Origin of the sequence: Streptomyces sp. NPDC014894 (assembly GCF_043080985.1) — a bacterium.
Taxonomy (GTDB): domain Bacteria; phylum Actinomycetota; class Actinomycetes; order Streptomycetales; family Streptomycetaceae; genus Streptomyces.
The window spans coordinates 691,545-805,588 of sequence record NZ_JBIBWD010000002.1 but is presented as its reverse complement, the minus strand read 5'-3'; the positions used below and the strand labels follow the sequence as shown (position 1 = coordinate 805,588).

General features: G+C 73.4%; 98 protein-coding genes and 4 pseudogenes (1 of these 102 only partly in view). 51 read left to right on the top strand and 51 right to left on the bottom strand.

Annotated elements, in window-relative coordinates; translation table 11 throughout:
- On the bottom strand, positions 1-437 hold the 5' end (the start) of the coding sequence (locus ACF089_RS07460) for a GlxA family transcriptional regulator (RefSeq protein ID WP_392023082.1). It extends 568 nt beyond the left edge of the window; 437 of the gene's 1,005 nt are visible here — the first part of the coding sequence; its start codon is at positions 435-437; its stop codon lies off the left edge, out of view.
- 159 nt (positions 438-596) lie between these two features.
- On the opposite strand from ACF089_RS07460, the gene ACF089_RS07455 reads away from it, so the two are divergent.
- Positions 597-1,385 (top strand): DJ-1/PfpI family protein, encoded by a 789-nt coding sequence (locus tag ACF089_RS07455; protein WP_392023079.1) that lies wholly within the window; start codon positions 597-599, stop codon positions 1,383-1,385.
- 153 nt (positions 1,386-1,538) lie between these two features.
- Here the strand turns inward: ACF089_RS07455 and ACF089_RS07450 are convergent, their stop codons facing one another.
- Positions 1,539-2,150, bottom strand: a complete 612-nt coding sequence (locus ACF089_RS07450; RefSeq protein ID WP_392023077.1) for a TetR/AcrR family transcriptional regulator — start codon at positions 2,148-2,150, stop codon at positions 1,539-1,541.
- A gap of 205 nt (positions 2,151-2,355) precedes the next feature.
- On the opposite strand from ACF089_RS07450, the gene ACF089_RS07445 reads away from it, so the two are divergent.
- The 3 genes from ACF089_RS07445 (at position 2,356) to ACF089_RS07435 (ending at position 5,831) form a co-directional block, all read left to right on the top strand.
- Entirely contained in the window at positions 2,356-3,318 is a 963-nt protein-coding gene (locus ACF089_RS07445; protein WP_392023075.1) for a DsbA family protein, read from the top strand.
- Positions 3,319-3,670: 352 nt separating this feature from the next.
- A complete protein-coding gene (locus ACF089_RS07440) occupies positions 3,671-4,846 on the top strand; it encodes a DUF418 domain-containing protein (RefSeq protein ID WP_392023073.1) in 1,176 nt (391 codons plus the stop codon).
- Between the two features lie 163 nt (positions 4,847-5,009).
- Positions 5,010-5,831, top strand: a complete 822-nt coding sequence (locus tag ACF089_RS07435) for a lipase family protein (protein WP_392023071.1) — start codon at positions 5,010-5,012, stop codon at positions 5,829-5,831.
- 66 nt (positions 5,832-5,897) lie between these two features.
- On the opposite strand, the gene ACF089_RS07430 is transcribed toward ACF089_RS07435, so the two are convergent.
- Positions 5,898-6,467 carry a DUF6506 family protein gene (locus tag ACF089_RS07430; RefSeq protein WP_392023070.1) on the bottom strand — a complete coding sequence of 190 codons (570 nt, stop codon included), beginning with the start codon at positions 6,465-6,467 and terminating at the stop codon, positions 5,898-5,900.
- 167 nt (positions 6,468-6,634) lie between these two features.
- Here ACF089_RS07430 and ACF089_RS07425 point away from each other — a divergent pair, with 167 nt between their 5' ends.
- The 7 genes from ACF089_RS07425 (at position 6,635) to ACF089_RS07395 (ending at position 12,418) form a co-directional block, all read left to right on the top strand.
- Entirely contained in the window at positions 6,635-7,696 is a 1,062-nt protein-coding gene (locus ACF089_RS07425) for a RidA family protein (RefSeq protein ID WP_392023067.1), read from the top strand.
- A 171-nt stretch (positions 7,697-7,867) separates the two neighbouring features.
- Complete coding sequence (locus tag ACF089_RS07420) at positions 7,868-8,758, top strand: hypothetical protein (protein ID WP_392023065.1); 891 nt, start codon at positions 7,868-7,870, stop codon at positions 8,756-8,758.
- 132 nt (positions 8,759-8,890) lie between these two features.
- On the top strand, positions 8,891-10,090 hold the full coding sequence (locus ACF089_RS07415; protein ID WP_392023063.1) for a cytochrome P450: 1,200 nt from the start codon (positions 8,891-8,893) through the stop codon (positions 10,088-10,090).
- Between the two features lie 37 nt (positions 10,091-10,127).
- Entirely contained in the window at positions 10,128-10,337 is a 210-nt protein-coding gene (locus ACF089_RS07410; RefSeq protein WP_392023061.1) for a ferredoxin, read from the top strand.
- Positions 10,338-10,401: 64 nt separating this feature from the next.
- On the top strand, positions 10,402-10,983 hold the full coding sequence (locus tag ACF089_RS07405; protein WP_392023059.1) for a short chain dehydrogenase: 582 nt from the start codon (positions 10,402-10,404) through the stop codon (positions 10,981-10,983).
- 139 nt (positions 10,984-11,122) lie between these two features.
- Positions 11,123-11,599, top strand: a complete 477-nt coding sequence (locus tag ACF089_RS07400; protein ID WP_392023057.1) for a MarR family winged helix-turn-helix transcriptional regulator — start codon at positions 11,123-11,125, stop codon at positions 11,597-11,599.
- A gap of 171 nt (positions 11,600-11,770) precedes the next feature.
- The gene (locus ACF089_RS07395) at positions 11,771-12,418 is read left to right on the top strand and encodes an isochorismatase family protein (RefSeq protein WP_392023055.1); all 648 of its coding nucleotides are present in this window, start codon (positions 11,771-11,773) and stop codon (positions 12,416-12,418) included.
- Between the two features lie 83 nt (positions 12,419-12,501).
- Here the strand turns inward: ACF089_RS07395 and ACF089_RS07390 are convergent, their stop codons facing one another.
- The 3 genes from ACF089_RS07390 to ACF089_RS07380 form a co-directional block, all read right to left on the bottom strand.
- Positions 12,502-12,966: an ASCH domain-containing protein gene (locus tag ACF089_RS07390; RefSeq protein ID WP_392023053.1), complete on the bottom strand. Its 465-nt coding sequence runs from the start codon at positions 12,964-12,966 to the stop codon at positions 12,502-12,504.
- Positions 12,967-13,041: 75 nt separating this feature from the next.
- Complete coding sequence (locus tag ACF089_RS07385) at positions 13,042-14,031, bottom strand: DUF2637 domain-containing protein (protein ID WP_392023051.1); 990 nt, start codon at positions 14,029-14,031, stop codon at positions 13,042-13,044.
- Complete coding sequence (locus ACF089_RS07380) at positions 14,024-14,296, bottom strand: hypothetical protein (protein ID WP_392023050.1); 273 nt, start codon at positions 14,294-14,296, stop codon at positions 14,024-14,026. The genes ACF089_RS07385 and ACF089_RS07380 overlap by 8 nt, the downstream gene beginning before the upstream one ends.
- A 291-nt stretch (positions 14,297-14,587) precedes the next feature.
- Between ACF089_RS07380 and ACF089_RS07375 the strand changes: the two genes are divergently transcribed.
- Complete coding sequence (locus ACF089_RS07375) at positions 14,588-15,832, top strand: cytochrome P450 (protein WP_392023048.1); 1,245 nt, start codon at positions 14,588-14,590, stop codon at positions 15,830-15,832.
- Between the two features lie 21 nt (positions 15,833-15,853).
- Here the strand turns inward: ACF089_RS07375 and ACF089_RS07370 are convergent, their stop codons facing one another.
- The 3 genes from ACF089_RS07370 to ACF089_RS07360 form a co-directional block, all read right to left on the bottom strand.
- A complete protein-coding gene (locus tag ACF089_RS07370) occupies positions 15,854-16,621 on the bottom strand; it encodes an SAM-dependent methyltransferase (protein WP_392023419.1) in 768 nt (255 codons plus the stop codon).
- A gap of 107 nt (positions 16,622-16,728) precedes the next feature.
- A complete protein-coding gene (locus ACF089_RS07365; RefSeq protein WP_392023046.1) occupies positions 16,729-17,535 on the bottom strand; it encodes a hypothetical protein in 807 nt (268 codons plus the stop codon).
- Positions 17,532-18,464 (bottom strand): NAD(P)-dependent oxidoreductase, encoded by a 933-nt coding sequence (locus tag ACF089_RS07360; RefSeq protein WP_392023044.1) that lies wholly within the window; start codon positions 18,462-18,464, stop codon positions 17,532-17,534. The genes ACF089_RS07365 and ACF089_RS07360 overlap by 4 nt, the downstream gene beginning before the upstream one ends.
- A 131-nt stretch (positions 18,465-18,595) precedes the next feature.
- Here ACF089_RS07360 and ACF089_RS07355 point away from each other — a divergent pair, with 131 nt between their 5' ends.
- Positions 18,596-19,579: a GlxA family transcriptional regulator gene (locus tag ACF089_RS07355; protein ID WP_392023043.1), complete on the top strand. Its 984-nt coding sequence runs from the start codon at positions 18,596-18,598 to the stop codon at positions 19,577-19,579.
- Between the two features lie 48 nt (positions 19,580-19,627).
- Here the strand turns inward: ACF089_RS07355 and ACF089_RS07350 are convergent, their stop codons facing one another.
- Complete coding sequence (locus ACF089_RS07350; RefSeq protein ID WP_392023041.1) at positions 19,628-22,087, bottom strand: beta-glucosidase; 2,460 nt, start codon at positions 22,085-22,087, stop codon at positions 19,628-19,630.
- A gap of 154 nt (positions 22,088-22,241) precedes the next feature.
- Between ACF089_RS07350 and ACF089_RS07345 the strand changes: the two genes are divergently transcribed.
- Together ACF089_RS07345 and ACF089_RS07340 are read left to right on the top strand one after the other, a co-directional pair.
- A complete protein-coding gene (locus ACF089_RS07345) occupies positions 22,242-22,817 on the top strand; it encodes a TetR/AcrR family transcriptional regulator (protein ID WP_392023039.1) in 576 nt (191 codons plus the stop codon).
- Positions 22,818-22,947: 130 nt separating this feature from the next.
- Positions 22,948-23,445 (top strand): hypothetical protein, encoded by a 498-nt coding sequence (locus ACF089_RS07340; RefSeq protein WP_392023037.1) that lies wholly within the window; start codon positions 22,948-22,950, stop codon positions 23,443-23,445.
- A 15-nt stretch (positions 23,446-23,460) separates the two neighbouring features.
- Here the strand turns inward: ACF089_RS07340 and ACF089_RS07335 are convergent, their stop codons facing one another.
- Complete coding sequence (locus ACF089_RS07335) at positions 23,461-24,633, bottom strand: acyl-CoA dehydrogenase family protein (protein WP_392023035.1); 1,173 nt, start codon at positions 24,631-24,633, stop codon at positions 23,461-23,463.
- Positions 24,634-24,988: 355 nt separating this feature from the next.
- Between ACF089_RS07335 and ACF089_RS07330 the strand changes: the two genes are divergently transcribed.
- Positions 24,989-25,774: a GntR family transcriptional regulator gene (locus ACF089_RS07330; RefSeq protein WP_392023032.1), complete on the top strand. Its 786-nt coding sequence runs from the start codon at positions 24,989-24,991 to the stop codon at positions 25,772-25,774.
- 150 nt (positions 25,775-25,924) lie between these two features.
- Here the strand turns inward: ACF089_RS07330 and ACF089_RS07325 are convergent, their stop codons facing one another.
- From ACF089_RS07325 to ACF089_RS07315, 3 genes are all read right to left on the bottom strand, one after another.
- Complete coding sequence (locus ACF089_RS07325; RefSeq protein WP_392023029.1) at positions 25,925-26,710, bottom strand: hypothetical protein; 786 nt, start codon at positions 26,708-26,710, stop codon at positions 25,925-25,927.
- Positions 26,711-26,787: 77 nt separating this feature from the next.
- On the bottom strand, positions 26,788-27,135 hold the full coding sequence (locus ACF089_RS07320; protein WP_392023026.1) for a hypothetical protein: 348 nt from the start codon (positions 27,133-27,135) through the stop codon (positions 26,788-26,790).
- A 310-nt stretch (positions 27,136-27,445) separates the two neighbouring features.
- Positions 27,446-29,743: an ATP-binding cassette domain-containing protein gene (locus ACF089_RS07315; protein ID WP_392023023.1), complete on the bottom strand. Its 2,298-nt coding sequence runs from the start codon at positions 29,741-29,743 to the stop codon at positions 27,446-27,448.
- A gap of 329 nt (positions 29,744-30,072) precedes the next feature.
- Between ACF089_RS07315 and ACF089_RS07310 the strand changes: the two genes are divergently transcribed.
- Complete coding sequence (locus ACF089_RS07310; RefSeq protein ID WP_392023020.1) at positions 30,073-32,418, top strand: chitinase C-terminal domain-containing protein; 2,346 nt, start codon at positions 30,073-30,075, stop codon at positions 32,416-32,418.
- 205 nt (positions 32,419-32,623) lie between these two features.
- Here the strand turns inward: ACF089_RS07310 and ACF089_RS07305 are convergent, their stop codons facing one another.
- Positions 32,624-35,101, bottom strand: coding sequence for a penicillin acylase family protein (locus ACF089_RS07305; protein ID WP_392023018.1), 2,478 nt, complete (start codon positions 35,099-35,101; stop codon positions 32,624-32,626).
- Positions 35,102-35,381: 280 nt separating this feature from the next.
- Complete coding sequence (locus ACF089_RS07300; RefSeq protein WP_392023016.1) at positions 35,382-36,299, bottom strand: N-acetyltransferase; 918 nt, start codon at positions 36,297-36,299, stop codon at positions 35,382-35,384.
- A 169-nt stretch (positions 36,300-36,468) separates the two neighbouring features.
- Between ACF089_RS07300 and ACF089_RS07295 the strand changes: the two genes are divergently transcribed.
- A complete protein-coding gene (locus tag ACF089_RS07295) occupies positions 36,469-36,918 on the top strand; it encodes a PPOX class F420-dependent oxidoreductase (protein ID WP_392023014.1) in 450 nt (149 codons plus the stop codon).
- 36 nt (positions 36,919-36,954) lie between these two features.
- On the opposite strand, the gene ACF089_RS07290 is transcribed toward ACF089_RS07295, so the two are convergent.
- Complete coding sequence (locus ACF089_RS07290; protein WP_392023012.1) at positions 36,955-38,082, bottom strand: alpha/beta hydrolase family protein; 1,128 nt, start codon at positions 38,080-38,082, stop codon at positions 36,955-36,957.
- Between the two features lie 237 nt (positions 38,083-38,319).
- Here ACF089_RS07290 and ACF089_RS07285 point away from each other — a divergent pair, with 237 nt between their 5' ends.
- Positions 38,320-39,450 carry an epoxide hydrolase family protein gene (locus ACF089_RS07285; protein ID WP_392023009.1) on the top strand — a complete coding sequence of 377 codons (1,131 nt, stop codon included), beginning with the start codon at positions 38,320-38,322 and terminating at the stop codon, positions 39,448-39,450.
- Between the two features lie 138 nt (positions 39,451-39,588).
- On the top strand, positions 39,589-41,286 hold the full coding sequence (locus ACF089_RS07280) for an ATP-binding cassette domain-containing protein (protein ID WP_392023006.1): 1,698 nt from the start codon (positions 39,589-39,591) through the stop codon (positions 41,284-41,286).
- A 19-nt stretch (positions 41,287-41,305) separates the two neighbouring features.
- On the opposite strand, the gene ACF089_RS07275 is transcribed toward ACF089_RS07280, so the two are convergent.
- The 4 genes from ACF089_RS07275 to ACF089_RS07260 form a co-directional block, all read right to left on the bottom strand.
- Positions 41,306-42,757, bottom strand: a complete 1,452-nt coding sequence (locus ACF089_RS07275) for an aminotransferase class V-fold PLP-dependent enzyme (protein WP_392023004.1) — start codon at positions 42,755-42,757, stop codon at positions 41,306-41,308.
- A gap of 92 nt (positions 42,758-42,849) precedes the next feature.
- Positions 42,850-43,713, bottom strand: coding sequence for a 23S ribosomal RNA methyltransferase Erm (gene erm / locus ACF089_RS07270; protein WP_392023001.1), 864 nt, complete (start codon positions 43,711-43,713; stop codon positions 42,850-42,852).
- Positions 43,714-44,316: 603 nt separating this feature from the next.
- Positions 44,317-45,660 (bottom strand): cytochrome P450, encoded by a 1,344-nt coding sequence (locus tag ACF089_RS07265; RefSeq protein WP_392022998.1) that lies wholly within the window; start codon positions 45,658-45,660, stop codon positions 44,317-44,319.
- A 248-nt stretch (positions 45,661-45,908) separates the two neighbouring features.
- The gene (locus ACF089_RS07260; RefSeq protein WP_392022995.1) at positions 45,909-47,327 is read right to left on the bottom strand and encodes a cytochrome P450; all 1,419 of its coding nucleotides are present in this window, start codon (positions 47,325-47,327) and stop codon (positions 45,909-45,911) included.
- Positions 47,328-47,571: 244 nt separating this feature from the next.
- Between ACF089_RS07260 and ACF089_RS07255 the strand changes: the two genes are divergently transcribed.
- From ACF089_RS07255 to ACF089_RS07240, 4 genes are all read left to right on the top strand, one after another.
- A complete protein-coding gene (locus ACF089_RS07255; protein WP_392022993.1) occupies positions 47,572-48,336 on the top strand; it encodes a nucleotidyltransferase domain-containing protein in 765 nt (254 codons plus the stop codon).
- A gap of 135 nt (positions 48,337-48,471) precedes the next feature.
- On the top strand, positions 48,472-48,729 hold the full coding sequence (locus ACF089_RS07250) for a hypothetical protein (protein WP_392022990.1): 258 nt from the start codon (positions 48,472-48,474) through the stop codon (positions 48,727-48,729).
- Positions 48,707-49,318 (top strand): RNA polymerase sigma factor, encoded by a 612-nt coding sequence (locus tag ACF089_RS07245; protein ID WP_392022989.1) that lies wholly within the window; start codon positions 48,707-48,709, stop codon positions 49,316-49,318. The genes ACF089_RS07250 and ACF089_RS07245 overlap by 23 nt, the downstream gene beginning before the upstream one ends.
- Positions 49,315-50,247, top strand: a complete 933-nt coding sequence (locus ACF089_RS07240) for a hypothetical protein (RefSeq protein ID WP_392022986.1) — start codon at positions 49,315-49,317, stop codon at positions 50,245-50,247. The genes ACF089_RS07245 and ACF089_RS07240 overlap by 4 nt, the downstream gene beginning before the upstream one ends.
- 310 nt (positions 50,248-50,557) lie before the next feature.
- Here the strand turns inward: ACF089_RS07240 and ACF089_RS07235 are convergent, their stop codons facing one another.
- Genes ACF089_RS07235 through ACF089_RS07225 form a run of 3 tightly spaced genes read right to left on the bottom strand, consistent with a single transcriptional unit; the run spans position 50,558 to position 53,006 of the window.
- Positions 50,558-50,833: a hypothetical protein gene (locus ACF089_RS07235; RefSeq protein ID WP_392022984.1), complete on the bottom strand. Its 276-nt coding sequence runs from the start codon at positions 50,831-50,833 to the stop codon at positions 50,558-50,560.
- Positions 50,830-51,444, bottom strand: coding sequence for a sigma-70 family RNA polymerase sigma factor (locus ACF089_RS07230; protein ID WP_392022981.1), 615 nt, complete (start codon positions 51,442-51,444; stop codon positions 50,830-50,832). The genes ACF089_RS07235 and ACF089_RS07230 overlap by 4 nt, the downstream gene beginning before the upstream one ends.
- Positions 51,441-53,006: a sodium:solute symporter gene (locus ACF089_RS07225; protein ID WP_392022979.1), complete on the bottom strand. Its 1,566-nt coding sequence runs from the start codon at positions 53,004-53,006 to the stop codon at positions 51,441-51,443. The genes ACF089_RS07230 and ACF089_RS07225 overlap by 4 nt, the downstream gene beginning before the upstream one ends.
- Positions 53,007-53,193: 187 nt before the next feature.
- Here ACF089_RS07225 and ACF089_RS07220 point away from each other — a divergent pair, with 187 nt between their 5' ends.
- The 3 genes from ACF089_RS07220 to ACF089_RS07210 all read left to right on the top strand — a co-directional run bounded on the left by ACF089_RS07220 (position 53,194) and on the right by ACF089_RS07210 (position 56,062).
- A complete protein-coding gene (locus ACF089_RS07220) occupies positions 53,194-53,454 on the top strand; it encodes a DUF3311 domain-containing protein (protein ID WP_392022977.1) in 261 nt (86 codons plus the stop codon).
- Between the two features lie 272 nt (positions 53,455-53,726).
- Positions 53,727-55,850, top strand: a complete 2,124-nt coding sequence (locus tag ACF089_RS07215) for a carbon starvation CstA family protein (protein WP_392022975.1) — start codon at positions 53,727-53,729, stop codon at positions 55,848-55,850.
- Entirely contained in the window at positions 55,847-56,062 is a 216-nt protein-coding gene (locus tag ACF089_RS07210) for a YbdD/YjiX family protein (RefSeq protein WP_392022972.1), read from the top strand. Before ACF089_RS07215 ends, ACF089_RS07210 begins: the two co-directional genes overlap by 4 nt.
- A gap of 73 nt (positions 56,063-56,135) precedes the next feature.
- On the opposite strand, the gene ACF089_RS07205 is transcribed toward ACF089_RS07210, so the two are convergent.
- The 3 genes from ACF089_RS07205 to tgmA form a co-directional block, all read right to left on the bottom strand.
- Positions 56,136-56,591 (bottom strand): lamin tail domain-containing protein, encoded by a 456-nt coding sequence (locus tag ACF089_RS07205; protein WP_392022969.1) that lies wholly within the window; start codon positions 56,589-56,591, stop codon positions 56,136-56,138.
- Positions 56,592-56,765: 174 nt separating this feature from the next.
- Positions 56,766-57,701 (bottom strand): ATP-grasp ribosomal peptide maturase, encoded by a 936-nt coding sequence (gene tgmB, locus ACF089_RS07200; RefSeq protein ID WP_392022968.1) that lies wholly within the window; start codon positions 57,699-57,701, stop codon positions 56,766-56,768.
- A gap of 13 nt (positions 57,702-57,714) precedes the next feature.
- Positions 57,715-57,906, bottom strand: coding sequence for a putative ATP-grasp-modified RiPP (gene tgmA / locus ACF089_RS07195; protein ID WP_392022965.1), 192 nt, complete (start codon positions 57,904-57,906; stop codon positions 57,715-57,717).
- Between the two features lie 477 nt (positions 57,907-58,383).
- On the opposite strand from tgmA, the gene ACF089_RS07190 reads away from it, so the two are divergent.
- The gene (locus ACF089_RS07190) at positions 58,384-59,031 is read left to right on the top strand and encodes an HD domain-containing protein (protein ID WP_392022962.1); all 648 of its coding nucleotides are present in this window, start codon (positions 58,384-58,386) and stop codon (positions 59,029-59,031) included.
- A 55-nt stretch (positions 59,032-59,086) separates the two neighbouring features.
- Here the strand turns inward: ACF089_RS07190 and ACF089_RS07185 are convergent, their stop codons facing one another.
- Genes ACF089_RS07185 through ACF089_RS07160 form a run of 6 tightly spaced genes read right to left on the bottom strand, consistent with a single transcriptional unit; the run spans position 59,087 to position 66,780 of the window.
- The gene (locus tag ACF089_RS07185) at positions 59,087-60,061 is read right to left on the bottom strand and encodes a phosphotransferase (protein WP_392022959.1); all 975 of its coding nucleotides are present in this window, start codon (positions 60,059-60,061) and stop codon (positions 59,087-59,089) included.
- Positions 60,062-60,071: 10 nt separating this feature from the next.
- A complete protein-coding gene (locus tag ACF089_RS07180) occupies positions 60,072-60,782 on the bottom strand; it encodes a YoaK family protein (protein WP_392022956.1) in 711 nt (236 codons plus the stop codon).
- A gap of 55 nt (positions 60,783-60,837) precedes the next feature.
- Entirely contained in the window at positions 60,838-62,118 is a 1,281-nt protein-coding gene (locus tag ACF089_RS07175) for a type III PLP-dependent enzyme (RefSeq protein WP_392022954.1), read from the bottom strand.
- Positions 62,115-63,866, bottom strand: coding sequence for an IucA/IucC family protein (locus tag ACF089_RS07170; RefSeq protein ID WP_392022951.1), 1,752 nt, complete (start codon positions 63,864-63,866; stop codon positions 62,115-62,117). Before ACF089_RS07170 ends, ACF089_RS07175 begins: the two co-directional genes overlap by 4 nt.
- The gene (locus ACF089_RS07165) at positions 63,863-65,590 is read right to left on the bottom strand and encodes an IucA/IucC family protein (protein ID WP_392022948.1); all 1,728 of its coding nucleotides are present in this window, start codon (positions 65,588-65,590) and stop codon (positions 63,863-63,865) included. The genes ACF089_RS07170 and ACF089_RS07165 overlap by 4 nt, the downstream gene beginning before the upstream one ends.
- Positions 65,587-66,780, bottom strand: a complete 1,194-nt coding sequence (locus ACF089_RS07160; RefSeq protein ID WP_392022945.1) for an acetyl-CoA carboxylase biotin carboxylase subunit family protein — start codon at positions 66,778-66,780, stop codon at positions 65,587-65,589. Before ACF089_RS07160 ends, ACF089_RS07165 begins: the two co-directional genes overlap by 4 nt.
- 390 nt (positions 66,781-67,170) lie before the next feature.
- On the opposite strand from ACF089_RS07160, the gene ACF089_RS07155 reads away from it, so the two are divergent.
- Positions 67,171-68,031, top strand: a complete 861-nt coding sequence (locus ACF089_RS07155) for a (2Fe-2S)-binding protein (RefSeq protein WP_392022943.1) — start codon at positions 67,171-67,173, stop codon at positions 68,029-68,031.
- Positions 68,032-68,075: 44 nt separating this feature from the next.
- Positions 68,076-69,284 (top strand): cation:proton antiporter, encoded by a 1,209-nt coding sequence (locus ACF089_RS07150; RefSeq protein ID WP_392022941.1) that lies wholly within the window; start codon positions 68,076-68,078, stop codon positions 69,282-69,284.
- Between the two features lie 149 nt (positions 69,285-69,433).
- Here the strand turns inward: ACF089_RS07150 and ACF089_RS07145 are convergent, their stop codons facing one another.
- Complete coding sequence (locus ACF089_RS07145; protein ID WP_392022939.1) at positions 69,434-70,291, bottom strand: hypothetical protein; 858 nt, start codon at positions 70,289-70,291, stop codon at positions 69,434-69,436.
- 149 nt (positions 70,292-70,440) lie between these two features.
- Between ACF089_RS07145 and ACF089_RS07140 the strand changes: the two genes are divergently transcribed.
- From ACF089_RS07140 to ACF089_RS07130, 3 genes are all read left to right on the top strand, one after another.
- A complete protein-coding gene (locus tag ACF089_RS07140) occupies positions 70,441-70,980 on the top strand; it encodes a phosphoribosyltransferase family protein (RefSeq protein ID WP_392022936.1) in 540 nt (179 codons plus the stop codon).
- Positions 70,981-71,098: 118 nt separating this feature from the next.
- Entirely contained in the window at positions 71,099-71,329 is a 231-nt protein-coding gene (locus ACF089_RS07135; RefSeq protein ID WP_392022934.1) for a DUF6296 family protein, read from the top strand.
- A gap of 670 nt (positions 71,330-71,999) precedes the next feature.
- Positions 72,000-72,737 (top strand): DUF2470 domain-containing protein, encoded by a 738-nt coding sequence (locus ACF089_RS07130; protein WP_392022933.1) that lies wholly within the window; start codon positions 72,000-72,002, stop codon positions 72,735-72,737.
- A gap of 166 nt (positions 72,738-72,903) precedes the next feature.
- Here the strand turns inward: ACF089_RS07130 and ACF089_RS07125 are convergent, their stop codons facing one another.
- The gene (locus ACF089_RS07125) at positions 72,904-73,353 is read right to left on the bottom strand and encodes an SPW repeat protein (RefSeq protein ID WP_392022931.1); all 450 of its coding nucleotides are present in this window, start codon (positions 73,351-73,353) and stop codon (positions 72,904-72,906) included.
- Positions 73,354-73,952: 599 nt separating this feature from the next.
- Here ACF089_RS07125 and ACF089_RS07120 point away from each other — a divergent pair.
- Together ACF089_RS07120 and ACF089_RS07115 are read left to right on the top strand one after the other, a co-directional pair.
- Positions 73,953-74,468 (top strand): SRPBCC family protein, encoded by a 516-nt coding sequence (locus ACF089_RS07120; protein ID WP_392022928.1) that lies wholly within the window; start codon positions 73,953-73,955, stop codon positions 74,466-74,468.
- Positions 74,469-74,508: 40 nt separating this feature from the next.
- Complete coding sequence (locus ACF089_RS07115; protein ID WP_392022925.1) at positions 74,509-76,599, top strand: ATP-binding protein; 2,091 nt, start codon at positions 74,509-74,511, stop codon at positions 76,597-76,599.
- Positions 76,600-76,875: 276 nt separating this feature from the next.
- On the opposite strand, the gene ACF089_RS07110 is transcribed toward ACF089_RS07115, so the two are convergent.
- The 3 genes from ACF089_RS07110 to tdh all read right to left on the bottom strand — a co-directional run bounded on the left by ACF089_RS07110 (position 76,876) and on the right by tdh (position 80,160).
- The gene (locus ACF089_RS07110; RefSeq protein ID WP_392022922.1) at positions 76,876-77,790 is read right to left on the bottom strand and encodes a LysR family transcriptional regulator; all 915 of its coding nucleotides are present in this window, start codon (positions 77,788-77,790) and stop codon (positions 76,876-76,878) included.
- 91 nt (positions 77,791-77,881) lie between these two features.
- Positions 77,882-79,066, bottom strand: coding sequence for a glycine C-acetyltransferase (locus ACF089_RS07105; protein WP_392022920.1), 1,185 nt, complete (start codon positions 79,064-79,066; stop codon positions 77,882-77,884).
- Positions 79,067-79,131: 65 nt separating this feature from the next.
- The gene (gene tdh, locus ACF089_RS07100; protein ID WP_392022917.1) at positions 79,132-80,160 is read right to left on the bottom strand and encodes an L-threonine 3-dehydrogenase; all 1,029 of its coding nucleotides are present in this window, start codon (positions 80,158-80,160) and stop codon (positions 79,132-79,134) included.
- A 444-nt stretch (positions 80,161-80,604) separates the two neighbouring features.
- On the opposite strand from tdh, the gene ACF089_RS07095 reads away from it, so the two are divergent.
- Complete coding sequence (locus ACF089_RS07095) at positions 80,605-80,895, top strand: hypothetical protein (protein ID WP_392022916.1); 291 nt, start codon at positions 80,605-80,607, stop codon at positions 80,893-80,895.
- A 15-nt stretch (positions 80,896-80,910) separates the two neighbouring features.
- On the opposite strand, the gene ACF089_RS07090 is transcribed toward ACF089_RS07095, so the two are convergent.
- Together ACF089_RS07090 and ACF089_RS07085 are read right to left on the bottom strand one after the other, a co-directional pair.
- Positions 80,911-82,101 (bottom strand): DUF6397 family protein, encoded by a 1,191-nt coding sequence (locus tag ACF089_RS07090; protein ID WP_392022913.1) that lies wholly within the window; start codon positions 82,099-82,101, stop codon positions 80,911-80,913.
- Between the two features lie 132 nt (positions 82,102-82,233).
- On the bottom strand, positions 82,234-82,638 hold the full coding sequence (locus tag ACF089_RS07085; protein WP_392022912.1) for a roadblock/LC7 domain-containing protein: 405 nt from the start codon (positions 82,636-82,638) through the stop codon (positions 82,234-82,236).
- A gap of 209 nt (positions 82,639-82,847) precedes the next feature.
- On the opposite strand from ACF089_RS07085, the gene ACF089_RS07080 reads away from it, so the two are divergent.
- Entirely contained in the window at positions 82,848-83,408 is a 561-nt protein-coding gene (locus ACF089_RS07080; protein ID WP_392022909.1) for a GNAT family N-acetyltransferase, read from the top strand.
- A 212-nt stretch (positions 83,409-83,620) separates the two neighbouring features.
- On the opposite strand, the gene ACF089_RS07075 is transcribed toward ACF089_RS07080, so the two are convergent.
- Positions 83,621-83,803, bottom strand: a complete 183-nt coding sequence (locus ACF089_RS07075) for a hypothetical protein (protein ID WP_392022907.1) — start codon at positions 83,801-83,803, stop codon at positions 83,621-83,623.
- A 69-nt stretch (positions 83,804-83,872) separates the two neighbouring features.
- The gene (locus ACF089_RS07070) at positions 83,873-85,036 is read right to left on the bottom strand and encodes a fatty acid desaturase family protein (RefSeq protein WP_392022906.1); all 1,164 of its coding nucleotides are present in this window, start codon (positions 85,034-85,036) and stop codon (positions 83,873-83,875) included.
- Between the two features lie 275 nt (positions 85,037-85,311).
- Between ACF089_RS07070 and ACF089_RS07065 the strand changes: the two genes are divergently transcribed.
- From ACF089_RS07065 to ACF089_RS07025, 9 genes are all read left to right on the top strand, one after another.
- A complete protein-coding gene (locus tag ACF089_RS07065; RefSeq protein WP_392022904.1) occupies positions 85,312-88,224 on the top strand; it encodes a DEAD/DEAH box helicase in 2,913 nt (970 codons plus the stop codon).
- Complete coding sequence (locus ACF089_RS07060) at positions 88,221-89,588, top strand: SWF or SNF family helicase (protein WP_392022901.1); 1,368 nt, start codon at positions 88,221-88,223, stop codon at positions 89,586-89,588. The genes ACF089_RS07065 and ACF089_RS07060 overlap by 4 nt, the downstream gene beginning before the upstream one ends.
- 81 nt (positions 89,589-89,669) lie before the next feature.
- Entirely contained in the window at positions 89,670-89,822 is a 153-nt protein-coding gene (locus ACF089_RS07055; RefSeq protein ID WP_392022898.1) for a hypothetical protein, read from the top strand.
- A gap of 364 nt (positions 89,823-90,186) precedes the next feature.
- Entirely contained in the window at positions 90,187-90,783 is a 597-nt protein-coding gene (locus tag ACF089_RS07050) for an N-acetylmuramoyl-L-alanine amidase (protein WP_392022897.1), read from the top strand.
- Between the two features lie 102 nt (positions 90,784-90,885).
- Positions 90,886-92,139, top strand: a complete 1,254-nt coding sequence (locus ACF089_RS07045; RefSeq protein WP_392022894.1) for a GAF domain-containing protein — start codon at positions 90,886-90,888, stop codon at positions 92,137-92,139.
- 108 nt (positions 92,140-92,247) lie between these two features.
- A complete protein-coding gene (locus tag ACF089_RS07040; protein WP_392022892.1) occupies positions 92,248-93,720 on the top strand; it encodes an aldehyde dehydrogenase family protein in 1,473 nt (490 codons plus the stop codon).
- Positions 93,717-95,381, top strand: coding sequence for an amino acid permease (locus ACF089_RS07035; protein ID WP_392022889.1), 1,665 nt, complete (start codon positions 93,717-93,719; stop codon positions 95,379-95,381). The genes ACF089_RS07040 and ACF089_RS07035 overlap by 4 nt, the downstream gene beginning before the upstream one ends.
- Positions 95,382-95,452: 71 nt before the next feature.
- On the top strand, positions 95,453-97,039 hold the full coding sequence (locus tag ACF089_RS07030) for a GMC family oxidoreductase (protein ID WP_392022886.1): 1,587 nt from the start codon (positions 95,453-95,455) through the stop codon (positions 97,037-97,039).
- Between the two features lie 110 nt (positions 97,040-97,149).
- A complete protein-coding gene (locus ACF089_RS07025) occupies positions 97,150-98,673 on the top strand; it encodes an aldehyde dehydrogenase family protein (RefSeq protein WP_392022884.1) in 1,524 nt (507 codons plus the stop codon).
- A gap of 159 nt (positions 98,674-98,832) precedes the next feature.
- Here the strand turns inward: ACF089_RS07025 and ACF089_RS07020 are convergent, their stop codons facing one another.
- Together ACF089_RS07020 and ACF089_RS07015 are read right to left on the bottom strand one after the other, a co-directional pair.
- Positions 98,833-99,411, bottom strand: a complete 579-nt coding sequence (locus tag ACF089_RS07020) for a hypothetical protein (RefSeq protein WP_392022882.1) — start codon at positions 99,409-99,411, stop codon at positions 98,833-98,835.
- Between the two features lie 321 nt (positions 99,412-99,732).
- Positions 99,733-100,071: a hypothetical protein gene (locus ACF089_RS07015; protein ID WP_392022879.1), complete on the bottom strand. Its 339-nt coding sequence runs from the start codon at positions 100,069-100,071 to the stop codon at positions 99,733-99,735.
- A gap of 106 nt (positions 100,072-100,177) precedes the next feature.
- Here ACF089_RS07015 and fxlM point away from each other — a divergent pair, with 106 nt between their 5' ends.
- Positions 100,178-102,583 (top strand): methyltransferase, FxLD system, encoded by a 2,406-nt coding sequence (fxlM, locus tag ACF089_RS07010; protein WP_392022876.1) that lies wholly within the window; start codon positions 100,178-100,180, stop codon positions 102,581-102,583.
- Positions 102,584-102,956: 373 nt separating this feature from the next.
- Positions 102,957-103,922, top strand: coding sequence for a hypothetical protein (locus ACF089_RS07005; RefSeq protein ID WP_392022874.1), 966 nt, complete (start codon positions 102,957-102,959; stop codon positions 103,920-103,922).
- Between the two features lie 116 nt (positions 103,923-104,038).
- Here ACF089_RS07005 and ACF089_RS07000 read toward each other — a convergent pair whose 3' ends face one another.
- From ACF089_RS07000 to ACF089_RS06985, 4 genes and pseudogenes are all read right to left on the bottom strand, one after another.
- A complete protein-coding gene (locus tag ACF089_RS07000; protein ID WP_392022871.1) occupies positions 104,039-104,440 on the bottom strand; it encodes a cupin domain-containing protein in 402 nt (133 codons plus the stop codon).
- 445 nt (positions 104,441-104,885) lie between these two features.
- Positions 104,886-106,205, bottom strand: a complete 1,320-nt coding sequence (locus tag ACF089_RS06995; RefSeq protein WP_392023417.1) for a UDP-glucose dehydrogenase family protein — start codon at positions 106,203-106,205, stop codon at positions 104,886-104,888.
- A 210-nt stretch (positions 106,206-106,415) separates the two neighbouring features.
- A pseudogene (locus ACF089_RS06990) lies at positions 106,416-106,715 on the bottom strand (NUDIX domain-containing protein); the annotation flags it as partial.
- Positions 106,716-106,897: 182 nt separating this feature from the next.
- Positions 106,898-108,367: pseudogene (locus tag ACF089_RS06985) on the bottom strand (asparagine synthetase B family protein); the annotation flags it as partial.
- Between the two features lie 469 nt (positions 108,368-108,836).
- Between ACF089_RS06985 and ACF089_RS06980 the strand changes: the two are divergent.
- Positions 108,837-110,228: a sporulation protein gene (locus ACF089_RS06980; protein WP_392022869.1), complete on the top strand. Its 1,392-nt coding sequence runs from the start codon at positions 108,837-108,839 to the stop codon at positions 110,226-110,228.
- A gap of 114 nt (positions 110,229-110,342) precedes the next feature.
- Here ACF089_RS06980 and ACF089_RS06975 read toward each other — a convergent pair whose 3' ends face one another.
- A complete protein-coding gene (locus ACF089_RS06975) occupies positions 110,343-110,627 on the bottom strand; it encodes a hypothetical protein (RefSeq protein WP_392022867.1) in 285 nt (94 codons plus the stop codon).
- 292 nt (positions 110,628-110,919) lie between these two features.
- Here ACF089_RS06975 and ACF089_RS06970 point away from each other — a divergent pair, with 292 nt between their 5' ends.
- On the top strand, positions 110,920-111,225 hold the full coding sequence (locus ACF089_RS06970) for a hypothetical protein (protein ID WP_392022865.1): 306 nt from the start codon (positions 110,920-110,922) through the stop codon (positions 111,223-111,225).
- A 403-nt stretch (positions 111,226-111,628) separates the two neighbouring features.
- On the opposite strand, the gene ACF089_RS06965 is transcribed toward ACF089_RS06970, so the two are convergent.
- Together ACF089_RS06965 and ACF089_RS06960 are read right to left on the bottom strand one after the other, a co-directional pair.
- Positions 111,629-111,943, bottom strand: coding sequence for a hypothetical protein (locus ACF089_RS06965; RefSeq protein ID WP_392022863.1), 315 nt, complete (start codon positions 111,941-111,943; stop codon positions 111,629-111,631).
- 882 nt (positions 111,944-112,825) lie between these two features.
- Positions 112,826-113,272 (bottom strand): annotated as a pseudogene (locus ACF089_RS06960) (alpha/beta hydrolase); the annotation flags it as partial.
- On the opposite strand from ACF089_RS06960, the pseudogene ACF089_RS06955 reads away from it, so the two are divergent.
- Positions 113,273-113,758, top strand: a pseudogene (locus ACF089_RS06955) (transposase); the annotation flags it as partial. It lies immediately after the preceding pseudogene.
- Positions 113,759-114,044 lie beyond the last annotated feature (286 nt).

Below are 114,044 nucleotides of genomic sequence, written 5' to 3'. Positions count from 1 at the left end.
TCGACGGCGGGGTGTTCCGCGGCGAGGTCGCGGGCGAACGCCCAGTGCGTGGTGGCGCGCCGTCCGTCGAGCAGTCCCGCCGCGGCCAGCACGCTCGCCCCGGTGCAGACCGAGGCGACCCGGCGGCTGAGGGCGGCGATCCGGCGCACCTGCTCCACCAGGCGGGCGTCCCGCGCTGCGGCGCCGTGGCCGAGCCCGCCGGAGACCACGACGGTGTCCACGGGGCCGCGTATCTTCTCCAGCGAGGTCTGCCCGGCCAGCACCAGCCCGGAGGAGCAGGTGACCGGACGGCCGTCCGGGGTCGCCAGGGTGACCCGGTAGCCGCTCGCCGCGCCCGTGCGGGTCGCGATGTCGAAGGTGTCGGCCACACAGGCGATGTCGAGGAGTTCGGCCCGGTCGTAGCCGATGATCACCACATGCCGGAGTGTCGTCGCCATGTCCGGCACTCTACGCCGTGGTGTCCGTATGACATGGATCGCAGGATTTCGGACAGTGGGCGGCGGGGATGTTGCCCCCGGCGGGGCGAGGCGGAACGGTCGGTCTCGCGGCGTTCGCGCCGCGTCACCGACCGCCGTACGAGAGCCAGGAGGCCCGTCATGACCGCGCCCGCATCCCCTCACTCCCCGCAGCAGGACGCTCCCGCGCACCCCCGCCCCGAGGAGTCGGCCGGGCCCGCGGCCGCCGGATCCGGAACGCCGGTGCGGACCATCGCCTTCGTGGCGTACCCGGGGATCACTCCCCTGGATCTCGTCGGCCCGCTGCAGATCTGCGCCGTGCTGTCCGACCTCGCCCCGGGCTTCCGGACGGTGGTGGTCGGCGAGCGGAAGGAGCCGATGGGCACGGACACCGCGCTCTCGGTGGTGCCGAGCCACACCTTCGACGAGGTTCCCGACCCGGAGGTGCTGATCGTGCCCGGCGGGCTCGTGCCCACCCTGGCCGCCATGGCCGACGAGACCCTGCTGGAGCGGCTGCGCCGGGCTTCGGAGGGGGCCGAGGTCGTCGGCTCGGTGTGCACCGGTTCGCTGCTGCTGGGCGCGGCCGGGCTGCTGGAGGGGCGGCGGGCCACCAGCCACTGGATGTTCCGGAGGCTGCTCGCCGAGTTCGGCGCGACGCCGGTCGCCGAGCGCTGGGTCGAGGACGGGCGGATCGTCACCGCCGCCGGGGTGTCGGCCGGTATCGACATGGCGCTTCAGCTGGTGAGCCGGCTGGCGGGCGACGACACGGCGCGGCTGGTCCAGCTCATGATCGAGTACGACCCCGAGCCGCCCTTCGGGCCCATCGACTGGGCGGCGGCCGGGGTCGAGAACCACGCGCCGTTCGCCGACGCACTGCTGAAGCGGGCGCTCGCGGACCATCCCGGGCTGCTGGCCCGGCTGAGGGGCTGAGGGGCTGAGGGGCTGAGGGGCTGAGCGACGATCGGGCGGCCCGGGCTCGGGTCGGCCGATGGCCGTCGGCGGCGGTCGGGGCGCAGGTTCGTCTCCGTGCCGGCCGGGCCTGACCGCCGCCGCGTGGCCCTCGGACCTCGTCGCCGGCGGCGGTCAGGTCTCCGCCGGGCCGGCCGCCGGCGCGCCCCGCAGCACGCGCCAGACCTCCTGGGCCGCTTCGGCGGCGGAGGGGCGCACGGGCATGGACACCCATGCCGTGAAGACCCCCACGAACGCGCCCGCGACGTAGTGCGCGTGCAGCTCCCGGGCCGGACCGGACTCCTCCGGCCCGTCGGCGTCGTCGCTGCCGAGCTGACCGGCCACCTCGCGGGCCAGCAGCTCGCGCAGCCGGTTGATGAACCGGGCGGCGCCGCCCGGGCCGAGCATGCGCCGGTAGAGGGTGGCGTTCGCCTCGACATGGCCGAAGAGATCGGTCAGTTCGACCGGGGTGCGGTCGGCGGGCCGGGTCAGCGGACACCGGGCGGCGGCGTGCGCCAGGCGGCCGATCTCCTCCTCCATGGCGTCCAGGAGCAGGGCGTCCCGGTCCCGGTAGTGCTGATAGACGGTGGCCCGGTTCACCGTCGCGCGGGCCGCGATGTCGGCGATGGTCAGGAGTTCGACGTCCCGTTCGGCCGCGAGCTGCAGCGCGGCTTCGCGCAACAGGGCCCGGGTCCGCCGCACACGAGGGTCCATCCGCTCGGCGGCTGCGTTCTTCGGTATCGGCATCGCCCCAGAGTACCGGCGACTGCGCGACGGCCGACGGGTAAACGACGGCAGTCGCCGAAGGGTGTTCGGGAGGCGGACCGCCCGCCGGAGGTGCGGTACGCGCCATCCGCCCGAACGGCCCGTTCCGCACGGCGAGTCGGCGGTCTCCGCAGCCAACTAACCAACACCCGTTGCCTATTCGACAGATGTCGCTTAGTCTTCTGTCATGCGAATCGAGATCTGGGCGGACGTCGTCTGCGGATGGGCGTACATCGGGAAGCGCCGGCTGGAGCGGGCGCTCGCCGGACTGGGCACGGAGGCCTCGGTGGTGTGGCGTCCCTTCAGGATCGACCCGACGGCCCCCGCGCGGGCGATCCCGCTGGAGGAGGCGCTGCGCGACCCCCTCATGGACGAGGCGCTGCGGGCCTGCGCCCCCGGCCTCACCCCGGCGGAGAACCGGGTGCGGATGTCCGAGGTGGCCGCGGCCGAGGGACTGGGCCCGCGCTGGGGAGCGGCCTGGCGCGCCGACAGCCATGACGCGCACCGGCTCATCGCCCTCGCCCAGGAGCACGGCGGCCCAGTGCTCCAGGACGCGGTGGTCGAGCGGATCATGCGGGCGTTCTTCATCGAGGAGCGGGACATCAGCGACCGGGCCGTGCTCGGCGAGCTGGCGTCGGCGGCGGGCTTCCCGGCGGGCGCGGCCCTGCTGGACGGCGACGCGGGCGAGGCGCTCGTCCGCGAGCTGCTGCTGGAGGGCAGGGCGCGCCGGGTGCGCACCTCTCCCACGATCGTGGTCGGCGGCCGCGCGCTGGCGGGCGCGCAGTCGCCGGAGAGCATAGGAGACTTCCTGCGTACGGGAGAGCGGGAGCGGCCCGCGCCCGCCGAGGTGGAGCGTCTGCGCCGGGCCGAGTCCCTGATGGACCAGCGCGATCCGCTCGGGGCGCTGACGCTGCTCCGTCCGCTGCAGGACGCCTTCGGCGACGACCGGGGCGTACGGACCCTCGCGGCCCGCGCCTACTTCGCCTCCGCCCAGTTGAACCGGGCCAGGAGCGCGCTGGAGCCGCTGGTCTCCGAGACGCCCGACGACGCGTATCTGCGGCTTCTGCTCGGCCGGACCCTGGAGCGCCAGGGGCTTGGCGAGGAGGCTCGTCCGCATCTGCGACTGGCGGCGGCCTCGTCGCCGGGGTGACGCCGGGGCGGTGTCCCGTGCGGGCAGGGGCTCAGACCGTTCGGCTCGGCTCGGTTCGCCGTCCGGGAGCCGTTTCGTCTCCGCGCGGGAGACCGCGCCCGGCCCGCGACTGGCCCGCACCCGGTCCGCGCCCGTCCGGCGGGCGGCGGCCCGGGGCCCGACCGGCCTCCGGTGTGGCCGCGCCCGGACCGCCGGGTCCCGGACCGGGCGCGGACTCCGTCGCACCGGTACGGGTCCGGTCGGCCGGTGACGGCAGGACGAATTTCCCCGAGGGGGGATACATCCTTCGGTGTACCGCCCGTTCGTCTCTGGTCATGAGGAGATGGGACGAAGGCGCCGAGACGATGAACATATGACCGAGACCTTGACCTCGACGACCCCGGCGTCCGGAACACGGACCCGTCTCCCGCTTCTCGATGTGCTGCGGGGGGCGGCGATCCTCGGGACGCTGATGACCAATGTCTGGATCTTCACCAGTCCCGGCGCGGAGTGGGGGATTCTCGTCAGCGGCATGTCCGAGACCTCGTTCGGGTCCTTCCCGGACGCGGTCGAGAGCCTGATGCGGCTGCTGGCGAACGGGAAGTTCCTGTCCCTGCTCACCCTGCTGTTCGGCGTCGGCCTGGCCATCCAGTACGGATCGGCCGCCCGCCGGGGCGAGCCCTGGCCGGGCCGCTACCGGTGGCGCGCCCTGTTCCTGCTGGCCGAGGGGGCGCTGCACTTCGTCCTCGTCTTCGCCTGGGACGTGCTGATGGGGTACGCGGTCACCGCCCTGTTCGTGGCCTGGCTGCTGGCCCGCAGCCGGACGGTCCAGCGCCGGGTGATGTGGGCGGCGGCGGGAATCCATCTCGCGGTGATGGGTGTGCTGACGATCGTGCTGGCGGCCGGGGCGCCGCTGACGGACACCGGGGTCTCCCGCGAGGTGAGGGATCTGTACGCGCACGGCGGCTATCTGGACCAGATCGCGTTCCGGCTGGAGAACGCGCTCGCCCTCCGGATGGAACCGGTGCTGTCGATCTTCCTGATGGTCTTCCTCTTCCTGCTGGGCGTACGGCTCTTCCGGGCCGGCGCGTTCGGCGACGACGCCGCCGGTCGCCGCATCCGCGCCCGGCTGCTCGTCTGGGGTCTGGGGCTCGGGCTGCCGATCAGCCTGTTCGCCTCGCTGGCGGGTCCGGAGCTGTTCCTGCTGGACCGGTACGTCGGCGGGCCGCTCACCGCGCTCGGCTACCTGGGGCTGATCGGCGCGCTGGTGGACCGGGTACGCCGGCCGGGCCCGCTGCTGCACGGTCTGACCTGTGTCGGCCGGACCGCCCTGTCGGGCTATGTCCTGCAGAACGTGGCCTGCGTGCTCGTGGCGTACGGCATCGGCCTGGGCCTCGCGCACCGGCTCGACGCGTCGTGGCGTCCGTGGTGGGTGATCGGTCTGTGGGCTGTCGTGTGCGCCGGACTCATGATCGGCTCGGCGCTGTGGCTGCGGCGCTTCCGGGCGGGCCCGCTGGAGTCGGTCCAGCGGTGGGCGCTGCGGCGCTGAACGCCGCGCCCCTCGCCCGGCCGGCGGCACGCCCGCCGGCCGGGTGACCCGGCGGGCCGGGATCGCGCCGCGCCCGTTGCCCCGTACGGAGGCGGCTCGTTGTGGATGTTCGCCGTCCGTTCCCCCGCGCGGGGGAACGCCCCGTCCCGCCAGGAGCCGCCCCGTGTCCACGCCGTCCGCGATCGACCACCGCGCCACCGAGCACAGCCCCCACCACGCCTACTGGATGGCCCGCGCCTCGGATCTCGCCCACCAGGACGAGGCGACCGTCGAACGCGAGGCCGCGGCCTGGAGGTTCGGGGCCGTACGGCATCACCGCTCGCGCCTCACCCCGCCGTTTCCGCCGGCGGACACCCAGGCGTACACGCTCGCGAGCGAGCACATGATCGTCACCGCCTTCCGGGGCACGGAGCCGGCCAGGATCCGCGACCGGCTCTCGGACGCGAGCACCCCGCCGTGGCCGGGCCCGGCCAGGACCGGGTATGTCCACCACGGCTTCGGGCGGGCGCTCGACTCCGTCTTCCCCTCGGTCCGGCAGGCCCTCGCCGAACTCCGGGACAACGAGCAGACCGTGTGGTTCACCGGGCACAGCCTCGGCGGCGCGCTCGCCATGCTCGCGGGCTGCCGGACGCTCCTGGAGGAGCCCGGACTGCGCGCCGACGGGATCCACACCTTCGGGCAGCCGCGCACCTGCGACCGGATCCTCGCCGCAGCCTGCGACAAGGAGTTCAAGGACCGGCTGCACCGGTACGTCAACAACAACGACATCGTGCCGCGGCTGCCGCCCGAGCCCGTGTACACCCATGCGGCGACTCTGCGGTACATCGACTCCGCCGGCCGGCTGCGCGGTTCCATGCCGCGCCTGGAGGCGCTGTCCGACCGGGTGAAGGGACTGACCGCGGATCTGTTCGCCCCGGCCTCCGACGGTGTGCGGGACCACCTCATGGGCCGCTACATCACGGCTCTGGAGCGGAACCTCGGATGAGCCGCCCACCCCGCCGGGAGCGACCGGAGCGACCGATGTGCCCGGCGCGCCGGGAGCGGCGGGCGGTCAGACGGCGGGGGCGGGCCCCGGGGCCCTGGCGTGGACGGCGACGCCCACGGGGACCCGCTCCCCGACGGCCTCGATCACCGCGGCCGCCTCGTGCGGCGCGAACCCTCCGTACAACTCCACCAGCTGAACCTCGTCCGCGAGTCCGGCGGCCACGGCGGCTCCCGCTCCCGCGTCCGGAATCGCGACGAAGAGCACGCGGGAGCCGCCCTCCCGGCGCTCCAGCCGGTCCACCGCGGGATCCGCTCCCTCCCGCACATGGAGGAAGAGCGCGGTGAGCGCCTCGCCCGCGACGGCCCGCTCCTTGTAGCGGGCGACCTGGGTGAGCGACTCGAAGCCGAACAGCACCGCGCCGACGCGGGCGCGGCCCGCCACCGCCGCCTCGACCGCGGCCGACCAGGGCAGTCCGGTCGCCCCGCACAGCTCGATGGTGTCGACTCCCCCGTCGACCAGGTCGGCCGCGAGCCGGGCGGCGGCGGCCGGGGACGGCGCGGTGACGAGGACCGTCCCGCCCGTGCGCACGGGCTCGCTCGCCTCCCCCGCGTAGATGATCGCGCGGTGATCGGTCATGGCTCTCTCCGCTCCGGCGGCGTCGGCCACTCCGGCGCCCGTGTCCCGTTCAACGCCGGATCGCGGCCGGAATGTTCCCCGCGCGAGCCGGTGCGCGGCCCCGCCGAGGGCCCCGACTCCCTTGCCTCGCACGGCAGTCGGCGGACGGGGTCTGCGACGATGACGCGATGGACGACATACGCCGGAAGGTCGGCTCGGGCTCGCCGCTGGAGCCGCGGATCGGATTCTCCCGGGCGGTCCGCGCCGGGGCCCAGGTCGCCGTCGCGGGCACCGCTCCGCTGGGGGACGACGGCGCGACGGTGGGGCTCGGCGACGTCCACGCCCAGACGGCGCGATGTCTGGAGGTGGCCGAGCGCGCGCTGACGGAGGCGGGAGCGTCGCGGCGGGACGTCGTCCGTACCCGGGTGATGCTCACGGACATCACCCGGTGGAAGGAGGCCGCGCGGGCCCACGGGGAGTGGTTCGCCGCGATCCGCCCCGCGTGCACCTTCGTCGAGGTCTCCGGTTTCATCGACCCCGCGTGGCTGGTCGAGGTGGAGATCGACGCCGTCGTCGACGCGTCCGCCCCGGTCGTGACCGAACTCCCCGAGGACGAGGAGATCGCCGAACTCCAGGCGGAGATCGCCCGCCTGCTCCTCCCCCACCTGCGCGCCCCGGTCGGGCGCTCCCAGTACGTCCGGGGCGTGCTCCCCGCTCCGCCGTCCGTCGAGGCCGTCCGGATCGTCACCGGTCGCCGAAAGGCCCGCACCCCGGGCGACCGGCTGCTCGCCCATGAGATTCCGCTGCGCGCGGGCGACGGTCTGCTCCCGCCGGGCGACATCACCGGCATCGTGCGCGCCCTGTGCACCCGCACCCACATCTGGCCGAGCAGCCGGGTGGACACGGTGATGGGCATGGCCCTCGTCCGGGTCGATCCCGCCGCCCTCGAGGTGGGCCGGGCCACTCCCGACGACAACGCCCTGGCGATCCTGCGCGGCGTCGCCGGCCCGGAGGCCGAGGAATGGCCGGCCCTGCGGCTGCGCGGGTTCCTCTTCCTGGCGCGGGACCGGCTGCGGCTCTACACCGGGGTCAGGGGCGTGCCCGGGGTGACCGCCGCCGATGTACGGCCGTCCGGGGCGATCACCGCCCTGGTCGCGGCGCTGCCGGCGCTGATGACCGAGGAGGAGCGGGCGGGGCCGGACGCGGCCGATCCGCACTGCGACCGCGTGGTGGACCTCACCGACTGGTGAGGTGCGGCCCGGAGTCCGGGCCCGGCGGCGCACCGCCCGCCGGGCCCGGACTCCCGGTGCGCCGGGCGCGGAAACCCCGGCGCACGGCCATCACGCGGCGTCCCGGAACCGCTCCGGCGCCCCGCACGTCCGAGCGGCACTATGCCGGAGTCACGGACAGGGGTGGGACATATGCGCAGAGTCGGGACGGGCGTGCTGGCCGGGCTGGTGCTCGCGGCGGGGCCCGTGGGGTGCGGGGCCGACGACGGGGCGAAGGACGGCGGGAGGAGCCCGGTGATCGAGGGCTCGTCGCCCGCGCCCTCGCCGTACCCCGGTCCGCTGTGGGTGGCGGACCGGGCGAAGGGCAGGGTGGACGGCAGCGAGACGGAGCACGATCCGGCGACCTGGGGGACGGGGGCGGCCGGGCGGGCGGTGGAGTGCGCGGCGAGGCTCTACGGCGGCGGGCCCTCCGAGCCCTGGAGCGAGGGGGACGGCGGCGGCACCCCGGAGGAGGGGCTGAAGCTGTTCTTCGAGATCGAGCAGCCCGATCTGCCGCAGTCCGGCTACCGCGTGGAACGGACCGAGGGGGAGCGGGTGCTCTACTCCCTCGATGTGAAGGGCAGGACCAAGGTCGCCGTGATCGTCGCCAAGGACCGGCCGAACCGGCCGGGCTGGGGTCCGGAGACCACCGCCTGGTGCGATCCGGCGGAGCTGCCGGCCGGCTTCGCCGAGTCGAAGGGGTACGAGGTCTGGACCGACCGCGACGGTCGGCGGGTGCCTGTCGCCGAGCTGAGCAGCGGCGCGGGTCCGGAGCACTGCGACTGGCAGAAGGCGCACTTCCTGCAGGTGGGCGCGGAGCCGGAGCGCCGTTCGTACGGGCGGGATCCGGACGGAGTCCTCCCCGAGGAGATGCTGACCTCGCGCTACGAGGCGGACGTGACCATGCCCGGCGACGCCCGGGACACCGGCCGGCGGCTGAACCGCTGGGAGCTGTGGATGGCGGCCGACGATGCGAAGGCGTACGTGCGGACCCCGAGGGGGGTGGAGGCCTGGCCGGCCGTCCGGGGCGGGGGCTGCGCGTAAGGGCGGAGGGGCGGGTGGTCCGACGCGCCGGGGGCCGGTGGGTTTTTGGCCGAACTGTGCGTAGACGCGATAGTTGCATAAGGCATGAAGTGGGGGGCGGCACACAGGAATCCCATCTCCGTGAGGATCACGATGAAGGAAACCGTCGCCTTCCCCCAGAGCCGTGTCTGCCCCTACGCACCCCCCGTCGCGTACGAGTCGCTGCGCGAGGCGGGTCCCCTCACGCGCGTGACGCTGTACGACGGACGCTCGGTGTGGGCGGTCACCGGACACGCCCTCGCCCGGCGGCTGCTGGCGGACGGCCGGCTCTCCACCGACCGGGAGAACACGGCCTTCCCGATCACCCAGGCGCGTTTCGCCGTCCCGCGCGGCAGGCGGCGGGTCGCCCTGCTGGGCTACGACGACCCCGAGCACAACGCCCAGCGCCGGATGCTGATCCCCGGCTTCACCCTCAAACGGGTGGCCGGGCTCCGGCCGTTGATCCAGGGGACGGTGGACCGGCTGCTCGACGCGCTCGTGGCGCAGGGGCCGCCCGCCGAGCTGGTGAACGACTTCGCGCTGCCGGTGCCCTCCACGGTGATCTGCGATCTGCTCGGGGTGCCCTACGCCGACCACGAATCCTTCGAGGCGCATTCCCGCAGGCTGTTGCGCGGGCCTACGGTGGCGGACACCCAGCGGGCCCGCACCGATCTGGAGGAGTATCTGGGCGGGCTGGTCGACGAGCGGCTCGCCGGACCCGCCGACGGCGGGCAGCTCCTGGACGAGCTGGTGCGGCGGCAGCGGGCGGAGGGCCGGCGGGACCGCGAGGAGCTGGTCGCCATGGCGCTGGTGCTGCTCGTCGCGGGGCACGAGACCACCGCCAACATGATCTCGCTCGGGGTCTTCACGCTGTTGCAGCATCCGGAGCGGCTCGCCGAGCTGCGGGCCGACGAGTCGCTGATGCCCGCGGCGGTCGACGAGCTGATGCGGTTCCTCTCGATCGTGGACGGCATGCTCCGGGTGGCCCTGGAGGACATCGAGGTCGAGGGCGGTGGGACGATCCGCGCGAACGACGGCGTCGTGTTCACCAACTCGGTGATCAACCGGGACGCGGACGCCTTCCCCGCGCCGGACGATCTGGACTGGCACCGCCCGGTCCGGCACCATGTCGGCTTCGGCTACGGCGTGCACCAGTGTCTGGGTCAGAATCTGGCCCGCGCCGAGATGGAGATCGCGCTGCGGTCGCTCTTCGTCCGGCTGCCCGGACTGCGGCTGACGCTGCCCGCCGACCGGGTGCCGTTCAAACCGGGCGACACCCTCCAGGGAATGGTGGAACTGCCCGTCGCCTGGTGACACCGGCGCGGCGCGGACCGGCTGAGAGGTGGGAGTCATGCGGATCGAGGTCGACAAGGACGTCTGCATCGGGGCGGGGATGTGCGCGCTGACCGCCCCGGAGGTGTTCACCCAGGACGACGACGGGCTGAGCGAGCTGCTGCCCGGGGCGGCGGGCCGTCCCGTCGCCGACGGGGTGCGCGAGGCGGCCCGGGTCTGCCCGGTCCGGGCGATCAGCACCGGGGAGGACGGGCCCGGGCGGCCCTGACCGGGCCCGCTCCCTCCCGGCCGTTCCCCCGCCGGCCCGCGCCGCCGATGGCATGCTCGACGCCATGGACATATTGATCGTGGGTGCGACGGGCACCATCGGGAGCGCTGTCGTCCGCGCGCTGGGAACCTCCCATCGGGTGATCGGCGCTTCGCGCGGCGGGGCGTTACGGGCGGATCTGGAGGACCCGTCCTCCCTGGACGCGCTCTTCGACGCGGTGGGCGGACTCGACGCGGTGGTGTGCTGCGCCGCCTCGGGGCCGCTGACGGGGCCGGACACGACGGACGAGGAGATGGCGGCCGGCGCCCGGGGCAAGCTGTTCGGCCAGGTGGCGCTGGCGCGGCGGGCCGCGACGCGGCTGCGCGACCACGGCTCGATCACCCTGACGGGCGGCGCCGTCCCCGCCGGGCTGCGGGGCGGATCGCTGGGCGCGCTGATCAACAGCGGGCTGGAGGGCTATGTCCGGCACGCGGCGAACGAGCTTCCGCGCGGGCTGCGGATCAATCTGATCAGCCCCGGCTGGGTCCGGGAGACCCTGGTGGGCCTGGGCGCGGATCCGGACGGCGGCACGCCCGCCGCCGAGGTCGCCCGGGCCTACGCGCGGGCCGTCGAGGGCGCCGCCCAGGGGGAGGTCTTCCGCCCCTGACCCGGGCCGGGCCGGTCGCCGGACGGCGCCCGCCCCACCGCACCGCTCCGCCGTTCGGCCGCCCCGGCGCCGGGCGGCGGAGCGCTGTTCCGGGCCGCCCTGCGAGAATGTTGCGTACGCACGCAAAGAGGAGGCGGCCATGCCCCGCACAGATCCCGTCACCGTGTCCCGTCCGTTCAAGGTCGGGGTGTGGCGGTCGTTCATGGAGATCCACAACGCGGTTCTGCGCGAGATCGAGCGCGAGCTGGGAGACCGGCACCGCCTCTCGGTGAGCGAGTTCGACGCGCTGGTGAACATCCCGCTCGCGGGCACCCGGCTCAAGGACCTCAAGGAGCGGATCGTCCTCACGCAGAGCGCGGTCAGCAGGCTCTGCGACCGGCTGGCGCAGCGCGGTCTGGTCACCCGTACGCCGATCGAGGAGGATCAGCGCGGGGCGATGATCCAGCTCACCGAGGCGGGCCGAAAGCTGCTGCGCGAGGCCGTGCGGACCAATGCCGAGGTGGTGGAGCGGTCCTTCAGCGGCCGGCTCTCGCAGGACGAGCTGCTGGAGCTGCACCGGGTGCTCGGCCGGCTGCGGGCCGGGGACGGTCCCAGGGAGTGCGACACCTCCGACTGATCCCCGTCCGGGCCCCTTCTCCCCCGGTCGCCCGGGGCGCCGAAACTTCCCCGAGGACGCGGGAACAGGTTTCGCACCGGCGTGGTTATGATGAATGCGCAAGCAACAAACTGCTTCGCAGGCTCTCCCCACGGCCACCGCGGCGGTGGCCCGACCTCGAAGGAAGAGGACATGAGCAGCAACTCGTACCTGACCGACAGGCTGACCCCGGAGAACACGGGCATCCTGCTGGTCGACCACCAGAGCGGTCTGATCCTCGGTGTGCAGGACCACGACCAGAACCAGGTCCGCCGCAACGCGCAGGCCCTGGCCCGTACCGCCAAGGTCTTCGGCCTGCCGATCGTGGCCACCACCTCGGCCCCGCAGGGTCCCAACGGCCCCCTGCTGCCGGAGCTGGTCGCGGAGCTTCCGCAGGGGACGCCGATCATTCACCGCAGCGGTGAGGTCGACGCCTTCGACGACCCGGCGTTCGACGAGGCCGTCCGCGCGATGAACCGCCCCAACCTGGTGATAGCGGGCGTCATCACCGACGTCTGCCTGATGTTCGCCTCCCTCTCCGCCCTGGGCCGGGGCTACAACGTCCACTCCGTGCTGGACGCGTCCGGCACCACCAACACCCTGGCGCGGGAGACCTCCCTGTTCCGTCTGCAGAACGCGGGCGCCACGCTCAACAGCACCGTCGGCGTCATCTCCGAGCTGCTGCGCGACTGGAAGAACCCGGGCGGCCCCGGCACGGCCGACATCTTCGGCAGCCTCGCGATGCCGTTCTACGGAGCGGTGACCGCGAGCCACGCCTCCGCCTCCGGCAACGGAAGCTGACCGCGGCGCACGCCGGGCGCACGGCGCGGCCCGTCCCCTCTCGGGGCGGGCCGCGCCGTGCGTCGCGCGGGTGTCCGGCCGGCCTACGGGCGCGGGGCCGCCGGGCGGAGATCGGCGACGACCCGGAAGCGTTCCAGGACCACCGGGGTGGTGTCGTCGACGGTGAATCCGGGGTCCCCGAGCGCCGCCCGCATCGCCTCCCCGTGCCAGAACCGCTCATGGGCGCCGCGCCATTCGGCCACGGTGGCGTGCCCCTCGCCCTCGTCGAGGGCGTGGGCGAGATCCACCTCCCCCAGCGGGGCCACGCGTACGGCGGTCACCTCGACGACCGCGACCGTCCGGCCGTCGGAGTCGGGCACCGTGGAGCGGACGCCGACGCGGGGCAGCGGCTCCCCCTCGCGCTCGTACTCGGTGAGCAGTCCGGTGGTGGCCGTCTTCGTTCCGTCGAGCACGGCGGCGACGAGTCGGTCGCGCAGCGGCCCGGGGAAGGCGAACTCGGTCACGGGCAGGGACGCGAGGTGGTCAGGGGGGATGGATGCGGTCGTCACGCCGCCACCGTAGCGGTGCGGGCGGAACGATTCGACAGGCTTTTCCACCAGGTGGGGACGCCGGGGACCGGCGCATCAGTGGAACCCGCTGCGGCGGACGGGCTGCGGGCGGGAGAAGACCCCGTCGGCGGGCGGCCGTCGGCGCGGGATCGTTCCCTCCGGTTCGGCGGGCGGGACGGGCGGGATGTTCACCGGATGGTCCGCGGGCGTCCGGACGTCCACGGGCGGACGCGGCTCGGCGGCCGGGGGCGGCGGTACGGGCACGGTGCGCTGGCGGTGGCGCGCGCTGGCCTGGCGCGGCGGGCGGAGCAGGGTGATGAGCCGGACGAGCTGCTGGAAGCAGGCCAGCGCGGCGAGCGAGGGCAGTGCGGCGGCCGCGGCGTCGGTGAGGGTGCGCGGGGCCTGCGCGACACAGAGCAGGGTCGCGACGGCGGAGAAGAAGAGGACCACGGACCAGGAGTGGACGGCCCGTCTGCGGTGCAGCGAGGCGCGCAGGATGGACAGGGACGCGACGGTCCAGGGGCCGTAGACCAGCAGCGGCCACCAGCTCACGAGCCCCTGGGAGATCCGCGGGTCGGCGATGCTCCGCAGCGGGTCCAGGGCGATCATGACGCCGAGGGCGCTGACCATGGAGACGACGACGGCGGCGACCACCGCGATGGCGAAGCTGACGGCCCGCATCAGCATCGCCTGGGGGCTGCGGACGGGCGCTCTGCGGCGGCGTCGGTGCGGCGGCGGCGGAGGTCTGCGGGCCGCCGTCGCGAGCGGTCCGGCCATCACCGGGTGCGGATGCTCGCCCCGCGGGTCGGGGTGGTGGGGACCGTGCCCGTGACCATGGCCGGGAACAGCCTCGAACTCGTGGACGTCCGAGGTCTGCAGCAATTGCTCCAGTTCCTCGGTGGGGTCCCACGCGGAGTCCAGGGGCTCCATGTCCACCGGGACGACCTGCTGATAATCGGGCATCGGATCACCGGGAACGGGAATGTAGGCGTCGTCCCACGGAACGTATCCGCTCCGGTCCGGATGGACCGGAGCCGGGCCGTAGGCGTCGTAGTCGTCATACACGGACCGCGTTCCCCTTCCAGTCGTCGCCGGTCACGGCGGAGGTGTCGGGCGACGCCCCGGAGAGCCGGTGGAAGTCGGCCTGGATCTGTCCGATCGCCGCGAGCAGGTCTTTCAGCACCGAGGAGGCGTAGGTCAGTTCGACGCGCCGGCCCTCCCGCTGAAGCATCGCCTCCCCGCCCGCGCCGGCGACGAAGGCCCAGGCGCCCATGGTGACCGCGTCCGGTCCGACAGCGCGGCGCACGATGACCGCGGAGGAGGTGCTCATTCTCGTCATATTCCGAATAACGACAGAATCAGCACCCCTGGTGTGCAGCAACTGGGCGATATCTTTAGGCCGCACGGGCGGTTTATCCGGGGATTCGATCGATTTTTACGACGAAAAGAAGAAGCGAGCGCGCGAACCGGTCTTCGAATCCGGCCTGTTCGGCGCGGGCCGCGCCGGGCGACGAGTCCCGGACGAAGGTGCGCCGACCCGTGGACGCCGGCGGCGCGCGCGGCGGATGGTGGGTCAGGACACCCCCTCACCGTACGCCTCGACCGCCGCAGGAGGTACAGCATGACCAGCTCCGGCACCAGCGCCCTCATGAGGCTCGACAGCACCGGAGGCAGGCCCCAGTACGAGCAGGCCGACCGGCTCCGCGCGGCGGGGCCCGCCGTACGGGTGGGGCTGCCCGAGGATGTGACAGCCTGGTCCGTCACCCGCGGCGATGTGATCAAGAAGCTGCTGACGCATCCGGCCATCTCCCGGGACGCCCGGAAGTCCCTGCCGGGCTATCGGCCGGGCACGGTGTCCTGGCTGTTCCCGTGGGTGGACGCGGAGTCCATGTTCACGGCCGAGGGCGGCGACCACACCCGGCTGCGCAGACTGATCGGGCCCGCGTTCTCCCCTCGGCGGATCGAGGCGATGCGGCCAGTGGTCCACGCCGTGGTGGACGAACTGCTCGACGAGCTGGCGGCGGAGCGCGGCGAGGGGCCGGTGGATCTGCGCGAGCGGTTCGCCCACCGGGTGCCGACGCGGGTGATCTGCGATCTCTTCGGTGTGCCGGACGAGCAGCGCGCGTCGATGCTCGGGGTGTTCGACCGGGTGGTGGCGACGGATGTCACCGCGGCGCAGTCGGCCGAGCTGCGCGAGGACCTGATGAGCGCGACGGGCCGGCTTCTCGCGGCCAAACGCCTGGAGCCGGGCGAGGATCTGACCAGCCGGCTGATCGCGGGCGGGGAGGACGGGACGGACCGGCTGACCGAGTACGAACAGAACTCCACGCTCCAGCTGATGATCGGGGCCGGGAGCCAGACGTCGATCGCCCTCATCGGGCACGCGGTGCGCGAGCTGCTGACGAACCGGCGGGCGCTCACGGCGGCGCTGGCCGATCCGGCGCGGTGGGACGATGTGATCGAGGAGACCCTGCGGCTGCATCCCTCGGTCATGCATATGCCCATGCGCTGGGCGACGGAGGACATCGATCTCGGCGACGGGGTCGTGGTCCGGACCGGGGACGCGCTGATCATCGGTTTCGGGGCGCACGGCCGTGACCCCGGGACCCATGAGAACCCCGCCGACTTCGACATCGACCGGGCGGACAAGGCGCATCTCGCCTTCGGTCACGGTGTGCACTACTGTCTCGGCGCTCCGCTGGCCCGGCTGGAGGCCTCGGTGGCGCTGCCGGCCCTCTTCGACCGCTTCCCCCGGCTCGCGCTCGCGGCCGATCCCCGGGAGCTGCCGTACCGGCGGTCCTTCATCGGCAACGACGTGGCCTCGCTGCCGGTGTTCCTCGACGGAGCGGACCGGGCCGGGGGCTGAGGCCCCCGGCCGTCCGGGCGCTCAGTCCTTGCGGCCGACGCCGCCGAGGGCGATGACCTCGCCCTCGGGCCCGGCGCCGGGATCCGGCCGCCAGCGGGCCAGCGGCACCACGCCGGGCTCCAGCAGCGTCAGACCGTCGAAGAATCCGGCGATGTCCTCGTGGCTGCGGAGGTGGTAGGGCGCGGCGCCGCTCTCGTTGTAGCGGCGGGTGGCCTCGGCGTTGCCCTCGTTGGTGTCGACGCTGTCGTTGAACACCAGATGGCTGCCGGGCGGCAGGGCGCTCATCAGACGGTCCACGATGGAGCGGGCCGCCGCGTACTCCGCGACATGACCCACCACCTGCATCATGGTGAGCGCCACGGGCCGGGTGAGGTCCAGCGACCGCGCGGCCCGCCGGACGATGGTCTCCGGATCGTGGAGGTCGGCGTCGATGTAGTCGGTGACGCCCTCCGGGGTGCCGACCAGGAGGGCGCGGGCGTGGGCCAGCACCAGCGGGTCGTTGTCCACGTAGACCACGCGGGAGGAGGGGGCGACCCGCTGGGCGATCTGATGGGTGTTGTTCGCGGTGGGCAGGCCGGTGCCTATGTCCAGGAACTGCCGGATGCCCACCTCGCCGGCCAGGTGCTCCACGGCCCGGGCGAGGAAGGCCCGGGAGTCCCGGGCGAGATCGACCACCCCGGGGAACTGCGCGCGGAACGCGTCCCCGACCTCCTGGTCGACGGCGTAGTTGTCCTTGCCGCCCAGCCAGTAGTTCCAGATTCTGGCCGAGTGCGGCCGTGAGGTGTCCATCGTCGTTCCCTGCCCCTTGCCCGGTGTTTCGGCGCTCACGCGGTCGTCCTCCTGATCGAGTGGGGCCAGTATCCCCGTATCGCGCCGTCCGGGTCGCCCTTCCTCCTCTACCGGGCCGAACGGGACACGGGCGGAAGGGGGCGGTCCGCGCGCACGGCGCCGTCCCACTGCCAGGTCCCGAGCCGGGGCAGACCGGGCAGCGCGGCGCGGCCGGTGCACCAGAGCAGGGTGTCGGGGGCGGGGTGTCCGGCCGGGGCGCCGGGGAAGAGCCGGGCCAGCACGGCGGCGGCCGGGCCCTCGGACGGGGGCCGGGACCGGCCGAGTCCCCGGGTGATGTCGTAGGTGTGGAGGACGAGTTCGGCGATGCCCATCGCGGCGAAGCCGGTGGCGTCGGAGCGGCCCCAGGGGTGCCAGGCCCGGACGTCCCCGGGGGTGGAGCGGACGGTGGCGGCGAGGAGGGAGGAGGCGATGTGGAGCCCTTCCAGACAGGTGTCGACGGGAGCCGCGGGATCCAGCGAGGCGAAGAGGGTGATGTAGCGGTCGGCGGGGCGGGCGACGAGCAGCCCCGCGTAGCCGACCAGACCGAGGGCGAGATGGTCCAGGGTCTCCCGGCAGCTCAGATCGAGGCCGGCGGCGCGGCGGGTCCAGTCCTCGCCGGCCGTCGCGCGCAGTTCGTCCAGGCACGCGGCGGACGTGTCCGAGAGCAGTCCGGCCCAGGAGTCCCCGGCGGACGGCGGGCCGGTGCGCGCGGGCGCGGGTGTCGCGATCGCGGCCGCCGGCGCCGTACGGGCGAGTGCCGGTGTCGTGATCGCGGCCGCCGGCGCCGTGCCGGCGGATGCCGTGGGCGCGGCGGGCGCCGGTGTCGTACGCGCGGGCCTCGGCGCGGCGGGTGCGGGCGTCGTCGGGGCGGTCACGCGGTGGCCTTGCCGGGCTCGGTCGGGCGGGCGGCGTCGACGGAGGCGGCGGCGGGCCGGGGATCCTTGAGGACCTCGATCAGGCTCGCGTAGCTGTCGGAACCGTGGCCCGCGGCCTTCGCCCGTTCCATGGTGGACCGGAGCAGCTCCGGAAGGCGGTTGTCGAGGCCGCGGGCCGCCGCCGCGTGGATGAGATGGTCGATCGCGGTGATCTGGATGTCGACGGTGGCGTCGTCGCCGGGGTAGTGGCCGTCGTCCACCTGGCCCGCGTAGGTGGTGAGGAATCCGCTCACGGTGGCGAGCCAGCGGATCGCGAGGGGCGTGTAGTCGGCGGCCCGCACCCCCTCCGCTCCGACCAGGGCGGCGCCGTGCAGCCAGCCCGTCATGGTGGACCACATCAGCCCGAGCAGCGCGGTGTCGTAGAGGGAGGCGAGGCCCGCGCCCGCGCCGAGGTGCACCGGGTCGCCCAGGGCCGCCAGCGTCCGCCGGTGCGCCTCGAAGACCTCGGGCGCGCCGCTGTAGAGGATGGTCGTCGCGGGGTCGCCCACCCCGGGCGGGGTCGTCATGATCCCGCCGTCGAGATAGCCCGCGCCGTGCGCCCGGGCCCAGGCCTCGGCCTGCTCGGCCTGTTCCGGGCTGCCTGAGGTGAGGTTGACCAGGGTCCGTCCCGCCAGGGCCCCGGCCGCCGGGTCGAGAGCGGTGTGCAGGGCGTCGTGGTCGGTGACGCAGACGAGGACGAGGGAGGCGGCGGCGATCGCCTCCTCGGGGGTGGCGGCCACGGTCGCGCCGAGGCCGGCCGCCGGCCGGGCCCGCTCGGGCGAGCGGTTCCACACCGTGGTGGGGTGCCCCCGGTCGAGCAGGGCGGCGGCCAGCGCCGATCCCATCGAGCCCAGTCCTATGACGGTGACGGCGGGAAGGCCGGTGTTCATCTCGTGCTCCTTGTGCGTGGTGCGTCCGTGCGCGGTCGATGCGCGTACGGACCACGCTCGCAGCGGGCGGCGGAGCGGAACAGTGACAGCGGTGACACCCAGCACCAGATTCCTGCCATAGTCTGCGGGGCATGAGCGCTGGTTCCGTCGCCGTGGTCACCCCCTCCGACATCGGGTTCCCCTCGTGGGACCTCTACGAGTTGAGCATTCCGTGCACGGTCTTCGGGAAGCCGCAGCCCGATCTCGCGGATCCCTGGTACGACCTGCGGCTCTGCGGCACCGGCGCGTCGGTGGGCGAGGGCGGCGCCGGCGGTCTCGCGGTGCGGACCTCCCACGGGCTGGCGGATCTCGCGGGCGCGGACACGGTCATCGTGACCTCGGTGCCCGACGCCTGCGTCGAGGAGGACGCCCCCGTACCGCCGGAGTTGGTGACGGCGCTGCGGGAGGCGTACGACGCCGGGGCGCGGATGGTGTCGCTGTGCACCGGCGCGTTCGCGCTCGCGGAGGCGGGGCTGCTCGACGGCCGCCGGGCGACCGCGCACTGGATGCACACCGCGCAGCTGGCCGAGCGCTATCCGAAGGTGGAGGTCGACGACTCGGTGCTCTATGTGGACGACGGCGACGTCCTCACCAGCGCGGGTCTCACCGCGGGGCTGGACCTCTGTCTCCATCTGGTCCGCCGCGACCTGGGCGCGCGGGTCGCCAATCAGCTGGCGCGGCGGATGGTGGTGCCCGCCCACCGGCCCGGCGGCCAGGCGCAGTTCATCGAGTCGCCCGTGCCCGCGTCGGACGACGAGGGGCTCGGGCCGGTGCTGGAGTGGGCCCGGGAGCGGCTCTCCGATCCGCTGACCGTGGAGGATCTGGCCCGGCGCGCCGCGATGAGCCCCCGGACGTTCTACCGGCGGCTGCACGCGGCCACCGGGACGACGCCGTTGCAGTGGCTGCTCCAGCAGCGGCTGGGGCAGGCCCGGACGCTGCTGGAGGCCACCGCTCTGCCGGTGGAGAAGGTCGCTGAGCTGAGCGGTCTGGGCACCGCCAACAACCTCCGCCACCACTTCCTGCGGCACATCGGGGTCGCGCCCGGCGAGTACCGGCGGGCGTTTCCCCGGCGCTGACCGGTCCGCCCCCGGCCGGTCCGCGACCGGGGGCGAAGCGGCGCGGGGTCAGATCTCGACGGTGGCGCTCAGACGGGAGTCGTCGAGCGCGTGCGCGGCGTGGACCTCGTACGAACCGGTCCGCAGGGCCCACGCGTTCGCGTCCTCGTCCCAGGTCTCGAAGGCGCGGCGCGGCAGCGCGATCCGGACCTCGGCGCTCTCGCCCGGCGCGGCCTCGACGGAGGCGAATCCCGCCAGCCATCGGGACGGGCGCTCGATCTCGCCGGCGTCGAGCGGGGCGAGATAGATCTGCACGACCTCGCGTCCGGTCCGGGCGCCGGTGTTGCGGATCCGCACCGTGACGGCGTCGGCGCCCGCGTCCAGGGACTCGTACCGCCAGTCGGTGTAGCCGAGGCCGTGGCCGAAGGCGTACGCGGGCGTGATCCCGGCCCGGTCGTAGGCGCGGTGGCCGATGAACAGCCCCTCGGTGTAGGGCAGCCGGCCGTCGGTGGGGACGACCTCGGTGACGGGGGCGTCGGCGAGGGTCGTGGGCCAGCTGGTGGGGAGCCGGCCGCCGGGCTCCCGGGCGCCGAGCAGCACGTCGGCGAGGGCGGCCCCGCCCTCCTGGCCGGGGAACCAGCCGAGCAGTACGGCGGCGACGTCCTCGCGCCACGGCAGCTCCACCGGCGATCCGGCGTTGACGACCACGACGGTGTGCGGGTTGACGGCGGCGACCGCGCGCACCAGATCGTCCTGGCGGCCCGGCAGCCGCAGGTCGGTGCGGTCGAATCCCTCGGACTCGACCTGTTCGGTGGTGGCGACGACGACCACGGCGGCGTCGGCGGCGCGGGCCGCCTCGACCGCCTCGGCGATCAGCTCGTCGGCGTCCCGCCGGGGCTCGCCGTGGAGCAGGGTGAACACGATCGCGGGCAGCGGGCCGCCCACCGCGCGGTCGACGGTGTGCAGGAGGGAGACCTCGACCGGCTCGCCCCGGGTCAGCCGGGCACGGCCGCACTCGGCGGGCGCGCCGAAGATCGCCCCGAAGGGATCGGAGCCGGCCTCCAGCGCCTGCGCGCCGTCCCAGAGGACCTCGCCGTCGACGGTGAGCCGGAAGGAGCCGAGTCCCCGGGTGCCGAAGAGGTGCTCGCCGCTCTCGCGGGGGACGAGACGGCCGCGGACCTCGACGGAGTGCAGGGCCTCGTGGGTGACGCCGTCGGGGAGGTCGGTCCCGAGCCACTGGATGTGGCCGCCGGGCAGGCTGCCCTCGCCGAGGACGCGGCCGTTCGCGTCGCGGCAGAGCGCGGTGAGGGTGAAGCCCTTCTCCGCGGGGACGAGTTCGGGGCTGGGGTCGGCGCCGACGGCGTAGGTGAGGGCGGAGTCGGGCAGGGCGGCGGAGAGGCCGTCCAGCGGGGAGACGATCCGCTCGGGGAAGACGGTGGCCGAGCCGCCGCCGAGCACCCGGGCGTCGCGGGCGGCGGCGCCGATGAGGGCGATCCTCCGCACCCGGGCGGGGTCCACGGGCAGGGCGGCGCCCCGGCCGGGGACGGTCTCGTTGCGGACGAGGACGAAGCCGCGGTGCGCGATCTCGCGGGCGAGCGCCTGGCCGTCGATGCCGGCGGGCGGTTCGGGAACGGCCGGGCCCACCCCGTCGAGCGCCCCGACCCGGGCGGCGAGGCGCAGCACCCTGCGCACCGCCGCGTCGACGGCGGACTCCGGGATCTCCCCGGCGCGGACGGCGGCGGCGAGCGCGGGGCCGTAGACGGTCTGCGGGCCGGGCATGGCCACGTCGAGTCCGCCGGTGAGGGCTCCGGCGGTGGAGCGGGCGGCCAGCCAGTCGGAGACGATGAATCCGTCGAAGCCCCATTCGCCGCGCAGCACCTCGTTCTGGAGATGGCGGTGTTCGGTCATGGTGGAGCCGTTGACCTGGTTGTAGGCGGCCATGACGCCCCAGGGGCGGGCGGTTTCGACGATGGCCTCGAAGGGGGCCAGATACAGCTCGCGCAGGACGCGCGGGGCGATCAGATTGTCGACGGTGAGGCGGTCGGTCTCGGCGTCGTTGGCGACGAAGTGCTTGACCGTGGTGCCGACGCCGCCGTCCTGGACGCCGCGCACATAGCCGGCGCCGATCCGGCCGGTGAGACAGGGATCCTCCGAGTAACACTCGAAGTGGCGGCCGCCGAGCGGCGACCGGTGCAGATTGACGGTGGGGGCGAGCAGGACGTGCACGCCCTTGCGGCGGGCCTCCTGGGCGAGCAGCCGGCCGGCCCGGCGGGCCAGGTCCGGGTCCCAGGCGGCGGCGAGCGCGGTGGGCGAGGGCAGGGCGATCGAGGGATCGTCGGCGGTCCAGCGGGCGCCCCGGACGCCGATGGGGCCGTCCGACATGACCAGGGAGCGGAGGCCGATCTCGGGAAGGGCGGGGAGCGACCACATGTCCTGTCCGGCCAGCAGCCGGGTCTTGGCGTCGAGTTCGAGCGCGCCGAGGGCCGCCTCGACGGCGTCGGCGTAGTCGGGTGCGGGGACGTCGGCCATGGTCGTACCTCTTCCGGGAGGGAGGGAGAGCGGTCGTGGTCACCATGCTTACCCCGATGCCTGTAGATCGGTAGGCATTGTTATCTTTTCGTTATACAATGATGGCGTACGGTCCTCTCGACAGCAGTGCCGCGAGGAGGAAGGCAGACCGAGGGTGAAGGCCAGGGCCAGGAGCCAGGAGCGGCGGGCGGAGATCCTTCGCGCCGCTCTCGAAGTGATCGCCGAGCGCGGCTACCGGGGCGCGTCCCTGGGCGCGGTGGCCGAGCGGGTCGGTCTCACCCAGCAGGGCCTGCTGCACTACTTCCCCACCAAGGAGGCGCTCCTGGTGGCGGTCCTGGAGGAGCGCGACCAGTGGGACACCGCCGCCGCGGCCGCCCGCTCCCCCGACACCTGGCGGCTGGAGCTGCTCGCCTCGCTCGTCGAGTACAACGCCATGCGCGGCGGTGTGGTCCAGACGTTCTCGGCGCTGCTCGGCGAGAGCGTGACCGAGGACCATCCCGCGCGCGACTTCTTCACCGGCCGCTACGACCAGGTCCGCGCGCACATGACGGACGTGCTGCGCGCGGAGTTCGGCGAGGAGCTGGCGGGCGGGCTCACCCCCGAGCAGGCGGCCCCGCTGCTGACGGCGGTGATGGACGGCCTGCAGTACCAGTGGCTGCTGGACCCGGAGGCGGTCGACATGCCGGCCGCGTTCCGCGACTTCCTGACGCTGCTGGGGCCGCGCCGCTGACACCGGATGGGACGCGGCGCGGCGCGGGGGCTCGCGGGGTGTCGGTCCACCACCGCGACCGCGTCGGCGTGGGACGCTCGGTGCGCGCGGCGGCGGAGCACGGCCGGCGCGCCCCGACGCAGGAGGCCCGGTGGATGTCAGCACGTTCTACGCACTCTTCTCGGCCACCTGCTTCACGCTGGTCGGGCTCTGGTGGAACGTGGTGCAGAGCCATCCGGACTGGATGCGGACGCCCGCCCTGCGCCGGATCGTCGGCGGGATCTATCTGTCGTTTCTGCTGCCCGCGCTGATGGGTCTCTTCGCCCAGGTGGGAGGCGTCGAGACACCGGGCATCTGGCGGGCCAGCTTTGTGGTGATCTCCGTCGTCGGCGCCCTGTCGACCCTGCGGCTGCTGGGGCAGGGCTCACGGGACGCCGCCGCCTCCACCCTGATCCTGCCCCAGCTGGGGGCGGCGGTCGTCTATCTCCTGATCGCCGTCGTGGGGCTGGCGCCCGAACTGTCCGGCGCGGTGGGCCTGCGGCCGATCCAGGCCGAGGCGATTCTGCTGAGCCTCCTGGTGCTGCTCGGCCACGGTCTGGTGTGGCGGTTCATGGTCGGTTCGGGGCGGCCCGACGGGGCCGCCGCGTAGCCGCGCCGGGGCGGCTCAGGCCGATGAGGGCGGACCCCAGCGGGTGAGGTCGAAGGTGGGGTGCTGGGCCGCCGCGTTGGCGTCGCGCCAGATCCGCTGCATCGGGTCGCTGTCGTAGATCGCCCCTGATCCGGCCGCCTCGAAGACGGTGTTGACGATCCGCCGGCAGTCGGTCCCGGCCCAGGCGATGTCACGGCGGACGCCGGCCCGTTCGCGCGGGGTCCCGCCGGGCGTGTCCGAGGAGGCGAGCCGGTCCAGTCCGGCGAGGAGCAGCGCCTCGGCGGCGTCGGCCCGGGCGTACAGGGCGGGCACGTCCGCGCCCGCGGCGATCCGGCCGCGCTCCACCAGGGCGTCGAGCGCGGCCCGCGCCGAGCCGAGCAGGACTCCCGCGAGCGGGAGGGTGCCGACCGCGGTGAACGCCATCCGGAAGGCGGGCCCCGCGGGCCGGTCGTGCCCATCGCGCCCGTCGTGCCCGGAGGAGCAGGCCGGGTCGAGCCCGGCGAGCGGAAGGACCCGGTGGGCGGGGACGACGGTCTCGGCGACGGTGAAGGAGCGGCTGCCGGTGGCCCGCAGTCCGCTGGTGTGCCAGTCGTCCACCGGCGCGGTCTCGTCCACCGGGATCAGCATGACGTGGGGCTCCGGGTCCGCGCCGGGCTCCGGCGGGGCCGCGATCCCGGCGAGGATCCATCGCGCGTGGTCGATCCCGCTGCAGAACCGGCCCCGCATATCACGCAGGAGATATCCCTCGGCCACCCGCCGCGCGGGCGGTCCGGCGACCCGCAGCTGGAGCGCCGTCCGGGACCCCGGCACGGCGAGGACCTCCGCCCGGGCCGGCTGCGGCAGTTGGGCGACGGCCCAGGTGTTGCCGCCGAGGACGGCGCGCAGCCAGCCGGTCGAGGCGCAGCCCCGGGACAGCTCGGCGGTGGTGAGCAGGGCGGTGTCGAAGCCGAGGCCGAGCCCTCCCCACGCGCGCGGGGTCAGTACGTCGAAGAGGCGGGCCTCGTCGAGCAGCCGGACGGTGTCGGCGTGGACGGCGCGCTTCCGTTCGGCGTCCCCGGCCCGTTCGGCGAGCAGCGGTACGAGGGCGCGCGCGGCGGCGACGGCCTCGGCGCGGCCCGGCGACGGTCGGTGACCGTCGGCGGGCGGTCGCGCGGTCGCGGTGCGGGGCTGGTGGGAGGTGTACGTCATCGGGGGCCCGCCTCCGTTCTGTCGTCGTGGCGTCGGGGGTGCGGGGAGCGGCGGGGCTCCGCTGCGGCGGCGCCGGTCCTCTCGGCGCGGTCCGTAGTCCGAGGAGCGGCGCGGGCAGCGGTCCGGGCGGTGCGCCCGGGGCCGGTGCGGGGCGTCGCGGGGGAACGGGCGGGCCGGTTCGACCCGGTGAAGGTAAGGGTACCCATACACAGATTGGATCCGATCTCTGCGCACACGTCAAGCGGGACGGCCCTCGGGAGGGCCGGGGGCTTCGGACGTCAGGGGCCCCGGGCGGCCCGGTACGCGCCGGTGCGAGTGCGGCGGCCGGCCCGGCGGGTGACGGATACTGATGCCCATGCCGCCTCGCACTCCTCACCCGCCCGGCAAGAACTCCACGGTCGAGCGGCGGGTCTTCGACCTGCTCAACGCCGAGATCCTCGATCTGCGCCTGGAGCCGGGGGCCCATATCGTCACCGAGACCGTGGCGGAGAGCCTGGGCGTCTCCCGGCTGCCGGTCCGTGAGGCGCTGCGCAGCCTGGCGGGGCGCGGGCTGGTCGAACTCCATCCGCACCGGGGGGCCTTCATCCCCCGGCTGGGCCCGGAGGATCTGGACCGGATCGTCGAGACCGTGGAGGCGCGGGCCAGGCTGGAGCCGTGGGCGGCGGAGCTGGCGGCCGCGCGGCACGGCCCGGAGCGGCTCGGGGAGCTGGACGCTTCGCTCGCCCAGGGACGGGAGGCGCTGCGGAACGGCAACCGTCCGGCGGCCAACCGGGCGCACCGCGCCTTTCTGCGGACGCTGACCCTGATGTCCGGGCACGCCACGCTGATCGAGGTGCTGGAGCCGCTCCAGTACCGCACGATGCTGGCGTTCGCCTCCGTGATGATGACGGCGGAGCCCCGGGGGTGGGACTCCCATCAGCTGGTGCGGGACGCGATCGCCGGGCGGGACGGGGCGGCCGCGAGCGCGGAGACGCGGCGTCATCTGGACGAGGTGCTGGAGGCCCTGCGGCTGCCCGGCAATGTGGTGGCCCCGCCCGGACACCGGCGGGGCAAGGCCGCCGGGGCCCGTACTCCGGGACGGCGCAGGGTGGCCTCGCTGCGGCTCGCGGCCGGGTCGGAGCGGGAGTCCCGGGCGGACTGAGGCGGACCGAGGCGGCGACGGACGGGCCGACGGGCGGCCCGGTCGTCGCCGTCGGCCCGGGCACGGGTCGAACACCGACGCCGGCGCCGCTCGCCGGCGCGGGCTCCGTCGCGCGCCCGGGCCGGGCCCCGGGCGCACGGCGGGGCGCGGTCAGAGGCGGCGGCCCCGGACCCCGAGGTCGAGCCCGTCCGCCGAGGTGTGGCCGGAGAAGACGCCCTTCGCCCAGGTGTGCGCGAGAAGACGGAACCGCCGGGCGCGGCCGGGCAGCGGGACGGTGAGGTCCAGGATGTGCGGGCGGCTGCGGTTCGGGCCGCCCACGGCGGGGAGGACCTGCCCGTCGCCCGTGGTGTAGGCGGCCGAGAAGGGGTGGGCCGAGGCGATGTCCAGCGTGCCGCGCACCCCGTCGTGGCTCATCTCCCAGACGCCCGCCCAGTCCGGGGCGGTGAAGCCCTGGGCCGGTTCGCCGGGGAGGGGCGAGCGGCTGAGGCCGAGGCCGAACGGGATGCCGTTCCAGGTGGTCCACCCGGCGGCGCTGCCGGGGTCGCCGGCGAAGACATAGGCCCGGAACTCCCGCCCCGCGCGGGCGGTTCCGGCGGGGGCCGGGCCCGGCAGGTCGGCGATCCAGAAGTGCAGGCCCGAGCCGTGCTGCGTGGTGACGCCGTGGACCCGGTAGCCCTGTCCGCCCCGGTAGTAGTCGCCGATGGCGACGGGGTCGCTCCGTCCGGCGTCCGGGTCGGCGGTGCGGCGGACGAGCAGATCGCCGCGCCAGCCGTCGTGGTCCATCCGCCAGCGGCCGGTCCAGGGGCAGTTCTCCTCCGGAGCGGTGTCGGGGGCCTCGGCGCCCGGGCCGCGGCGGCCCCCGGAGGCGGGCCGTTCGGCGGCTTCGGGGCCGGGTCGGGCTTCGGCGGGATGCTCGAATCGCAGGGGCCGCGGCATCGCGCCGTCCTCCGGTCGGTGGGGCACGGTCGCCCGGGCGGCGCGCGTGCGCGCGGGGCCCGGGCGTGGGGCCGGGGTCAGGAGAACAGCACGGAGCGGAGCTTCAGCCGGTCGGTCGCCCGCTCGCCGTGCGGACGCAGCGCCCAGACCTCGCCGGTGCAGTCGGGGTTGGTGTACACCAGCGCCAGGGAGTCGGTCTCGTTGTGCGGGGCGAAGGCGGGGGCGGAGGAGTCCGGGTCGGCGGCCTCGGGCAGGGTGACGCACGCCCGGCTCGCCGGGTCGTGGACCGTGGCGCGCTGGGGACGGCCGTCCAGCCCGATGAATCCGTACGAGAAATCCCCCGTCGCCGCGGCGGCCGTGCCGGGCTGGGAGAGCAGGAGGACGAGGGAGACGAGGACTCCGGCGGCGGCGGTACGACGGCGCATGGGCTCACTTTCGGGGCGGGTGGTGCCGAGGTGGCGGGATCGATCTCAGCGTAGTCGTCACCCTGTGCGGTCAAACGATTCTGCACAGTCACCGGAAAGCGTGGTTTACGCCTGTCCCGGCCCACCCGGGCCCGACTCGCCCGTCCGGGCCCGGCCCGACCCGCTCCCGCCCGTCCCCCATCACACGCACCCGCCTCGCCCACCCAGGCCCGCCCCCGCCCGGGCCGCGAGCCCCGCCCGGGCCGGGCACGACGGCTCCCCCGGCCCCCCGGGTCCGGCGGCCGGCCGCCGGACCCGGGACGCGCGTGGCTCAGCCGTCGCCCTCCTGTCCCACGTACGCGCGCAGATGCCGGGCCGTCAGCGTCTCGCCGGAGGAGACCAGTTCGGCGGGCGTGCCGGTGAAGACCACCCGGCCGCCGTCGTGGCCGCCGCCCGGGCCCAGGTCGATCAGCCAGTCCGCGTGCGCCATCACGGCCTGGTGGTGCTCGATGACGACGACCGTGTTGCCCTCGTCCACCATCCGGTCCAGCAGCGCGAGCAGCTTGTCCACATCGGCCATGTGCAGTCCGGTGGTCGGCTCGTCGAGAATGTAGGTCGAGGACTTCTCGGCCATGTGGATGGCGAGCTTCAGCCGCTGGCGCTCGCCGCCGGAGAGGGTGTTCAGCGGCTGGCCCAGCCGGAGGTAGCCGAGCCCGACGTCGGCGAGCCGGGCGAGGATGGTGTGCGCCTGGCCGGTGGGGAAGAAGTCGTACGCCTCGGCGACCGACATCCCCAGGACCTCGCTGATGTTCTTGCCGCGCAGCAGATGGGTGAGCACCTCGGGCGTGAACCGCTTGCCCTCGCACCGCTCGCACCGCGAGGCCACCCCGGCCATCATCGCGAGGTCGGTGTAGACGAGCCCGATCCCGTTGCAGTGGGGGCAGGCGCCCTCGGAGTTGGCGCTGAAGAGCGCGGCCTTGACGCCGTTGGCCTTGGCGAAGGCGGTGCGGATCGGATTGAGCAGCCCGGTGTAGGTGGCCGGGTTGGAGCGGCGGGAGCCCCGGATCGGGGACTGGTCGGCGACGACCACGCCCTCGCGGTCGGCGAGATGGCCGTGGATCAGCGAACTCTTGCCGGAACCGGCGACTCCGGTGACCACCGTGAGCACTCCGACGGGGATGTCGACGCTGACGTCCTTGAGGTTGTGCAGATCGGCGTCCTTGATGGAGAGCTGGCCCCGGGGGCTGCGCACCCGCTCGCGCAGCCGGGCCCGGTGCTCCAGATGGCGTCCGGTGAGCGTGCCGGAGGCGCGGAGCCCGGCGACGTCCCCGCTGAAGCAGATCTCGCCGCCGTTCTCGCCCGCGCCGGGACCGAGGTCGACCACATGGTCGGCGATGGCGATCACCTCGGGCTTGTGCTCGACCACGAGCACGGTGTTGCCCTTGTCCCGCAGCAGGAGCAGCAGTTCGTTCATGCGCTGGATGTCGTGCGGGTGCAGACCGATGGTGGGCTCGTCGAAGATGTAGGTCACATCGGTGAGGCTGGAGCCCAGGTGCCGCACCATCTTCACGCGCTGGGCCTCGCCGCCGGAGAGGGTGGAGGCGGGCCGGTCGAGGCTGAGGTAGCCGAGCCCGATCTCGACCAGGGACTCCAGGAGGTGGCGGAGGCTGTCGAGGAGCGGGCCGACCGCGGGGTCGTCGATCGCGCGTATGAAGGCGGCCAGGTCGCTGATCTGCATGGCCGAGCACTCGGCGATGTTGACGCCGTCGATGCGGGAGGAGAGGGCGGCTCGGGTGAGCCGGGTGCCCTCGCACTCGGGGCAGCGGGTGAAGACGACGGCGCGGTCGACGAAGGCCCGGATGTGCGGCTGGAGCGCCTCGCGGTCCTTGACGAGCCAGGTGCGGCGGAGCTTGGCGACGAGCCCTTCGTAGGTGAGGTTGTTGCTGCCGACCCTGACCTTGACCGGGGCCTTGTGGAGGAAGTCGTCCCACTCCTGGTCGGTGAAGTCCCCGAGCCTGCGGTCGGGGTCGTAGAAGCCGGAGCCGGCCATGACCGACCAGGGCCAGGAGTCCACCGCGTAACCGGGGACGACGATCGCGCCCTCGTTCAGCGACTTGTCCCGGTCCACCAGCCGGTCGACGTCGATCTCGGAGACCTGGCCGAGGCCCTCGCAGTGGGGGCACATGCCCTCGGGCACATTGAAGCTGAAGGCTCCCGAGGTGCCGATGTGCGGGGTTCCCAGCCGGCTGAAGATGATCCTCAGCATGGTGTAGGCGTCGGTCGCGGTGCCGACCGTGGAGCGGGAGTTGGCGCCCATCCGCTCCTGGTCGACGACGATCGCGGCGCTCAGATTGTGGAGTTTGTCGACGTCGGGGCGGCCCAGGCTGGGCATGAAGGACTGGATGAAGGCGGTGTAGGTCTCGTTGATCAGCCGTTGGGACTCGGCGGCGACGGTCCCGAAGACCAGGCTCGACTTGCCGGAGCCGGAGACTCCGGTGAAGACCGTGAGACGGCGTTTGGGCAGGTCGACATCGACGTTCCGGAGATTGTTCTCGCGGGCTCCCCGGACCTCGATCACGGTGTGGCCGTCCGCCGCGGTCGACTGCTGGTCAGGTTCGACAGAGGTCATTCGAATATCCTTTTTCATTAGTTCCCGCTGGTCGTGCTGTTCCTCGGGCGCTCGGGGCGGGGCAGGTGCGACGTGCGGCGCGACCTGGGCCGATCCGCCGGCCGCCGTTCCCGCCCGGCCCGGCCGCCCTCCCCCTCGGGGGGAAATGGTCCAGACCTATTGACGTGCTGGTCTAGTCCTTTTAATCTCTGCGTCACCTCCGCGGATCCGGTTCCGGGCGTGCGCACACCCGGAATCCAACACGCTTCACCCCCACACATGTTGAGCAAGGCCGATCGCCCCCCGCGCCCCTTTCGGGGCGACGGGCCCCCCACCAGGAGGATCCGACCGTGCTGTCCCCCACCCGTACACGGGCATCGCTGCTCTCAGCGGGCGCGGCCGTCGCCGCGCTGCTGGCCGGCGCGCTCTCGCCCGGCGTCGCACAGGCGGCTCCCGCCCCCGCGGCGCCGGCCGCGCCGACGACTCCCCACGAGTCGTGTCGGCCCGACGGCCTGTACACCACTCCGGGCGTCGACGTCCCGTACTGCTCGGTCTACGACGCCGAGGGCCGCGAGAAGATGGGCGCGGACCATCAGCGCCGTATCATCGGCTACTTCGCCAACTGGCGTACCGGCAAGGACGGCAGGCCAGCGTACCTGGCCTCCGACATTCCTTGGAACAAGATCACGCACATCAACTACGCCTTCGCGGCGGTCGACTCCGCCAACAGGATCACCGTTGGCACGGACGGCCCGGACAACCCCAACACCGGGATGACCTTCCCCGGCGTGCCGGGCGCGGAGATGGACCCGTCGCTGCCGTACAAGGGTCACTTCAACCAGCTGACGAAGTTCAAGAAGCAGCACCCTGACGTCAAGACGCTGATCTCGGTCGGCGGCTGGTCGGACACCGGCGGTTACAACGACGACGCCGGCAACCGGGTGAACTCGGGCGGCTTCTACTCGATGACCACGAACGCCGACGGCTCGGTGAACCAGGCCGGCATCGACACCTTCGCCGACTCGGCCGTGGCGTTCATCAAGAAGTACGGCTTCAGCGGCGTCGACATCGACTACGAGTACCCCACGACGATGAAGGACGCCGGCAATCCGCTGGACTGGCAGCTCGCCAACGGGCGCCGCGCCGGTCTGGTCAAGAGCTACGCCGTGCTGATGAAGACCCTGCGCGAGAAGCTGGACCGCGCGAGCGCCGCCGACGGCAAGCACTACCTGCTGACCGTGGCCGCCCCGTCCTCCGGCTATCTGCTGCGCGGCATGGAGACCTTCCAGGTCCAGAAGTACCTGGACTACGTCAACATCATGTCGTACGACCTGCACGGCACCTGGAACGAGCACGTCGGGCCGAACGCCGCCCTCTTCGACGACGGCAAGGACTCCGAGCTGGCCGGGGCGGGCGTGTACTCCACCGCCCAGTACGGCGGAATCGGCTACCTCAACACCGACTGGGCGTACCACTACTTCCGCGGTTCGATGCCCTCCGGCCGTATCAACGTCGGCCTGCCGTACTACTCGCGCGGCTGGAAGAACGTCCAGGGCGGCACCGACGGTCTGTGGGGCAAGGCGGCCTCGACCACCTGCCCGGCCGGACAGAACCTGACGAAGTGCGGTGACGGCGCGGTCGGCATCGACAACGTCTGGCACGAGAAGGACACCACGGGCAAGGAGGCCCCGGCGGGCTTCAACCCGATGTGGCACGCGAAGAACCTGGAGAAGGGGATCGTCGGCGACTACGTCACCAAGTTCGGCATCCCCGCCGACACCAAGCTGACCGGCTCCTACGTCCGCAAGTACGACTCGACGCTGGTCGCGCCGTGGCTGTGGAACGCGCAGAAGAAGGTCTTCCTCTCCACCGAGGACGAGCAGTCCATCGGCGTCAAGGCCGACTACGTGGTGGACAAGGGCATCGGCGGCACGATGATCTGGGAGCTGGCGGGCGACTACAGCTGGAACGCCGCCAAGGGCCAGTACGAGCCCGGTGACACGCTCACCGACCTGATGTACCAGAAGTACAAGACCGCCACCCCGTACGGCAACAAGAAGTCGGGCATCGCGCTGCCGACCGAGGCGATCAAGGTGGACGTCGAGCTGGGGCAGTTCGCCCTGGGCGACTCGAACTACCCGATCAGCCCCAAGCTGAAGATCACCAACAACACCAAGGCGACCCTGCCCGGTTCCACGGAGTTCCAGTTCGACTACGCGACCTCCGCTCCCGGCAACGCCAAGGACCAGTCCGGCTTCGGCGCCACGGTCATCCGCAGCGACCACACCGGCAACAACAACATCGGCGGCCTCAAGGGCGACTTCCACCGGGTCTCGCTGAAGCTCCCGGCCTGGCAGACGCTGGCCCCCGGCGCCTCCGTCGAGCTGGACTTCGTCTACTACTCGCCGACCTCGACCCCGTCCAACTGGACGGTCACCTTCGGCGGCAAGTCGTACGCGGTCGCCGGCGACCTGGCGCGCGGTGTGAAGATCGTCGAGCCGAGCGGTGACTCGGGCGGCCCCGGCGGTCCGGGCGGCGCCTGCACCGCTCCGGCGTGGACCGCGACGGGCGAGTACGGCACCAATGTGACCGTCTCCCACAAGTCGCGCAACTACAAGGCCAAGTGGTGGACGAAGGGCGACGAGCCCGGCACCACCGGCCAGTGGGGCGTCTGGCAGGACCTGGGCGCCTGCTGATCCGGCCCCTCGCAGATCCCGAAGGCCCCCGGCGGCGGCGTCCCTGACCCAGCCTCCGCCGGGGGCCTTCGGCACGACGGCGGCCGGGGCACGGCGGCCGGACCGGAACCGGCGGAGCCCCGCCGTCCGCCCTTCTCGGGGCGGACGGCGGGGCTCCGGTCCGTTCGCCGGCCGTCGGCCGACGGGTGCGGGCCGTCGTGGCCGATCAGCGGCGCTCGCGCACCGTGACCACCTTCAGCTCCGGCGAGGCGAGGATGTCCTTCTCGCAGAACCGCGGCGTCACCCACTTCTCCCGGGACATCAGCCGGGTCTGGTCGCTGGAGTGCGGGGACAGCACGTTGGAGGACTGTCCGTACGTCAGCAGGGTCCGGGCCACCGGGCACCGCGAGCCGTCCCAGGTGACCGCCTGGATGTGGCTGGAGCCGTGGACCATCTCCGTGTATCCGCCGCCCGCCGGGTTCCAGACCCCGACCATCATGTTCCACACCCCGAGCTGGTGCGGGCCGCCGTGCACGGGGATCCGCGTCCCGCCGCGCTCGACGAAGTGGTGCTCGCCCCAGGGGGCGTCCAGCGCCGCGCCCATGGCGCGCAGCTCCTGCACGGCGTCCGCCAGGGCCTTCGCCAGGGCGGGCGTGTCCGTGTCGAGCGCGCGCGGGGTGCCGACGGGGTCGGCGGGCGAGAACGGGACCTTCCACAGCTCCTGTGCCGGAACCCGCCTCAGCCGCTCCCACAGCCGCTGGAAGAGGAGCGCTCCCCGGCTGTCCGCGTCGACCGTCCGGTCCCATCGCTCCAGCACACCGCAGGCGGCGGAGACGTCGACGGACGTCCCGTCCGTGGCGACCGCCCGCCCGCCGGGCAGCGCCGCGCAGGCGCGGGCCGCGCCGGCGGCCGCGTGGTCGCCGGCCGGGACGCGGTTGGCGAACTGGAGCCGCTGGACGTCCTCGACGGTGAGCCGGCCGCGGGCGGCCATCGCCGACACGTCCTCGACGCCGCCCCGGGTGCGCAGCGAGCGGGTGGTGTCGATGTCGCCGAAGATCCGCTGGTAGCCCCGCAGCGGCCGGTCGGCGTTGGCGAGCCAGGCGCTGTCGTTGGAGTTGACGGCGTACGGCGCGTTCTTCAGCGTCGGCATGTTCTTCGGGCCGAAGGTGCCGGGCTGGAGGGCGTCGCGGTCGGTGCCGGGCGCGCACTCGGTGCGCGAGCCGTCGAGCACGGCGAGACCGGCGCCCGGGTAGGTGGCGCGTCCCAGCTCGGTGGAGCAGCGCTCGAAGAGGGAGTCGGTGATCCTGGGGAGCACCTGGGACTGGGTGAAGAGGCTGCCGCCCCGGGAGTCGGCGGCGACGGTGTTCACCCAGGGCAGGCCCTGGGTGCGGCGGAGTCCCGCGAGGAGTCCGGCGGTGCTGCGCGCCTTGCCGAAGGCGAGCGAGGTGTCGAAGAAGCGCATGTGGGCGGCGTTGGGGTCGCCGATGGCGTGGGCCCGCTCGGCGGTCCAGGGCAGCGGCAGCCCCCGGCCGAGTCCGGTGACGACCGGTCCGTACCGGGTCCACCACTGGGTACGGGTGACGGGAGAGCCGTCCTTGACCCGGACGGTGACGGTCCGCTTCTTCATCCGCTCGCGTTCGCCGTCGACCAGGTAGACCGTGGGGTCCTTCGGGTCGAGCTTCAGCTCGTGGAGGTTCATCGGGGTGCCGGTGGAGACGGTGTGGCTCCAGGCGACGCGGTCGTTGTAGCCGATGTTGACGACCGGCGAGCCGAGCAGCGAGCCGCCGGCCACGTTGAGTTCGCCGGGGATGGTCTGCTGGGACTGCCAGAAGCGGCGGCCGCCCTGCCAGGGGTAGTGCGGGTTGCCCAGCAGCAGTCCGCGGCCGTTCGCGGTGGTGTCGCCGTTGAAGGCCACCGCGTTGGAGCCCATGGTGCCGCGGGCGCGGTCGAAGAGTTCCCGCGCGCCCCGGGCTGCCTCGTCCGGGTCGGCGGCCGCGCCGCGCGCGGAGCGGGCGCGGTCGCCGGACGGCGGCGTGGCGGCGACGATGCCGTCGGTGGCCATCACCTGTCCGGCGGTCGCGGTCACCGCGTGGGAGAGCAGGACCAGGTCGTCGACGGTGACCGGGCGCACCCAGGACTCGCCCCGGCAGGCGGGGTCGTCGATCTCGTTCTGGGCGAGCCAGGCGTTGTAGCCCCTGGCCCAGCCGCGGAGCAGGTCCTTCACCTCGCGGCCGGGTCCGCGCGGGGCGGGCTCGGCGAAGAGCTTCTGGGCCGTGCGGGTGTTCCGCAGCCCCTGGAAGTAGAGGTCGCTGGTGAGGTTGTCCTTGCCCCCGGAGAGGGCGGCCTCGGGTTCCGCCTCGGCTCCGAAGTGGCGGGAGCGGTCGGCGCGCAGGGTGACGAAGCCGTCCGCGAGGACGCACACCTGGTCGGCTGCCTGGGCCCAGCCCGAGCCGAAGCCGAGGTCGGTGTAGTCGTCCGCGGTGATGTGCGGGATGCCGTACTCGGTGTAGCGGATGGTGGCGGAGAGCGAGCCGGATCTCGCCACGGACACCCGGTCGCCGGAACGGCCGTCGGTGGCGGCGGCCGTGGGCGCGAGGGTCGCCGCGGTGGTCGTCAGAGCGATGGCGGCGATGGCGAGGGTACGGATTCGGCCGCCTCGGCGCAGTCTTCCCGAAGGGGCCCCGGAGGGCGTACGGAAGAGCAAAAGGTCTCCCAACTCAGTGCTGAGCACGGGTGGTTGCGGGCCCCGGTGACGCGGGGCCCACAACAACCCATCAGGAGTCAATTCTCTTTGTCAAGGACGGAACTCGGCGGCCCTGATCTGCGTCTTCACAGTGGCTTCGCCGCGCCTTCCCTCGGCTTCCGCGGCGCGTTCCGGACCCCGTGACGAGCGGGTGGGGACGCCTCGGCCGCGGCGGCCGGTCGGCGGAGTCCGTGGCGGGTGTGGGCCCCGCCGGGTGCGGGGCCCACGCCCCGGGCCGCCGTCAGGCGGGCCGGTGCTCCCAGCCGCGCGCGGTCCGGGTGAGGTGGCGGAAGCCGTGCCGGGCGAGCCCGGCGATCTCCTCGGTCTCGTCGTCGGTCGCGTAGGAGAGGAGCCGGTCGCAGCCGCAGAGGGTCAGCCACTGGCGGGCCTCGCCGAGGAGCCGGCCGAGGAGTTCGGGGTGGGGGTCGTCGGGCAGTTCGAGATCGGCGATGTCGGCGATGCCGCCGGAGCGGGCGTGCCGTTCGGGCCGTTCGAGGTTGGTGTCGAGTTCGATGTGGGCGACGGGCTCGCCGTCGAGCCGGGCGGTGAGGCGGGTGCCGAGTTCGCCGAGGGTGCGGTGGAAGGTCAGTCCCGGCAGCGGTGCGGCCGCGGGGGCGGGCAGTTCGGCGACGGAGGCGATCAGCAGCGTCTCGACGTGCCCGGTGTGGACGAATCCGGCGCGCTCCAGGGACGCGCGCACATGGGGCCACTGCTCGGGGACGCCGTAGACGCCGGGGGCGGGCAGCTGCCCGTCGGTGAGGCGGGCGCGGACGTGCCAGCGGGTGAGCTGGGCCAGGCAGGCGGTGAGCAGCAGATCGGCGGGGTCTTCGGCGGCGGCGCCGTCCGGCCGGGGGAAGTGGACGAACCAGGCGATGTGCCCGGTGTCCCGGTAGTCCTCGCCGACGTCCGGGTCGTTGCGGTACCGCAGCAGATGGGCGGCGGCGACGATCTGCCGCTCGTGCTCGGCGACGAGGGTGGCGCGCTCGGCGACCCACGGGTCGGTGACGTACTCCTCCGGGCAGCGCTCCAGGCTGCTGAGGACGGTGTTGACCGAGACGGTCACGCCGGGAACGACGGCGGCGGCGTGCGCGTTGACGAGAACGGTGAGCTGATCGCGGTCTTCGCGGTGGAAGGGGCGCACACTCGGGGATGCGGACATGGCTGGGCCTCCGTGGATCTACGGTGGGGAGGGGCCGCCATGAGGTGCGGTACGCGGATGACCTTAGCATTCCCTCATCGGGGCGCTCGCCCGTCGTCAGGGTGAGCCGTCGCACGCTCGCGCGCGTCCGCAGGGGCGCCGGGAGCACGTTGGCAGGGAGAGGTGGCGTATGAGCGTGATCAGTCCGGAGATTCGCGCGCGGGTCGCGGGGGCCCATATCTGGTTCGTGGCGACCGTCCGCCCGGACGGCGCGCCGCATGTGAGTCCGATGTGGCTGGGCACGGTGGACGATCTGCTGCTGTTCAACACGGCCGTGGGGCGGGTCAAGGAGCGCAATCTCCGCCATGATCCCCGGCTGTATCTGTCCCACACGGCCAAGGACGATCCGTACGACCGGGTGCAGATCCGGGGGCGGGCGGTGCGGTTCGTGGAGGGGGCGCAGGCGGACCGGGACATCGATCTGCTGGCGCAGAAGTATCTGGGGACGGAGCGGTTCGAGCTGCGGGTGCCGGGCGAGCGGCGGGTGAGTGTGCTGATCGAGCCGTCGCACGCGCGCCGGATCGTCGGCGTGGAGCGGTTCCCTGCGGGGGTGCTGCCGCCGGAGCCCGGGACCGGCTGAGACCGGGACCGCCGGAGCCCGGCCGGTGGGCCGGGCTCAGCGGCCCCGGCTCCAGCGGAAGTCCAGCTCCGGGAAGCGGGCCGAGGGCCCGCGCAGCAGCGGGGCCGGGCGGTGGGCGAGGAAACGGCCGAAGAAGGCGACGGCGACGGCCCGGACGATCTCGGCGGCCCGGTCCGGGGCGATGTCGCCCAGCATCTCCCGCCACAGCGGCGCGGGCCGGCTCTCGCGCAGGCCGATGGCCTCGGCGTACAGCGGGAGATCGGTCGCGCTGAGGTGCCCGCCGCCGGCCAGGTGCAGATGGCGGCCCCAGCCGTGGTGGGCGGCCCGCCAGCGGGCCCAGGTGTCGTGGTCGGGCGACGAGCTGAGCAGCAGGAAGGGCCGGTCCAGGCCCTGGTCGGCGACGGCCGTGCCGAACAGGCCGCCGTCGAGGTCGAGCCCGGCGGCGAAGCGGCGGTCCTGGCGCATCGCCTCGGCCGCCGCCGCGCCGCCCATGGAGTGGCCGAGGATCCCGACGCGCACGGGAGCGGTCCGGCGGGCCGTCAGCTCATCGGCGGCGAAGCGCAGATCGGCGGCGCGCACGGAGGTCTCCAACCGGTCCTGCGCGTCCCAGTCGTCGGGGGCGGAGGGCAGATTGCCGCGGATCAGCCGGCCGTCCGGAAAGGCGACGGCGGCGGCGTCATGGGTGTGGTCCAGGGCCGCCACCGTATGTCCGTGCGAGGCGAGTTCGGCGGCGAGCGAGGTGGTCAGGGCGCGGACGGAGCCCCGGCCGTGGCTGAGCAGGATCAGGGTGGGCCGGACGGGCGCGCGTCCGGCGGCGCGGACCCCGGTGGTCACCCGGGCGAGGGAGCCCGCCGGTACGCCCCAGTCCGCCTCCAGGACGGCGGCGGTGGGCGCGTCGGCGTACCCGGCGGGCCGTCCCGGGGGGCGGTGGGCGGGGAACCAGAGCTGGGCCATCAGCTCACGCGGTCCGGGGCGGGCCGCGAAGGGGTCGGTGCGCGTGCGGTCGGTCAGCGGGAGGGCGCGGGTCCCGACGGGGTGCGGCCCGGTCGCCCGGGGCAGCGGCAGCGGTCCGCCGGCCGGGGAGGCGGCGGCCGTTCCGGCGGTGGACAGGGCGGCCGCGGCGGCGCCGGTGGCGGTGAGCAGCAGGGAACGACGGGCGAGCACCGGCGCCTCCGGGAGTCCCGGGCACGGGGTGCGCCCGGATCACCGGACACCCTAATGGGTACGGACCAATTGACGGGAGAGTCCGGACCTGCCGGAATCCCCCGCCGGGACGGGCCGCTCCCTGATTCCTCGTCGGGTCCGCCGCCCATCTAGGACATCCTCCGACCTACTGCCCGCCTACCTTCGTTCTGTCACCGGGGAGCGCCCCGGGGGCGCGACCGAGAGCCGAGGAGAGCCGTGAACGACCGGATCCGTCCCTTCCGCATCGAGATCCCGCAGGCCGATCTGGACGATCTCCACGAGCGGCTCGACCGCACCCGCTGGCCCCGCCCGCTCCCCGGCGGGGGCTGGAGCCGCGGGGTGCCGGTGGAGTATCTGAAGGAGCTGGCCGCCCACTGGCGCACCGGCTACGACTGGCGGGAGCACGAGGCCCGGCTGAACCGCTTCCCGCAGTTCATGACCGAGATCGACGGCCAGGACATCCACTTCCTCCAGGTCCGCTCCCCCGAGCCGGACGCCCTGCCGCTGCTGCTGAACCACGGCTGGCCCAACTCCTTCGTGGAGTTCACCGACCTCGTCGACCGGCTCGCCGACCCGCGCGCGCACGGCGCGGACCCCGCCCAGGCGTTCCATGTGGTCGTTCCCTCCGTGCCCGGCTTCGGATTCTCCGCGCCGCCGCGGGACACCGGCTGGAGCGCCGAGCGGGTGGGCCGGATCTTCGCCGGGCTGATGGACGTGCTGGGGTACGAGCGCTACGGCGTCCAGGGCGGCGACCTCGGCGCCTATCTCGCCCCGGCGACCGCCGAGGCCGCGCCCGACCGCGTCGTCGGCGTACACGTCAACGGCGGCTTCGGCTTTCCCGAGCCGGAGGACGTCCCGCTGCTCGAACCGGACGAGCGGGCGCTGTACGAGCGGATGCTGGAGTGGACCGAGAACGGCGGGGTCGACCACCACACCCTGCTGCGGGCCTCGCCGCAGACGTTCTCCTACGGCTGGAACGATTCGCCGGTGGCCCAGCTCGCCTGGCTGATGGAGAAGTTCCGGGAGTTCCACCCCCACGTCGAGCTGCCCGAGCAGGCCATCGACCGGGAGCTTCTGCTGACCAACGCCTGTGTGTACTGGTTCACCGGCACCTCGGGCTCCTCCTCCTGGTTCATGTACGAGAACGAGCGCTTCCGCTGGCCGCGCGGTCAGTCGAAGGTCCCGTCCGGCGTGTACTGCGGGCCGCCCGCGATCCGCCGGCTGGCCGAGCGGCACAACACGGTCATCCACTGGCCGGAGTCCAACCCCGGCGGGCACTTCGTGGCGATGGAGCTCCCCGACGCGCTCGCGGCGGACGTCCGCGCCTTCTTCGACCGGGTCCGCTGAGGCGGCCCGCGCCGACCCGCCCGAGTGAATTCGCCGCCGCCGGGCCCTCCCCAGGTGTGCCCGGTCCGGCGGCGGGGCAGGGCTCGGGCAGCCGCCCGGTCCCCGTGTACGGTGCCGGGTCGAGGGGCGGCCGGGACGGTGAGTGCACGGGTGACGGAGACCGGACGAATCGCGGCGGGCGGGGCGCTGATCCAGGCCGCGGGAGCGGGCCTGCGGCTGCGGGGCGGCAGGGAGGTGCTGAGCGGGGTCGACCTGGAGGCGGAGCCCGGCCGGATCACCGCGATCGCGGGCGGCAGCGGCGCGGGAAAGACGCTGCTCCTGGAGACCCTGGCCGGGCTGCGGCGGCCGACCGGCGGACAGGTCCGCCACGACGGACTCGAACCGGCCGACGCCGCCGTGCCCTTCGGCTACGTACCCCAGGACGACATCCTGCACCGGGGGCTCGGCCTGCGGCGCGCCCTCGTGTACGCGGCCCGGCTGCGCGGCGCGCGGGAGGAGTCCGTCGACCGGGTGCTGGGGGAGCTGGGGCTCGCGGCGCGCGCCGGGCAGAGCGTGGGCACCCTCAGCGGCGGCGAGCGCAAACGGGCGGGCATCGCGGTGGAGCTGCTGACCCGGCCCCGGGCGCTCTTCCTGGACGAGCCGACCTCGGGCCTCGACCCGGCGACCGGCGCCCGGCTGATGGACACCCTCGCCCGGCTCGCGGCCGGCGGGGTCACCGTGGTCCTGACCACGCACTCCCCCGCCGACCTCGCCCGCTGCGACCGGATCGTCTTCCTCTCCCCCGACGGCGTCCCCGCCCACGCGGGACCGCCCGGCGAGGTGCTGAGCCGCTTCGGCACGGACGACTTCACCGAGGTGTACGCGGCGGTCGCCGACGCGCCGCCGCCCCGGCCCGCCCCGGGGCCCGGCCGCTCCCCCGTCCCGCCCGCGCCCCGACCGCCCCGACCGCCCCGGCGGACCGGGCGGCGGCCCGGCCCCGGCGCCTTCGCCCAATGGCTGCTGCTCACCCGGCGCGGCGGCGAACTGCTGCGCCGCGACCGGCTCTCCGCCGCGATCATGGTGGGCTCCCCGCTGATGATCGTGGCGATGTTCGCGCTGCTCTTCCGTCCCGGCGTCTTCGACCCCGCGCGGCCCAGCCCCTCGTCCACGGCGATGGTGCTGTTCTGGATCGCGTTCGGGGCGTTCTTCTTCGGGCTGGCCTACGGCCTCCTCCAGATCTGCGCCGAACTGGCCGTGGTCCGCCGGGAGCGGCTCACCGCCCTGCGGCTGGGCCCCTATCTCGCCTCCAAGGTCACCCTGCTGCTGCCCGTCCTGGCGCTCGCGGACGGTCTGCTGCTCGCGGTGCTGCGCGCGGGCGACCGGCTCCCCGACGCGGGGGCCGGGGTCTACGCCTCGCTCTTCGTCACCAGCGCGCTGGCCTCGGCGGCCGGGCTGGCGCTGGGCCTGCTGACCTCGGCGGCGGTCTCGGACCCGGGCCAGGCGGCGCTGATGCTTCCGCTGTTGTGCTTCCCCCAGGTGCTGTTCTCGGGGGCGTTCGTCCCGGTGCCCCTGATGGCCTCGGCCGGACAGTGGATCGGCGCGGCGATGACCAATCGCTGGGCGTTCGAGGCGCTGGGCTCGGCGGCGGACCTGGAGGGGCTGTGGACCCGGGGGGCCTCACCGCTGGGCCCGCCGCTGCTCGCCTCGTACGGGGAGACCTTCGCCCACGCCCCCTGGTCGCGCTGGCTGATCCTGGCCGGTTTCACCGTCTGCTTCCTGGTCGCGGCCGGGTGGGTGCTGCACCGGCGGTGCCCCACCCTCGCCCGGCCGCTCACCGGCGGGGCGGGCGGACGCTGAGCCTCGGCGCCCGCCCGCCTCAGCAGCCCGTTCTCGGCACGAGGCCGTCCGGCGACGGCGACCGGTCCCGGTAGGCGTCCTCCAGGAACCGCAGCAGGGCGTCCACGTCGGCCGTGTTGGAGGAGAGGCCGACCGACACCCGGATCGCCCCGGCGGAGGGCAGACCGAGCCGAGCGAGGTAGTCCTCCATGGTCACCGCGGTACGGTCGCGGCCGGTGCGCCGCAGCGCGTCCGCGGCGATCTGGAAGGCCGCCTCGCCCGCGCCCGGATTGCAGAAGCACCCCGTCCGCAGCGAGATGCGGGCCGCCGAGCTGTCCCGGGCGACGATCCTCTCGTCCACGACCGAGCCGCCGGCGTCCAGGACGTTGAGCGCCACGGTGCCGCCGCGCCGCGCCGTGGTGCGGGGCCCGTACAGCCGGGTCAGCGGCCGGCCGTCGCTGTGCCGCAGCCCGGCGAGTCCCGTCAGCAGCCGGGCGGTGAGCCGGGCGACATGGTCGTGGACCGCCTCGACGCCGATGGACTCGATCCAGTCGAGCCCGGTGCGGACCTCGGGGATGGCGTGGAAGTTGACCGTGCCGTCCTCGAAGGCGGCCGCCCCGGCGGCGAACCGGTGCCACCGGCCGAGCGCGCTGACGACCTGGATCGTGCCGCCGGAGAACCAGGGCCGGCGCAGCAGCGCCAGCGAGCTGGTGCGGGCGATCAGACACCCCACGCCGGTGGGGAACCCGAACACCTTGTACCAGCTCAGTACGGTGAAGTCGGCTCCCCAGCGGCTCAGTCGCAGCGGGTTGGACGCGGCGAACGCGGCGGCGTCGAGGAGGACGTGCCAGCCGCGCTCCCGGGCGCGGGGGATCCACTCCAGCGGATGGCGCACCCCGCTGAAGTTGCTCTGCGCCGGGAAGGCGAACAGCCCGCGCCCGCCGCGCCGTCCCCGCAGCGCCGCGTCGACGGCCTCGTCGGCGACCCTCATCTCGGGGCCCGCCAGGGGGATGTACGTGGTCGGCGCGCGACGGGCGCGGGCGAACTCCCGCAGTCCGTTGACGGAGTTGTGGTTGTCGAGGGTGAGCAGCAGTTCGGCGCGCCGTCTGCGGAAGGGATAGCCCTCGCCGACGAGCCGGCAGGCCGCGGTGGCGTTGGGGGTGAACACGACGGTGTACTCGGCGGGATCGGCCCCGGCGAAGCGCAGCACCCGCTCCCTGGCCTCGTCCACCAGCGCGGTGGTGGGCGCGGAGGCCGGGCTGTCGGTGTGGGGATTGCCGAAGACGCCCCGGGTGAGACGGTCGGTCTGGGCGCTGAGCTGGCTGCGGGCCGGGAGGCCCGCGCCGGTGTGGTCGAGGTATATGTGGCGGGTCTCGTCGAGGTAGCCGTACTCGACGGCCCGTATCCGGGCGAAGCCGTCCCGGTCGCCGGGGCCTTCGGGGTGATTCCCGGGCATATGTCGGCTGTCGGTCTCATGGACGTTCTCGGTCATTCCATCCCCTGTCCGGCTCCCCGGTTCCCAGCATGCGGCCGGGCCCGGCGCGGCGGCAAGAACGCCGGGCCGGGCCCGTTCGCGCCTCGGCCTCAGGGCCGCGGGCGGTGTCCGCGCCGTCCGGCGGGCGCGTGGGGGCGGCGGCCCGCCGGCGCGACCGGCCCCGGACCGCCCGTCCGGGCCCGGGCCGGGGCGACGAGCCGGTACAGATCGGCCCACTGTCCGGCGGTGAGCCGCCCGGGCAGCGTCCCGGCTCCGAGGCGGTGCTCGCGCAGCCACTCCTCGATGTGCCGCCGGGGCACGTCGGGCGCGGCGGCGGCGACGATCCGGCCGAGCCCCCGGCCCTCTCCGGTGAACACCCGGCGCACCAGGTCCTGATAGCGCCCCCGGTCGGCCGCCCCGACGAGCGGTTCGGCGCGGCGGCCGAGGGTGATGATCCCGCCGTCGACGCCCGGGCGGGGCCGGAAGGCCCCGGCGGAGACCCGGCCGCCGAGGCCGAAGGCGTACCAGGGCCACCACTGGGCGGTCATCATCGTCGCCCCGCCCACACCGGCGCGGCGGCGGGCGACCTCCCACTGCGCCAGCAGGACGGCGTCGGTCCAGCCGGGTGCGGCCAGGACGTGACGGAGCATGGCGGTGGTCGCGTGGAAGGGCAGATTGCCGACGAGTACGTGCGCGGTCGGCGGGAGGGGGTGGCGCAGGAAGTCGGCGTGGACGATCCGGGTCGGCGCGGCGGTGCGGCGGGCCAGCCGCGCGGCGAGCCGGCCGTCGATCTCGACGGCGGTCAGCGGCCTGCCGAGCCGCTGGAGGGGAAGGGTCAGGGCGCCGTCTCCGGCGCCGATTTCGACGAGCGGACCGTCGGTGCGGGCGACGAGGCCCACGACGGTGTCGATCGTGGCGGTGTCGACGAGGAAGTTCTGGCCGAGTTCATGACGGCCTGGGCGATGGGTGCGCACGGGGGTGACTCCACGGCTTCAAGGAAGGAGCCGGGCAGCGTGAGACTCTGGACGGCCGCTCGGCGAGGACGCGCTGAAGCGGCGGGAAAGGGGCCCGCGTGAGGGGCCGGTCCGCCGCTAGGAGCGGCGGGTGCGGGTGATGGCGAAGGCACACATGGGAGCGAATCTAGCGGCGTTGATCACGCTCCTCAACCGGATTACGCCCGGCGCCCGGCGGATCCTGGCCGGGTGCCGACGCCGGGTGCCGACGCCGGGGCCGGTGCCGATGCCGGACCCGGGTGCCGGACCCGGGTGCCGGGCGTGCTCCCGGAGAAGGCCGCCGCCCGCACCGCCGCCGTTTCACGCGAGCGGCGCCTGGCCGAGCGTGCGAGCGCCGGCCCGGCGCACCCGGGGCGATCGGCCTCTGTGGCGGAACGGGCGGTGGACCTCGTGGTGGGGCCGGTCCAGCGCGGTCGTGGCGGTGGCGCGGGCTCGCACGGCCGGAGTTCTCGCCGTCGGCCGTGCCCGGGGAGCGGCCCGTGGCGGAGCCGGGCCGGTGGTCCCCGCCCCCCGGTCCCGGCTCCGCCGCACCCCGGCGGCGTGCGCCGTCGGGCGGACGCCGTGTCAGCTCCGGCGCGCCCGGACCACCATCGGGACATGGTCGGGGTGGGCCATCGCCGAGGCCGCCTCGCGGGTGGTGTGCCCGTCCACCGGGCGGAGCCGCCAGCGGGCGAGGATCGTCGCCAGCGCGATGGCGGCCTCGGTCCAGGCGAAGGCGTCGCCGATGCACTTGCGGTTGCCCGCGCCGAACGGGACGAACGCCTCACGGGGAAGAGCCGCGCGCCGCTCGGGCAGCCAGCGGTCCGGGTCGAAGCGGTCGGGGTCGCTGTAGAGGGCCGGGTCCCGGTGCACGGCGTAGAGGCTGAAGGCGACTTCGGCCCCGGCCGGGATGCGGTAGCCGCCGAGGTCCACCGGCTCGATGGTGCGCCGCATCAGCAGGGTGACGCCGTGCAGCCGGATCACCTCGTCCAGCACCCGCCGGACGGCCTCCAGCCGCGGCACGGCGTCCAGGGTGACCGGCCCGGCGCCGACGACCTCGTCGATCTCGTCCAGGACCCGCCGCTCGGCCTCGGGGTGCCGGGCCAGTTCGTAAAAGGCCCAGCTGAGCGTGGAGGCGGTGGTCTCGGTGCCCGCGAAGAGGATCGTGACCAGCTCGTCGCCGATCTCCTCGTCGCTCAGCCCGGCCCCGGTCTCCTCGTCCCGGGCGTCGAGCAGCAGCGACACCAGATCGTGCCGTCCGCTCCAGCCCTCGCGCCGGGTGGTCGCCACCACCTCGTCGATGATGCTCCGCATGCTGTCCCTGGCCCGGTCGAAGTCCCGGTTGGGACGGATCGGCAGCGCGTCCAGGAAACGCGGCGAGGCGGCCCGTACCAGCACGTTCTTCAGGATGACGGGCAGATCGCGGCGCACCGCCTCGATGGCGGGGCGGCCGAAGTCGCCCGAGAACATCGTCTCGCTGAGGGTGGCGACGGTGTAGTCGCCCATGACGCGTTCGACGGCGATGCGCTGGCCGTCGGTCCAGGACTCGGCGAGTTCGACGGCGTGCCGGCTCATCACCTCCGCGTACCCGGCGATCCGGGTGCGGTGGAAGATCGGCTGGATGAGACGGCGATGGGTACGGTGGTGCTCGCCGCCCGCGTTGGCGAGACCGTTCCCGAAGAGCGGGCGGACCCGGTCGTAGAGCCGGCCCTTCTCGAAGGAGCGGGCCTGGGCGACGGTGACCTGGTGGATCAGTTCGGCGGTGGTGGCGAAGTACACGGGCATCGTGCCGAGTCTGACCCTGACCAGCCGCCCCGTCCGCCGCAGCGAGGTCAGGAAGCCGAGCGGGTCACGCCCGAGCTTGAGGGTGTGACCGATGAACGGGAGCGCTCCCGGCGCGCCGGGTATCTGCTGCGGACCAGCGGACAACTGGTGGACTCCTCTGCTGGATCGGCCCGCCGCCGGGTCGCGACAGGTGTCCGGCGGCGCGCGCACGACGGGCCGCACGGACGGTGACTGATCGACTACGAGGCATCGTACTCACCGGTCACCTCCGTTCCCAGAGTCACTCGCCGCGCTCGTGCCCCGACGCGGCGACGACATGCCGAAGCGCCGGTGAGGATCCCGCGCTCACCGGCGCCCACTCCCAGGAATCCACTTCCGGCCGGGGCCGGCGGTCAGCCGCGGCCCGGCTTCCACCAGGGGCGCGACCTGGCTCCCTGTCCGGCCCGCGCGTCCGGGGCCGGGTCGGCGGCGGCCGGCAGCGGCTGGGAGCCGTGCCCCGGGGCGGCCGGGTCCGCGTCGGGGTCCGCCCCCTCGGAGCGGGGCGGGGTGAACCGTACGGGCAGGGCTTCCACCCGCTCGCTCAGCCAGGCGGCGCTGGTCTCCAGCTCGGCCTCGGAGACCGCGAGTTCGATGCCGGGCAGCATGGTGAGCAGGGTGTCGATGCCGGTGTCGGCGATGGCGCGGCCGATGTCCTGGCCGGGGCATTCGTGCGGTCCGCTGCTGAAGGAGAGATGGGACCGGTTGCCGTGGACGGGCGTCGACAGATCGGGCCGGATCTCCGGATCGGTGTTCCCGGCGGCCAGGCCGAGCATGAGCAGATCCCCGGCCCGGATCCGGCGGCCGCCGAGCACGGTGTCCCCGAGGGCGAACCGGCCGGGGATGGTGGAGAGCGGCGGGGCGTCCCACAGCACCTGCTCCAGGGCGTCGGGCAGGGTCATCTGACCGCCGGAGAGACTGGCGCGGAACCGGCGGTCGGTGAGGACCAGCCGCAGGGTGTTGGCGATCAGATTGACGGTGGTCTCGTTGGCGGCGACGAGCACGAGCCGCAGATGCTCGACGACCTCGTCCTCGCTGAGCCCCGACTCATGGGTGATCAGCCGGCTGGCGAGGTCGCGGCCGGGCCGCCGGGTCTTGCGGCGCACCAGGCCGCGCAGCGTGTCGACGACGAACTCATTGCTGGCGAGGGCGGTCTCGCTGCCCTTCATGAGATCGAGGGAGGCGTCGACCAGCCGGGGGCCGTTCTCCTCGGGCATGCCGAGCAGCTGGGTCATCACCAGCATCGGGAGCTTCTCGGCGTAGTCCCGGATCAGATCGGCCTCGCCCGAGGCCGCGAAGGCGGCGACCAGCTGGCGGGTGTGGCGGGTGACGTAGCGGCGCACCCCGTGACGGTTGAACTGGGAGAGCCCGTCGGTGACGGCGCGGCGGAGCCTGGCGTGCTCGTCGCCGTCGGTGAAGACGCACAGCGGCTTCCATTCGAGCATGGGCATCAGCGGGGAGTCGGGGGCGACCCGGCCCTCCAGGAACATCGACCAGACCCGCGAGTCCCGGGTGTAGAGCGAGGGCGTGCGCACCACGGCGAGGTTCTCGCGGTGGCCGAGGACGAGCCAGGCGGGCAGATCGCCCTGGATGAGCACCGGCGCGACCGGACCGTACTCCCGGCGCAGCATCTCGTACAGCGCCCGGGGGTTGCTCTCCGCCACCGGCCCGTAGAGCCTGTGCAGTCCGTCGGGGCCCATGTTGTGCGCGGGGCAGCCGGGCGGCGGCACGAGTGCGGAAGCGTCGCGGGGGACGTCTGGGCGCGGGGTGGTCACAAGGCCTCCGAAGCCAAGGTGGGGAGCGCCGCGCGGGCGGACGCGGTCGCGGAGATTCCCGGCGGGGCGCTCACGAACATCTCTTCCGGCGTGGGACCGCAGCGGCCGCAGACCCTGCTGCGGTCATACAAGATCCTGAGCCGCTGGCAGCATATCCCTGTTCCGTCGCGACCGGACAAGCCGTCGTGCCGCCCTGGTCCGGGCCCCTTCCCCGGCGCCTGACGGGCTGTCGCAGACTGGTGTCATGACCGATCGGGCGACGACTGAACTGATGCGCCGATTCACGGGCGAGATCCGGGAATTACTGTCACCCCGCGCGCTGTGGGCGCACGGTTCGCTGGGCGGCGGGGACTATCGGGAGGGCCGCAGCGATCTCGATCTGATCGCGGTGCTGGAGCGGCCCGTCACGGCGGCCGGGCGGGTCCGGCTGGCGGCGGCACACCGGCGGCTGCGGCGGGAGCTGCCGCTCGCGGCGAAGCTGCACTGCGGCTATCTGCCGGTCGGCGAGCTGGCCGATCCGGCGCGGCCCCATCTCGCCTGGGCGCACGAGGAGTTGTACCGGCGGCCCGTGACCGAGGTGACCCGCTGTGAACTGCACCGGTTCGGGGTGGTGCTGCACGGCGCGCCGCCCGGCGAACTGCTGCCGCCGGTGAGCGACGAGGCGCTGGCGGACTTCGTCGCCGGGGAACTGCGGGGCTACTGGCGGCCCCTGGTGCGCAAGCGCAGGCTGTGGCGGCAGGACGTATGGGTCGATCTCGGTCTGCTGACCCTGGCGCGCGCCTCGGTGACCCTGGAGACGGGCGCGCTGATCAGCAAGGCCGAGGCGCTCGACGTCCTCGTCGACGGGCTGGACGCGCCCGCCGAGGTGGTCGGGGACATCCGGCGGCGGCGGTACGGCGAGGGGGGTACGGAGCCGGTCTCCCCGGAGTGGATCAGGCGCAGGGCGGATCTGACCCGCGCCTTCCTGGGTCCGGCGATCGACCGCGTGGCCGGCGGTCCCCGGCGCTGACGGACCGTAGGCGCACCGGGAGCGGGAAGGCCGGGCAACGGGTCCGCCGGGCGATGTCACACTTTCGCGTCCGTCGCGCACTGAGGAGGGACGGCGCCGCACGGGCGGTCGCCGACGGGGTGTCAGGAGGACTTCGTGGACGTGATGGTGACGGGGGCGGCGGCGATCGTGGTGGCGGGCGCCGTGTGGAGCGTGGTGGGCGCGGCGCGGCGGGCGCTGGAGCGCGCGGTGACGGACATCGTGGTGCGGACGCTCGCGGGGGCCCGGCCCTCGGGCCCCGGCGGCACGCCCCGGCGGCCGGACCTCGGCGCGACGCCGGTCGGAGAGCTTCGGGCCACGGTCCCGTTCGGCGGAGCCGGGGTGAACCGTCGTGGAGGACGCGCCGAGCGCTGAACTGCGCCTCACCGGGGCTCCGCCGGCTCCGGGGGCGCTGTCCGGAGCGCTGCCGGCCGCGCCGCCGGCCGCACTGCCGGGGAAGGACCTCGCGGCGGAGCTGCACGAGGCCGAGTATCCGGGGCTGGTGCGCTTCCTGCTGTTCAGCGGGGCGTCGTGGACCGAGGCGCAGGACGCGGCCCAGGACGCCTTCACCCAGATGTGCCGTCCTGGCGTCCGCATCTCCCGTCCCAAGTCGTGGCTGCGCACGGTGGCGTGGCGCTCCTGGCTGCGGCAGCAGGTGCGGCCGGAGGATCCGTGCGGTCACCTCCCCGAGGTGCGCACCGCGCACTGGCAGAGTCCGGCGCACGCGGCGGAGCTGGGGGCGGAGGAGCGCCGGGTGATCGAGCTGCTGCTCGGCCTGCCCGCCAAGCAGCGGGCGGCGCTGGCGTGGAATCTGGACGGCTTCACCACCCAGGAGAGCGCGGGGGCGATGGGGATCACGCCGGAGGCCGTGCGCCAGAACCTGGCCCGGGCCCGGGCGGCGCTCAAGGCGCGGCTCGGGCTGGAGGGTCCTGACGGCGCCGGGCAGGCGGAGGGGGAGCTGTGACCAGGGGGGACGAACGGCTGGACGCGCTGCTGGCGGCGGCGCACCACGGGCTCGGGATCGCCGTCTACGACGGGCTGATGAGCCAGGGGGGGCCGCCGGAGCCGCGCGATCCGGATCGGGCGCTGGGTCTGCTGCTGGCGGCGGCGCACCGCCAGACGCTGTCCGCCGTGGTCCGCCGCACGGGCCGGCGGGGTTCGGCGGCGCCGGCCCGCAGGCCGGGCGGGCCGGGCGGCAATGGACTGATGGGGCACCCCGCGGCGGTCCGGCTCAAGTACCGCGAGCAGACGCTGCGGGTCGCGCGGGCCCACTGGCCGCAGGAGCTGGACGACACCGTCCACCGCGCGCTGGAGGCGGTACGGGAGCTGACGGCGCGGCTGGCGGCGGGCCGGCCGCCGGACTCGGCCCGGGCCGCGCTCGCCCGGGCGGGCGAGGAGCTGGAGCGGGTGCTGTCGCTGCCCCGGGCCCCTCGGCTGCCCGCCGCGCTGACGGGGTACGACTATCCGGAGCTGGCGCAGGCGCTGCTGGCGGGGCGCGCGGCCCGGCTGATGGACGAGACCCGCGCGTCGCTCGCCCTGCTGGAGGCCGAGCTGCTCCCCCGGCTGGACGAGGAGGACGTCTCCTTCGCGGGCGCGCTGGAGGTGGCCGAGGATCTCGCCGGGGATCTGGAGCTGGCGTACCGCTCGGCGCTCTCGCTGCTGAGCGCGGTCACCGAGGCCGAGGAGGCGGGCCATGACTTCCGGGGGGCGGATCTGCGGGAGGTGGTCCTGGACGGGGTCGGGCTCGCGGGCGTCCGCTGGGACGCGGGCACGCGCTGGCCGCCGGGGTGGGAGGAGCGCATGTGGCGGGCGTCCGCGGCGACCGACGACGAGCTGGGGGTGCTGGTGGTGGGGCCCGAGCCGCACGGCAGCGCGGTGGCGGCCGATCTCTGAGGGCTGTTCGGCCCCGGGGTCCCGGCCGCCGGGTCCCGCCTCGGCCCACCGGCCCACCGGCGCGGCGCCCGGCGGCGCGGTGCCCGGCGGCGCGGTGCCCGGCGGCGCGGGGGTGGCCCGACCGCGTGGCCGCTTCCCCATCGGGGCGGGTCCGGGCCGATTCGGTACGGTCCGGTCTGATCCGGTCAGCTCTGATCCGGTGCGGTCTGATCCGGTCGGCTCTGGTCCGGTCCAGCGCGGTCTGGTCCGGTCAGCTCCGGTGCGGTGCGGTGCGGTGCGGTGCGGGTGCGGGATACGGGCCACCGGCCGCTCAGTCTCCGGGCGGCGCGGCCGGGGCCGTCGGCGCCGGGGAGGGCCCGTGGTCGAGGACGGGTCCGGGCGGGGCGGAGTTGAGCACCCACACCCCGGCCACGACGGCGAGGGTGAAGACGGCGGCGACCAGGGCGGTGAGGACGAGCCTGCGGCGGCGTTCCCGGCGGTGCCACTCGCCGCGCGCGGTGCGATAGGCGTCGGGCGCGGGGTGCACCTGTCCGGCGAGCGCCTCCATGGCCTCGCGCAGCCTGCGTTCGGTGTCCTGGCCGTTCATCGGCGGCTCTCCAGCCCCTGGGTCAGTGCGGCGATGCCTCGCGCGGTGTGCGTCTTGACCGATCCGGTGGAGATTCCCATGGCGGTGGCGATCTCGCCTTCCTTGAGGCCCATCCAGTGGCGCAGCACCAGGGCCTCGCGCTGCCGGGGAGGCAGTTTCCGCAGGGCGGTGATCAGCGCCCGCTGGTCGTCGTGGAGGAGCGCGGTGGACTCGGCGGAGACGGCCCATTCGGCGATCGGGGCCTCGGCATGCTTACGGACTATCTGGAGGTGGCGTATGCGCATCCGGGTGAGGTTGCAGACCACGGAGCGCAGATAGGACTCGGCGCGGTCGGCGTCGCGGAGCCTGCGCCATTTGCGGTAGATCTCGTAGTAGGCCTCGGCGACGATGTTCTCGGGGTCGTCGGCGCCGAGCAGGGCGGCGAGACGGAGCATCGAGGTGTAGTGCTCCTCGAAGAGACGGGCCAGGGCCGCCTCCCGTTCCTGTTCGGCGGGGTCGGCGCCGGCGGTCTCGGCGGCCGCGGGGCGCGCGGACCGTACGGCGGGCTCCGCCGGGGCGGCGGAGCGGGCCGGCGGGAACAGGGTGCGGGCGGCGCGCGATGTCCTTCTCATGGGGAGCTGGTTCCCGTCTGGGGCCGGGGCCGTTGGTGGGTTCGTACGGCGAGGGGGGTGGTGTCGGGGCGGGCCGGGACGCCCCACCGCCGCAGCAGGGCGGTGCCGATGACGGCGACGCCCGCGTTGAGGACGAGGGCGGCGAGTCCGGCGTAGATCTCCACGGTGTGGCCGCCGGGGCCCAGCGGGACGACCGGGGAGAAACCCTGCCGGACGACCATGACCGTACCGAAGACCATGCCGGCCGCCCACCCCAGGAGCAGGGCCCGGTGGTGCAGCCGGCGGGTGTAGAGGCCGATCGCGACGGCGGGGAAGATCTGGAGGATCCAGACGCCGCCGAGGAGTTGGAGATTGATCGCCGCCTGGTCGCGCAGGCCGAGGACGAAGGCCACGGCGCCCGCCTTCGCGGCGAGGGAGACCGCCCGGGCGATCCGCACCTGCCGCTTGGGGGTGGCGGTGGGGTGGACGTACTCGACGTACACGTTCCGTACGAAGGAGGTCGCCGCCGCCACCGACATCACCGCCGCCGGGACCAGGGCCCCCACCGTGATCGCGCCGAGGACCAGCCCGGTGAGGGGGGCCGGCATCAGCCGGTCGACGAGCATCGGCACCGCCGACTCCGCGCCGGGGCCCGGGACGCGCACCCCGGCGGCGACGGCTGCTATCCCCAGCAGTCCGAACAGGGCGAGCACCGCGGTCCAGGCCGGGAGCGCCACACAGACCCGGCGCAGGGCCGAGGGTCCGGAGGCGGCGAAGGCGGCGGTCAGCACATGGGGGTACATCAGCAGGGCGAGCGCGGAGCCGAGGGCGAGGCTGGCGAAGGCGAGCCGCTGGTCGTCGGCGAGCAGCAGGGACGCCTGCGGGCCGCCCCGGTCGCCGAGCCGGGCGGACGCGGCGGCGAAGAGCGCGCCGGGGCCGCCGAAACGGTCGAGGACCAGCCAGCCGGCGGCCGCCGCGGAGCCGAAGACGGCGACGGCCTTGAGACCGGAGATGAGCGCGGGGGCGCGCAGCCCGTGCCGGTAGGTGGCGACGGCGAGTCCGGCGAAGACGACGGCGGTCGCGAGGTCGCCGGTGAGCACGGAGGAGTCGCCGACGCCGCCCGCGGCGAGCACGGCGCGGATGCCGAGGAGCTGGAGCGCGAGATACGGCATGGTCGCGAGGATGCCGGTGAGCGCGACGGCCAGCGCGAGCGGCGGTGAGCCGTAGCGGGCGCGGACGAAGTCGGCGACGGTGACATAGCCGCCGTCCCGGGCGACCGACCAGAGCCGGGGCAGCAGGACGAAGGCCAGCGGACAGACGATCACCGTGTAGGGAACGGCGAAGAAGGCGGGCGCGCCGTTGCCGTAGGCGAGGGCGGGGACGGCGGTGAAGGTGTACGCGGTGAACATCGTGCCGCCCAGCAGCAGCCAGCTCCAGCCGGCGCCGAGGCCGCGGTCGGCGAGCGCCCAGCCCTCCAGCGCGGGCAGGGTGTCCCGGGCGTGGAGCCGGCGGGCCCGCGCGGCCAGCAGCGAGGCCGCGCCGACGACGGCGAGGAAGGCCGCGGCCGCGGCTGCTTCGGTCATGGTTCACCGTCCGTGCTGCGCACCGGGCGGGTCACGCTCCGGGCCTCTCCGAGCTGTTGGTCGTGTCCGCGGCCGAGAGCACGGAAATCTCCCGCCCTCTCGTGTCAACCAAACCGCGGAGATCGGCAACTCTTCCACAGACCGGCCCTCGTCAGGGGGCCGGGATCGGACGACGAGGGAGGAATCCATGACGGGAAACGGCCGCCGGGCGGGGTCGGGCGGAGGGACGGCGGTCCGCCGAGGGGCGGCCGGGGTCTGTCTGCTCGCGCCGGTCGTCGCCCTGTTGTGGGTGCCCTGGTACGCGCGGGAGCTGCCCCGGCTGGCGGGGGTGCCGTTCTTCTACTGGTACCAGCTCGCCTGGGTTCCCCTGTGCGCGCTGGCGATGTTCGCCGCCCATCGGCTCACCCGACGGGCGGGGTCCGGCGAGCGCCGGGGGCCGGACCGCTGAGCGTCCAACGCACCGCCGGGCGCGGGGGCACGGGCCCGCCCGCGCGCCGGTCCGCCGGCCCGGTCCCGGCCCGCCCGTCACACCGTCAGTCCCCCCGTCACACCGTAAGTCCCCCCGCCAGTCCGTCAGTACGCGCGTCAGTCCGTCACCTACGCCGGACCGCCGGTCCGTCACCACGTCAGTCCGTCACCTACCTCAGTCCGTCAATCCGTCACCCACGTCAGTCCGTCGAGTCAGCCGTCAGCCTCTGCCGTCACTTCTGAGGAGCCAGTGTGTCCCGGTCATCCACGCCCCTTTCGCGGGCCCATCCGAAAACGATTCTGCTGTGGACGGCCGTCGCCCTCGTCGGCGCGGTCTGCTGGGGTGTGCTGGCCCTCGCCCGGGGCGAGGAGATCTCGGCCGTCTGGCTCGTCGGCGCGGCCCTGGGCTCGTACGCCATCGCCTACCGGTTCTACTCCCGGTTCATCGCGACCCGGGTGCTGCGGCCCGACGACACCCGGGCGACCCCGGCCGAGCGGCTGAACGACGGGGTGGACTACCAGCCCACCGACCGGCGGGTGCTGCTGGGCCATCACTTCGCGGCCATCGCGGGTGCGGGACCGCTGGTGGGTCCGGTGCTGGCGGTGCAGATGGGATATCTGCCCGGCACCATCTGGATCGTCTTCGGAGTGATCTTCGCCGGGGCGGTGCAGGACATGGTGGTCCTGTTCCTGTCGATGCGCCGGGACGGCAAGAGCCTCGGGCAGATGGCGCGTGAGGAGATCGGGAAGGTGGGCGGGGCCGCGGCCCTCATCGCCGTCTTCATCATCATGATCATTCTGCTGGCGGTGCTGGCGCTGGTCGTGGTGAACGCTCTCGCGCACTCGCCGTGGGGCACCTTCTCGGTGGCGATGACCATCCCGATCGCCCTCTTCATGGGCTTCTATCTGCATGTGATGCGCCCGGGCCGGGTGCTGGAGACCAGTCTGATCGGTGTCGTCCTGCTGCTGCTCGCGATCGTCGGCGGCGGCTGGATCGAGAACTCGTCGCTGGCGGACACCTTCACCCTCAGCCCCACCACGCTCGTCTTCTGTCTCGTGGGCTACGGATTCGTCGCCTCGGTGCTGCCCGTGTGGATGCTGCTCGCGCCGCGCGACTACCTCTCCACCTTCATGAAGATCGGCACCATCGCGCTGCTGGCGCTCGGTGTGGTGTTCGCCGCGCCGACCCTCCAGGCCGACGCCATCACGTCCTTCGCCTCCTCGGGCCAGGGTCCGGTCTTCGCGGGTTCGCTCTTCCCGTTCCTCTTCATCACCATCGCCTGCGGCGCGCTCTCCGGCTTCCACGCCCTGGTCTCCTCCGGCACCACGCCGAAGCTGATCGAGAAGGAGTCGCAGGTCAGGATGATCGGCTACGGCGCGATGCTGATGGAGTCGTTCGTCGCCGTGATGGCGCTGATCGCCGCGTCCGTGCTCGACCCCGGTCTGTACTACGCGATGAACGCCCCGGCCGGAATGCTCGGCTCCAGCGTGGAGTCCGCCTCCCAGGCCGTGGCGAATCTGGGATTCACCATCTCGCCGGAGGAGCTGACGGCGGCGGCCAAGGCGGTCGAGGAGAGCACCCTGGTCGCCCGCACCGGCGGCGCGCCGACGCTCGCGGTCGGCATGTCGCAGATCTTCTCCGACGTCATCGGCGGCGAGGGGATGAAGGCGTTCTGGTACCACTTCGCCATCATGTTCGAGGCGCTGTTCATCCTCACGACCGTCGACGCCGGGACCCGGGTGGGGCGCTTCATGCTCCAGGACATGCTGGGCAATGTGTGGAAGCCGCTCGGCCGGGTCAACTGGAAGCCGGGCATCTGGCTGGCGAGCGCGGTGGTGGTGGCCGGGTGGGGGTACTTCCTCTACGCCGGCGCCACCGATCCGCTCGGCGGGATCAACCAGCTCTTCCCGCTCTTCGGCATCGCGAACCAGCTGCTGGCGGCGATCGCGCTGACCGTCGCCACCACCCTGCTCATCAAGTCGGGCAGGTTCCGCTGGGCCTGGGTGACCGGGGTGCCGCTCGCCTTCACCGTCGCCGTCACCTTCACGGCGAGCTGGCAGAAGGTCTTCTCGCCCGACCCCAGGGTCGGCTTCTTCGCGCAGCGCGACAAGTACGCCGACGCCATCGACGCGGGCACCGAGCTGTCGCCCGCCAAGAGCATGGACGACATGCACACCATCGTCACCAACTCCACCGTCGACGGGGTGCTGATCATCATCTTCGTGGTGCTGGTGACCGTCGTCATCGTCAACGCGGCGGTGGTGTGCGTGCGCGCCCGGCTCTCCCCCACGCCGCCGCCGACCAGCGAGGCCCCCTATGTGGCCTCGCGGCTGGACGACCCGGCGGCCGAGCCGCTCGCCGGGGTGCGCGAGTGAGCGCCGTGCCCGCCGCCTGGACGGCGGCGCTGGGCCGGGGGCTGCGCGCGGTCCACTGGTATCTGCGCGAGCTGACCGGCGAGAGCGCGTACGACCGGTACTGCGAGCGGCACCGCCGGGAGCACCCCGGCGCCGAGCCGCCGACCCCGCGCGAGTTCCAGCGGCTGCTGGTGCGGCGTCAGGAGGAGCGGCCCCGCTCCCGCTGCTGCTGATCCGGCCCCGGAACGACCGTGCGCCCGCCCCCTTCCCGGGAGCGGGCGCACGGTCGTGAGCGGCGGCGGCCGGTCAGCACATCTTGTAGTCGACCCTGGTGGAGTTGTACGAGCAGGCGTCGACCTTGGCCCCCGAGCCCTTCTTCAGGGTGGCGGTGTCCTTGTCGTTGTTCCAGACATAGGCGCGCCGGCCCTGGTACCGGGTCGCGGAGGTGTTCTTCCCCTTGCCGGTGCGTATCGTCACCGTCTTGCCCTTGCCGAGGGTGTACGCGCCGAAGACGTACTTGTGGTTCGCCTTGTCGCTGAGCACCCAGCCCTTGAGGTTCACCGCCGACTTGGTGGTGTTGCGGATCTGGACGTACTCGCCGTTCAGGCTGGAGTTGCCTCGGTTGTCCTCGCCCGGGCTGTCGTAGTAGATCTTGTACAGATGTACGGATCCCTTGGCGGCGTGCGCGGGCGAGGGCAGCAGAACGAGCCCTCCGAAACTCACCGCGACGGCGGCAGCGGCGATGGAACGCGTGTGACGCATGAGCACCCTTCACTTCGGGCCGGGCGCCCCCCACTGTCGGGCCCGGCTCAGGCGCTCAGCGTATGCACAAACCATATGCCGTGGAGAATATTTCGTTGAAGTGTGGAGGATTTATGTCTCCGTCCGGCGATCCTCCACCATCCCTCCCCCGGTCCCGCCCGGGCCGGCCCCGGCTCACTCCGCCTCACCCGGCGCGCTCAGCCAGCCCGCGACGGCGTCCGCGATCGGCTGTCCGGTCTCCAGTTCGACGAAGCCGAACTGCCCTCCCTGGTTGCACTCCAGGAACCACCAGGTCCCCTCGGCGTCCTCCGCGAAGTCGAAGGCCCCGTAGGCGAGCTCGGCCAGCTCCAGATAGCGGGCGACGGAGCGCCGGACCCGGGCCGTCGCCTCGACCGGCTCCCAGGTGTGGCCCGTGTCACCGAACCGGCCGTCCACCTGGCCCGGTTCGGCGGCCTTGCGCGCGGCGAAGATCTCCTCGCCGACGGCGGTGAGCCGGATGTCGGCGCTCTTGGCGATGTACCGCTGAAGGAGTGTGGGCCCCGCCGCCACCTCGGCGAAGTCCGCGTCGGCCGGCACCAGGGTGGTGGGCAGCGCCATCGGCGGATCGCCCGGCGGCCTGCCCGACACCGCCTTGACCACCACATGCCGGTACTGGTCGGCGAACTGCCGGGCGACCCGGGGGTAGGTCGTGACGACCGTGGCGGGCACCGGGAAGCCGCTGCGGTGGGCGAGGCGCAGCTGCCACGGTTTCAGCCGCGCCCTGGCCGCCGCGCCCCGCTCGTTCATCCAGCGGGCCGCGGTGCAGTCGAGCATCCCGTACAGCGCCTGGCCGCTCTCGGCGGAGAGCCAGGCGGAGGGTTCGGGGGCGTGCGCGGCCGGTTCGCCGGGCCTGCGCACCCAGACGGAGCGCAGGCCGTCCATGCTCACCACGCGCCCGCCCGTCGACAGATAGCCGCGGAACTCGCCCCGGACGTACTCCGCCGAGAGCGCTCCCTCGCCGGGAATGTCGGCGGGGTCGAACCGGACGAGGGGGACGCCTCTCGTGTGGAGCTTCGCCACCACCATGTCCGCGGTCACATCCTGCTCACAGGTCAGGATCAGTACGGTCATCGCGCGCGGCGTATCAGTCGTCGAAGTGGGTGGCGGAACCGGCTGTGGAGGTGGTGGTGCCGACCGCCGCCAGCAGGGCCCGGTCCGCGATGGCCGGGCGCCCGTCGGGCAGGACGTTCAGCTGCAGAGTGGAATCGTACGAGTACTGGTCGATCACAGGCGCCAGCTCGGCCGGACGAGCGTAGTTCCACGCGAACGGTTTCATGCTTTCTCCCTGGCCCACACGGGACTGTCCGGGGCCACTGCGTGGCCCATGAGAGCAATACGTGGAGTTGATGTAGTTGATTCATCACATACCGTCATATTGCGAAAAAGTACGTGCCAGTCGGACGTCCCCGATCCGAGCAGCTGTACATCCGCACCGCTAACCATTCCGCGCGCGCGGGCCGTTGACGTTTCCTGACACCTATAGAGACGTTCGAGGAGCCAATTCCGTGCACTGGAAGGGGAAGTGATGTCGGTCACCATCGGCCACAGGCGTCCCAGTGGTCACGTTGGTACCGGCGTTCACCCGCACCTCCCGTCATGCGGCGAACACGGCGTGATACCGCGTTCCTTCTCCATGTGCCCTTCCGGCGCCCGGTCACTCGGACACGGATACCGGGGTCATGGCCGCCGCCCGCGGAACCCGGCAGGATCGGCGCCCTCACCGAAATCGTACGAGGAAAGGCTGCGAATACCCATGACGAGCGACCTTCCGCCGGCCGCGGGTGTGCCCGTTCCGGACACCCGGCTCGCCCAGGAGGCCACCGAGCTGGTGCGGGACACGACGAGCGACCTGATCTACGACCACTCGCGCCGGGTCTACTTCTTCGGCGCGCTCCAGGGCCGGGCCCGGGACTTGTCCTTCGACCCGGAGCTGCTCTACCTCGGGGCCATGTTCCATGACCTGGGGCTCGGCGAACGGTTCCACCACAGCGGGCGGCGCTTCGAGGTGGACGGCGCGGACGAGGCGCGGCGCTTTCTGCGGAGCCGGGGGGTGCCCGAGGACAGCGTGCGGCGGGTGTGGACCGCCATCGCCCTGCACACCACTCCCGGCATTCCCGAGTTCATGGAGCCGGAAGTGGCTCTGGTCACCGCGGGAGTCGAGTTCGACGTACTGGGAATCGGATTCGACGCCGTCTCGGACACGGACCGTGCGGCAATCGTCACTCTGCATCCACGTCCGGACTTCAAGCGACGCATCCTGGAGGCGTTCACGGACGGAATCCGCCCGAAGCCGGAGACCGCATTCGGCAATGTGAAGGCGGATGTCCTCGCGCACTATGTGCCGGGTTTCGAACGAGGGGATTTCGTACGGACGATCCTGGACTCGCCGTGGTCCGAATGACGGAGTCACCGGGGGCCGCCCGTTCGGGGTTTTGTACCGCAACCGCCGTGGGCCGTCATCCCTCCGCGAGGCGTTCCAGGATCCCGGTGAATCCCGCCCACGCCTGTTCGGTGTCCGGGCCGCGGGTGTGCGCGGAGCGGAACAGGCCGAGAAAGGCCGTCAGGTCCTCCAGGTCCCAGCGCAGCCGGTAGAACGCGAGAGCGACGGGGTCGGGAACCCGGCCGGTCAGTTCCGTGTAGCGGTCCAGGCCGCCGGGTTCCCCGTCGAGGTGCCACAGATCGCGCTCGGGCGCCGCGAGCCCCACGGTGTCCCAGTCCACCAGCAGCCCCCGCTCCCCCTGCCAGAGCAGATTGCCCGGGTGCGGCTCGCCGTGGGTCACCACGCGCTCCGCCCCGGCGCTCGCCGTCCGCTCCAGCAGCGCGTCGAAGGCGTCCAGGGCGCGGTGCGGCCCCGACCGCGCGACCAGGGCCCGGGCGGGCTCGGCGAACGGGCCCCCGCTCCAGGGGCGGTCCGTCTCGCGCAGCGCGGCCTCCAGCCGGTCCCGCGCCGGGAGTCCGGGCGGGGGCTCGGGCGTGCCGGCGGGCGGTTCGGCGCGGTGGAGCGCGGCCAGCAGCTCCAGGGTCGTACGCCGCCGGGCCGGCGAGGGAGTCTCGCCGAAGGAGCCCGAGGCCCCCGGCAGCAGCGGGAAGACGCTGACGGCGTGCCGGCCGTCGGCCAGCGGGCAAAGGGTCCGGCCGTCGGCGGCGGGCAGCGGCGCGACCACGAAGTCGAGCCCGGCGCGCTCGCGCAGGGCGAGCGCGGTGTCCATCGCCCGGCCCAGCCCCTCCCGGGCGGCCTCGACTCCCCTTCCGCAGTGTTCCTTGTCGGACAGGTCGGCGACGGTGACGAACCACTCGCCGGCGCCGCGCGCGATCCAGTGGTGGTCGCCGAAGCCGACCGGGGCGTAGGCGAGCGCGGCGGCCTCGATGTCCCAGTCGCGCAGGGCGCGCCGCACCGTCGGATCGTCGAGTGTGGGGGGCTGTTCCTTCATACGGCCGAAGCTAGTGGGTCGGGCCGGGGCCGGGCACTCGGTTTTCCCGCCGCCGGAGCAGGGCGTGGGCGGCGGCGGCGGCCGGCACGGTCGCGGCCACCGCGAACAGCAGGGCCGACGCGGCGGCCCCCTCCCGGAGCAGCCACGCGCCGAGCAGTCCGCCCGCGAACATGGCGGCGACGGCGGCGGTGCGGCGGAGCCGTCCCGCGGTGTCGGCGGAGATCCGGCTGTCCCGGCCGAGCGGGGCCAGCAGGCCGGTGAGCGAGCGGGTGGCGACGGTGGTGGTGAGGTCGGGCACGCCGGCGCGCAGGGTGGTGACATTGCGCAGGCCCATGGCGGTGGCGACCAGCACGGTGACGGCGCCGTGCGCGCCGGGGCGCAGGGCGGCCAGTCCCGCGACGGTCAGCAGCGCGGCCTCGGCGGCGAGTCCGCCGGAGAACCATCCGCCGGGGAACCGGAGGGGCCCGCGCGGTTCGAGGCTCGACTCCAGCCGGGCGCCCAGCACCGCGCCGACGGCGAAGCCGCCGAGCGAGAGGGCGGGCGCCGCGAGGGAGAGCCCGCCCTCCCCGGCGACGGCGAAGCCGAGGAGGAGCAGATTGCCGGTCTGCACGGCGGTGAAGACGGGGCCCAGGACGAGGAAGCTGACGGCTTCGACCATGCCGGTGGTCAGGGTGAGCACGACCATGGCCCCGGTCAGGGCCGCCCCGGGTCTCGGCTCCACGCGGCTCAGCTCCTTCCCGGGCCCCCTCGCCCACCGTATCGGGATGTTCCGGTCGTCATGGGGCGTCGACCGGCCGTGTCGCCGGGGGTACGGGGGACGCGTCCGTGCCCGCCGGCGCGGGCGAGGGCTCCCCGCGGACCGGCGCGCCGAGGAAGTGGAAGCCCGGCCGGGGGTGCATCAGGAAGTCGTGGTGCGAGATGTTCCAGGCGTACGCCCCGGCCATCGCGAACAGCACCCGGTCGCCGGGGCGCAGACCGTCCGTCACGGGGACGGCGCGGGCGAGGAGGTCCTTGGGGGTGCAGAGCTGTCCCACCAGGGTGACCGGGCCGGGCACGGCCGGGGGCCGGGGCCAGGGGTGCGGCCAGTCGTCGACGGGCAGCACGGCGCACGGCTGGTCGTGGCCCTTGGTGGCGGGGGTGCGCAGATGGTGGGTGCCGCCGAGGACGACGGCGAAGTCCTCGCCGTGGCTGTGCTTCACATCGAGGACCTCGGTGGCGTACCAGCCGCAGTAGACGGTCAGGGCCCGGCCGGGTTCGACGCGCAGCAGGGGGCCGGGGTGCTCGTCGGCGATCCGGGCGAGGCCCTCGCCGTACGCCTCCCAGTCGAAGGCGTTCTCCGGCCGGGCGTAGTCGACGGACATGCCGCCGCCGATGTTGACCTCGCGCAGCGGCACGCCGTGCCGGTCGGCGAGCGCGGCCGACCAGCGCACCACCGACGCGGCGACGGCGAGCTGGCGCGGGGCGTCGAGGCCGCTGGCGAGATGGGCGTGGACGCCGAGGAACTCCAGTCCGGGGCAGCTGCCGTCGGTGAGGGTGCGCAGGACGGCGTCGGCCTCGGACGGGTCGATTCCGAAGGGGGCGGGGCGGCCGCCCATCGCCAGGGCGCTGTCGCGCAGCAGTCCGCCGTCGACCGCGAGGTTGAAGCGGAGCAGTACGCCCGCACGGGCGCCCGTGCGGGCGGCGAGGGCGGCGAGCCGGGTCAGTTCGTGGGCGCTCTCGACATGGAACCGGGCCACGCCCAGCCGCAGGGCGCTCTCGATCTCGGCGGAGGTCTTGCCGGGGCCGGAGAAGGCCAGGGGCCGGCCGGGCACGGCGCGGGCCACATGGGCCAGCTCGCCGCCGGAGGAGACCTCGTAGCCGTCGACGTGGTCGCCGAGCGCGGTGAGGATCTCCGGTTCGGGGTTGGCCTTGGCCGCGTAGTACAGCTCGACGCGCTCGGGGAGTGCGGCGCGGACGGCGCGGGCGTGGTCGCGGAGCGCGTCGAGGTCGTAGAGGTAGGCCGGAAGTTGGCCGGTTTCCAGCGACCGGGCGAGCCGGTGGACGGCGGGGGCGGTCATCGGGGGCTCCAGTCGGCTTCGGCGCGGGTCGCCTCGGTGAGCACGTCCTCGGCGAGCGGGGAGGGCAGTCGGACGTATCCCGCGTGGCGGTCGGCCGAGCGCTCCCAGCGGGCGAGCAGATTGGCCTTGGCGGGCAGCGGTACGCCGGCGAGCAGCGCCCGCAGCCGGGGCGGGCGGCCGGCGTCCTCGGCGTACTCCTCGATGGTGCGGCGCACCAGGGACCAGAGGGCGGGCTCGGTCTGCGGGTGCAGATCGGCGAGGGCGGCGAGGAGTTCGGCGATGTGGTTGACGAGCAGGCAGTAGACGACGCGGTCCCAGCCGCGCCGGGCGTCGTAGGTGAGGGGGCCCGCGACGTCGGCGGGCAGGGCGGCGAGGAAGCGTTCGTGGTGGTCGGGGACGAGCTTGGCGCCCTCCAGGTCGCGGAAGAGGATCTGGGCGGGCCTGCCGTCGGGGCCGACGCCGACGATGACGTTCTGGAGATGGGGTTCGAGGACGAGGCCGTGGTCGAAGTAGGCGGCGAGGACGGGCGGGACGAGCAGCGCGAGATAGTCGCGCCACCAGGCGAGGGCGTCCGCGGGGCTCCGGCCGGCCAGATGGGAGACGTGTCCGGGGCCGGTGGGGTACTCGTCGGCGACGGCGGCGGCGAGGAGCGGGGTGACGCCGGGGAGCAGCCGTCCGCCGAGCCCCTCGCGGACGATGACGCCGAATCCCTCCAGGAGGCCGATGTCGGGGTGTCCGTCGGGGCCGGGGAGGGCGATGGAACGGTAGGCGGGCTCGCGGAGCATTCCGGTGCCGGGGAAGCGTTCGGCGAGGTCGTCGAGGGCGGGGGCGAGGAGCTTGGTGAGGGCGACCGCCCCGGACAGCTCGTAGTGGGAGTTCTTCCGGACGCAGTTGGTGATCCGGACGTTGAGGCTGAACTTGAGGAAGGCGTCGCCGTCGTAGAGGGTGCGCACCGAGGCGGTGGGGGTGAAGATCCGGTCGCCGGGGCCGAGGTCGAGGATGTCCTCGCGGTCGAGGGCGGCCCGCAGCGCGGGGCGTTCGCGCAGCTGTTCGTACTGCCAGGGGTGGGCGGGCAGCAGCCGGTAGCCGTCGGGCACGGGCCGCATCCGGTCGAGCGGGGCGGCGGCCGACGGTTCGGCGCACTCCTCGGCGATCAGTTCCTCGCGGACGGCGAGCAGCCGCAGCGGGAAGGAGGCCCGGGCCTCGGGGGCGTACGCCGACCAGGTGGCGGGGTCCGAGCTGTGGGCCTTGGGGGTGGGGTGGAAGCGGTGGCCGAGGACGAGGGACTGCTCGGAGGCGAGATAGGCGGTGAGGGGGTCGGCGCCGTGGCGGCCGGGGCCGGTGTGGGCGGCGAGGGCCGCGGTCACGCCCCGGTGGCTGGCGGCGATCTGGGGGAGGAACTCGTCGTTGCGCGCGCCGGTGCGCAGCGACAGCTCCGCGTGGGTGTAGGCGGCGAGCCGTCGCCAGTCCACCTCGGTCCAGCCGTCGGCGCGCTGTTCGGCGACGGGGCCGGTGAAGCGGTGCGCGCCCAGCAGTGAGGTGCGGCGGACGCCGACGCGGAGCAGCACGCCCCGGCGGGGCAGCCGCAGCATCAGCCGGCCGCCGCTGACGGCGGTCTGGTGCTCGGGTCCGGAGACCTCGCGCAGCAGGCAGTTCAGGAGGGTGTGGGCGACGGCCTCGTCGGCGGTGGGCAGCTTCGGGGGCGGGCCCTCGGCGGCGGTGGGGCGGTCGGGGGTGGTACTGGTCATCGGTTCCGCCTCCCCGGCGCCAGATAGTTGGGGCCGGTGCCGTAGTGCTTGTTGATGTCCAAAGCCCCTGATCTCTCCTTGGCGAGCAGGGTGCCCGCGGTGACCATTGCCTTGATGGGCAGGTGCGCTGCGTCCAGGACGTGGGTCCGCAGCAGATCGCCCCGCTCGGTGTCCAGCCGGTCCGCGGCCTCGGCGAGCCGCTCGCGTACGAGGGTGAGGAGCCGGTCGAGGGGCGCGCGGCCGTGCCGGGCGAGCCCGAAGGCGTAGGCCCCGGCGCAGAGGTGGACGGTGACGGTGGTGAAGAGGTCGAGGACCGGTCCGTCGGCGGTGTGGAGTATCCGCCGGTCGTCGAAGCCGTCCGGGCCGGGGCCGAGGGTGGCCGCGAGCCGGGCGGTGTTGATCCGGGGGCCGTCGTTGTCCTTGAGCAGCAGCCGGAGCCGTGTCCGGCCGTCGGCGCGGTCCAGCAGCAGGGAGATGTTCTGCTGGTGGGACTCGAGCGCGACGCCGTGGCCGAAGAGGGTGGTCTGCCAGTCGAAGAGCAGGGTGAGCAGGGCGTCGAGGAGGGCGATCGGGTCGCCGCCGTGGAAGCGGTCGGCCAGCGGGTCGATGACCGGCCGGCCGTCCGGTCCGGGGGCGAGCAGGGCCGCCAGGGGGACGACGACGGTGTTCTCCAGCCCGGCGGGGAGCTGTCGGACGAGGACGGCGAGGAGTTCGTGTCCGGCGTGGGCGTAGCGGGTCTCGTCCGCGTGCAGGACGACGCCGCGGAAGCGGGGCTCGTGGGCGATGACCCGCTCCAGCAGCCGCTGGCCCGCCGCGCCGTCGCTGAGGGTGCCGGGTTTGACGGTGCGCCGGTTGAGGCGGCCCAGGGTGGAGGTGGCGAGGGGCAGCTTGAGGTGGACGCCGGGGGCGGCCGTGAGGGCGACGGTCCGCATCGAGAGGGTGGGCACGGCTTCGGGGCCGGGCTCCTCGACGAGTTCGGCGCGGCCCTCGAGTCCGGTGTCGCGCAGGGCTCCGGACAGGGCGTCCCGGGCGGTCAGCGGGTGTACGGGCAGCGCGAGGCGTTCGTCGCCGGGGCGGGGGGAGGGCAGCGGGGCCGGGTCCCAGCCGTGGGCGGTGACGCTGTCCCGGGGCAGCAGCAGCCAGCGCAGCGGGAAGCGGGGGTGGAACTCCGGCGCGTACGCCGTGAGGTCGGCCTCGGTGAGGCCGGGGCGGCTGTGCGCGGTGGGGTAGACGGGATGGCCGAGCCGGGCGGCGAGGGTGTCGAAGGCGAGCGCGGCGCGCGGTCCGGTCCAGTGGGCCGGGTCGGGCCCGTGGCGGGCCACGAGGTCCGCGGTGGTCTCCTCCCGGGTGGCGGTGTGCAGACGCCGGGCGGCGAGGGTCTGCCGGCACTCGGCGGCGAAGGCCTCGAATCCGGGGCGGTCCCGGGGGTCGGCGAGGTCGGCCAGGGCGGCCATTATCGCGTCGGCGGTGGTCAGTTCCGTTCCGTCGGACTCGCGGCGCAGCAGGGGCAGCCGGGCCTCGGTGTCGCACTGGAAGCCGGGGGCGACGGGCCGGACGGGCAGCAGCCAGGCGTCGCCCCCGGGCGCGGCGCGGCGCAGCCAGGGACCGTCGGGTCCCTGCCAGGGGGTGCTGCGGGTGCGGAGTCCGACGACGTCCTCCCGCACCAGGGCGTCGAGCACATGGAGCAGCAGACCGGTCTCATGGTCCGCGAAGGTCACCGTCACGGTGTGATCTCCCAGCTCAGCCCGGCGAGGAAGTCGTCCACGGCCCGGTCCACGGATGTCTGGTCCGTGCCGGTGGCGCGGATGATGCCGAGGAAGTCGCGATTGGTGTGGTATAGGTCGTGCCGCTCGCCGGTGCGGCGCGTCGGACGGTAGGTGATTCTCACATCGTCGATTGTCAGATCGGCGGGTCCCGGGGCTGCGCTCAGGGTGCCCGCTCGGTCGGCGAGCGGGTAGACGAGGCGGGCCGCGCCGTCGGTGCGCGCGTTCAGATCGGCCGGAAGCGGTTCACCGAGATGGGTGCGGAGTATGTGCTCGAAGAGCGGGACGCCGAGGAGTTCGGCGAGCAGCAGATCGCACTGGTCGCCGATGGCGCGGTAGTTGACCTCGATGAGGCGGGCGCGTCCTCGGTGCACGACGAATTCGGTGTGGCAGACGCCGAAGCCGACTCCGAGGGCGTCGAGCTGGGCGAGGACCTGGGCGACGATCGGCTCGGGATGGGCGGGGACGAACGTCATGCGCTCTTCGATGAAGTACGGCAGGGGGGACAGCTCGGTGCGGAATCCGCCGAGCACATGGAGGCGGCGCCCGTCGCCGAGGGTCTCCAGGGTGTGCAGCTCTCCGGGGAGGTACTCCTCGACGACCAGGGCGGCCCCGGGGCGGCGGGCGCGGATCGCGGCGCAGTGGCGGAGCAGTTCGGCCGGGTCCCCGGCGTGGACCACGTCCTCGCTGGCCACCCCTTCGCGCGGCTTGACCACACAGGGGAAGGGGAGGTCCGGGCCGAGCAGCTCGGCGGGGTCCTGATGGGGCGCCAGTTCGACCGCGCGGACGGGTTCGGCGGACGGGCAGCGGCGCATCTGGGCCTTGTCCTTGGTGCGCAGGGTCGCGCGCCAGTCCTTGGCGGGGAGGCCGAAGTAGCCGGCCGCCAGCGCGGTCTGCGTCTGGAGGTGGTCGCTGTTGCTGAAGACGGCGTCGGGGCGGCGGTGGCCGGAGACGGCGCTGATGACGGCGTGGAAGTCGCGTACGTCGCAGGCGAGTATCTCGGCGTCCGGGTGAACCTCCCGGTAGCGGTCGCGATGGGCGTCGGGCTGGTCCGTCAGCAGGGTGACGGAGAGTCCGAGCCGTCGTGCGGCGGGGAGGAAGCCCTCGGTGACCGAGTCGGTGGGATTGAGGGCGAGCACATACATCTGCATGGGTGAAATACTTCCGCGCGCACATTCACTGGGGAGGGGACAGGCAGGAACAAGACAGGGCCGACCATGGCGGCCCGGCCTGCGGACCCGGGGTGAACCCCCAGGTCGAGGCGGTTCCGGAGGCTCCGGATCACCACGACGGAGCTTAGGTTAGGCATCCCTAATATTGCCAATTCACTTCGCGGCGACCCCAGTTAACGATCTGGTCCGAAGATGTGGTTAAGGTGAGCCTTACCTTCCCCTTCTCGGATGAGTCCGGTCGGCCGGTTCCACCCCTTCCGCCGTGCCGAATTCGGTCCGTCCAGCGCATTCCCCGGCTCCCGGTCTCCGGATTCCCCGGTCCTCCGGCCCGTTCCGTTCGCTCGCCCGTCCCCTCTGTGAGGAGTACCCGTGACCCTGGCCCCGGCGCTGGCACCTGCCGGAGCTGCCCTCAGCTGCTCCACTCTGCTGGCCTCCTCCTACCGCAGGCTCGCCCGGCTGTGCGAGGCGCTCGACGTGGTGGTGGCCGAGCCCCACGCACCCGCCGGCCAGGGCTGGATCGACGGCGCGGAGCTGGCGACCAGCCCCGAACTGCTCAACGCCTTCCTCGACACCGAGGCACACCGTATCCAGGACCGCTACGCGCACACGGCCCGCCCCGACGTGGTCGCCTCCCGCGCGCTGCACGGCTTCCTCTGGTCGGCGGTCCTGCTGATCAGCGGTCCCTGGTATCTGGAGCGGCGGGTCCCGCGGCTCCGCCCCGACCAGGTCCGGGTCAGCCGGACGAGGTCCGCCTACGCGGTGGTGCCGGGCGCGTTCTCCTGCCTGCCCGACGATCCGGCCGCGGGGCTCCCCGGCGCGGTGGTGGTGAGCGGCGAGGAGTCGCTGCGCGACGAGCTGCGCACGGCGGTCGCCGACCACGTACGGCCGGTGCTGGCGGCGATCGGGCCCCGGCTGCGCCGGGGGCCGCGCGCGCTGTGGGGCATGGTCACCGACGATCTGGTCTCCGGGATCTGGTACGCCGGGCGGATGCTCGGCGACGAGGAGCGCGCCGTCCGCGAGACCGGCGAACTGCTGCCGGGAGCCGTCGGACCGTACCCCGGCGGGGCGGCCTTCCGCCGGCTGACGGGCCGTGACGGCCAGACATACCCCACCCGCGACCGGATGGGCTGCTGCCTGTACTACACGATCCGCCCGGCCGAGGCCTGCGCCACCTGCCCCCGGACGAGTGACGCGGAGCGGCTGCGGCGGCTGGAGGGCACCGCGCCGTAACGCGGCGCCGCGTTCCACGGTGAACATTTTGGTACACACGCCTCATGTCACACCCGGGAACGCTGATCCTGATCATGGCCGCCGCCGTGCTCGCCCCGCTGCTCGCCCACGCCGCCGGCCGCTGGATCCGGATCCCGCTGGTGATCTTCGAGATCGCGCTGGGGATCCTCGTCGGGCCCGATCTCCTCGGCTGGGCCCGGCCGGACGCCGTCGTCGACACCCTCTCCCACCTCGGCCTGGCGATGCTGATCTTCCTCGCCGGGTACGAGATCGACTTCGCCGCGGTCCGCGGCGACACCCTGCGCCGCTCGGTCGCGGCCTGGCTGATCTCGCTCGCGGCGGGGCTCGGCATCGCGTCGCTCCTGAGCGACGGAACCGGGGCGCTGGTCATCGGCACCGCGCTCACCAGCACCGCGCTGGGCACCGTGCTGCCCATTCTCCGCGACAGCGGCGATCTGCGCGGACGGTTCGGGACGGTGACGCTGGCCTTCGGCGCGGTGGGCGAGTTCGGTCCGATCATCGCCATGGCGCTGCTGCTGAGCGGGCGCGGAGCCGGTGAGTCGGCGGCGCTGCTGGCCGGCTTCGCCGTGGTGACGGCGGGCGCGGTGTTCTGGGCGCTGCGCCCCCGGCCGCCCTGGTTCTCCCGGGTCGTCGCCCAGACCCTGCACAGCAGCGGCCAGTTCGCGGTCCGCTTCGTGATGCTGCTGCTGGTGTCGATGCTCGCGCTGTCGGCGGTCTTCGGACTGGACGCGCTGCTGGGCGCGTTCGCCGCCGGGGTGCTCACGCGGCTGGTGCTCGCCGGGGCCGCCCCCGCACAGAGCGCGGAGATCCTCGGCCGGATCGAGGCCATGGGATTCGGCTTCCTGGTGCCGCTCTTCTTCGTGGTCACCGGCATCGAGTTCGATCTGGACGCACTGCTGGACGGCGGGCGCGAACTGCTGCTGGTGCCGGTGTTCCTGACGCTCTTCCTCCTGGTGCGGGGGCTGCCGGTGCATCTCCTGGCCCCCCGGGACCTGCGCGGGGCGGACCGGCGGGCGCTGGCGCTGTACGCGGCCACCTGTCTGCCGCTGGTGGTCGCGATCACCGCCATCGGCGTGGGCGAGAAGGTGCTCGACCCGGGGGAGGCGGCCGCCCTGGTGGGGGCGGCCATGGTCTCGGTGCTCGTCCTCCCGCCGGCGGCGCTGCGGCTGCGGGCCCGGGAGGGCGCGGCGTCGGCCCGCGCCGAACGGGGCGAGGGGCCGGAGTCCTGGTGAGTTCGGGCCGGACGGGGCGGGCGTCGGGGCGCCGCCTCGGTCGGGTCCCGGGCCGCCCGGTCCGTGCGCGCGGCGCGGTCCGACCTGCCGGCACGGCCTCCGCCCACCGGTCTCCCGGAGCGGGCGCGCGCCGCCGGCCGCGCGGTGGCTCAGTACGCGCCGAACGACCAGAAGACGCCCACCTCGTCGTCGGTCACGACGACCAGTCCGAGGTCCTCGACCAGATCGAGTCCGCCGAGGTACTCGGAGGTGAGGAAGGAGTGGGAGCGGGTGCCCCGGAGGCCCGCCGCGAGGAAGTCCGGGGCCGGGTCCAGGGCGGCGGCGGTCGCGTTGGTCCAGTGGCTCGCGGCGGGTCCGTACCGGTCCAGCAGCGTCCGGGCGTCCGCCAGCACCGCGTCCCGGTCGGGGCGGGAGCGGACGGGGGCGGGCTCCGACTGCCACTCCTCGGCCATGACGGCGAGCGCGGCCACGGCCGCCTCCGGCTCCAGGCGGTGGAGACGGCCGGGCAGCGCCGAGGCGGCCGGCGGGTCGAAGGGGTACGCGGGGACCGTGTCGCGGGCGGTGTTGGCGCGGTCCCAGTCCAGTCGTATCCAGCCGCGGGGATCGCGCACCGAGCGGTGCAGCACCGCGAGGACGTCGTGGGCCCACTCGGCGTGGCGGCGGGGTCCGGTGGCCGCGAAGACATAGGCGTCGTCGAGCAGGCGCAGCGCCGCCGCGTTCCAGGGGCAGAGCCCGGCGCGGAACTCCGTCAGCAGACCGCCGGCTTCGCGTGCGAGGACGTCCTTCGGCTCACGGGGGAGGCGGGCGAGCCGGCCGAGGGTCCGGCGGACGAGTGTGTCCGCGGGGTCGTCCGGGAAGTGCGTGAGGTCGTCCGTGAGGTGCGTGAGGTGCGTGAGGTCTGCGAGGTGCGCGAGGTCGTCCGGGAAGGGGAGGTCCGCGCCGTCCCGCAGCGCTTCGAGATGGGCGTCGAGCCGTTCGAGGGCGGGCCGGCCGGCGGTCGTGGACATCGGGTCACTCTAGGCCGACCCGGCGGGCTCCGACGGTTCGGGCCTCCCCTGGACGACGGAAGCCCTCGGGCTCGCCGTCCGCCGTCCGCCGTCCGCCGTCCGCCGATAGTGGTTTGCCGCACCCGGAAGGCGGTCGTGAGACTCCTCCCATGCCGACGACCGCGCGTGACCTGACGCTGGAGCACTTCCGCCGGATCGACGGTCACGCGGATGTGTGGGCGGTCTTCCGGGACGCCGGGGCGCTGGCCGCCGCCGTCGTCGCCGCGCTCGTCGAACCGTTCCGGAACGAGCGGATCACCGCGGTCTGCGGGATCGAGTCGCGAGGTTTCCTGCTGGGCGGCGCGGCGGCCGTCGAACTCGGCGTCGGTTTCGTACCGGTCCGCAAGGGCGAGGGGCTCCTCCCCGGCGACACGGTGACGCGCCGCGCGTCCCCCGACTACCGGGATCTCCGCCACACCCTGCGCCTCCAGCGCTCCTCGCTGGGGCCGGGCGACCGTGTCCTGCTGATCGACGACTGGATCGAGACCGGCAGCCAGGCGGCCGCCGTCCGGAGCATGGCCGAGGAGTGCGGAGCCGACTGGGCGGGGTGCGGCGTCGTCGTCGACCAGCTCGCCGCGGCGCGGAGGGACGCCCTCGGCGCCCTTCACGGGCTGGTGGCCGCGCGGGACCTCCCGCCGTACGGGTCCTGAGACCGCCGGTACGACTCCGGGCGGCCGGGCCGGGAGCTTCCCCGTGCGGCCGGGGCGCGCCTGGGGAAGGATGGGAAGAGGCGGCAGCCGGCCACCCGGGCAGCGGCCTGGAGGACGCATGGAGTACGCGGAGACCTACGAGCTGGTCTTCCAGGCCTCGGGCGCCGAGGACGACGTGGTCATCGTCCGGCGCACCGAGCGGGCCGGGGCGGGCGGTCATCCGATCTACGAGGACGACACCGGCATCGTACGGGCGGAGATCAGCGAGCAGGGCGAGGTGCGGATGCTCGCGAGCGGCGGGCATCAGGCCCCGGGGCTGCCGGTGTCGCTCCGTCCGCTCGACGGCTGAGCGCCCCCCGTACTTCCCGTACGCACCCGCGGATCGCGGGGACGGCGTACGCACGGCTCCCCCGCCGACCCGGCAGACCCGGCAGACCCGGCAGACCCGCGGGCCGTCCCCCGGGACAGCACTCGCGCTCCCCGGGCAGGCCGTTACCCCTCGCACCCGGGACCCGCCGCCCTCTCCGAGGCGGGCGGAGGCATCGGCGCCGCCGTCGGCCCGGTCGTGCGCGCCCCCTCCGACCGACCGGTGTCCCAGGAGCGACTGCCCCGGCCGGCCCGTCCGGACATCACGCCCACCGGATGGCGGCACTCGCCGAGGGCGATCAGGCTCCGGCGTACCGGAACCGTCCCGTCCCCAGGCCGCCCGGCGCGCGGCGAACCGGGGCGGACTCGCCGTCGTACCCACGCGACTCGAAGCCTCCGCCCGGCCCCTGGGCCTCGGACCGTGCGGCGGTCGGCGGGCCGACCCGCTGTGGCCGTACGCGCGGCACGGCCGCCCGGGACCGTACGCCGTACGCGGCCGGGGCACCCGGAGCGGGCGGCCGGGGAGCCCCCTCGCGCAGCCGGAAGTCACCCCTGTCCCACGCCCGGGCTTGGCGATGACAGCTCTTGAGGGTTAGGTTAGGCAAACCTAAGTCATTGCCGCTGTCTCGATGCGCGGAGATGTGGAGACCCGGATGCGCCGCCTGTTCAACGCCCCTCCCCCGCAGCCGTCCAGCGCGGAACGGATCCGGTCGGTCCTGACGGCGGCCGACTCCATGACGGTCGTCACGGACGAGGGGCGCACCGAAGTCTCCCGGCTGGACGGCGCGGACGTCGCCGAGCACATCCATCTGCACCCGGCGATGGCGCGCGAGTGGGACGGCGACGGCGACGGCCCCTCGTACGAGGGCGGACCGACGCGCGCGACGCTGGAGTTCACCGATGTCGCGCCCACCCCCGTGCGCGACCGGGTCCGCGCCCGGGTGCTTCTGGCCGGATGGCTGCTGCCCTCGGCGGAGCATCCCTCGCCCGAGGGCAGCCGCTGCATGGAGTTCTCCCACGCGGTCCTCGACCGGGGCGGGGAGCGGGTCACCGTCGGCCTCGAAGAGCTGATGGACGCCGAGACCGATCCCCTCGCCACCTGCGAGGCCGGGATGCTCACCCATCTGATCGACGATCACAGCGATGTCGTCGGACTGCTGTTGCGGCTGGTGAAACCGCGGGTGACCCAGCGGGTGCGGCGCGCGCTGCCGCTGGCCATCGACCGCTACGGCATCACCCTGCGACTGGAGGGCGCGGACACCCACGAGGACGCGCGGCTGGCCTTCCCGGCCCCGGTCAGGGACGCCGACCAGGCGGGGGAACGCATTCACGCGCTGCTCAACACGGCCCGACAGCGCTCACCGCGGAGCTGGCTGCTGAGCGATTCCTGACGCTCCGCGCGCCGCCCCGCCCCGGCGGCGGGACGGCGCGCGGTCGAGCGGACGACGAGCCGGACGACGAGCCGGTCCGCGTATCGGCGGGCCGGCCCCGGGCGGGCGGCTCGGCGCTCCCGGAGACGGCCTCCGGGGCCGGCGGCCCGCCGGACGGACGCCGCGCTCAGCGGGAGCCGCGGGCTCCCCGGCCGCTCTTCATCGCCGCCGCCGTACAGACCAGCCCCAGCAGGAAGGTGAGGCCGCCGAGGACGGCGTTGGTCCAGATGACCCCCATGTCCGGACCGCTGCCCACGATCCACGGCGCGACGACCAGCCAGGCGCCCATGACGCACATGGCCCAGCTCAGGCCGTACATCCTCGCGGGGGTGACGGTGAATCCGAGCGCGAGCACGACGATCGCGACGCCCATGATCAGATTGTGCGTCGCGAGGGCGGGCTGACTGCCCGAGAAGTGGACGATCCACGGGGAGATCGCACACGCCAGGCCGACCAGGAACACGGGGCCGTCCACGAGGGCCACATCGCGCCCTCCGAGCACCCGGTCGTAGCGTTCGCGCATCTCGGAGATGTCGGGATGCCCCGCCAGATCTCCTCGGTGTGAGACGTCGGCCATACGACTCGCCTCCTTCGGTTGCACTGCAAGTCGGACCGAAGCGCGGCCGGGCCGCGCACTCCCATTCTGCGCTTATCTTTTCCTTATCGGAAGCAAAACGGAGCTTGAAATTCCGCCCCGTTGGGCGGCCTTGCCGCACAGGGGAAGGCAACCGCCGGACGGTGCGGTCGAAGCCGGACCGGGGCCGGGCGGAGCCGAGCGGGGCGGGCGCGGACGCGATCGGACGAGCGGCGCGAGCAAGAATCCGCGAAGCGATTGCCCCGACGCCTCACGGGCGGCTAGGTTCATTGCAAATGCATTTACATGCAAGCGCGCCTAATTGCCGTGCGCAATTGCCACGGGCGAGAACGGGCGTGTCGCCCCCGCGCTCCGGGCCGCCCGCGCCCCGGAGCGCGGGGTGAAGTGCCACCGTCCCTACCGACGGGTAATGTGAACTGCTCCCCGGTCCGGGCCCCCAGCGGTCCACGCCGACCGGGGAGCGGTCACTTCGACCGGAGCGAACAAGGAGATGGTCCGTGCCAGGAGTTGGACTCCACCGCCCGGACGAGGGCCGCGTACCAGCCCGTATTCGAGGAACTTCGAGGAACGGAGTCGTCCCCATGCCACGCACCCTGGCCGTCTCGGACAGCATCGTCATCCAGGCCGCCCCTTCCGCGATCTACGAGCAGGTCAGCAATCCGGCCCTGATGGGCCGGTGGAGTCCGGAGAACCTGGGCGCGACCGTGCACGGCGACGGCGCGCGGGAAGCCCATGTCGGCATGGAGTTCGACGGCCACAACCAGCGGGGCAAGGTGCGCTGGACCACTCGCTGCACGGTGACGGCGGCGATACCCGGGCAGCGCTTCGCCTTCCGGGTGCACGCGATCGGCAGACGACGGCCGCTGCTCCGGGGCCGGATCGCCACCTGGGAGTACCGCTTCGACGCGTTCGACGGCGGCACACGGGTGACCGAGACCTGGCGGGACGACCGGCGCGCCTGGCCCGACGCGCTGGCGAACGCCTTCGACCGGCTGGCGACCCGCGGCCACACCTTCGCGGACTTCCAGCGCGGCAACATCCGCCGGACGCTGCGCAATCTCAAGGAGGCCATGGAGTCCGCGTCAACCCCTTCATGACCTTGACGCGGGCGCGGCCCGGATGCGCGAGACTGACTCCGTGTTGGGCAATCTTCCCGAGGAAGCGACCAGCTTCGTCGGACGGAACCGGGAACTGTTCCGGCTGGACCGGGCGCTGATACGCCATCGTCTGGTCACCCTCGTCGGCAGCGGCGGCGTCGGCAAGTCGCGGCTGGCGCTGCGCGCCGCGAGACGGACGGGCGAGGCGTACCGGGACGGGGTGGCGTGGGCGAGTCTCTCCTCCCTCCAGGGCGACCGGCTGCTGCTGTCCACCGTGTCGGACGCCTGCGATCTGTCCGATCACACCCCCCGGATGCCGGTCGACGCGCTCTGCGAGTGGCTCATGGGCAAGGAACTGCTGCTGGTGCTCGACTCCTGCGAGCACCTGGTCGATCCCTGCCGGGCCCTGGTCGGCGATCTGCTGACCACCGTGCCCGGGCTGACGGTGCTGGCCACGAGCAGACGGCCGCTGGGAATGGACGACGAGCGGCAGGTCGAGGTCGGTCCGCTGGGGGTGGACGGGCCGGACGCGCTGGAGCTGTTCCGCCAGCGTCTGGCGTCCGCCGCCGCCGAGTCGGGAACCACGGCTCCGGCCGGGGGCGGTGACCCCGAGCCGGCGGATCCGCTCCCCCGGCAGACGACCGCCGCCCGGATCTGCCGCCGTCTCGAAGGCATTCCGCTGGCCCTGGAACTGGCCGCGGCGCAGGCCGCCCGCAGCGGCGTCGAGGACGTCGCCGCACGGCTCGGCTCCCGTTTCGAGGTGCTCCGGGCCGCCGACGACATCGCGGTGCTGCCCGAGCGGCACCGGACGATGCTTACCACGATCGGGTGGAGTCATGAGCTGTGCGCCCCGCTCGAACGGCTGCTGTGGGCGCGGCTCACCGTCTTCCGCGGGGACTTCGACGAGGCCACCGCCCGCGCCGTGTGCGCGGGCGGTCCGCTCGACCCGGCGGAGTTCGGGCCGCTGCTCGACCGTCTCGTGGCCGCCTCGGTGCTCACCTCCGTCAGGGTCGACGGCGGCAGCGGCATCCGCTACCGCATGCTCGACACCATCCGGGAGTACGGCCGGATGTGGCTGCGCGCCCTGCGCGAGGAGCGCGCGACGGCCGACCGGCACGCCGATCACTTTCTGCGCTTCGCGGACCGCGCCCACGCGGAGTGGCTCGGTCCGGAGCAGGCCCACTGGTACCGGCGGGTCGGCGACGCGCACACCGATCTGTGCACCGCGCTGGACCATCTGCTGACCGCGTCCCCGCCCCGGGCGCTGCGACTGATGGGCCTGGTCGGCTTCTTCTGGAGCTGCTGCGGGCATCTGCACGAGGCCCGCGACTATCTGGAACAGGCCCTGTCCGCTCACCCGGAGGACGGTCCGGACCGCACCCGGGGGCTGTGGGCGCTCGGGGTCACGGTCACTCTGCAGGGCGAGTACGCGACGGCCCGGCGGATCAGCGACGCCTGCACTCTCTCCGCGCACCGGGAGGGCGGTACGGAGGGGACGCTCGCGGCGGCCTACCTCGCCGGGCTGATCGCCCTGTTGACGGGTCGCGCGCTCGACGCGGACCGGGGCGCGGCCGAGGCGCTGGCCGCCGCGCCGGGCGGTCCCTTCGACTCGGCCGACGGGCTGCGCTGTCATCTGGTCAGGGTCTTCGCGCTCACCGGGCTCGGCAGACTGCCGGAGGCGCGGGAACGGGCGCTGGCCCTGCGGAAGGGCTGTGTGGCGCGGGGCGAGTCCTGGACCCGCGCCTATCTCGACTACCAGCTCAGCCTGATCGCGCTCTTCGCGGGCGAGCCGGCCGACGCGGCCGAGCACGCGCGGGCGATGCTCGCGTGCAAGAACGGGATCGGCGACAGTTTCGGCATCGCGCTGGGGCTCGATCTGCTGGCCGCCGCGATCGCGGCGGGCGGCGACGGGGAACGCGCGGGTCTGGTGTACGGAACCGGTCAGGCGTTCTGGAGCACCGTCGGCCATCCGCAGCGCGGCACCCCGGAGCTGGCGGATGTGCGCCGGCAGTGCGAACGGGCGGCGCGGGAGGGCGCGGGCGACCGCGCCTTCGAGGCCGCGTACCGGCGCGGCGTCACCGCCGATCTCGATTCCGGCCTCAAGGCGGCCCTGGTCCCGCCCCCGGGCTGACGCCGAGCGCTGCTCCGGGACGGGGTCTGACGCGGACCGGGTCCTTTCGGGGGGCCGGCCCTGTTGGGGCCCGAGCCGTGGTGCGGGGCCGGCCTTGTCGCGGGCCGGGTCCCTGGTGCGGGCCGGCGGGCCCCTGTCGGGCGCGTCCCGCCGCTCGGCGGGTCCTGCGGAGGGCCGGATCTTGTTTCCGGACCGGGTCCCTCGGAGGAACGCGCCGGGTCCGCACCGGACCCCGCACCGGACCCCGCGGCGGACCGGGTCGGAGGGCCCGGGCGGTCAGACCGTGGCGATCTCCGGCGCGGCCCGGGCCAGGGCTTCGAGGACCGGGCTGATCAGAGGATGTCGCTCCGCCCCACGGCGTACGGCGGCGAACACCCGCCGGGTGGCCGCCGGGCCGGAGACCGGCCGCACCACCGCGTTCTTCGGCTCCATCCCGCGCAGGGCGGAACGCGGCACCAGCGCCACCCCGGCGCCCGCGCCCGCGAGCGCGACGACCGCGCGGAAGTCGTCGGAGGAGTGCACCAGCCGGGGCTGGAAACCGGCCAGCTCACAGGCGAGCAGCACCATGTCGTGACAGGGGTTGCCGGGGTACGGGCCGATCCAGTCGCTGTCCGCCAGCTCGGCGAGCGCGACGCGCCCGGAGCCCGCGAGCGGGTGGCCCTCGTGCAGGACGGCGTCGAACGGCTCCGCGTACAGCGGCACCCGGGACAGCCGCCGGCCGTCGTCGCCGGGGGCTCCCCGGTACTCGACCGCGACCGCGAGATCCGCCTCGCCGTCGAGGACGAGCGGCAGGCTCTCGTCCCCCTCGGCGTCCCGGACCCGGACCCGGATCCCGGGGTGGCCGTCCGCGAGGAGCGCCATCGCCGGGGCGACGACCTCGGCGATGCCGGTGGCGAAGGCCGCCACCGTCACCTCGCCGGCCGCGCCGCCCGCGTAGGCCGCCAGCTCCGCCTCCGCCCGTTCCAGCTGGGCCAGGACGGCATGGGTGTGGACCAGCAGGATCTCCCCCGCGGCCGTCGGCCGGACCCCCTTGCCGCTGCGGATCAGCAAGGTGTGGCCGGTCTCCTGCTCCAACGCGCTGAGCTGCTGGGAGACGGCCGAGGGGGTGAGATACAGCGCGGAGGCCGCGGCGGTCACCGTACGGTGGTCCGCCACGGCCCGCAGAATGCGCAGCCGCCGGGGGTCGATCATCCGCTTATTCTGTCAGCCAGGTCCTCCGGCCGGCCCGGGCGGCTCGGACCCGGCCGTCGTCGGCGGACGGCCGGCCCGGGGGCCGGCGGGCTCAGCCCCGCAGTTCCTCCCGCGCCTCGGTGAACGCGGTGACCACCCGCTCCACGTCCTGCGTGGAGTGCGCGGCGGAGAGCTGGACCCGGATCCGGGCCTGGCCCATCGGGACGACGGGGTACGAGAAGCCGATGACGTAGACCCCGCGCTCCAGCAGCAGCTCGGCCATCCGGCCGGCCTCCGCCGCGTCCCCGATCATCACGGGGGCGATGGGGTGGTCGCCGGGGAGGATCTCGAAGCCCTCCTCGGTCATCCGGCCGCGGAACAGCTCGGTGTTCTTCCGCAGCCGCTCGCGCAGCTCGCCGGCCGACTCCAGCAGGTCGAGCACCTTGAGCGAGGCGGCCGCGATCACGGGGGCGAGGGAGTTGGAGAAGAGGTACGGGCGCGAGCGCTGGCGGAGCAGCTCGACGATCTCGGCGCGGGCGGCCACATAGCCACCGGACGCGCCGCCGAGCGCCTTGCCGAGCGTGCCGGTGATGATGTCCACCCGGTCCATCACGCCGGCCAGCTCGGGCGTGCCGCGGCCGCCGGGGCCGACGAAGCCCACCGCGTGCGAGTCGTCGACCATGACCATGGCGTCATAGCGGTCGGCGAGATCGCAGATCTCGGCGAGAGGGGCGACATAGCCGTCCATGGAGAAGACGCCGTCGGTGACGATGAGGCGGCGGCGGGCGTCCTGGGTCTCCTTGAGCCGCTGCTCCAGATCGGCCAGGTCGCGGTTGGCGTAGCGGTGGCGGCGGGCCTTGGAGAGGCGGATGCCGTCGATGATGGAGGCGTGGTTGAGGGCGTCGGAGATGACGGCGTCCTCGGGGCCGAGGAGGGTCTCGAAAACGCCGCCGTTGGCGTCGAAGCAGGAGGAGTACAGGATGGTGTCCTCCTGGCCGAGGAAGGCAGACAGCCTCGCCTCCAGCTCCTTGTGCACATCCTGGGTGCCGCAGATGAACCGCACCGAGGCCATGCCGTAGCCCCAGCGGTCCAGCGCCTCCTTGGCGGCGGCGACGACCTCGGGGTGGTCCGCGAGGCCCAGGTAGTTGTTGGCGCAGAAGTTGAGCACCTCGTCCCCGGAGGCGACGGAGACGGTGGCGCTCTGCGGTGTGGTGATGACGCGTTCCGGCTTGTGCAGGCCGGCGGCGCGGATCTCGTCCAGGGTGGTGCGGAGGTCGTCGCGGACGGACGCGTACATGAAGAGTGCTCCCTCGGGTGGCGGCTGGCTGGCGATCGGTGGCTGCGGGTCGGCGGGTCAGCGGGTCAGCGGGTCCAGTCGAGGATGATCTTGCCGCTGCGCGCGGTGGCCGCCTCGTCGAACGCCGCGTCGAAGTCCCGGAATCCGTAACTGCCGGTGATCACCGGGGTGAGGTCCAGTCCGGCTTCCAGCAGGACCGTCATGGCGTACCAGGTCTCGTACATCTCACGGCCGTAGATGCCCTTGACGGTGATCATCGAGGTGACGATCTTCGACCAGTCGACGGCGAACTCCTGCGCCGGCAGGCCGAGCATGGCGATGCGTCCGCCGTGGGTCATGTTGTCGACCATGTCGCGCATGGCCTCGGCGCGGCCCGACATCTCCAGGCCGATGTCGAAGCCCTCCTTGAGTCCGAGCTGTCGCTGGGCCTCGTCGATGCCGTGGGCGGAGACGTTCAGGGCGAGGGTGGCTCCGGCCTTGCGGGCGAGTTCCAGCCGGGATTCGCTGACGTCGGTGATCACCACATTGCGGGCTCCCGCGTGCCGGGCGACGGCGGCGGCCATGATGCCGATCGGTCCCGCGCCGGTGATGAGCACGTCCTCGCCGACGAGGGGGAAGGTGAGCGCGGTGTGCACGGCGTTGCCGAACGGATCGAAGATCGCGGCGATGTCCAGGTCCACGCTGGTGCGGTGCACCCAGACATTCGACGCGGGCAGGGCCACGTACTCGGCGAACGCGCCGTCGCGGCCGACGCCGAGCCCCACCGTGCTGCGGCACAGATGACGGCGGCCGGCGAGGCAGTTGCGGCACTTGCCGCAGACGAGATGGCCCTCGCCGCTCACCGTGTCGCCGATCTCGATGTCGCGGACGTCCGCGCCCACGGCCGCGACCTCGCCGACGAACTCGTGCCCGAGCACACGCGGTGTGCTGACGGCCTGCTGGGCCCAGCCGTCCCAGGAGCGGATGTGCAGATCGGTGCCGCAGATCCCGGTGCGCAACACCCTGATCAGCACATCGCCCGGACCGGTCTCCGGCTCCGGCACGTCGAGAAGCCAGAGACCGGGCTCGGCGTGCTGCTTGACAAGTGCCTTCATCGGGGCGGCTCCAGGCAGGATGACGGATAGCTCATGACAAATTGACCAAAGATCACATCTACGCCACTGGTCACAAAATATGTCAGCGTCGGTCAATGGACCGGGACCAAATCTGCCCAGCGTGGCCCCAGGAGTCCATCGAGGATTTCTTAAGCGGGCCAACAGCGGAGCTTCACGGGGTGGTGGGAGGCACGGCGGGATCGAGCCGGGCGGGCCCGGCGGGACGACGGGGCGGGCAGGGACGGGGGCGGCCGAGGGGCGGGGGATGGGGGGCGGTCAGCGGGGCACGAGCCCGGCGGGGCGACTCGGGCAGGGCGGGACGGCCCCGGCGCACGGGCGGGCGGGACGGCCGGGCGGGGGCCGGCGGGACGCCCCGGGGCGGGCGATCCCGGTCTCCGGCGCCCCTCGGTCGCATATTCGGCCCGGCGGTGCGAGCCTGGGAGGATGAGCTGGGCATCCTGGACGACCACGGGTGTGTACTCCGGGCGCGGCGGAGTGCTCACCGAGGAGGTCGGTCCTCTGACCGGTGATCTCTCCGTGCACACCACGTGGGCCGACGGCGAGGCGCGTATCGCGGTGCAGTACAGCGGCGCGTCCGACTGGTTCACCCTGTCCGGCAGCCCCATCCCCTGTGCGACGGAGGAGGACAGCCGGGCGCTGCACCAGGCCGTGGTGGAGGCGGTGGAACAGGGCGGCGGGGCCTCCGTGCCCGCTGTGCCGCGCGAGGTCGCCTGATCCTCGGGGCATCCCTCAGGACTCTCTCCGCCGGGGCCCGCACGAGGGCGTCCTCCCGCGCGGCCGCAGCAGTCCGAGGATTCCGCGCGCCAGCCGCCCGCGACGCGCCGTGACCAGCGCCCCACCCTCCGAGAGCACGGCCGGTCGCGCTTCTCGCCCGTCTCGGGACGCCGCGGTCACGTCCACCGCCGCCCGGCTCTCGGAAGCCCCGGCCCCACCGGACGCTCCCCCGCCCGCCGGGGCGACCCGCCGGCCTGCCGATGCCCTCTCTCCGAGAACCGCGATCCGGCGGTCCGCCGCCCGGTCCGCCGTGCCGCGACCGGGACTCTCCATGGGCAGCCGCCGGACGCTTCGGGCCTCGGCCCCTGGCCTCTCGGGCGCTGTACCGTCGGTCCCCGGCGTCACGGAGGGCGTGACGCCGGCCGTCTCCGCGCCGGCCGTCTCCGCCCCGGCGGGCGCGGGCGGCGGGCAGGCCCGGCGCGCCTGCCGCAGCGCCAGGGCGAGACTCACCCGGTACCGCAGAACCTCGTCGGGGCGATCGGCGACCCGCAGCCGGTCCAGCACCTCCTGAGCCGGAGGCGACAGCGGCCGTGGCGGGACCGGCTCGGGCCGCAGCAGCCGCAGACAGGCCCGCTCGTACGGATCGGTCACCACCTCGGCCACCGTGACCGGGTCGAGCAGGGCCGCGACGGCCGCCGACCGCTCCCACGGGTCCCGCACGACCCGCAGCAGCGTCCCCAGCCGTCTCCCCCGCCAGGCGCGGGCGCGCCGGTCCTCTCCCTCGTCCAGCATCTCCCGCAGGGCGGGCGGCGTTCTGCCGCTGAGGAGATCGGGGCAGTCCTCGGCGAATTCCCGCAGCTCCACGGCGAGATATCGCCATACGACCGCGTGATAGCGGTTGGTGTGGACGGTCACCGGGGCGAAGTGTCCCGTGCGGGCGAGCCGGGTGAAGCGGGCCGGGCTGATGCCGAGCAGCTCGGCCCCTTCGCGCGTCCCGACGGTCCGCACCCGCTCCCGCAGCTCCTCCGGGAAGCCGCGCGAGCCCCTCAGCCGCTCGATCTCCGCCCGGGCCACTCCCGGCGCTCCCCCGCCCGCCCGGGACGGCGCGCGCACGTGCCCCAGCTGGACCGCGAGGTCGAACTCGCTCCGCTTCAGCTCCAGCAGCCGGGCGGCGCCCGCCGTGGTCAGCCTCTCCTGAACTGCCATGATCGTCTCCCCCGTGAGTCATCAGCACTCTCAGTGACGACGATAGCCCGATGCCGAATCACCCGGGCCGGCCTGTGGACAACTGCTCGACCGCGCTCCGGCGTACTGCGGATCGGCCGGCGTTCTCGCAGCTCAGGGGCGGTGAATGCCCGGTTGCCTGGCAGCCACGCCCAGATGCTCGCCGACCCGGTTGACCATCAGCGTCATCTCGTAGGCGATCTGCCCGACGTCCGCCTCGGCCTCGCTCAGCACACAGAGGCAGCTGCCTTCGCCCGCCGCCGTGACGAAGAGCAGCGCCTCGTCGAACTCGACCATGGTCTGGCGCGCCCGCCCCGCGCCGAAGTGCCGCCCGGAGCCGCGGGCGAGCGAATGGAGTCCGGAGGAGACCGCGGCGAGGTGTTCCGCGTCCTCCCGGGCCAAACCGGTGCTCGCTCCGGTGACCAGGCCGTCGTTGGACAGCACCAGTGCGTGCTTGATGTGCTCGATGCGTGTGGTCAGATCATCGAGCAACCAGTCGAGTCCTTTGTCCAGCGGCATGATTGGTCCCTCCCCGCTCATACGTTCCCCGTGTTGCGGTAAGCCTTTCGCACCCGGGACGGCAGGGCAAGGTGCAACGGGATCGTCGAATGAGGCAGTCGCGCGGGTACATTCGCCCGGCATATTCAATTCCCCGGGGACACACCCGCCCCACTTCCCTCAGGGGTATTCGGTGGCGGCGGAACGGCCCGGTCACGGAGGATCGGCCGATGAACGCGTTTCTCGTCACCGACCGTCTGGCGCTGCGCGCCATCACCGCCTCAGATCTCGACAACCTGTTCGACCTCGACAGCGACCCTGAGGTGATGCGCTTTCTCAACGGCGGTCGTCCGACGGCCTTGGAGACGCTGCGGGAAGAATCCCTCCCCCAACTGACCCATCGGTATCCGTGCATCGGCAACCCCGGATTCTGGGCGGCCGACGACCGGTCGACCGGTTCCTTTCTGGGGTGGTTCGAGTTGCGTCCGCTGCGGGAGGACAGCGCGGCGGTCGTCGAACTCGGATACCGCCTCAACCGGGCGGCGTGGGGCCGGGGCTGCGCCACGGAGGGCGCTCGGGCCCTCATCGCGAAGGGATTCACGGAGCTGGGCGTGGAGACCGTGACCGCGAACACGATGGCGGTCAACACCCGCTCCCGGCGGGTGATGGAGAAATCGGGGCTCAGCCTGGTCCGCACCTTCTTCGGTGACTGGCCGGACCCGATCGACGGCTCCGAACACGGCGAGGTCGAGTACGCCCTGAACAGGGACGACTGGATACGCGGACAATGAGAGCGCGGCCCGACCCGGCCGGACCGGACCGGGCGACATCTCCGTCCTCCCGCCGGCCGAGGAGCCGCAGGTCGGCAGAGGCGCCGGGCCGGCGGGAGATCCTCGCCGCCCGGCCCCTCGCGAGCCCCGAACCCCTCAGGGCGCGCCCGGACCGGATCCCTCTCCGGCTCCGCCGCGGCGCCGGCCGGCCGCGCTGTCCCTCCGGGGGCGGGTCAGCGGCCCAGCTCCTTGCGGGAGACCCTGCGGAGCCTGCGGCGCTGACCGGGGTCGAGCATCAGATACGCCACCGCTGGCACGCCGAGGACGACCAGCAGCGCCGCCCAGAACGGAATCACCGTCATCAGGAGCAGGCCGACGGCCACTCCCCCTATGACGATCTTTGTACGTGTCGACATCTCGACGCCTCCTTGCGCGGCCTTCGCCGTACCTGCCGGTGGAACGTGCGGGCACGCCGCACAGTTCCACTATGCGCTCCGCACCCCGGTCCGCGCGTCCTCCCCGCCCTGGGTCCGCAGCGGCTCCCCCACCTCGCGCATGTGCCCCAGGGCCTGTCGGTAGGACTCGACGAGCCCGGTCTCGCAGTAGCCGAGGGAGAGGGCGCGGCAGTGCGCGCGCACCAGGGGCTGGGCGAGGCGGAGGTGCGGGCGGGGCATGCTGGGGAAGAGGTGGTGCTCGATCTGGTAGTTCAGACCGCCCAGCAGCCAGTCGGTGACCGGGCCGCCTCGGACATTGCGCGAGGTGAGCACCTGGCGGCGCAGATGCCCCCACTCCTTGCCGTTCTCCTCGTCGGCCATCTCCATGCCCTTGTGGTTCGGCGCGAAGGCCATGCCCAGATGGAGCCCCAGAAGCATCTGGTGCACCAGGGCGAAGACGAGGGCCTGTCCGAGGGGCATCGCGGTGAGCAGCAGGGCGGCGTAGGCGACGACATGGACGACGAGCAGCAGCCCTTCCAGCGACCGGGCCCGCGCCGACAGCCGCGGCCCGTCGGCGGACGGGGCGGAGAAGACGGCCCGGAAGCCGTACAGCTTGAGGGCGATCCCTTCCAGGGTGGTCAGCGGGAAGAAGAGCCAGGCCTGGTGGCGGGTGAGCAGTCGCCGGAATCCGGCGCGGCCCACGGCCTGCCGCTGCGTGAAGACGAGGATGTCGGCGGCGACGTCGGGGTCCTTGTCGACATGGTTGGGGTTGGCGTGATGGCGGTTGTGCTTGTCGTTCCACCACTCCTGGCTCATCCCGAGCAGCAGATTGGCGTGGAGGAGCTGGATGATCCGGCCGGTGCGGCGGTCCGCGGCGATCTGGGAGTGACCGGCGTCGTGGGCGAAGAAGGCGGTGCGGGTGGAGAACAGGGCCAGCGCCGGGGCGAGCGCCAGCACCCACCAGGAGCCGCCGAGGAGAATCGTTCCCGTGACCACGGCGGCCAGGGCGAGCAGATTGACGAGCATGCCCCGGACGTACCAGCCGGTACGGCGTTCGAGGAGGCCCTGCTCCCTGACGATCCGCAGCAGCGGCGCGAACTCCGACCCGGAGCGCCGTGGAGCGCGCCTTGGCGCGGACGGAGCTCCGTCCGCGCCGGGCCCCGGGACGGACGCCGCCGACGGTGACTCCGTGGGCGTGGCGGTGGCCTGAGGCATGGGCGGTCTCCGGTCTGTGGGACGTACGGTGCGGTGCGCGACCGTGCTGACCTGAGGAAACCTAGGCAAGGCCGCACCTGCGGGGCCATGACGCCACCACCCGGACCCGGTGGGGGAGAACCCGTGGCCCCGGGTGGTGCTGACCTCACCTTCGACGGGGGGACAGGCCGCGTGAGGAGGATCACGGGCCCGGGAGAGGCGTTCGGTTCCGTGATCGAGTACCCTCGGCGACTCTCACCTGTGCGCTAGTCAAATTTGAGGAATGCGTCATCGCTGTGCACCGACCCTCCGCGGCAACGCTCTCCCGTGTCTCCCCCGACCACTTCCCCCTCACTCCCGACGTGTCGCTCGCCCGCGCCTCCGCCGTGTTCCTTCCCGGCGACCCGGCCCGCACCGGCCGGATGGCCTTCTGGCTTCCCGACGGCGAAACGGCGACGGCGTCCGGGACGGATTCCGGCGGCGGAACCGCCCCGGACGTCCTGACCGTCGTCCGGGACGATCTGCGCCCGCACACCGTGCCCGCGCTGCTGCTGCCCGTCTCCGACGCGCTGCCGCTGCTGACCCGGATGCGCGGCGCGGCGGACGCCTCCACGTCCACCGCGTTCTGGGGAGCCGCCTCCGTGCTCGCCCTGCAACTGGTCGCGCGCGGGCTGCTGTTGCCGGGACTGAGCCCCACCGACCACGACTCCTGGCGGATCGGCCCGCTGGCCGCCGAGGACCTGGACCGGATCCGCGCGCTGGCCGCCTCGATGCCGCCCCCGGCGCACGCCGCGCCCCTGGCGACGCGGCCGGACGCCGACGGCTCCGGCGTACCCCTGCTGCCGGAACCGGAGCGGCTGTTGCGGTCGTTCCTCGACGCCGTGGCGGACTCGCTGCCCCGGTCCCCGGCCGCGACGGCCGCCGCCGGGGGCCTCGCGTTCGCCGCCCGGGAACCGCAGCACCTGCCCGACCGGCGCGCCTGGGCGGCGGACATCGCCGCCGGCCACGACGCGGGCGTCCGGCTGTCGCTCCGGATCGAACTGACGGGCGCCGACGGCGAGGACGCGGAGCCCGCGTTCCGCGCCGTCCTCCAGATGCACAGCGTCAGCGACCCGTCCGTCGTCGCGGACGCCGCCGATGTGTGGGCGGGCGGCGACCGGCCGGGAGAGGCCTTCGGCCCGCGCGCTCGGATGGACGCGCTGCTCGCGCTGCGCCGCGCCGCCCGCGCGTGGCCCCCGCTCGCCCCGCTGCTGCAGGCCGCCGTCCCCGACGCGCTCGATCTCGCGGACGAGGAGATCGCCGATCTGTTGGGCGAGGCGGCCAGGGCGCTGGCGGCCGGCGGCGTCCGGGTCCACTGGCCCCAGGAGCTGTCCCACCGCCTCACCGCGCGCGCCGTCATCGGCCCGCCCGACGACGGCGGGGACTCCGGCGAATCGGGGCTGCCCTCCTTCCTCTCGGCCGACGCCCTGCTCGCCTTCGACTGGAGATTCGCCCTTGGCGAGCACCGGCTGACGCGCGAGGAGCTGCACCGGCTCGCCGAGGCGAACCGGCCGCTGGTGCGGCTGCGCGACCAGTGGGTGCTCGTCGACCCCCGGGAGGCCCGACGGGCCCGGCTGAACCAGGACCGGAAGCTGACGCCGATCGACGCGCTCGGCGCGGTGCTGACCGGCACCGCCGAGGTCGACGGCCACCCGGTGGAGGTCGACGCCTCCGGCTGGGTCGCCCGGCTGCGCGACCGCCTCGCCGACCCCGAGGGCGGCGCCCAGGAGACCGCGCAGCCGCCCGCGCTCACGGCGACGCTCCGCGACTACCAGCTGCGCGGGCTCAACTGGCTGAACCGGATGACCTCACTCGGCCTCGGCGGCTGCCTCGCCGACGACATGGGCCTCGGCAAGACCATCACCCTCATCGCCCTCCATCTGCACCGGCAGTCGGACCCGTCGGCCGCCGGGCCGACCCTGGTGGTCTGCCCCACGTCGCTGATGGGCAACTGGCAGCGTGAGATCGAGAAGTTCGCCCCCGGCACCCCGGTGCGCCGCTTCCACGGCGCGTCCCGCGAACTCGGGAACCTGGCCGACGGGGAGTTCGTTCTCACGACGTACGGCACGATGAGGCTCGACGCCGCCAGACTCGCCGGGGCGGCCTGGGGCATGGTCGTCGCCGACGAGGCACAGCACGTCAAGAATCCGTATTCGGCGACCGCCCGGCAGCTGCGCACCCTCGGCGCGAAGGCGCGGGTGGCCCTGACCGGCACCCCCGTGGAGAACAATCTCTCCGAGCTGTGGGCCATCCTCGACTGGACGACGCCCGGCCTCCTCGGCCCGCTCGGCACCTTCCGCACGCGCTACGCGCAGGCGGTGGAAGGAGGGGAGGATCCGGCGGCGGCCCGCCGACTGGCCTCGCTGGTGCGCCCGTTCCTGCTGCGCCGGCGGAAGTCGGATCCGGGCATCGCTCCCGAGCTGCCGCCCAAGACGGAGACCGACCGCGCCGTCTCCCTCACCGCCGAACAGGCCGGACTCTACGAGGCGGTGGTGCGCGAGACCCTCGCCGCGATCGCCGGGGCCGACGGCATGGAGCGGCGGGGGCTCGTGATGAAGCTGCTCACCGCGCTCAAGCAGATCTGCAACCATCCCGCCCAGTATCTGAAGGAGGATCAGCCGAGGATCGCCGGCCGGTCGGGCAAGCTGGAGCTGCTGGACGAGTTGCTGGACACCATCCTCGCCGAGGGCGCTGCCGTGCTGGTCTTCACCCAGTATGTGCAGATGGCCCGGCTGCTGGAACGCCATCTCGCGGTCCGGGGCGTGCCGACGCAGTTCCTCCACGGCGGGACGCCGGTCGCCGAGCGCGAGGCGATGGTGGGTCGTTTCCAGAACGGCGAGGTCCCGGTCTTCCTGCTGTCGCTGAAGGCGGCGGGCACCGGTCTCAATCTGACCCGGGCGGAGCATGTCGTGCACTTCGACCGCTGGTGGAATCCGGCGGTGGAGGCACAGGCCACCGACCGGGCGTACCGGATCGGGCAGACCCAGCCGGTGCAGGTCCACCGGCTGATCGCCGAGGGGACCATCGAGGACCGAATCGCCGACATGCTGGCGCGCAAGCGGGAGCTGGCGGAGTCGGTCCTCGGCTCCGGCGAGGCCGCGCTGACGGAACTGACCGACGCCGAACTGGCGGATCTGGTGGAGCTGCGAGGGGGCGGCACAGCACGATGAACGACGACGACGAGTACGACGACCTGTACGACGGCGAGGACGCGGAGGACGGCGACACCGAGGACGGCGACGGAGGCGCGCGCCGTAACGGGCGGGACGAGGTGCGGACCTTCGCCTCGCAGCCGCCCGCGCGCGGGCGCGGATTCGCCCAGAGCTGGTGGGGCCTGCGCTGGATCAAGGCCCTGGAGGACACCGCGCTCGACGGCGAACAGCTCAAGAAGGGCCGCGGACAGGCGCGGAACGGCGCGGTCGGCGCGGTGTCGGTACGTCCGGGCCGGGTGACCGCGGTGGTGCGGGACCGGGACGGCACCGGCCGGCGCTGCGATGTGCTGCTCACCGAGCTGACCGACGCGGAGTGGAACCGCTTCCTGGACATGGCGGTCGACCGGGCGGGCCATATCGCGGCCCTGCTGGACCGGGAGATGCCCCCGCACCTGGTCGAGGACGCGGCCTCGGCCGGGGTCGAACTCCTGCCGGGCGTCGGCGATCTGGAGCCCGAGTGCGACTGCGGGGCGTGGGACCTGTGCCCGCACACCGCGGCGCTCTGCTACGAGGTGGCCCGGCTGCTGGACCAGGACCCGTTCGTGCTGCTGCTGGTGCGCGGGCGCGGGGAGCGCCGGCTGCTGGACGAGCTCCAGTTGCGCAGCGTGGCCCGCGCGTCCGCGGGCGCGCCGGTCGGCGGGGAGCCGGAGGAGGAGCCCCCGGGGGTGCGGGCGGACGAGGCCTTCGCGGCGCGGGACATCCTGCCGCCGCTGCCCGCTCCCCCGCCGCTGCCCCGGGAGCCCGGGCAGCCGCCCGCCCTGGACACCGGGGCCGATCCCGCCCCGGGGATCGATCCGGACGCGCTGGAGTTCCTCGCCGCCGACGCCGCCGCCCGCGCCCACCGGCTGCTCGCGGAGGCGCTCGCGCCCGGCCATGGGCACCAGCCCCCGGAGCCGGCGCCCACCCGGGACCAGGACGCGGTGCGGATGGCCGCGACCGTGCCGGGTCCGGTGATCGCCCGGCGGCTGATGGCGGTCACGGGACGCGGACGCGCCGAGCTGGACCGAGCGGTACGGGCGTGGCGCGCGGGCGGCGCGGCGTCGCTGGCCGTGCTGGACGAGGAGTGGACGCCGGGGCCGGAGGCGCTTGCCCGGGCGTCGGCGGCCCTGGACTGCGCCTGGGAGGAGGCGGACCGGCCGCGGCTGCGCGCGACGGCGCCGGGCCGCTGGACGGTGCTCGGCGCCGAGGCGCAGCTGCGTCTCGGCGAGGACGGGCGCTGGTGGCCGTATCGCAAGGAGCAGGGCCACTGGTCCCCCGTCGGCCCGGGCGCCCAGGACCCGGCGGCGGCGCTGGCGGAGGCCCTGGGCGGCGACGAGGGCTGACCGGCTCGGGTTCGACGGCGTCCGGGAACGGGGCGCGGGCCGACCTGGACGCGGGAGCGGGGTACGCGGCGCGAGAGGGGCGTGCCCCGAGGCGGACCCCTGGCGCTCAGCAACGACGACGGCTTCGGGATGTCGGACGGACCCGAGGCGTTCGACGCGAACGGACCTCTGGTGGACAGCGGCGTCGACACGCGTGTGGTCCAGGTCCGGCTGTCCGAACCGCTGACCGACTGACCGACGCGCGGGGCGGTACGGCGGCTCTCGTGCCGGCGGCCGCCCCGGGAGCGCCGTCCGCGGCCGCCCGGGCCGGGCCCGGGCGGCCGCTTCCTACCACAGGGACAGGCTTGTTGAGGCTGTTTCACGTGAAACGGTCGCCGAGGGGACCTCACCGCGTACGGTGAGGTCCCCTCGTACCGACCACGACCGTCCGGGCGGCCGGCGACCGCCCGCAGGATCGGGGCGCGCCGACACCGGCGCACCCGTCTCCCCGACATCCCCGGCGAACCGCCGCCGGCAGGAGATCCTCTCGGTGACCGCGACGCCCCGGCGGGCGGTCCCGCCCACCTCCCCGTTCCGACACGCCATCAGGAGAGGCCCCATGGACCGAAGAACTCTGCTCGGCGGAGCCGCGCTGGCGGCGGTCGCCGGAACGCTGCCGCTCGCCGCCGGGGCCGCCGCCGACGGTCCGCGGTCCGTCCGCGGGGCCGGGACCGACTACCCGTCCGCCCTCTGGGCGCCCGCCGCGGCGGCCAACCGGACCGCCGCGAACCGGCCCTCGTCCCACCGGATCGACATCGTCGTCGTCCATGTCACCCAGGAGACCTTCGCCGACACGGTGAAGATCTTCCAGAACCCGGCGAGAAAGGTGTCCGCGCACTACGTGGTCGGCTCGGCGGACGGCCGGGTGGCGCAGTGCGTACGCGAACACGACATCGGCTGGCACGCGGGGAACTGGGACCACAACACCCGGAGCGTCGGCATCGAGCACGAGGGCTGGGTCGACCGGCCCGAGTACTTCACCCACGCGCTCTACGAGAGTTCGGCGGCCCTCACCGCCTCGGTGTGCGACCGCTACGGCATCCCCAAGGACCGGGCGCACATCATCGGCCACCACGAGGTCCCCGGCGCGACCCACACCGACCCCGGCCCCCACTGGGACTGGACCCGCTACATCCGTCTCGTCAACTTCGCCTGACGGACGGCGTTCACCGCAGGGCCGGGACGGCCGGGCGGCGCCGGGACCGCCCGCTTGTCGCGCCCGGTCGCCTCGGTCACGATGGAGGTCAGGGAGGCCGACTTGAGCGACCCATGGGTGGCCCTGGAAGCGGGCGCGGATCCCGCCGAGCGGACGGCGGTGCTGCGGCGGGCGCACGACGCCTTTCTGACCGCGGGCCGGTTCGAGTCCCCCGTACGCGCGGTGGTGGCCGAATCCTGGCGGCGCTCGGCCCGGGCCCGGGTCAGTCCGGAGGGCACACCGGCCGTCGAACTGGACGAGGACGCGATCACCGCGTACCGGGAGGCGCATCCGCTGGCGCGGGCCATGCCGCTGGTGCGGGAGCTGACCGGCGCGTACGCCCGGGACGGCGACCATCTGGTGGCGGTCTGCGACGCCCAGGGGCGGCTGCTGTGGGTGGAGGGGCCCGCCGCCGCGCGCCGCGAGGCCGGCCGGATGAACTTCGTGCCGGGCGCGCGCTGGGCCGAGACGGTCGCCGGGACGAACGCGCCGGGCACGGCGATCACGGTGGACCGGCCCGTCCAGGTCTTCGCCGCCGAGCACTTCCGCCGACCGGTGCAGGCGTGGACCTGCGCCGCGGCCCCGGTCCACGATCCGGCGAGCGGCCGGGTGCTGGGCGCGGTGGACATCACCGGCGGGGACCGGCTCGCCCATCCGCACAGTCTCGCCTTCGTCGGCGCGGTGGCGCGGGCCGCCGAGTCGCAACTCGCCCTGCTCGCACCGCCGCCGAGCCCCGACACCGTACGGCTCATCGCGCTCGGCCGGGACGAGGCCCTGCTGGTGACGGACGGCCGCAAGACCCGGCTGAGCCGCCGACACAGCGAGATCCTGGTCCTGCTGGCACACCGCCCCGAGGGCGTCGGCGGCGACGAACTGCTGGTGGAGCTGTACGAGGACGAGTCGGTCACCCCGGTCACCCTGCGGGCCGAACTCCACCGGCTGCGCGCGCTGCTGGGGCCCGGCTCCCTGTGCTCACGGCCCTACCGGCTGGCAGACCGCGTCGACACCGACTTCGGCACCGTGACCCGGCGGCTGGCGTCGGGCGCGGTCACGGCCGCGGTGAGCGCCTACGCCGGTCCGCTGCTGCCCGCGTCCCGCGCGCCCGCGGTGGCGCGGCTGCGCCGAAGGCTGGCGGACCAGCTCCGGACGGCCCTGCTGGCGCGCGCCGATCCGGGGCTGCTGGCTGACTGGGCGTACAGCCCCTGGGGCGAGGACGACCTGCCGGTGTGGCGGGAGCTGGCCCGGGTGCTGCCCCGCGCGCAGCGGCCCGCCGCGCTGGCCAGGGTGCGCGAACTTGACGGCTGGCAGCGGGGGTGACGGCCTCGCGCACCACCCCCGTATAAAGATCAACTTCAGGGGACTACCCGGATCCGGCCCGGGTACGCGCCCGGGTGCCCCGACTCTCCCAACCCTCAGGAGACCTCCATGCCGGAGCTGTTCATCGCAGGCCAGTGGGCCGCCGCACGCGACGGGCGAACGCGCGAGATCCGCTGTCCGGCGGACGGCGCGCTCGTCGCCGTCGTCGACGAGGCCGGACCGGACGACGCGAGGGCCGCGACAGCCGCCGCTCGTGCCGCCTTCGACCACGGCCCGTGGCCGCACACCCCGGCCGCCGACCGCGGCAGGCTGCTGCTGCGCGTCGCCGATCTGCTGGAACGCGACAGAGCCGCGCTCGCGCGGGCCGAATCCCTGGACACCGGGAAGCGGCTCGTGGAGAGCGAGTACGACCTGGACGACATCGCGGCCTGCTTCCGCTACTTCGGCGCGCTGGTCGCCTCGGGGGACGGCGGCGGCCGGATCGTCGACACCGGGGACGTCCCGGCCGACAGCCGGGTGGTGCGCGAGCCGGTCGGCGTCTGCGCACTGATCACTCCCTGGAACTATCCGCTGCTCCAGACGGCGTGGAAGGTCGCCCCGGCCCTGGCCGCGGGGAACTCCTTCGTCCTCAAGCCCAGCGAGCTGACCCCGCACACCGCGATCGCGCTGATGCGGCTGCTCGCCGAGGCCGGGCTGCCCGACGGGGTCGCCAATCTGGTGCTGGGCGCGGGTCAGTCGGCGGGCGCGCCGCTGACCGAGGACCCCCGGGTGGACCTGGTCTCCTTCACCGGCGGGCTGGTCACCGGCCGGCGCGTGATGGCGGCGGCCGCGCCGACCGTGAAGAAGGTCGCCCTGGAACTGGGCGGCAAGAACCCGAACATCGTCTTCGCCGACGCCGACTTCGACACCGCCGTGGACCACGCGCTCACGGCCGTCTTCCTCCACTCGGGCCAGGTGTGCTCGGCCGGGGCCCGGCTGCTGGTCCAGGACGAGCTGCACGACCGGTTCACCGACGCGGTGACAGCGGGCGCGGAGAGGATCAGGCTGGGCGGGCCGTTCGACCCGGAGGCCCGCAGCGGGCCGCTGATCTCCGCCGCCCACCGCGACAAGGTCGAGGCGTATGTGGCCGCGGGTCTGGCCGAGGGCGCGGTGCTGCGCTGCGGCGGGCGGCGGCCGGCCGATCCGGCGCTCGCCGGGGGCCACTACTTCCTCCCGACCGTGCTGGACGAGTGCACGGCGGGGATGTCGGTGGTCCGTGAGGAGTCGTTCGGCCCGGTGCTCACCGTCGAACGGTTCCGCACCGAGGAGGAGGCCGTGGGGCTGGCCAACGACACCGTGTACGGGCTCGCGGGAGCGGTCTGGACCCAGGATCCCGGCCGGGCCCACCGGGTGGCGTCCCGGCTGCGCGCCGGAACCGTCTGGATCAACGACTTCCATCCCTATGTGCCGCAGGCGGAGTGGGGCGGGATGAAACAGTCGGGCTTCGGCCGGGAGCTGGGGCCGTCGGGGCTGGCGGAGTATCAGGAGACCAAGCACATCTGGCGCAATCTGGCCCCGCGCCCGCAGGGCTGGTTCTCGTGACGCCCGGGCGCGGCCCCGAGGGCGCGCCGGACGGCTCCCCGCCCGCTCCGGGCGGCGCGCAGGGCCCGCCGGAGCCGTCGAGAGGCGGTGCGGACGGCCGCCGGCCGCCGAAGGAGCCGGGCGGGGGCGCGCCGTCCGCGCACCGGGACGACGAGGCGCTCGGCCTGCTGGGCTACCGCCCCGAGCTGCGGCGCACGCTCGGCACCTTCCACACCTTCGCCGCCGGGATCAGCTACATATCCATCCTCACCGGCACCTTCCAGCTCTTCTACTTCGGGGTCGCGTTCGGCGGGCCCTCGTACTGGTGGTCCTGGCCGCTGGTCTTCGCGGGCCAGCTCATGGTGGCGCTCTGCTTCTGCGAGCTGGCCGCCCGCTATCCGGTCGCCGGATCGGTGTACAACTGGGCCAAGTCCCTGGGCGGCCCGCACACCGGCTGGCTCGGCGGCTGGATGATGCTCACCGCGACGATGGTGACGCTGGCCGCCGTGGCGCTCGCCTACCAGGTCACGCTGGTGCAGATCGACGACTGGTTCCAGTTCGTCGGCGACGGTTCGGGCGGCTCCGACGTCGCCGCCAACGCGGTGCTCCTCGGCACCGCGCTCATCGCCTTCTCCACGCTGGTGAACGCCTTCGGCGTCAAGCTCATGGCACGGATCAACTCGGCCGGCGTGTTCATCGAACTCATCGCCGCCGTCGCGCTGATCGTGCTGCTCGCGGCGAGCGTCACCCGAGGCCCCTCCGAGGTCCTCACCGACACCCACGGCCTCGGCGGCGAGGAGTCCCTCGGCTACTTCGGCGCGTTTCTGACCGCCTCGCTCGCCTCCGCGTACGTCATGTACGGATTCGACACCGCGTCCTCGCTCGGCGAGGAGTCCCACGACCCGAGCCGCAACGCGCCCCGGGCGATTCTGCGCGCCCTGGTCGCCTCCTTCCTCATCGGCGGACTGATCCTGCTGTTCGCCCTGATGGCGGTCCCCGACCTGGCCTCGAAGGAGCTGACCACGGGCGGTCTTCAGTACGTGGTCCTGGAGAGCCTCGGATCCACCGTCGGGGAGATCGTGCTGTGGTGCGTGGTCGTCGCGATCACGGTCTGTGTGCTGGCCGTCCACGCGGCGGGCATCCGGCTGATGTTCGCCATGGCACGGGACAACAATCTGCCGGCCGGCTCGCTGCTGGCCCGGGTCAGCCCGCGCTTCGGCACTCCGGTCGCCCCCGCCGTCGTGATCGGGGCGGTCGGCGTCGGCGTACTGCTGATCAACGTCGATCAGCCGCAGATCTTCTCGGTGATCACCAGCATCGCGATCATCATGATCTATCTGGCCTATCTGCTGGTCACCGTGCCCATGCTGATCCAGCGGCTGCGCGGGAACTGGCGGCCCGCCGAGGGCGCCTTCTCCCTCGGCCGCTTCGGTCTGCCCGTCAACATCGTCGCGGTGGTGTGGGGCGCGGCGATGTCGCTCAATCTCGCCTGGCCGCGCGCCGAGGTCTACAACGCCACCGGCGACCAGCACTGGTATCTGCGCTGGGGCGCGTTCCTCTTCATCGGCGCGGTCGCGCTCGGCGGCTTCGCCCACTACTGGTTCGTCCAGCGGCACCGCACCGGCGTACTCGAGGAGCACCGCGCCCTCGCACCCGACGGGCCGACCTCTTCCGACGCCTGACCCTCTCCCCCGACGCCTGAACCCCGCGCGCACGGGCGCATCGCCCCGCGCGCACGTCCCTGGAGACACGTATGTCCGAACAGAGCAGTTCCGTGCCCGCCCCCGACTCCGCCCCCGTCCGTGAGTACGACTACGTGATCGTCGGCGGCGGCACCGCGGGGGCGGTCATCGCCGCACGGCTCACCGAGGATCCGTCGGTGAGCGTCTGTGTACTGGAGGCGGGCCCCTCCGACGTCGGCGACAACAGCATTCTGCGGCTCGACCGGTGGATGGCCCTGCTGGAGTCCGGCTACGACTGGGACTATCCCGTCGAACCCCAGGACAACGGCAACAGCTTTATGCGGCACGCCCGCGCCAAGGTGCTCGGCGGCTGCTCCTCGCACAACTCCTGCATCGCCTTCTGGGCCCCGGCGGAGGATCTCGACGAGTGGGCCGCCCTGGGAGCCGCCGGATGGAGCGCCGAGGAGTGCTTCCCGCTCTACCGCCGGCTGGAGTCCAACGACGCGCCGGGCGACCACCACGGCCGGTCCGGACCGGTCACCATCCGCAGCGTCCCGCCGAACGATCCCTGCGGCAGGGCGCTCCTGTCGGCCTGCGCGGCCGCCGGCCTTCCGACGACCCCGTTCAACAGCGGCGACACGGTGATCCGCGGGGCGAACTGGTTCCAGATCAACTGCCGCGAGGACGGGACCCGCTCCTCCGCCTCGGTCTCGTACCTCCATCCCGCGCTCGGCCGGCCGAATCTCGACGTACGGACCGGAGTGCAGGCGAAACGGCTGCTCTTCGGCGACGGGAGCCGGTGCGAGGGGGTGGAGTTCCTCCAGCCCGACGCCCTGCGCTCGGACCGGGTACGGGCCCGCCGCGAGGTGGTCGTCTGCTGCGGCGCGATCGACTCGCCCAAGCTGCTGATGCTCTCGGGCATCGGTCCCGCGGCCCATCTGCGCGAGAGCGGAGTGGAGATACGCGTCGACGCGCCGGGAGTCGGCTCCCATCTCCAGGACCATCCGGAGGGCGTGATCATGTGGGAGGCGAAGCGGCCCATGGTCACGTCGTCCACCCAGTGGTGGGAGATCGGGATCTTCGCCGACACCGAACCGGGTCTGGACCGGCCGGATCTGATGTTCCACTACGGCTCGGTGCCGTTCGACCTCAACACCTATCGGCGCGGCTATCCCACCTCCGACAACGCCTTCTGCCTCACCCCCAATGTCACCCGCGCCCGTTCCCGGGGCACGGTCCGGCTCCGCTCGCGCGACTTCCGGGACAAGCCCAGGGTGGATCCCCGGTACTTCACCCATGAGCACGACATCCGGGTGATGACCCAGGGGCTGCGGCTCGCGCGCGAGATCGTCGCGCAGCCCCAGATGGCCGCCTGGGCCGGCCGCGAGCTGGCTCCGGGCCCCGCGCTCGGCTCCGACGACGAGCTGTTCGGGTACATCCGCGACACCCACAACACCGTCTACCACCCGGCCGGCACCGTGCGGATGGGCGCGCCGGACGACGGGGACTCGCCGCTCGATCCGCAGCTGAGGGTCAAGGGCGTGAGCGGGCTGCGGGTCGCGGACGCGTCCGTGATGCCGTCGCTGACCACCGTCAATCCGTGCATCACCACCATGATGATCGGCGAACGGTGCGCCGAGCTGCTCACCGCCGGCTGATCACCGGCCGCTGTTCGCGGGTGACGCAACGTGCTCGCAACGTCCGGGCTCCTAGCCTCCCGGTGACCGTCGTACCGAGGTGACGACGGCGTCACCGGGAGGTTCTGGAGATGACCCGATACGCGAGCCCGGGCAGCGACGGCGCGATCGTCTCGTACCAGTCCCGCTACGACCACTGGATCGGCGGGCGGTACGTGCCGCCGGCCCGCGGCGGGTACTTCGAGAACCCGAGCCCGGTCGACGGCCGTCCGTTCACCGAGATCGCCCGCGGGACCGCCGAGGACGTGGAACTGGCCCTGGACGCGGCCCATGCCGCCGCACCCGGCTGGGGCCGCGCGTCGGCCGCCGAGCGGGGCGGGATCCTGCTCAAGATCGCCGACCGGATGGAGGCGAACCTCGAAGCGCTCGCCGTGGCCGAGAGCTGGGAGAACGGCAAGCCGGTACGGGAGACGCTGGCCGCCGACATCCCGCTCGCCATCGACCACTTCCGCTACTTCGCCGGAGCGCTGCGCGCCCAGGAGGGGACGCTGAGCGAGCTGGACGACGACACCGTCGCGTACCACTTCCACGAGCCGCTGGGCGTGGTCGCGCAGATCATCCCGTGGAACTTCCCGATCCTGATGGCGACCTGGAAGCTGGCGCCCGCTCTGGCCGCGGGCAACGCGGTGGTGCTCAAGCCCGCCGAGCAGACTCCGGCCTCCATCCACGTCTGGCTGGGCCTGATCGCGGACCTCCTTCCCGACGGCGTGCTGAACATCGTCAACGGCTTCGGCGTCGAGGCGGGCAAACCGCTCGCCTCCAGCCCGCGCGTCGCCAAGATCGCCTTCACCGGTGAGACCACGACCGGGCGGCTGATCATGCAGTACGCCTCCGAGAACATCAAGCCGGTCACCCTCGAACTCGGCGGCAAGTCGCCCAACATCTTCTTCGACGACGTCTCGGCCGCCGACGACGACTTCCTGGACAAGGCCCTCGAAGGTTTCACCATGTTCGCCCTCAACCAGGGCGAGGTGTGCACCTGTCCCTCGCGCGCCCTCGTCCAGCGCGGCCACTACGCCGACTTCCTGCGGGCGGGCGTCGCCCGCACGGAGCAGATCGTCCCCGGGCACCCCCTCGACACCGACACGATGATCGGCGCGCAGGCGTCCAACGACCAGCTCCAGAAGATCCTCTCCTATCTGGACATCGGCCAGCAGGAGGGCGCGAAGATCCTCACCGGCGGTCAGCGGATCGAGTACGACGGCGACATGGCCGGCGGGTACTACGTCCAGCCGACCGTCTTCGAGGGCGACAACCGGATGCGGGTCTTCCAGGAGGAGATCTTCGGCCCGGTCGTCGCCGTCACCTCCTTCTCCGACTTCGACGACGCGATCGCCACCGCCAACGACACCCTCTACGGTCTCGGCGCGGGCGTCTGGACCCGCGACGTCAACACCGCCTACCGCGCGGGCCGCGCCATCCAGGCCGGCCGCGTCTGGACCAACTGCTACCACGCCTATCCGGCGCACGCGGCGTTCGGCGGGTACAAGCAGTCGGGGATCGGGCGGGAGACGCATCGGATGATGCTGGATCACTACCAGCAGACGAAGAACCTTCTCGTGTCGTACTCACCCAAGAAACTCGGCTTCTTCTAGACGCAAAGAAAGGGTGTCTGACCAGGGGTTTTCCCTGTCAGGCACCCTTCGCTACGCGCTCCTCGGCGAGGAGACGAAATATACGGTCACTCCCGATTCATTCCACCCGTATCCCACCCCTGACCAGCTGTTCCGGGGCCATTCCGGGCCAGTAGCCCTCTACACGCCCTCATCGGCTTCCGTGACACCGTCCCAGCGCCGCATGGAGTCCTCGATGAGCCGGTTGGCGTGGTCACGTGCCTCGGCCAGGAACTTGGCGCAGTGCCGGAACAGGACCTGGATGCTCTGGCCGGCGCGGCGTGCGCATTCGGCGGGGTCGACGCCGGAGGCGAGCCAGAAGAAGATGCCGGCGTGCCGGAGGTCGTAGGGCCGCTTGGCGAGTTCGACGGCGTGTTCGTCCAGCGTCAGGGCGGCTTCGCGGGCCCGATTCCAGGTGATTCCGTAGGCGGCGGCGTCGATGTAGTTGCCTTTCGCGTTCCGGAAGATGCGGCCGTCCGGCGCGGTGCCGAACTGGTCGATGTGTTCGCGCAGAATGCGGACGAGCACGGGTGGGACGGGTACGGGCCGGGTCGCTTTGGCCGCGCGCCGCTTGAGCGAGTGGATTTCGTGGACGGAGCCGTCGTCGGTCCATTCTTTGCCCGCGTTGACGACGCCTCCCTTGAGATTCAGCAGGCCCCATCCGGTTGCCGGGCGGCGGCACTGGGCCTTGCGCAGGTGGATGACTTCGGCGGGGCGCATGGCCGCGTAGTACACAGGCGAAGAAGCCGTACAGATGGGGCCCTCGGCCCGGGAGTTCTCTGACGGCAGCGAGGAGTCGGGTGACCTGGGCGGGGTTGGGGACGCAGTCCGGGTCGACTTCGTCCGCCACTTCTGGCGCCGTCCACCGGAGTCCGCTGAGCGGACTGTGGGTGAAGTACCCGCGTTCCACAGCCACACGGAACACCTCGTTCACCGCAGCTCTCTTGCGTTTCACGGTCTTGGCGGCGGCAGTGGTCCCGTCCAGTTTGCGGCACAGGGCGTCAAGCGCTCGGCGAAGGGTGTCGGGGTCCTCCAGCTCGCTCACGGGCAGGGAGTTCCGCTCCAGCCAGGCCAGGGCCTCGTGCCACTCCTCGGCGGGCTCGGATTTCCAGGCGTTTTGTCGAAGGCCCATGAGTACAGTGCTCGCCGAAGAACGCGCGGGTGCCGGTAGGCGGCTCCCGGCTCGACCAAGGCGGGGGTGATGGCGGCGAAGGCGTCGGCGAGGGTGCGGCGGGTGTTGCCCGGGGTCCGGTCCCAGCGCTGTTCGATGTACTCCCGCGCGAGGACGTACCAGGTGGTGCGCTGTTTCAGGGCGCGGAGTTCGGAGGCGGGCAGGCCGGTCCGGGGGTCGAACGATTCGCCGTCCCGGGCCGCGGTCATCAGTTTGGCGCGACGGCTCTCCGCGAGCCCTTTGGTCTTGCCGGCCGCTCATCGAGCCGGACCGCCTGCACCGATTCACGCCGCACCGAACAAGAAAGGGAGCTCCATGGGCTACGTCATTCCGGAGGAATGGAGAAGCCATTTCGCCGAAGGGAAGGGCTTCCGGCCGCTCGGTGAGCGCGAGCGGGCGCTGCTGGCCGAACATGTCCCGGCGCCGTCCGGGGGCGGGCGGGCGCTGGACGTGGGCAGCGGGACCGGGGAGCTGGCCGCCCATCTCGCCTCGGTCGGCTACCGGGTGGACGCCGTGGACTTCGCCGACAGCGCCCACGCCCGGGCCCGTATCGAGCACCCCGGCGAAGGGCGGGTGCACCGGCTCACCCTGGACATCGAGCACGGCGACCCGGCCGAACTCGACCCCGACGGGTACGACCTGATCACGCTCCGGCTCGTGTATCCGTTCCTCAGCAGCCGTACGGGCGTGGTCCGCGGGCTCGGGAAGCGGCTCCGGCCCGGCGGCGCGCTGGTGGTCATCACTCCCACCACGGGGCTCCGGCCCGGCGGCGCGCTGGTGGTCATCACTCCCACCACGGCGGACGTCCCTCAGGACCGGCGGGACATCGCGCTCGACGAGGACGAGATCGCCCTCCTGACCGAAGGCTGGGAGACGGCCGAACGCATGGACGCGGACGGGCTCACGGTCGTGGTCCTGCGCGGCCTCCGACCGGCGGACACGAGGGCGGTGGAGAAGGGCAGACCTGCCGGGCACGGCCTGATCGGTGCCCTGGCTGTCGTCACCGACGGCGCGGGGCGGGTGCTGCTCGGCCGGTCCGCCCAAGGCATGTGGGAGCTCGCCGGCGGGAAGAGCCAGGGTTCCGAGGATCTCGCCGCCACGGCAGTGCGGGAACTGGCGGAGGAGACCGGGCTGGTCACCGACCCGGGCGGCGCCGCGGTGGTGGCGATGCTCGTCGACGCCGTCGGAGGTGTGCCGCGGCTGACCGCGGTGGTCCGCGTCACCGCCTGGTCCGGGACTCTCACCAACCCGGAAAGGCACCTGTTCGCGCGGTGGGAGTGGCACGCCCCGCACACCCTGGCCGCCCTGGGCCCGGTGTTCACCCCGGCCGCGCAGGCGCTCAACGCGGTCTGGCCCGGGATCATCCCCGGCCTGCCGCCGGTGAACTCCTATCCGCTCGCCGCCGGTCAGCCGCCCGTACCCGGCGAGCCCGCGGAAGCGGTCCGGCTGCGGCACGCGATGGCGGACGCCGTGACCACCGGCGGCTGGGCCACCTCCGAGCCGGTGCGGCACGCCCTGCGGACCGTTCCCCGGCACCGGTACGTCCCGGAGCAGGACCCGCGCACCGCGTACGACGACAATGTCGCCCCCGTGACCCGCCGCGACACCGCAGGGCGGGCGACGAGCTCGGTGTCCGCGCCATGGCTCCAGGCCGACATGATCGAGAGCCTCCGGCTGAGACCGGGCGCGGTGGTGTTCGAGGCGGGGTCCGGCGGCTACAACGCCGAGCTGCTCGCCCAGGTCACCGGTCCCTCAGGGCGGGTCGTCACCGGCGACATCGACCCGTACGTCGTCCAGCGCACCCGTCGCTTCACCGCGGAGGCCGGCAGCGGGCGGGTGACCGTCTTCCAGGGCGACGCGGCCGGCGGCGCGCCCGCCGCTCTGGTGCCCCGGGGCGGCTTCGACGGGAGCATGGTCACCTACAACGTCTGGGACATCGCCCCGCCGTGGCGGGAGCAGCTTGCCGACGGCGGGCTGCTCGTGCTCCCGCTGGAGATCCACGGCTACACGCGAGCGGTCGCCTTCCAGCGGTGCGGGGAGGTGTTGCACGCGCGGAAGTTCACCCACTGCGGGTTCGTCCGGGCCCAGGGCGCCCACGCCCGCACCGCCCCGGCCGTGGATCTGCTCGAGGGCGAGCTGCGGTTGCGGTTCGAGGACGGGCCGCCCGCCGGCACCGACGGGCTGGAGGCGGCGTCGCGCGGGCCCCGGCTCGAGGTCGCCACCGGGGTGACCATGGGGTCCGGGTTCTATTTCGGCTCCCTCCAGCTCTATGTCTCCACGACCCTGCCGGGGTTCTGCCGCCTGTCCGTGGACCGCGATCGGGACAACGGGATCACCCGGCTCGCCCCGGGGGACGCAGCGCCCGCCGTCACCGGCGGAGGTTCTCTGGCCTACCTGACCTACGAGCAGGTCCGGCACGGCGACACCCCCGCGGAGCGTTTGTGGGAGTGGGCCGTCCACGCCTTCGGCGATCAGGGCCCGGAGCTTGCCGAACGCCTCGCCGCCGCGGTGCGGGCCTGGGACCGGGACGTCCGGGATCGCGCCGAGGACCCCGCCCTGTCCGTCCACCCGGCAGGCACCCCCGATGACCGGCTGCCCGCGGGCGAAGTACTGGACAAGCCGCACTGCCGGCTGGTGTTCCAGTGGCCGGGCCGCCACACCACCCGCCCGGCAGCCGCCGATGCCGAATCCGCCCCCGTGAGCTCCCTGGAGGACGCGTGATCACCGATTCCCTCCCTCTCCCGTCGGTGCGCTCATGACCCACAGGGCCAACCGCCGGTGAACGCCTCCGCGCTGCTCCGCAACTCCGGGGGCGAGTATCTGCTGCTGAGGGACGACGTGCACGGCATCTGCGACGGCCTCGGGGACCAGCGGTACAGCCGTCGGCGCTAAGGACTTGATCATGTTCGTGGCCGGCGCTGATGGTCGAACCGCGTCCATGCGCGTGCCGCGCCGGGCGGGGTTCCTTCCTTGGTGGGCCAGGTGGTGGAGGTTCGCGAACCGGTCGGGTGACCCCACCGCGGTGCGGGCGGTCGGCTGATCAGTCCTGTCGGGAGCATGGACAGCAGTCCGGTTGCCGAGGGATGGCGGAGTCGTGGTGGAGGTGTCCGGGCCGCGGGCCCTGGTGCGAAGGCTGTGGGTGGTCAATGCGCCCATGGTCGCGACGGTGGTGGTCGGCGGCTTGTTCCTGGTGGTCGCGCTGGTGGGGCTTGTGGTGGACGGGCGGGTGATCACGGGGCAGCCGGCGTGGGCGAAGCCCGCCCGGTTCGCTTTCTCCTTCGGTCTGTTCGCCGTCACGCTGATCTGGCTGATGTCCTTCGCCCGGGGCCACGCCCGTCTGGTGAGTGTGATGTCCTGGACGGCGGTCTTCTGTGTGGCTGTCGAGGGGGTGGGGGGCACCTGGGCGGCGGCGGAGGGGACCACCAGTCACTTCAACTTCACCAGCGTCGTCACCGGCACCAGGATCCTCGTCATGCTGCTGGCCTCACTGGTGCTGCTGGCGATCGGCCTGGTGACCGTGTTCCTGCTACTGCGGGGGCGCGTCGAGCCGCCGGCGCTGGCCTGGGCCCTGCGGCTGGGGATGATCGTGGTCACCGTGAGCATGGTCGCCGTCTATCTGATGGTGCAGTCCACACCCGCCCAGGAGGCCGCCGCCGACCTGACGGGCGAGATGCCGTACGTCGGCGCGCACACGGTCGGCCCGCCCGACGGCGGCCCGGGGTGGCCGGTCACGAACTTCAGCACGGTCGGCGGGGACTGGCGTATCCCGCACTTCTTCGGCGTCCACTCCCTCCAGGTCCTGATCCTGTTGGGCCTGCTGCTCACCCTCGGCCCCCGCGTGCTCGGCCCCCGTCACCGCACCACCCTGGTCTTCATCGCCGCCGGCTTGTGCCTCGGGCTGACGGGCGTCCTCACCTGGCAGGCCCACCGCGGGCAGCCCTTCACCTCCCCGGACAGCGCGACCGGTATCGCGCTGACCGCCCTGGCCGTGGCGGTCGCCGCGGCCACCACCGCCGTGTACTGGCACGCCCGCACCTTGGTCCCTGGAGCCGGGCGGTAGCCTCTGCCCGGGATCCGCACAGGCCCGCCCGCTGTGATGACCGGCCCTCGCCGGCACGGTCGGGCAGTGCCCGCAGATTCCCGGGCAGCGTCGGGCGGGGGCCTGGTTCCGGCGTCTCAGGGCCAGGGAGTCCGTTCGCCGGCCTTCGCGGCCAGCTCCTCGTCACCAACCATGGTGATCATCTCGACGCCGGGTGCGCAGAGCATGGCCACGACGAAGCTGCTCGGCCTGTCGGCCAGGAGATTGGCGACCCGGTAGTGGATGACGTCGCCCCCCCCCGGCTCCCAGAACGCCTCTCCCGCCTTGATGGGGTACGGTGCTCCGCCCTCCAGCTCGAAGAGCATCTCACCCTCCAGCATGTACCCGAAGACCGGCCCAGAGTGCCGGTGAGGGCCAAGGCCCGGGTCGCCCGGGGGGAGTTCGAGGTGCTGGAGCATCGCGTGCGAGCCTTTCGGGATCCGCAGATCGGGAAGGTGTAGAAGATCCCTGACGACCATGTTCGTACCTGCTGCGTCCATGGTTCAAATTTCGCACGATTCATCCCGTATGCAGGGAATCCACTCCGCAAGCATCCGTCCGGGAGGCGGAATGTGCGGCCCTGGGGCACAGCGGTTGACTCTGTGCCGGTGGTCATGGGATCGCGGCAGGTCGCGGACTGGCCTACCTCATTTCGGCGGGCGCGAGTCCCCGTGCTCAGCACCCCACCGTTGCCAGCGACGCACCCGGGGATGGGGACCGGTCTCGATCACTGACCGGAGGTCATGTCCGACTCCTTCCCTGACCTACTTGTCGCGGTGGCCTCGTGTCGCACTCAGGTGATCCCCCGGGCGCGATGGGCAAGTTGAGCCCATCAGTGTGCCATCGCTTCCGTGATCGCCAGCGCGCCGTTGACGGCTCGGGCGTGGCCCCCGGCCGCGTGCGCCGATTGGGGAGGCGTCACGGGCCGTGCGACGAAACCGCGGCTCAGGGGCGTCCGAGGGCGCGGACGCTCCATCCGGCGTCGCGCCACTGGCCGGTGTTGAGAGTGCCGCGGGCGTCGATGACCTTGGGGCTGTGGGTGCGGGTGGCGAGCCGCTTGGGGTCGATGTGGGAGTACTGCGGCCACTCGGTCAGGTGCAGCAGCAGGTCCGCTTCATCGACGGCGGTGATCGGGTCCTCGACGTAGTCGAGCCCGGGGTGGAGCTTGCGGGCGTTGTCCAGAGCCTTGGGGTCGGTGACGGTGACGGTCGCGCCGAGGTCGTGGAGGGCCTGGGCCACGGCGAGGGCGGGCGAGTCGCGGATGTCGTCGGTCTCGGGCTTGAAGGCGGCGCCCCAGACCGTGATCCGCTTGCCGCGCAGGTCGGGACCGAGTTCCGCGCGGGCGAGGTCGATGACGCGCCTGCGGCGGCGGGCGTTGACGGCGGCGGCTTCGCGGAGCATGCCGACGGCCTCGCCGGCGTCGAGTTCGTCGGCGCGGGTGATGAATCCGCTGAGGTCCTTGGGCAGGCAGCCGCCGCCGAAGCCGAGGCCGGGCCGCATGCCGTGGCGGCCGATGCGGTGGTCGTGACCGAGGATGTCGGCTAGCTCGGCGACGTTGGCGCCGGACTTCTCGCAGACCTCGCCCATCGCGTTGATGAAGGAGATCTTGGTGGCGAGGAAGGAGTTCGCGGCGCCTTTGGCGAGCTCGGCGGTGGCCCAGTCGGTGACGATCGTCGGCGTCCCCGACTCGATGATCTTGGCGAACGCCTGCCGCAGCAGGGCCTCGGCCCAGGAGTGGTCGCTGTTGAAGCCGAGGACTAGCCGGGCCGGGCGGAGGGTGTCATCGACCGCGAAGGACTCGCGGAGGAACTCCGGGTTCCAGGCCACCTCGATGAGGTCACCGGCGGGGGCCATGTCCCGAAGGAGTTCGGCGACGCGGGGTGCGGTGCCGACCGGGACGGTGGACTTGACCGCGATGACGGCCGGGGTCGTGAGGCCGGGTGCCAGCTTGGTGACGGCGTCGAAGAGGTGGGTGAGGTCGTAGGCGTCGGTGCCGGGCTGCGGCGGGGTGCCGACCCCGATGAAGTGCAGGTCGGCGAACTCGGCGGCCTCCCGGTAGGAGTCGGTGAACTTCAGCCTGCCCGACTCTGTGTGCTTGGCGAGGAGGTCGTCCAGGTCGCGTTCGAAGAACGGGGCCTTGCCGGAGTTGAGGGTGTGGACCTTGTCGATGTCGGAGTCCATGCCCAGGACCTCGTGGCCGAGTTCGGCCATGCAGGCGGCGTGGGTGGCGCCGAGGTAGCCGCATCCGATGACGGTCATCTTCATGAGCGGGGTCGTCCCTTCGGGTGGGGCCGCCGCTGGCGGCCCCACCCTTGCCCCGCCCGGAAGGGCGGGGTGATCAGGAGGGCCTGGCGGCCGGATGGCGGTAGATCCCGTCGCGGATGTAGGGCGGGATCGTGAGGATGCCGAGGTGCTCGGGGCGAAGAACTGGAGCTTGACGCCCTCGGCGAGCGGGAGGAGGGCCTCGTCGCCGTCCCAGACGCCTGCGAAGAAGGTGATGATCTGCCCGGAGCCGTGCTCGTCGCGGATTTCGAACAGTTCGGTCAGCGAGTCGGCTGTGAGGCCGGCTTCTTCGTCGAGTTCGCGGATGATCGCGGTGGCCGGGGCCTCGCCGGGGTCGCAGCCACCTCCCAACAGGCTCCAGTGGTCGGGCCAGGCGATGGCGGGGAGGTCGTCGCGGAGGTGGAGGAGGAGTTCGCCGCGGCGGTTGGTGATGATCGCGACGGCTCCGCGGGCGGCGGCCCGCTCATCGGCGGCGGTGGTCTCGGAGTGCATCCCCTCCCCGTAGTGAGCGAGTTGGGGATCATGCGGCAGCCCTCACCGTCTGGTCCGAAAGCCAGGCAGCTGTCATGAGGGCCTGCATGCGGGTCCGGTCGAACCGGCCGCCGGGCTTCACCCCCCTCGAGGAGGGGGCGGAACGCGGGCGGGGCGTCGGTAAGAGCCATGCGGATCCGGGTGTCGGCCCAGGCCGCGAGGTTGTCGTTGGGCCGGGAGGGGACCGGCGAGGCGAAGCCGAGCTTGTCCCGGCTGGCCCAGACCTCCTTCGGTAGGCCGAGGGCCTTGGCGGCGTCCCGCAGGATCCGCTTGCCCTGGGCCGGGTCGGTGATCTTGTGCTCGACCGGCAGCCGGTAGGAGAACTCGACCAGGTCCCGTGCGAGGTAGGGGGAACGGCGTTCGAGCGCGCAGGCGGAGGCGCGATTGTCGCTGGTCATCACCAGCGGCCTCCAGGCCGTCGCCAGGTCCGCGAGGGTCAGGCCGCGGGCCAGGTCACCGCCCGCGCGGGCCATCGCGTCGGCGACAAGATCGCGGAGACGGCCGTCGGGGTCCGGGCCCCGCAGGATCAGCCGGGTGACGGCCTTCGCCGGGTCGAGGGGTTCGTCGGCGGCGTGCATGAGCTTGGCGGCCAGCGGCCGGTAGGCGTCCGGGCCGGCGTTCAGGACGGCGTCGGGACCAAAGAGGACCAGGGCCTGGCGGACGTAGCCCATCAGGAACTCGTCCGGTCCGAGGCCGCCGATTACGACCCGAAGGCCGAGGTCGGCGATCTTCCGGTAGGCCCTGTGTTCCGAGAAGGTGCTGGCGTTGCCCATCGGGTAGTCCAGGGCCCGCATCATGTGCGGCAGAGCCCGGGTGAAGTCGACGTGGTCGGGCTCGACCACCACCAGCTCGGCCTGGATGTCCCGGGCGATGACCGCCGCCGTCGACGATTCGTCCAGCCGGTCCTGGCCCGGGTAGCGGACGGTGACGCAGACCGGGGGCCGCATCAGGTAGGCCAGCACCGCCGAGTCCGGCCCGCCGGAGAGGAGGAGGGCGAAGTCGCAGGCCGGGGACCTGAGCGGGATCTGGTCGGCCAGGATCGTGGAGAACTTCGCCAGGGCCTCGTCGTAGGTGCCGGTGAACGGGGACCGGTCCTCCAGGTGCCACCAGGTCATCTGGTCGATCGAGCCGGTGGTGACGTCGAAGGACAGCAGCGTGGCCGGGGCCGGCAGCTGGATGCCCTGAAACGGAGTGTCGTCACCGATGGGGGTCTCGATCGCGGTGACCTCCGGCCGTAAGACCAGCGGGGCCGGGGCGTAGCTGGTCAGCGTGGTCACCTCGGAAGCGAACGCGAGACGGCCGCCGTCCAGGCGCCGGTAGAGCGGCTTCTCCCCGAGCCGGTCGCGGGCCAGGAACAGCTTCGCGACCCGCGGGTCGTAGACGGCCAGGGCGAACATGCCGTCCAGGCCGTCCAGGCAGGACGGGCCGATCTTGGCCCAGGCCCGCAGCAGGAAGTGCGCGTCCGACTCCCTCTCGCCGATCTCGATGTCCCAGGCCGTCGCCTGGGACCGCCAGTTGCAGATCTCCCCGTTGAAGGCCAGCAGGACGCCGGTGGCCCGATCCAGGCAGGGGCCGGGCATGGCCCGCGGGGCGACGATCAGCAGCGTGTTCATGGCCAGCACCGCCCGCCCGTCCCGGGCAGCGGCGTGCATGGTGCCGTCCGGGCCGCGGTAGTGCTGCGAGTCGCCCATCGCGGCGACCGTCTTCTCGTGCCGGACGGCGTCGCCTCCGGCCAGTCCTGCGATTCCGCACATCTGGTTCACCCCCGAGCGTGAAGTCGTGGCACCTGGCGGCGGCCGCCGGGAGTCGTTCCTGGCGTCCCGGCGGCGGCCTGTGCCCTGATCACACCCGGCGGGACCGGATGCCGGGGAGGGCTCGCAGGGGGGCTCACGACTCGCGAAAGCGGTTCACCCAGGGTCCGCAGGGCAATACCCTCGGTGTCCCATGAGACGGAGGACAGCCGTGCTTCCCTGACCCGGCCGGAGGCCGTGCGACTGAATGCCTGTCGCGCGAACCGGCCCCGTGGCGTTTCCTCGTCAGCGGCTTCATCCCGTTGCCGACCTGGTGGAAGAGGGGATTCTGGTGGCGTCGACCAGCCGTCGGAAGCGGCCGCCCAATGTGGACCTGGCCCGGCTCATCGAGACCTGCGGAGCGAGCCACAAATCTCTGGCCCTGCGGGTCAACCAGCTCGCCCAGCCGGCCGGGCTGGAGACCGACTACTCGCATACCTCCATCGCGAACTGGTGCCGGCGGGGCATGATCCCCAAGTGGCCGGTGCCGAACCTCCTCGCCCAGGCGATCGCCGAACGTCTCGGCCGTCCGGTGGCGCTCGGCGAAATCGGAATGGGCGATGCGCAGACACCGGACACGGATGTGGGGTTGGATTTCCCGCGGGACCGTGCTGATGCGGTCCGAGTGGCCACGTCGTTCTGGAGTTTCGTGAATCGCCGCGACTTCCTGACCGGATCCGGTTTCGCCGTGTCCGCGTTCACCAACCCCGTGACCCGCTGGCTGGTCACCCCCGCCGACGAGGCCGCCGACCACAAGGGCGGCAAGCAGGTCGGCCGGGCCGACTTGGAAGAACTCCGCGACGCTGCCGATGAGGCCCGCCGCTGGGACTCCAAATACGGCGGCGGGAACTGGAAGGCCAACTCCGTCACCGTCTGCCTCCATGAGAGGGCCGCCCCGCTGCTGCGGGGCTCCTTCTCCGACGAGGTCGGCCGCGACCTGTTCTCCGTCACCAGCGAGCTGTCGCGGCTGGCCGGCTGGACTGCCTTCGACGTCGGCCAACACGATCTCGCCCAGCGGCACTTCATCCAGGCTCTCCGCCTGGCCCGCGCGGGCGGGGACGTCGAGCTGGGCTGCTATGTCCTGACCACGATGGCGATGCAGTCACTACTGCGGGGCTTCGGCTCCGAGGCTGTCGACATGGCCCAGGGCGCCTTCGAGCGGGCCAAGGGGCAGGCCGCCCCCAGGGTGCTGGCGTTCACCAAGCTGATCGAGGCCCGTGCCCATGCTCGCGAAAGGGATGCCAGGGCCGCCTCACGGGCCCTGGCCGCCTCCGAGGATCTCCTGAGTCAGGCGGAGGCTTCCAGCGACTCAGAGCCCGCCTGGATCGACTTCTATCACCACGCCCGCCTTTCCGCGGACGCCGCCGAGGTCTTCCGGGACCTGAAGAACCCCAAGGCCGCCCTGGCCTGGAACCAACAGGCCGCCGCCATGCCGTCGGGGGCGTTCACCCGCTCGGTCGGGATGCGTCTGGCGATCGTGGGAACCGCCCACCTCCAGGCCCGCGACCTCGACCAGGGCCTGGAGCTCGGCAACCGGTCCGTGGACGTCCTCGCCCGCGTCCAGTCCTCCCGGGCCAAGGACTACGTCCGCGAGTTCAGCACCGCCCTCGGCCCCTGGCGCCGGGAGCCGGCCGTCCGCGAGTTCATCCACAGCACCCGCACCGAACTCGGCATCGCCGCCTGAGACGGCACTTCCCCCTCCTCGAGGGGGAAGTGCCGGCGAACGTCCCCAGCCGCGTTCCGACTTATATGCTCAGTCGTCTGTTCGAGTCGGGGACGGCTGAGCCTGGCCGTCGGCTCAGCTGATGGGCGGACGGAACGGGATGACGTTGTCCGGTGCGGGGGCGGGCTCCGCCGGCGCGTCCGGCCTCACGGTGAGGACGGCGCTGGCGAGGGTCAGGTTGGTCGCCGGCCGGCGGAGCTCTTCCAACCCGGCTCGCTGGTTCGCGATGGTCTCCTTGAGCTTGGCGACGGTCCCCCGCAGCTGTTTCTCCGTCTCCGGGACCTGCTTGGTCTCCGTGCGGACGCGCTCGTCGAAGACGGCCCGGCGTCCCGGCGTTTCGAGGTCGCCGACGACACCCACCAGGACCGGGCGGTCATCGAGAACCGCACATACGGCGAGATGGCGTGGGAGATATGCCCGGCCCGCCCTGTTCCTCCTGCTCGGCGACCGCGATGCCGGTGAGGTGCGCATCCTGCGCAAACCGCCTGGGTGACGAACCCCCGACGGGACCGGCCCTCGGTCCGGCGGGCGGAGGGACCTCTCCCACCGGCCACCCGCGCGGCAGAACTCGTTTGCCACTGTCCGACTTGCCGTCGGAGCGTCTCCGGGGTTGGGCAGTGTCCTATGGATCACTGCGTGAGGTAATTGGCCCATGAGCTACTTCATGTACGACGTCATGGGCGGGACGGTCGATGAACATGATCCGGAGGCGATGAGGCGGGTGCTGGATGGCCTGGCGAGCGCCGATGACGAGCATCCCGACGTGTCGCTGTCGCATGAGAGCGGGTGGTGCCTCAGTGCTTTCCGCAGCGGTCTGCTGATCTGGGAGAACATAGAGGACGGCTCGGTGGCTCCCGTGGAAATGATCAAGGTCACCCGCGAGGAGATTCTCCGACTCTTCCGGCTACTGGCGGCGGGTGACATCGCGTCGGTCGAGGCGCTTCCCTGGCAGCGATGACCGGCCGGTGGTCCCGCCATCGACCACCGCGCGGCGGATCCGACGGCAACAGATGCCGGACCCGCTCCCAACCTTCCTCGCTCAACCCACCCCTGAAACCCGCTGAAACCCACATCGGATCAAACGACCATCTGATCCACGGGACGCTGCCTGGTCGAAGTGGTCGCCCCCGTCGCCCTGGAAGCCCAGCTCGGGGCCGTCCGCCCCCGCCCAGCGCGACGGCGGACGACCTCAACGCCGCGAACGAGACCTTCGAGTGCCTCTTCGCCCTGGTTGGGGAGCTCGTCGCCCCGCACCTGCCTGACACTCCGGTGCGGATGTCCGTCGCCGATCGCATCCGCGACCATCTCGGGACTGACTCGCGCACCGAGCCCCTCGGCGACCTGCCCACCCGCCTGGCCCGCTACCCGAACCTCGCCCCCGACACCCCGTCAAGGATGTCCTCGGCCGCTACGTGCAGCAGGAACTGAAACCCCTCAGCGCCGGCGCGGCAGTCTTTCTCACCGAGTACCCGCTCGGCGGCGACGAACCATGCGCCCGCCGCACCCCCGGCACCGCCGCCGCCCTCAGCCGGTGCGAACTCCTCGCCGACGGCATCGAAGTCGTCCACGGCTACGAGGACGAACCGGACAACGCCGCCTTCGCCGAACGCGCCCGCGCCGCCCGCCTCCACGACGACGAGCAGCGCCTGGCCCGGGAGGCCGTCGACGCCGGGCACGTCCCGGCCGTGAGCGTGGGCCTGGACATCGGCGGAACCCCTGCGCCTGGCGGCCTCCGGGCACGCGGGACATCCGCCGCTTCCGCCATTTCCCCGTGCGGGGCACGGCCGCGCGCGGGAGGCGAGTGGCCGGGGCGGGGCGAGCGGCGGATGCAGCGAAGAGGCGCGGCCCCTCCGCCCGGTCGCCGCGCGAGGGGTTGGAGGGGCTGACGGGGGCGGAACCGTACGAGAGGGCCGCCCGGGCCGGGGTGCTGGGGTGGTCCTCCATGCGGCGGGGCGAACTCTTGCGGGCCCCTCGCCGGCGGCCGAGCGCCCGGGGCGGCGCAGCCCGCTTCCCCAGCGGACGGGCGGTGTCCGGTCTGCGCCGGTGTTGTCCGGCTTCCAGGGTTTTCCGGTTGCGGTTCATCCCGGCGGCTGGGCTGATGGAGACGGACCACCCCTGCCCCGGGGCACCCGGCCCGTGCCCCGCGGGCGCGACAGCGGCCCGGTGGGTGCGCAGCAGGGCGGAGCCGACACGAGGAGGCCGGATGGGACAGCGGTCGAGCAGGTACCCGCGCAGCCGGGGGCGCCGGCTGCGGCGCGGCCGCTTGCGGCGGTGGACGGGACGGGTGTGGAGCCGGTGGGCGTGGTGGCTGTGGGTCCTGCGCGCCGTCCGGCACTGGAGACGCCGGTCTCGGATCCGGAAGGCCGGACGACGCCCGTGACGCCGAAGGGGCCGCCTGGCCGCAGCACTGCCGGCCGCCTGCGGTGTGCGGGTCGGATCCCGCTCGGGGCCCGGCCGCCAGGGCTCGTTCAGGCGACGCTGCCAGTGATCACTGGCGGGGTTTGGCCTTCGATGCCGGTGGCGGTGTGGAGTGCGCCGACGCGTCGAGAGCAAGAAGCTCAGCGGGCCAGCAGGCCCCGGATCGCGGCGGCAGCGATCTCGTCGGGTGCCTCTTCGGCCATGAAGTGCCCGGCGCGGGTCAGCCGGTGATCCAGGTCCGGCGCCCACGCCTTCCACACCGCGGCAGCGTCGTAGCCGAGCTGCGCGCCCCAGTCCTGCTGGACGACCGTCACGGGCATGGACAGCTGCGACCCGGCGTCCAGGTCCGCCTGGTCGTGCGCGACGTCGATGTCCGCCGAGGCCCGGTAGTCCGCGACGATCGATGTCACTGCCCCGGCGCTCGCGCGCAGGTATGCGGCCCGTACGTCCTCGGGCACGGTGGCCGGGTCGTTGGCCCAGGCGTCGAGGAACGAGCCGAAGAACGCGTCCGCGCTGCCTGCGATCATCGCCTCCGGGAGACCCGGCGGCTGCGCCATCAGGACGAGGTGGTAGCCGACCGCCGCCGAGGCACGGACGCCGCCGCGCTGATCGTCCCCAGCCTCGCCAGCTCGCTCCAGGCGGTGCTCGACCAGCGGAAAGTCCTGGCCGGCCGGATCGAGGAACTGCTGGAGGCCCACCCTCTTGGCCAGGTCCTGACCTCGATGCCCGGCATCGGCGTCAGGACCGGAGCCCGCATCCTCGTCGACGTCGGCAGCAACTTCCCCTCCGCCGCCTACGCCGGCCTCGCCCCGGCAACCCGCAGTTCCGGATCGTCGATCCGTGGTGAACAACCCTCCAGCCGTGGAAACAAGCAGCTCAAACGGGCCTTCTTCCTGTCCGCGTTCGCAGCCCTGGCCGACCCGGCGTCCAGGACCTACTACGACAAGAAGATCGCCCAGGGGAAGCACCACACCCAGGCCCTCCTCTGCCTCGCCAGACGCCGAGCCGACGTGCTGTTCGCGATGCTCCGCGACGGCACCTCCTACGACCACCAGCCCACCCCCACAGGTTGACGAAACCCATAGAGACACTCCCCCGGTGCGTCGACGGGCTGCTGCGGACGGGATGCGCCTGCCGCAGCCCGGCTCAGGCCGGGTGCGGACGGGGTGCCGTGTCCGACGGCGCGGGACGCGAGGCGGGGTCCGTGGCGCGTCCCGTCGGCGGCCGGATGGTTTCGGGGCCGCGCCCTGCGGGCGGTCCGCGGTCCGGCCCCGGCTGACGGACACGGCTCCCGCCGGTGCGACGGGTGGCCGGCGTGGTGCGGGCATGCACCTGGTGCGGGACGGGGATGGGGCCTTC

Bases quoted from the DNA above. Each gene is read 5' to 3' on its own strand.
- ACF089_RS07455 (WP_392023079.1), top strand. From the start codon at position 597: ATGACCGCGCCCGCATCCCCTCACTCCCCGCAGCAGGACGCTCCCGCG.
- ACF089_RS07450 (WP_392023077.1), bottom strand. From the start codon at position 2,150: ATGCCGATACCGAAGAACGCAGCCGCCGAGCGGATGGACCCTCGTGTG.
- ACF089_RS07445 (WP_392023075.1), top strand. From the start codon at position 2,356: ATGCGAATCGAGATCTGGGCGGACGTCGTCTGCGGATGGGCGTACATC.
- ACF089_RS07440 (WP_392023073.1), top strand. From the start codon at position 3,671: ATGACCGAGACCTTGACCTCGACGACCCCGGCGTCCGGAACACGGACC.
- ACF089_RS07430 (WP_392023070.1), bottom strand. From the start codon at position 6,467: ATGACCGATCACCGCGCGATCATCTACGCGGGGGAGGCGAGCGAGCCC.
- ACF089_RS07425 (WP_392023067.1), top strand. From the start codon at position 6,635: ATGGACGACATACGCCGGAAGGTCGGCTCGGGCTCGCCGCTGGAGCCG.
- ACF089_RS07420 (WP_392023065.1), top strand. From the start codon at position 7,868: ATGCGCAGAGTCGGGACGGGCGTGCTGGCCGGGCTGGTGCTCGCGGCG.
- ACF089_RS07415 (WP_392023063.1), top strand. From the start codon at position 8,891: ATGAAGGAAACCGTCGCCTTCCCCCAGAGCCGTGTCTGCCCCTACGCA.
- ACF089_RS07410 (WP_392023061.1), top strand. From the start codon at position 10,128: ATGCGGATCGAGGTCGACAAGGACGTCTGCATCGGGGCGGGGATGTGC.
- ACF089_RS07405 (WP_392023059.1), top strand. From the start codon at position 10,402: ATGGACATATTGATCGTGGGTGCGACGGGCACCATCGGGAGCGCTGTC.
- ACF089_RS07400 (WP_392023057.1), top strand. From the start codon at position 11,123: ATGCCCCGCACAGATCCCGTCACCGTGTCCCGTCCGTTCAAGGTCGGG.
- ACF089_RS07395 (WP_392023055.1), top strand. From the start codon at position 11,771: ATGAGCAGCAACTCGTACCTGACCGACAGGCTGACCCCGGAGAACACG.
- ACF089_RS07380 (WP_392023050.1), bottom strand. From the start codon at position 14,296: ATGAGCACCTCCTCCGCGGTCATCGTGCGCCGCGCTGTCGGACCGGAC.
- ACF089_RS07375 (WP_392023048.1), top strand. From the start codon at position 14,588: ATGACCAGCTCCGGCACCAGCGCCCTCATGAGGCTCGACAGCACCGGA.
- ACF089_RS07370 (WP_392023419.1), bottom strand. From the start codon at position 16,621: ATGGACACCTCACGGCCGCACTCGGCCAGAATCTGGAACTACTGGCTG.
- ACF089_RS07360 (WP_392023044.1), bottom strand. From the start codon at position 18,464: ATGAACACCGGCCTTCCCGCCGTCACCGTCATAGGACTGGGCTCGATG.
- ACF089_RS07355 (WP_392023043.1), top strand. From the start codon at position 18,596: ATGAGCGCTGGTTCCGTCGCCGTGGTCACCCCCTCCGACATCGGGTTC.
- ACF089_RS07350 (WP_392023041.1), bottom strand. From the start codon at position 22,087: ATGGCCGACGTCCCCGCACCCGACTACGCCGACGCCGTCGAGGCGGCC.
- ACF089_RS07335 (WP_392023035.1), bottom strand. From the start codon at position 24,633: ATGACGTACACCTCCCACCAGCCCCGCACCGCGACCGCGCGACCGCCC.
- ACF089_RS07330 (WP_392023032.1), top strand. From the start codon at position 24,989: ATGCCGCCTCGCACTCCTCACCCGCCCGGCAAGAACTCCACGGTCGAG.
- ACF089_RS07325 (WP_392023029.1), bottom strand. From the start codon at position 26,710: ATGCCGCGGCCCCTGCGATTCGAGCATCCCGCCGAAGCCCGACCCGGC.
- ACF089_RS07320 (WP_392023026.1), bottom strand. From the start codon at position 27,135: ATGCGCCGTCGTACCGCCGCCGCCGGAGTCCTCGTCTCCCTCGTCCTC.
- ACF089_RS07315 (WP_392023023.1), bottom strand. From the start codon at position 29,743: ATGACCTCTGTCGAACCTGACCAGCAGTCGACCGCGGCGGACGGCCAC.
- ACF089_RS07300 (WP_392023016.1), bottom strand. From the start codon at position 36,299: ATGTCCGCATCCCCGAGTGTGCGCCCCTTCCACCGCGAAGACCGCGAT.
- ACF089_RS07295 (WP_392023014.1), top strand. From the start codon at position 36,469: ATGAGCGTGATCAGTCCGGAGATTCGCGCGCGGGTCGCGGGGGCCCAT.
- ACF089_RS07275 (WP_392023004.1), bottom strand. From the start codon at position 42,757: ATGACCGAGAACGTCCATGAGACCGACAGCCGACATATGCCCGGGAAT.
- ACF089_RS07255 (WP_392022993.1), top strand. From the start codon at position 47,572: ATGACCGATCGGGCGACGACTGAACTGATGCGCCGATTCACGGGCGAG.
- ACF089_RS07235 (WP_392022984.1), bottom strand. From the start codon at position 50,833: ATGAACGGCCAGGACACCGAACGCAGGCTGCGCGAGGCCATGGAGGCG.
- ACF089_RS07230 (WP_392022981.1), bottom strand. From the start codon at position 51,444: ATGAGAAGGACATCGCGCGCCGCCCGCACCCTGTTCCCGCCGGCCCGC.
- ACF089_RS07225 (WP_392022979.1), bottom strand. From the start codon at position 53,006: ATGACCGAAGCAGCCGCGGCCGCGGCCTTCCTCGCCGTCGTCGGCGCG.
- ACF089_RS07220 (WP_392022977.1), top strand. From the start codon at position 53,194: ATGACGGGAAACGGCCGCCGGGCGGGGTCGGGCGGAGGGACGGCGGTC.
- ACF089_RS07205 (WP_392022969.1), bottom strand. From the start codon at position 56,591: ATGCGTCACACGCGTTCCATCGCCGCTGCCGCCGTCGCGGTGAGTTTC.
- tgmB (WP_392022968.1), bottom strand. From the start codon at position 57,701: ATGACCGTACTGATCCTGACCTGTGAGCAGGATGTGACCGCGGACATG.
- tgmA (WP_392022965.1), bottom strand. From the start codon at position 57,906: ATGAAACCGTTCGCGTGGAACTACGCTCGTCCGGCCGAGCTGGCGCCT.
- ACF089_RS07190 (WP_392022962.1), top strand. From the start codon at position 58,384: ATGACGAGCGACCTTCCGCCGGCCGCGGGTGTGCCCGTTCCGGACACC.
- ACF089_RS07185 (WP_392022959.1), bottom strand. From the start codon at position 60,061: ATGAAGGAACAGCCCCCCACACTCGACGATCCGACGGTGCGGCGCGCC.
- ACF089_RS07175 (WP_392022954.1), bottom strand. From the start codon at position 62,118: ATGACCGCCCCCGCCGTCCACCGGCTCGCCCGGTCGCTGGAAACCGGC.
- ACF089_RS07170 (WP_392022951.1), bottom strand. From the start codon at position 63,866: ATGACCAGTACCACCCCCGACCGCCCCACCGCCGCCGAGGGCCCGCCC.
- ACF089_RS07160 (WP_392022945.1), bottom strand. From the start codon at position 66,780: ATGCAGATGTATGTGCTCGCCCTCAATCCCACCGACTCGGTCACCGAG.
- ACF089_RS07150 (WP_392022941.1), top strand. From the start codon at position 68,076: ATGTCACACCCGGGAACGCTGATCCTGATCATGGCCGCCGCCGTGCTC.
- ACF089_RS07145 (WP_392022939.1), bottom strand. From the start codon at position 70,291: ATGTCCACGACCGCCGGCCGGCCCGCCCTCGAACGGCTCGACGCCCAT.
- ACF089_RS07140 (WP_392022936.1), top strand. From the start codon at position 70,441: ATGCCGACGACCGCGCGTGACCTGACGCTGGAGCACTTCCGCCGGATC.
- ACF089_RS07135 (WP_392022934.1), top strand. From the start codon at position 71,099: ATGGAGTACGCGGAGACCTACGAGCTGGTCTTCCAGGCCTCGGGCGCC.
- ACF089_RS07130 (WP_392022933.1), top strand. From the start codon at position 72,000: ATGCGCCGCCTGTTCAACGCCCCTCCCCCGCAGCCGTCCAGCGCGGAA.
- ACF089_RS07125 (WP_392022931.1), bottom strand. From the start codon at position 73,353: ATGGCCGACGTCTCACACCGAGGAGATCTGGCGGGGCATCCCGACATC.
- ACF089_RS07120 (WP_392022928.1), top strand. From the start codon at position 73,953: ATGCCACGCACCCTGGCCGTCTCGGACAGCATCGTCATCCAGGCCGCC.
- ACF089_RS07110 (WP_392022922.1), bottom strand. From the start codon at position 77,790: ATGATCGACCCCCGGCGGCTGCGCATTCTGCGGGCCGTGGCGGACCAC.
- ACF089_RS07105 (WP_392022920.1), bottom strand. From the start codon at position 79,066: ATGTACGCGTCCGTCCGCGACGACCTCCGCACCACCCTGGACGAGATC.
- tdh (WP_392022917.1), bottom strand. From the start codon at position 80,160: ATGAAGGCACTTGTCAAGCAGCACGCCGAGCCCGGTCTCTGGCTTCTC.
- ACF089_RS07095 (WP_392022916.1), top strand. From the start codon at position 80,605: ATGAGCTGGGCATCCTGGACGACCACGGGTGTGTACTCCGGGCGCGGC.
- ACF089_RS07090 (WP_392022913.1), bottom strand. From the start codon at position 82,101: ATGGCAGTTCAGGAGAGGCTGACCACGGCGGGCGCCGCCCGGCTGCTG.
- ACF089_RS07085 (WP_392022912.1), bottom strand. From the start codon at position 82,638: ATGCCGCTGGACAAAGGACTCGACTGGTTGCTCGATGATCTGACCACA.
- ACF089_RS07080 (WP_392022909.1), top strand. From the start codon at position 82,848: ATGAACGCGTTTCTCGTCACCGACCGTCTGGCGCTGCGCGCCATCACC.
- ACF089_RS07075 (WP_392022907.1), bottom strand. From the start codon at position 83,803: ATGTCGACACGTACAAAGATCGTCATAGGGGGAGTGGCCGTCGGCCTG.
- ACF089_RS07070 (WP_392022906.1), bottom strand. From the start codon at position 85,036: ATGCCTCAGGCCACCGCCACGCCCACGGAGTCACCGTCGGCGGCGTCC.
- ACF089_RS07060 (WP_392022901.1), top strand. From the start codon at position 88,221: ATGAACGACGACGACGAGTACGACGACCTGTACGACGGCGAGGACGCG.
- ACF089_RS07050 (WP_392022897.1), top strand. From the start codon at position 90,187: ATGGACCGAAGAACTCTGCTCGGCGGAGCCGCGCTGGCGGCGGTCGCC.
- ACF089_RS07040 (WP_392022892.1), top strand. From the start codon at position 92,248: ATGCCGGAGCTGTTCATCGCAGGCCAGTGGGCCGCCGCACGCGACGGG.
- ACF089_RS07030 (WP_392022886.1), top strand. From the start codon at position 95,453: ATGTCCGAACAGAGCAGTTCCGTGCCCGCCCCCGACTCCGCCCCCGTC.
- ACF089_RS07025 (WP_392022884.1), top strand. From the start codon at position 97,150: ATGACCCGATACGCGAGCCCGGGCAGCGACGGCGCGATCGTCTCGTAC.
- ACF089_RS07020 (WP_392022882.1), bottom strand. From the start codon at position 99,411: ATGCGCCCCGCCGAAGTCATCCACCTGCGCAAGGCCCAGTGCCGCCGC.
- ACF089_RS07015 (WP_392022879.1), bottom strand. From the start codon at position 100,071: ATGACCGCGGCCCGGGACGGCGAATCGTTCGACCCCCGGACCGGCCTG.
- fxlM (WP_392022876.1), top strand. From the start codon at position 100,178: ATGGGCTACGTCATTCCGGAGGAATGGAGAAGCCATTTCGCCGAAGGG.
- ACF089_RS07000 (WP_392022871.1), bottom strand. From the start codon at position 104,440: ATGGACGCAGCAGGTACGAACATGGTCGTCAGGGATCTTCTACACCTT.
- ACF089_RS06995 (WP_392023417.1), bottom strand. From the start codon at position 106,205: ATGAAGATGACCGTCATCGGATGCGGCTACCTCGGCGCCACCCACGCC.
- ACF089_RS06970 (WP_392022865.1), top strand. From the start codon at position 110,920: ATGAGCTACTTCATGTACGACGTCATGGGCGGGACGGTCGATGAACAT.